Source organism: Burkholderia sp. SRS-W-2-2016 (assembly GCF_001931485.1).
GTDB lineage: Bacteria > Pseudomonadota > Gammaproteobacteria > Burkholderiales > Burkholderiaceae > Paraburkholderia.
The window spans coordinates 115,344-227,790 of sequence record NZ_MSDV01000021.1; the positions used below are offsets into that span (position 1 = coordinate 115,344).

General features: G+C 64.9%; 109 protein-coding genes and 1 riboswitch (1 of these 110 running past the window's edge). Of the genes, 57 read left to right on the plus strand and 52 right to left on the minus strand.

Features of this window, described 5'->3' with window-relative positions:
• Positions 1-16: 16 nt before the first annotated feature.
• From BTH42_RS09590 to BTH42_RS09600, 3 genes are all read right to left on the minus strand, one after another.
• Positions 17-1,267 (minus strand): aromatic ring-hydroxylating dioxygenase subunit alpha, encoded by a 1,251-nt coding sequence (locus tag BTH42_RS09590; RefSeq protein ID WP_075298310.1) that lies wholly within the window; start codon positions 1,265-1,267, stop codon positions 17-19.
• Between the two features lie 145 nt (positions 1,268-1,412).
• Positions 1,413-2,864, minus strand: coding sequence for a glycosyltransferase family 2 protein (locus tag BTH42_RS09595; RefSeq protein ID WP_075298313.1), 1,452 nt, complete (start codon positions 2,862-2,864; stop codon positions 1,413-1,415).
• Positions 2,865-2,887: 23 nt separating this feature from the next.
• Positions 2,888-3,487: a cytochrome b gene (locus tag BTH42_RS09600; RefSeq protein WP_075298316.1), complete on the minus strand. Its 600-nt coding sequence runs from the start codon at positions 3,485-3,487 to the stop codon at positions 2,888-2,890.
• A 336-nt stretch (positions 3,488-3,823) separates the two neighbouring features.
• Here BTH42_RS09600 and BTH42_RS09605 point away from each other — a divergent pair, with 336 nt between their 5' ends.
• Positions 3,824-4,183: a glyoxalase superfamily protein gene (locus BTH42_RS09605; protein WP_075298319.1), complete on the plus strand. Its 360-nt coding sequence runs from the start codon at positions 3,824-3,826 to the stop codon at positions 4,181-4,183.
• Positions 4,184-4,250: 67 nt separating this feature from the next.
• On the opposite strand, the gene BTH42_RS09610 is transcribed toward BTH42_RS09605, so the two are convergent.
• Positions 4,251-5,138 carry a LysR family transcriptional regulator gene (locus BTH42_RS09610; protein WP_075298322.1) on the minus strand — a complete coding sequence of 296 codons (888 nt, stop codon included), beginning with the start codon at positions 5,136-5,138 and terminating at the stop codon, positions 4,251-4,253.
• 184 nt (positions 5,139-5,322) lie between these two features.
• On the opposite strand from BTH42_RS09610, the gene BTH42_RS09615 reads away from it, so the two are divergent.
• Entirely contained in the window at positions 5,323-5,553 is a 231-nt protein-coding gene (locus tag BTH42_RS09615; RefSeq protein WP_075298325.1) for a hypothetical protein, read from the plus strand.
• Between the two features lie 5 nt (positions 5,554-5,558).
• Here the strand turns inward: BTH42_RS09615 and BTH42_RS09620 are convergent, their stop codons facing one another.
• Entirely contained in the window at positions 5,559-6,191 is a 633-nt protein-coding gene (locus BTH42_RS09620; protein ID WP_075298327.1) for a LysE family translocator, read from the minus strand.
• A gap of 20 nt (positions 6,192-6,211) precedes the next feature.
• Positions 6,212-6,295, minus strand: a riboswitch (ZMP/ZTP riboswitch).
• Positions 6,296-6,470: 175 nt separating this feature from the next.
• Between BTH42_RS09620 and BTH42_RS09625 the strand changes: the two genes are divergently transcribed.
• The gene (locus BTH42_RS09625; protein WP_075298664.1) at positions 6,471-7,736 is read left to right on the plus strand and encodes a multidrug effflux MFS transporter; all 1,266 of its coding nucleotides are present in this window, start codon (positions 6,471-6,473) and stop codon (positions 7,734-7,736) included.
• A gap of 43 nt (positions 7,737-7,779) precedes the next feature.
• Here BTH42_RS09625 and BTH42_RS09630 read toward each other — a convergent pair whose 3' ends face one another.
• Positions 7,780-8,508, minus strand: coding sequence for an SDR family oxidoreductase (locus BTH42_RS09630; protein WP_075298330.1), 729 nt, complete (start codon positions 8,506-8,508; stop codon positions 7,780-7,782).
• 84 nt (positions 8,509-8,592) lie between these two features.
• Between BTH42_RS09630 and BTH42_RS09635 the strand changes: the two genes are divergently transcribed.
• Together BTH42_RS09635 and BTH42_RS09640 are read left to right on the plus strand one after the other, a co-directional pair.
• A complete protein-coding gene (locus BTH42_RS09635) occupies positions 8,593-9,543 on the plus strand; it encodes a LysR family transcriptional regulator (RefSeq protein ID WP_075298333.1) in 951 nt (316 codons plus the stop codon).
• An 80-nt stretch (positions 9,544-9,623) separates the two neighbouring features.
• Positions 9,624-10,025 carry a DUF3224 domain-containing protein gene (locus BTH42_RS09640; RefSeq protein ID WP_075298335.1) on the plus strand — a complete coding sequence of 134 codons (402 nt, stop codon included), beginning with the start codon at positions 9,624-9,626 and terminating at the stop codon, positions 10,023-10,025.
• 37 nt (positions 10,026-10,062) lie between these two features.
• On the opposite strand, the gene BTH42_RS09645 is transcribed toward BTH42_RS09640, so the two are convergent.
• Both BTH42_RS09645 and BTH42_RS09650 read right to left on the minus strand, forming a co-directional pair.
• Entirely contained in the window at positions 10,063-10,905 is an 843-nt protein-coding gene (locus BTH42_RS09645; protein ID WP_075298338.1) for a DMT family transporter, read from the minus strand.
• Between the two features lie 48 nt (positions 10,906-10,953).
• Positions 10,954-11,430 (minus strand): Lrp/AsnC family transcriptional regulator, encoded by a 477-nt coding sequence (locus tag BTH42_RS09650; RefSeq protein WP_075298666.1) that lies wholly within the window; start codon positions 11,428-11,430, stop codon positions 10,954-10,956.
• Between the two features lie 193 nt (positions 11,431-11,623).
• Between BTH42_RS09650 and BTH42_RS35395 the strand changes: the two genes are divergently transcribed.
• The 4 genes from BTH42_RS35395 (at position 11,624) to BTH42_RS09665 (ending at position 16,141) form a co-directional block, all read left to right on the plus strand.
• Positions 11,624-11,800: a hypothetical protein gene (locus tag BTH42_RS35395; RefSeq protein ID WP_178392142.1), complete on the plus strand. Its 177-nt coding sequence runs from the start codon at positions 11,624-11,626 to the stop codon at positions 11,798-11,800.
• Positions 11,760-13,199 carry an amino acid permease gene (locus BTH42_RS09655; protein ID WP_075298340.1) on the plus strand — a complete coding sequence of 480 codons (1,440 nt, stop codon included), beginning with the start codon at positions 11,760-11,762 and terminating at the stop codon, positions 13,197-13,199. Before BTH42_RS35395 ends, BTH42_RS09655 begins: the two co-directional genes overlap by 41 nt.
• A 242-nt stretch (positions 13,200-13,441) precedes the next feature.
• Entirely contained in the window at positions 13,442-14,980 is a 1,539-nt protein-coding gene (locus BTH42_RS09660) for a chitinase (RefSeq protein WP_075298343.1), read from the plus strand.
• Positions 14,981-15,547: 567 nt separating this feature from the next.
• On the plus strand, positions 15,548-16,141 hold the full coding sequence (locus BTH42_RS09665) for a hypothetical protein (RefSeq protein ID WP_075298669.1): 594 nt from the start codon (positions 15,548-15,550) through the stop codon (positions 16,139-16,141).
• A 108-nt stretch (positions 16,142-16,249) separates the two neighbouring features.
• Here BTH42_RS09665 and BTH42_RS09670 read toward each other — a convergent pair whose 3' ends face one another.
• Together BTH42_RS09670 and BTH42_RS09675 are read right to left on the minus strand one after the other, a co-directional pair.
• Positions 16,250-17,560: an MFS transporter gene (locus tag BTH42_RS09670; protein ID WP_075298346.1), complete on the minus strand. Its 1,311-nt coding sequence runs from the start codon at positions 17,558-17,560 to the stop codon at positions 16,250-16,252.
• 109 nt (positions 17,561-17,669) lie between these two features.
• A complete protein-coding gene (locus tag BTH42_RS09675) occupies positions 17,670-18,764 on the minus strand; it encodes a tartrate dehydrogenase (RefSeq protein WP_075298349.1) in 1,095 nt (364 codons plus the stop codon).
• 119 nt (positions 18,765-18,883) lie between these two features.
• Between BTH42_RS09675 and BTH42_RS09680 the strand changes: the two genes are divergently transcribed.
• The 4 genes from BTH42_RS09680 to BTH42_RS09695 all read left to right on the plus strand — a co-directional run bounded on the left by BTH42_RS09680 (position 18,884) and on the right by BTH42_RS09695 (position 22,309).
• A complete protein-coding gene (locus BTH42_RS09680; protein WP_075298672.1) occupies positions 18,884-19,810 on the plus strand; it encodes a LysR substrate-binding domain-containing protein in 927 nt (308 codons plus the stop codon).
• A 151-nt stretch (positions 19,811-19,961) separates the two neighbouring features.
• The gene (locus BTH42_RS09685; RefSeq protein WP_075298352.1) at positions 19,962-21,260 is read left to right on the plus strand and encodes a TAXI family TRAP transporter solute-binding subunit; all 1,299 of its coding nucleotides are present in this window, start codon (positions 19,962-19,964) and stop codon (positions 21,258-21,260) included.
• A gap of 239 nt (positions 21,261-21,499) precedes the next feature.
• Positions 21,500-21,694 carry a DUF3562 domain-containing protein gene (locus tag BTH42_RS09690; RefSeq protein WP_075298354.1) on the plus strand — a complete coding sequence of 65 codons (195 nt, stop codon included), beginning with the start codon at positions 21,500-21,502 and terminating at the stop codon, positions 21,692-21,694.
• A 153-nt stretch (positions 21,695-21,847) separates the two neighbouring features.
• Positions 21,848-22,309, plus strand: a complete 462-nt coding sequence (locus BTH42_RS09695) for a GNAT family N-acetyltransferase (protein ID WP_075298357.1) — start codon at positions 21,848-21,850, stop codon at positions 22,307-22,309.
• 93 nt (positions 22,310-22,402) lie between these two features.
• Here the strand turns inward: BTH42_RS09695 and BTH42_RS09700 are convergent, their stop codons facing one another.
• From BTH42_RS09700 to BTH42_RS09765, 14 genes are all read right to left on the minus strand, one after another.
• On the minus strand, positions 22,403-23,806 hold the full coding sequence (locus tag BTH42_RS09700; protein WP_075298360.1) for an MFS transporter: 1,404 nt from the start codon (positions 23,804-23,806) through the stop codon (positions 22,403-22,405).
• A 25-nt stretch (positions 23,807-23,831) separates the two neighbouring features.
• Entirely contained in the window at positions 23,832-25,097 is a 1,266-nt protein-coding gene (locus BTH42_RS09705) for an NAD(P)/FAD-dependent oxidoreductase (protein ID WP_075298363.1), read from the minus strand.
• Positions 25,090-26,055 (minus strand): VOC family protein, encoded by a 966-nt coding sequence (locus BTH42_RS09710; protein WP_075298366.1) that lies wholly within the window; start codon positions 26,053-26,055, stop codon positions 25,090-25,092. Before BTH42_RS09710 ends, BTH42_RS09705 begins: the two co-directional genes overlap by 8 nt.
• A gap of 23 nt (positions 26,056-26,078) precedes the next feature.
• Positions 26,079-27,569, minus strand: coding sequence for an aldehyde dehydrogenase (locus BTH42_RS09715; RefSeq protein WP_075298369.1), 1,491 nt, complete (start codon positions 27,567-27,569; stop codon positions 26,079-26,081).
• A gap of 55 nt (positions 27,570-27,624) precedes the next feature.
• Positions 27,625-28,455 (minus strand): aspartate dehydrogenase, encoded by an 831-nt coding sequence (locus tag BTH42_RS09720; RefSeq protein WP_075298371.1) that lies wholly within the window; start codon positions 28,453-28,455, stop codon positions 27,625-27,627.
• Positions 28,448-30,106, minus strand: coding sequence for a thiamine pyrophosphate-binding protein (locus BTH42_RS09725; protein ID WP_075298675.1), 1,659 nt, complete (start codon positions 30,104-30,106; stop codon positions 28,448-28,450). The genes BTH42_RS09720 and BTH42_RS09725 overlap by 8 nt, the downstream gene beginning before the upstream one ends.
• The gene (locus BTH42_RS09730; protein WP_075298374.1) at positions 30,099-30,908 is read right to left on the minus strand and encodes an SDR family oxidoreductase; all 810 of its coding nucleotides are present in this window, start codon (positions 30,906-30,908) and stop codon (positions 30,099-30,101) included. Before BTH42_RS09730 ends, BTH42_RS09725 begins: the two co-directional genes overlap by 8 nt.
• Positions 30,908-31,792, minus strand: coding sequence for an IclR family transcriptional regulator (locus BTH42_RS09735; protein ID WP_075298377.1), 885 nt, complete (start codon positions 31,790-31,792; stop codon positions 30,908-30,910). The genes BTH42_RS09730 and BTH42_RS09735 overlap by 1 nt, the downstream gene beginning before the upstream one ends.
• 33 nt (positions 31,793-31,825) lie before the next feature.
• Positions 31,826-32,716, minus strand: coding sequence for an alpha/beta fold hydrolase (locus BTH42_RS09740; RefSeq protein ID WP_075298380.1), 891 nt, complete (start codon positions 32,714-32,716; stop codon positions 31,826-31,828).
• Positions 32,717-32,780: 64 nt separating this feature from the next.
• On the minus strand, positions 32,781-33,308 hold the full coding sequence (locus tag BTH42_RS09745) for a cupin domain-containing protein (RefSeq protein ID WP_075298383.1): 528 nt from the start codon (positions 33,306-33,308) through the stop codon (positions 32,781-32,783).
• A 26-nt stretch (positions 33,309-33,334) separates the two neighbouring features.
• Positions 33,335-34,102, minus strand: coding sequence for an SDR family oxidoreductase (locus tag BTH42_RS09750; protein WP_075298386.1), 768 nt, complete (start codon positions 34,100-34,102; stop codon positions 33,335-33,337).
• Positions 34,095-35,189, minus strand: a complete 1,095-nt coding sequence (locus tag BTH42_RS09755; RefSeq protein ID WP_075298389.1) for an aromatic ring-hydroxylating dioxygenase subunit alpha — start codon at positions 35,187-35,189, stop codon at positions 34,095-34,097. Before BTH42_RS09755 ends, BTH42_RS09750 begins: the two co-directional genes overlap by 8 nt.
• A 48-nt stretch (positions 35,190-35,237) precedes the next feature.
• On the minus strand, positions 35,238-35,549 hold the full coding sequence (locus BTH42_RS09760; RefSeq protein WP_075298391.1) for a recombinase-like helix-turn-helix domain-containing protein: 312 nt from the start codon (positions 35,547-35,549) through the stop codon (positions 35,238-35,240).
• 2 nt (positions 35,550-35,551) lie between these two features.
• The gene (locus tag BTH42_RS09765) at positions 35,552-35,866 is read right to left on the minus strand and encodes a non-heme iron oxygenase ferredoxin subunit (protein WP_075298394.1); all 315 of its coding nucleotides are present in this window, start codon (positions 35,864-35,866) and stop codon (positions 35,552-35,554) included.
• A gap of 443 nt (positions 35,867-36,309) precedes the next feature.
• Between BTH42_RS09765 and BTH42_RS09770 the strand changes: the two genes are divergently transcribed.
• Complete coding sequence (locus tag BTH42_RS09770) at positions 36,310-37,383, plus strand: porin (protein ID WP_075298397.1); 1,074 nt, start codon at positions 36,310-36,312, stop codon at positions 37,381-37,383.
• Positions 37,384-37,569: 186 nt separating this feature from the next.
• Here BTH42_RS09770 and BTH42_RS09775 read toward each other — a convergent pair whose 3' ends face one another.
• On the minus strand, positions 37,570-38,559 hold the full coding sequence (locus BTH42_RS09775; protein WP_075298400.1) for an IclR family transcriptional regulator: 990 nt from the start codon (positions 38,557-38,559) through the stop codon (positions 37,570-37,572).
• A 208-nt stretch (positions 38,560-38,767) separates the two neighbouring features.
• Here BTH42_RS09775 and BTH42_RS09780 point away from each other — a divergent pair, with 208 nt between their 5' ends.
• From BTH42_RS09780 to BTH42_RS09835, 12 genes are all read left to right on the plus strand, one after another.
• Positions 38,768-39,064, plus strand: coding sequence for a hypothetical protein (locus BTH42_RS09780; protein WP_075298403.1), 297 nt, complete (start codon positions 38,768-38,770; stop codon positions 39,062-39,064).
• Positions 39,065-39,199: 135 nt separating this feature from the next.
• Positions 39,200-40,912: an acid phosphatase gene (locus BTH42_RS09785; RefSeq protein WP_075298406.1), complete on the plus strand. Its 1,713-nt coding sequence runs from the start codon at positions 39,200-39,202 to the stop codon at positions 40,910-40,912.
• Positions 40,913-41,145: 233 nt separating this feature from the next.
• Positions 41,146-41,505, plus strand: coding sequence for a DUF3564 domain-containing protein (locus tag BTH42_RS09790; RefSeq protein ID WP_075298409.1), 360 nt, complete (start codon positions 41,146-41,148; stop codon positions 41,503-41,505).
• A 320-nt stretch (positions 41,506-41,825) separates the two neighbouring features.
• On the plus strand, positions 41,826-42,575 hold the full coding sequence (locus BTH42_RS09795) for a DNA/RNA non-specific endonuclease (protein ID WP_075298412.1): 750 nt from the start codon (positions 41,826-41,828) through the stop codon (positions 42,573-42,575).
• Positions 42,568-42,828, plus strand: a complete 261-nt coding sequence (locus BTH42_RS09800; protein ID WP_075298415.1) for a hypothetical protein — start codon at positions 42,568-42,570, stop codon at positions 42,826-42,828. Before BTH42_RS09795 ends, BTH42_RS09800 begins: the two co-directional genes overlap by 8 nt.
• Before the next feature lie 309 nt (positions 42,829-43,137).
• Complete coding sequence (locus tag BTH42_RS09805; protein ID WP_075298417.1) at positions 43,138-44,253, plus strand: PP2C family protein-serine/threonine phosphatase; 1,116 nt, start codon at positions 43,138-43,140, stop codon at positions 44,251-44,253.
• A gap of 12 nt (positions 44,254-44,265) precedes the next feature.
• A complete protein-coding gene (locus BTH42_RS09810; protein WP_075298419.1) occupies positions 44,266-44,829 on the plus strand; it encodes a SiaB family protein kinase in 564 nt (187 codons plus the stop codon).
• Positions 44,830-44,848: 19 nt separating this feature from the next.
• Positions 44,849-45,244, plus strand: a complete 396-nt coding sequence (locus BTH42_RS09815; protein WP_075298422.1) for a DUF1987 domain-containing protein — start codon at positions 44,849-44,851, stop codon at positions 45,242-45,244.
• A gap of 1 nt (position 45,245) precedes the next feature.
• Entirely contained in the window at positions 45,246-45,971 is a 726-nt protein-coding gene (locus BTH42_RS09820; RefSeq protein WP_075298425.1) for a GGDEF domain-containing protein, read from the plus strand.
• Between the two features lie 144 nt (positions 45,972-46,115).
• Positions 46,116-48,536: a bifunctional diguanylate cyclase/phosphodiesterase gene (locus tag BTH42_RS09825; protein ID WP_178392143.1), complete on the plus strand. Its 2,421-nt coding sequence runs from the start codon at positions 46,116-46,118 to the stop codon at positions 48,534-48,536.
• A gap of 155 nt (positions 48,537-48,691) precedes the next feature.
• On the plus strand, positions 48,692-49,084 hold the full coding sequence (locus BTH42_RS09830) for a hypothetical protein (RefSeq protein WP_075298428.1): 393 nt from the start codon (positions 48,692-48,694) through the stop codon (positions 49,082-49,084).
• 285 nt (positions 49,085-49,369) lie between these two features.
• Positions 49,370-49,708, plus strand: a complete 339-nt coding sequence (locus BTH42_RS09835; protein ID WP_075298431.1) for a hypothetical protein — start codon at positions 49,370-49,372, stop codon at positions 49,706-49,708.
• On the opposite strand, the gene BTH42_RS09840 is transcribed toward BTH42_RS09835, so the two are convergent.
• Positions 49,705-50,466 carry a Crp/Fnr family transcriptional regulator gene (locus BTH42_RS09840; protein ID WP_075298434.1) on the minus strand — a complete coding sequence of 254 codons (762 nt, stop codon included), beginning with the start codon at positions 50,464-50,466 and terminating at the stop codon, positions 49,705-49,707. The genes BTH42_RS09835 and BTH42_RS09840 overlap by 4 nt on opposite strands.
• A gap of 99 nt (positions 50,467-50,565) precedes the next feature.
• On the opposite strand from BTH42_RS09840, the gene BTH42_RS09845 reads away from it, so the two are divergent.
• Positions 50,566-51,105 (plus strand): DUF962 domain-containing protein, encoded by a 540-nt coding sequence (locus BTH42_RS09845; protein ID WP_075298436.1) that lies wholly within the window; start codon positions 50,566-50,568, stop codon positions 51,103-51,105.
• Positions 51,106-51,182: 77 nt separating this feature from the next.
• Here BTH42_RS09845 and rarD read toward each other — a convergent pair whose 3' ends face one another.
• Positions 51,183-52,079: an EamA family transporter RarD gene (gene rarD / locus BTH42_RS09850; protein WP_075298439.1), complete on the minus strand. Its 897-nt coding sequence runs from the start codon at positions 52,077-52,079 to the stop codon at positions 51,183-51,185.
• Between the two features lie 561 nt (positions 52,080-52,640).
• Between rarD and egtD the strand changes: the two genes are divergently transcribed.
• The gene (gene egtD, locus BTH42_RS09855; protein WP_075298442.1) at positions 52,641-53,624 is read left to right on the plus strand and encodes an L-histidine N(alpha)-methyltransferase; all 984 of its coding nucleotides are present in this window, start codon (positions 52,641-52,643) and stop codon (positions 53,622-53,624) included.
• A 112-nt stretch (positions 53,625-53,736) separates the two neighbouring features.
• Here egtD and BTH42_RS09860 read toward each other — a convergent pair whose 3' ends face one another.
• Positions 53,737-54,030 carry an acylphosphatase gene (locus BTH42_RS09860; protein WP_075298445.1) on the minus strand — a complete coding sequence of 98 codons (294 nt, stop codon included), beginning with the start codon at positions 54,028-54,030 and terminating at the stop codon, positions 53,737-53,739.
• A gap of 137 nt (positions 54,031-54,167) precedes the next feature.
• On the opposite strand from BTH42_RS09860, the gene hpnA reads away from it, so the two are divergent.
• A complete protein-coding gene (gene hpnA, locus BTH42_RS09865; RefSeq protein WP_075298448.1) occupies positions 54,168-55,178 on the plus strand; it encodes a hopanoid-associated sugar epimerase in 1,011 nt (336 codons plus the stop codon).
• A gap of 110 nt (positions 55,179-55,288) precedes the next feature.
• Positions 55,289-55,858, plus strand: coding sequence for a hypothetical protein (locus tag BTH42_RS09870; RefSeq protein ID WP_075298451.1), 570 nt, complete (start codon positions 55,289-55,291; stop codon positions 55,856-55,858).
• 123 nt (positions 55,859-55,981) lie between these two features.
• Here BTH42_RS09870 and BTH42_RS09875 read toward each other — a convergent pair whose 3' ends face one another.
• Together BTH42_RS09875 and hpnC are read right to left on the minus strand one after the other, a co-directional pair.
• Positions 55,982-57,154: a glycosyltransferase gene (locus tag BTH42_RS09875; protein ID WP_075298454.1), complete on the minus strand. Its 1,173-nt coding sequence runs from the start codon at positions 57,152-57,154 to the stop codon at positions 55,982-55,984.
• The gene (gene hpnC / locus BTH42_RS09880; RefSeq protein WP_075298457.1) at positions 57,154-58,020 is read right to left on the minus strand and encodes a squalene synthase HpnC; all 867 of its coding nucleotides are present in this window, start codon (positions 58,018-58,020) and stop codon (positions 57,154-57,156) included. Before hpnC ends, BTH42_RS09875 begins: the two co-directional genes overlap by 1 nt.
• Positions 58,021-58,362: 342 nt before the next feature.
• On the opposite strand from hpnC, the gene ispH reads away from it, so the two are divergent.
• Positions 58,363-59,307 (plus strand): 4-hydroxy-3-methylbut-2-enyl diphosphate reductase, encoded by a 945-nt coding sequence (gene ispH / locus BTH42_RS09885; protein ID WP_075298459.1) that lies wholly within the window; start codon positions 58,363-58,365, stop codon positions 59,305-59,307.
• A gap of 10 nt (positions 59,308-59,317) precedes the next feature.
• Positions 59,318-60,472 (plus strand): adenosyl-hopene transferase HpnH, encoded by a 1,155-nt coding sequence (gene hpnH / locus BTH42_RS09890; protein WP_075298462.1) that lies wholly within the window; start codon positions 59,318-59,320, stop codon positions 60,470-60,472.
• Between the two features lie 164 nt (positions 60,473-60,636).
• Here hpnH and BTH42_RS09895 read toward each other — a convergent pair whose 3' ends face one another.
• A complete protein-coding gene (locus BTH42_RS09895) occupies positions 60,637-61,239 on the minus strand; it encodes a phospholipid-binding protein MlaC (protein ID WP_075298465.1) in 603 nt (200 codons plus the stop codon).
• A gap of 213 nt (positions 61,240-61,452) precedes the next feature.
• On the opposite strand from BTH42_RS09895, the gene BTH42_RS09900 reads away from it, so the two are divergent.
• The gene (locus BTH42_RS09900) at positions 61,453-64,068 is read left to right on the plus strand and encodes an MMPL family transporter (RefSeq protein ID WP_075298468.1); all 2,616 of its coding nucleotides are present in this window, start codon (positions 61,453-61,455) and stop codon (positions 64,066-64,068) included.
• A gap of 3 nt (positions 64,069-64,071) precedes the next feature.
• The gene (locus BTH42_RS09905) at positions 64,072-65,151 is read left to right on the plus strand and encodes a VacJ family lipoprotein (RefSeq protein ID WP_075298471.1); all 1,080 of its coding nucleotides are present in this window, start codon (positions 64,072-64,074) and stop codon (positions 65,149-65,151) included.
• Between the two features lie 225 nt (positions 65,152-65,376).
• On the opposite strand, the gene BTH42_RS09910 is transcribed toward BTH42_RS09905, so the two are convergent.
• The 8 genes from BTH42_RS09910 to BTH42_RS09945 all read right to left on the minus strand — a co-directional run bounded on the left by BTH42_RS09910 (position 65,377) and on the right by BTH42_RS09945 (position 73,303).
• The gene (locus BTH42_RS09910; RefSeq protein WP_075298474.1) at positions 65,377-65,862 is read right to left on the minus strand and encodes an acyl-CoA thioesterase; all 486 of its coding nucleotides are present in this window, start codon (positions 65,860-65,862) and stop codon (positions 65,377-65,379) included.
• A gap of 289 nt (positions 65,863-66,151) precedes the next feature.
• Positions 66,152-66,880: a phosphorylase gene (locus BTH42_RS09915; protein ID WP_075298477.1), complete on the minus strand. Its 729-nt coding sequence runs from the start codon at positions 66,878-66,880 to the stop codon at positions 66,152-66,154.
• A 16-nt stretch (positions 66,881-66,896) separates the two neighbouring features.
• Complete coding sequence (gene shc, locus BTH42_RS09920; protein WP_075298480.1) at positions 66,897-68,978, minus strand: squalene--hopene cyclase; 2,082 nt, start codon at positions 68,976-68,978, stop codon at positions 66,897-66,899.
• A complete protein-coding gene (gene hpnE / locus BTH42_RS09925) occupies positions 68,975-70,243 on the minus strand; it encodes a hydroxysqualene dehydroxylase HpnE (protein WP_075298483.1) in 1,269 nt (422 codons plus the stop codon). Before hpnE ends, shc begins: the two co-directional genes overlap by 4 nt.
• A gap of 10 nt (positions 70,244-70,253) precedes the next feature.
• A complete protein-coding gene (hpnD, locus tag BTH42_RS09930) occupies positions 70,254-71,102 on the minus strand; it encodes a presqualene diphosphate synthase HpnD (RefSeq protein ID WP_075298486.1) in 849 nt (282 codons plus the stop codon).
• 275 nt (positions 71,103-71,377) lie between these two features.
• Positions 71,378-72,325 carry a diguanylate cyclase gene (locus BTH42_RS09935; RefSeq protein WP_075298488.1) on the minus strand — a complete coding sequence of 316 codons (948 nt, stop codon included), beginning with the start codon at positions 72,323-72,325 and terminating at the stop codon, positions 71,378-71,380.
• Positions 72,322-72,945 carry a chemotaxis protein CheC gene (locus tag BTH42_RS09940; protein ID WP_075298491.1) on the minus strand — a complete coding sequence of 208 codons (624 nt, stop codon included), beginning with the start codon at positions 72,943-72,945 and terminating at the stop codon, positions 72,322-72,324. Before BTH42_RS09940 ends, BTH42_RS09935 begins: the two co-directional genes overlap by 4 nt.
• A complete protein-coding gene (locus BTH42_RS09945) occupies positions 72,938-73,303 on the minus strand; it encodes a response regulator (protein ID WP_075298494.1) in 366 nt (121 codons plus the stop codon). Before BTH42_RS09945 ends, BTH42_RS09940 begins: the two co-directional genes overlap by 8 nt.
• 522 nt (positions 73,304-73,825) lie before the next feature.
• On the opposite strand from BTH42_RS09945, the gene BTH42_RS09950 reads away from it, so the two are divergent.
• Positions 73,826-76,120, plus strand: coding sequence for a hybrid sensor histidine kinase/response regulator (locus BTH42_RS09950; protein ID WP_075298497.1), 2,295 nt, complete (start codon positions 73,826-73,828; stop codon positions 76,118-76,120).
• A 326-nt stretch (positions 76,121-76,446) separates the two neighbouring features.
• Positions 76,447-77,703 carry a hypothetical protein gene (locus tag BTH42_RS09955; RefSeq protein ID WP_075298500.1) on the plus strand — a complete coding sequence of 419 codons (1,257 nt, stop codon included), beginning with the start codon at positions 76,447-76,449 and terminating at the stop codon, positions 77,701-77,703.
• Between the two features lie 135 nt (positions 77,704-77,838).
• Here BTH42_RS09955 and BTH42_RS09960 read toward each other — a convergent pair whose 3' ends face one another.
• Complete coding sequence (locus tag BTH42_RS09960) at positions 77,839-78,393, minus strand: NADPH-dependent FMN reductase (protein WP_075298503.1); 555 nt, start codon at positions 78,391-78,393, stop codon at positions 77,839-77,841.
• 290 nt (positions 78,394-78,683) lie between these two features.
• Between BTH42_RS09960 and BTH42_RS09965 the strand changes: the two genes are divergently transcribed.
• Positions 78,684-78,899, plus strand: coding sequence for a hypothetical protein (locus BTH42_RS09965; protein WP_075298506.1), 216 nt, complete (start codon positions 78,684-78,686; stop codon positions 78,897-78,899).
• Between the two features lie 140 nt (positions 78,900-79,039).
• Here the strand turns inward: BTH42_RS09965 and BTH42_RS35945 are convergent, their stop codons facing one another.
• From BTH42_RS35945 to BTH42_RS09975, 3 genes are all read right to left on the minus strand, one after another.
• Positions 79,040-79,171: a hypothetical protein gene (locus BTH42_RS35945; RefSeq protein WP_256701922.1), complete on the minus strand. Its 132-nt coding sequence runs from the start codon at positions 79,169-79,171 to the stop codon at positions 79,040-79,042.
• Between the two features lie 407 nt (positions 79,172-79,578).
• Positions 79,579-79,869: a DUF1272 domain-containing protein gene (locus BTH42_RS09970; RefSeq protein ID WP_075298509.1), complete on the minus strand. Its 291-nt coding sequence runs from the start codon at positions 79,867-79,869 to the stop codon at positions 79,579-79,581.
• Positions 79,870-80,034: 165 nt separating this feature from the next.
• Complete coding sequence (locus BTH42_RS09975) at positions 80,035-81,411, minus strand: gluconate:H+ symporter (RefSeq protein WP_075298511.1); 1,377 nt, start codon at positions 81,409-81,411, stop codon at positions 80,035-80,037.
• Positions 81,412-81,690: 279 nt separating this feature from the next.
• Between BTH42_RS09975 and BTH42_RS09980 the strand changes: the two genes are divergently transcribed.
• On the plus strand, positions 81,691-82,674 hold the full coding sequence (locus BTH42_RS09980) for a sulfonate ABC transporter substrate-binding protein (protein ID WP_075298513.1): 984 nt from the start codon (positions 81,691-81,693) through the stop codon (positions 82,672-82,674).
• A 73-nt stretch (positions 82,675-82,747) separates the two neighbouring features.
• On the opposite strand, the gene arsC is transcribed toward BTH42_RS09980, so the two are convergent.
• Positions 82,748-83,107 carry an arsenate reductase (glutaredoxin) gene (arsC, locus tag BTH42_RS09985; protein ID WP_075298516.1) on the minus strand — a complete coding sequence of 120 codons (360 nt, stop codon included), beginning with the start codon at positions 83,105-83,107 and terminating at the stop codon, positions 82,748-82,750.
• 886 nt (positions 83,108-83,993) lie between these two features.
• Entirely contained in the window at positions 83,994-84,167 is a 174-nt protein-coding gene (locus BTH42_RS35400) for a hypothetical protein (protein WP_178392144.1), read from the minus strand.
• A 413-nt stretch (positions 84,168-84,580) separates the two neighbouring features.
• Between BTH42_RS35400 and parA the strand changes: the two genes are divergently transcribed.
• Positions 84,581-85,243, plus strand: a complete 663-nt coding sequence (gene parA / locus BTH42_RS09995; RefSeq protein ID WP_075298521.1) for a ParA family partition ATPase — start codon at positions 84,581-84,583, stop codon at positions 85,241-85,243.
• Positions 85,244-85,267: 24 nt separating this feature from the next.
• Positions 85,268-86,320, plus strand: coding sequence for a ParB/RepB/Spo0J family partition protein (locus BTH42_RS10000; RefSeq protein ID WP_075298524.1), 1,053 nt, complete (start codon positions 85,268-85,270; stop codon positions 86,318-86,320).
• A 92-nt stretch (positions 86,321-86,412) separates the two neighbouring features.
• Here the strand turns inward: BTH42_RS10000 and BTH42_RS10005 are convergent, their stop codons facing one another.
• The gene (locus BTH42_RS10005) at positions 86,413-87,768 is read right to left on the minus strand and encodes a replication initiation protein (protein ID WP_075298527.1); all 1,356 of its coding nucleotides are present in this window, start codon (positions 87,766-87,768) and stop codon (positions 86,413-86,415) included.
• Positions 87,769-89,970: 2,202 nt separating this feature from the next.
• Between BTH42_RS10005 and BTH42_RS10010 the strand changes: the two genes are divergently transcribed.
• A complete protein-coding gene (locus BTH42_RS10010; RefSeq protein WP_075298530.1) occupies positions 89,971-91,188 on the plus strand; it encodes a DNA-binding protein in 1,218 nt (405 codons plus the stop codon).
• Positions 91,189-91,306: 118 nt separating this feature from the next.
• On the opposite strand, the gene BTH42_RS10015 is transcribed toward BTH42_RS10010, so the two are convergent.
• The 3 genes from BTH42_RS10015 to BTH42_RS10025 all read right to left on the minus strand — a co-directional run bounded on the left by BTH42_RS10015 (position 91,307) and on the right by BTH42_RS10025 (position 93,779).
• Positions 91,307-92,389 (minus strand): tyrosine-type recombinase/integrase, encoded by a 1,083-nt coding sequence (locus BTH42_RS10015; RefSeq protein ID WP_075298533.1) that lies wholly within the window; start codon positions 92,387-92,389, stop codon positions 91,307-91,309.
• 109 nt (positions 92,390-92,498) lie between these two features.
• Positions 92,499-92,909, minus strand: a complete 411-nt coding sequence (locus tag BTH42_RS10020) for a DUF2471 family protein (RefSeq protein ID WP_075298536.1) — start codon at positions 92,907-92,909, stop codon at positions 92,499-92,501.
• Positions 92,910-93,131: 222 nt separating this feature from the next.
• Positions 93,132-93,779: a helix-turn-helix domain-containing protein gene (locus BTH42_RS10025; protein ID WP_075298539.1), complete on the minus strand. Its 648-nt coding sequence runs from the start codon at positions 93,777-93,779 to the stop codon at positions 93,132-93,134.
• Positions 93,780-93,944: 165 nt separating this feature from the next.
• On the opposite strand from BTH42_RS10025, the gene BTH42_RS10030 reads away from it, so the two are divergent.
• Both BTH42_RS10030 and tdh read left to right on the plus strand, forming a co-directional pair.
• On the plus strand, positions 93,945-95,150 hold the full coding sequence (locus BTH42_RS10030) for a glycine C-acetyltransferase (RefSeq protein WP_075298542.1): 1,206 nt from the start codon (positions 93,945-93,947) through the stop codon (positions 95,148-95,150).
• A 40-nt stretch (positions 95,151-95,190) separates the two neighbouring features.
• Entirely contained in the window at positions 95,191-96,219 is a 1,029-nt protein-coding gene (tdh, locus tag BTH42_RS10035; RefSeq protein WP_075298545.1) for an L-threonine 3-dehydrogenase, read from the plus strand.
• Between the two features lie 45 nt (positions 96,220-96,264).
• Here tdh and BTH42_RS10040 read toward each other — a convergent pair whose 3' ends face one another.
• Entirely contained in the window at positions 96,265-96,915 is a 651-nt protein-coding gene (locus tag BTH42_RS10040) for a YceI family protein (protein WP_075298548.1), read from the minus strand.
• Positions 96,916-97,024: 109 nt separating this feature from the next.
• Here BTH42_RS10040 and BTH42_RS10045 point away from each other — a divergent pair, with 109 nt between their 5' ends.
• From BTH42_RS10045 to BTH42_RS10090, 10 genes are all read left to right on the plus strand, one after another.
• Positions 97,025-97,753 (plus strand): TetR/AcrR family transcriptional regulator, encoded by a 729-nt coding sequence (locus tag BTH42_RS10045; protein ID WP_075298551.1) that lies wholly within the window; start codon positions 97,025-97,027, stop codon positions 97,751-97,753.
• Between the two features lie 9 nt (positions 97,754-97,762).
• Positions 97,763-98,242: a nuclear transport factor 2 family protein gene (locus BTH42_RS10050; RefSeq protein ID WP_075298554.1), complete on the plus strand. Its 480-nt coding sequence runs from the start codon at positions 97,763-97,765 to the stop codon at positions 98,240-98,242.
• A 259-nt stretch (positions 98,243-98,501) separates the two neighbouring features.
• Positions 98,502-99,017, plus strand: a complete 516-nt coding sequence (locus BTH42_RS10055; RefSeq protein ID WP_075298557.1) for a hypothetical protein — start codon at positions 98,502-98,504, stop codon at positions 99,015-99,017.
• Positions 99,018-99,710: 693 nt separating this feature from the next.
• Positions 99,711-101,078 (plus strand): MFS transporter, encoded by a 1,368-nt coding sequence (locus BTH42_RS10060; RefSeq protein ID WP_075298559.1) that lies wholly within the window; start codon positions 99,711-99,713, stop codon positions 101,076-101,078.
• 35 nt (positions 101,079-101,113) lie between these two features.
• The gene (locus tag BTH42_RS10065; protein WP_075298681.1) at positions 101,114-102,328 is read left to right on the plus strand and encodes an acyl-CoA dehydrogenase family protein; all 1,215 of its coding nucleotides are present in this window, start codon (positions 101,114-101,116) and stop codon (positions 102,326-102,328) included.
• A 19-nt stretch (positions 102,329-102,347) separates the two neighbouring features.
• Positions 102,348-102,866, plus strand: a complete 519-nt coding sequence (gene hpaC / locus BTH42_RS10070; RefSeq protein WP_075298562.1) for a 4-hydroxyphenylacetate 3-monooxygenase, reductase component — start codon at positions 102,348-102,350, stop codon at positions 102,864-102,866.
• A 2-nt stretch (positions 102,867-102,868) separates the two neighbouring features.
• Positions 102,869-103,573 carry an EthD family reductase gene (locus BTH42_RS10075; RefSeq protein ID WP_075298565.1) on the plus strand — a complete coding sequence of 235 codons (705 nt, stop codon included), beginning with the start codon at positions 102,869-102,871 and terminating at the stop codon, positions 103,571-103,573.
• Between the two features lie 50 nt (positions 103,574-103,623).
• Positions 103,624-104,544: a LysR family transcriptional regulator gene (locus BTH42_RS10080; protein ID WP_075298568.1), complete on the plus strand. Its 921-nt coding sequence runs from the start codon at positions 103,624-103,626 to the stop codon at positions 104,542-104,544.
• A gap of 203 nt (positions 104,545-104,747) precedes the next feature.
• Positions 104,748-106,055, plus strand: coding sequence for an MFS transporter (locus tag BTH42_RS10085; protein ID WP_075298571.1), 1,308 nt, complete (start codon positions 104,748-104,750; stop codon positions 106,053-106,055).
• A 240-nt stretch (positions 106,056-106,295) separates the two neighbouring features.
• Positions 106,296-107,264, plus strand: coding sequence for a PDR/VanB family oxidoreductase (locus tag BTH42_RS10090; protein WP_075298574.1), 969 nt, complete (start codon positions 106,296-106,298; stop codon positions 107,262-107,264).
• A 30-nt stretch (positions 107,265-107,294) separates the two neighbouring features.
• Here BTH42_RS10090 and BTH42_RS10095 read toward each other — a convergent pair whose 3' ends face one another.
• On the minus strand, positions 107,295-108,215 hold the full coding sequence (locus BTH42_RS10095; RefSeq protein WP_075298577.1) for a LysR family transcriptional regulator: 921 nt from the start codon (positions 108,213-108,215) through the stop codon (positions 107,295-107,297).
• A gap of 181 nt (positions 108,216-108,396) precedes the next feature.
• Here BTH42_RS10095 and BTH42_RS10100 point away from each other — a divergent pair, with 181 nt between their 5' ends.
• The 3 genes from BTH42_RS10100 to BTH42_RS10110 all read left to right on the plus strand — a co-directional run bounded on the left by BTH42_RS10100 (position 108,397) and on the right by BTH42_RS10110 (position 110,627).
• A complete protein-coding gene (locus BTH42_RS10100) occupies positions 108,397-109,680 on the plus strand; it encodes a Rieske 2Fe-2S domain-containing protein (protein WP_075298684.1) in 1,284 nt (427 codons plus the stop codon).
• The gene (locus BTH42_RS10105; RefSeq protein WP_075298580.1) at positions 109,677-110,177 is read left to right on the plus strand and encodes an aromatic-ring-hydroxylating dioxygenase subunit beta; all 501 of its coding nucleotides are present in this window, start codon (positions 109,677-109,679) and stop codon (positions 110,175-110,177) included. Before BTH42_RS10100 ends, BTH42_RS10105 begins: the two co-directional genes overlap by 4 nt.
• A gap of 75 nt (positions 110,178-110,252) precedes the next feature.
• On the plus strand, positions 110,253-110,627 hold the full coding sequence (locus tag BTH42_RS10110) for a tautomerase family protein (protein ID WP_075298582.1): 375 nt from the start codon (positions 110,253-110,255) through the stop codon (positions 110,625-110,627).
• 13 nt (positions 110,628-110,640) lie between these two features.
• On the opposite strand, the gene BTH42_RS10115 is transcribed toward BTH42_RS10110, so the two are convergent.
• A complete protein-coding gene (locus tag BTH42_RS10115) occupies positions 110,641-112,125 on the minus strand; it encodes an ATP-binding protein (protein WP_075298585.1) in 1,485 nt (494 codons plus the stop codon).
• A 240-nt stretch (positions 112,126-112,365) separates the two neighbouring features.
• On the opposite strand from BTH42_RS10115, the gene BTH42_RS10120 reads away from it, so the two are divergent.
• A protein-coding gene (locus BTH42_RS10120) for an acyl-CoA dehydrogenase family protein (RefSeq protein ID WP_075298588.1) crosses the window boundary here: on the plus strand, positions 112,366-112,447 show its 5' portion. The gene runs 1,085 nt beyond the window's last position; only the first 82 of its 1,167 coding nucleotides appear in the window; it begins with the start codon at positions 112,366-112,368; the stop codon falls past the right edge of the window.

The window sequence follows — 112,447 nt, forward strand, 5'->3', positions numbered from 1 at the left end:
GTCCAGCGGCCCGCGCTCAGGTCTTCGCGAGCGGATTGCCCTGGCGCGAATCCCAGAAGCGGATCACCGCGGTGTCGCCGGTGCCGGCGCCCACCACCTGATCCGGCGCGCCGCACTCGCGCAGCAACGCGCGCAGATCGTTGATGACCGGGAACACCTCGTGATTCCAGTCGGCGCCCTGCGAGTCGTGCGCGCGCTGCTCGGCCTCGACGATCTCGCGGTCCTCCTTGAAGATACGTTCGGTAAACCACACCAGCAGCGGCCACGCGAGATTCAGCGCGCCCGGAATGCCGGGCTTGCGAATCGATAGCAGCCCGAACGTTCGATTGGTGCGTTGCTCGCGATCGAGCGGCACATAGATGATCCACAGGTCCATCACCAGCGTCTGATCCGAGTTGCGGATCTGCAGCGTCTGGAACGGATACTCGGTGCGGATCGTCATCACGTCCTTGTCGTTGTGGCCGCCGGTCTTGCGGTTCTGGCCGAACACGATCGCCTCGCCGATCGGCTGCTGCCCGGCCATCCGCGCGAACGTGTAATCGACCTCGACCCAGCCGTCGCCTTTGCGCCGCCCGAGCGAGCGCGCGCGCATCTGGCCCATCTGGCGGCGATGCAGAAACTGATGGTTCATGTCCATCAGGTTCTCGTGCATGAACGAGTAATGACATTTGACCGGACGGCCGAAGCGGCGCGTCTTGTACTTCGGGTCCGACACCGAGCCGAGCGCCGGCAGCGGCCTCTGTTCGGCGAGCGCGGCGTCGCCGGGGAACACGAAGATCAAGCCTTCGACTTCCTGACACGGATACGAGCGCACGCCGTTGGGCAGCCGCTCGCGGCCCAGATACGGCACGTCGATGCACTTGCCCGAACAGTCGTAGGTCCAGCCGTGATAGCCGCAGCGAATCGATTCGCCGTCGACCACACCTTGATGCAGCGGCACCTGGCGATGCGCGCAACGGTCTTCGAGCGCGAACACCTTGCCGCTCTCGGTGCGCGCGAGCACGATCGGGTCGCCCGCGAAGGTCACGCCATGCGTCTTGCCGCGCTTCACTTCATGCGACCACGCGAGCGGATACCAATGGTTCGGATGGATGCCGACGCGGCGCAGATCGCGCACCGGCGCGCTGCTGGCGGCGTGGTCGGGAGTGTGCGCGTGAGCGCCGGTTTGTGAAGCGGGAGAAGCGCAATGCTGCGGCGCTGCCGGAGCCGGCGAGGCGGCCACGGTTGCGTCGGCGAGATCTTGTTCGAGCGGGGGAACAGCATGCATGGGTCAAGCCTCCGTGCACGAGCGGATAGTGGGTTGTCGTGCTGAGATTCGCACGCGGCATCGAATGTGAGTCTACTAGATGCGGCCGGCCGATGGGTCTGTCGCCGGCACCCGCTCAGTGTCGCAGCCACCCGCCCCGCCAGCGTCAGCGCTCGTCGTCCTCGATAAGACCGGAGCGCCGTTGCACGCCCCACGCGCGACCGCCGCGCAGAAACTGCAGCCAGCCGAGCGCCGCGCCGAGATGGCGGGCGAGCTGGAACGTGAACGGCTCGGCGAGCGCCGCGAGCATCGCCATGCCGAGACTGTTGCCGCTGCGCTCGCCGGTCCAGCGCCGGTACAGGTGGATGCTCCACAGGTAGAACGCGAGATCGATCGCGGTCTTCAGACCGATCACGCTGAAGATCGACACGACGATCGCGCCGTGTCCGCCGAACAGAAAACCGAGCAGCAACGCGAACGCGGTCAGTCCGTAGATCGGCTGCATCGTGTCGAACGCCTTGACCGGCAGCATCAGCGTGCCGAGCGTGCCGTAACGCGGGTTGCCGGTCATGTCGCGGTTCCAGTACTGCGTCTGCAGGAAGCCGGCGAACCAGCGGCGGCGCTGGCGCAGAAAGCTCGCGAGATGATCGGGCGCGTCGGTGCGCGCATGCGCTTCGCCGACCACGCGCACGTCCCAGCCGAGGCCGTGATCGACCGAGTAGCGGCGCAGCCGGTGAATCAGTTCGTAATCTTCGACGAGGCATTGCGGATCGAAGCCGCCGACCGCAACCAGCGCGTCGCGCCGGAACGATGCGAACGCGCCGGAGATCAGCAGCAGGCTGTCCGCGCGCATCCACGCGAAACGCGCGATGAAATTGCGCATGTACTCGTAGGTCTGGAACCACTGGAACACGCGCCCCGACAGCGACTTGCCGCAGACCGGCACGAGGATGCCGGCCGCCGCGGCCAGTTGCGGCTCGCTCGCGAACGCGGCGCGCATCGCGTAGGTCGCGTCGTCGTCGAGTAGCGTGTCGGCATCGACGGTCATTACCGTGTCGGTCGTCATCACCGTGATCGCCGCGTTCAGCGCGCGCGCCTTGCCGCCGTGCGGTACGCGCAGCCAGTACAGATTCGGGTGCAGTGCGCTCGGCGCGCTTAGCACGCCGTCGGCGGCGGGCTTGAGGCCGAAGCGTTCGGTTAGCAGCTCGCGGGTGGCGTCGGTCGAGCCGTCGTCGGCGATCACGATCTGCGCGGGGCCGTGGGTCTGGCGCAGCAGCGCGGCCAACGTGACCGGCAGCACCGCCGCCTCGTTATGCGACGCGACGATCACGCCCATGCTCGGCAGGTCGCGACGCTCGTAGTCGGCTTCGAGCGCCGCGGTACGGCGCAGCAGCGGCAGCGATTTCCACGTGACGAATGCAAGCAGCAGCGTGTCGTAGACGACATACGCAATGCCGGTCGACCACGCGAGCGCGCCTTGCAGAAAGAACGCGCGCGCGAACAGCAGCAGCCACAGCACGACGACGCTGGCATGGATCAACGTGCTGGCGAGCGTCGCGCGACGCGGCAGGATGCGTGGCGACGCGAGAGCGAGGGCTTGTTCGAGGGTGTTCTTCAAGGGGCGGGAGTGAGTTCGGCGCTTCACGGCGCCATGCGTTTCAATACCGACTTACGGTCGATCCACTCATGCTTCAGCGCGCCGCCGATATGCATCGCCAGCAACGCATACAGCGCGTAGCCGAGCCACGTATGCAGCGCGCCGAAGCGGTCGTGCAAGCTCTCGCGCAGCGCCGGCTCGAGGTGCATCACATAGCCGATGCGCGGCCACTCGAACAGGCCGAACAATTGCATCGGATGAGTTGCCGCGTCTTTCCACGCCGAATCGTGCAGCCAGCCGGACAGCGGCAGGCCGATCATCAGCAGATACAAAGCGAAGTGCGCGAGATGCGCGGCGCCCTTCTCCCACGCCGGAAACTCGCGCGGCAACGGCGGCGGCCGATGCGACACGCGCCACAGAATCCGCAGCAGCGCGAGTCCGAGCACGGTGATGCCGATCGACTTGTGCGTATCGATCACCGGACGCACCCAGTCGTCGGGCAGCGACTCGGCGCTCAGACCGAGCACGACGTTGGCGATGATCAGCAGCGCGATCAGCCAGTGCAGCACGATCGCGATGCGCGTGTAGCGCGGCGGCGAAACTGCATTGGTCGATCCGGCGAGAGTGTCCGCTTCGGTGTTCATGGTGGTTCCGTTCGCACAGACGCTCAGGTCTGCGAAAGCTGGTTGAAATCGTGCTGCTTGAGAAATCCGCTTGCGTGAAGCGCGGTCCGCGAACGTGGCTGGCAACCGCGCCGCGCGACATCCGTCCGATGGCTAACGCGCGAACGTGCGGTTTTATTCCTGGAAGCGCTTAACGAGCGGGTCTATTATCGGCGCTGTCGCCGTTGCCGCGCAGTTTCCCCCCGCAAGGGCCGTTCCGGCGCGCGTCGGCGGCGTGCGGCGAAACCGGTCTGAAAGGCTCGACAGCGACTCGCCCACCATCCAACGCTCCGGCCACCACCTCGGGACTGCCAAACGATGACTCTCCAAGACGCCATTCCAATCCTGCGCATCTTCTCGGTCGAGAAGGCCTACGAGTTCTATGTCGACTATCTGGGCTTCACGCTCGAATGGGAGCATCGCTTCGCCGACGATCTGCCGCTCTATGCGCAGATCAAACGCGGCAGCGTCGTGCTCCATCTGAGCGAGCATCACGGCGACAGCACGCCGGGTTCGACCGTGTTCGTGCCGGTCGACGATATCGACGCACTGCATCGCGAGTTGCTCGGCAAGACGTACCGCTATGCGCGGCCCGGCGTCGAGGAAGTCGGCTGGGGACGGCAGATGCAGATCGCCGATCCGTTCGGCAACCGGCTGCGGTTCTGTCAGTTGGGCTGAATGCAGCGGCCTTTCGCGCGCGGGCTTCACGCACGGGCTTCGCGCGCGGCCTTTGCGCCCGCCGCCGTCAGCCCTCGCGCAGACTTCGCAAAACGTCGAGCACATGCCGGGTGGCGGGCTCGTCGCTGCCCGCGCGAGAGGCGAGCCCCAGTTGCCGCCACAACGCCGGCCGTAGCGGCCGCGTAACGACGCGCTCGTCCGCCGGCAGCGAACGCCCGCTTTCCTGCGGCAGTAACGCGGCGCCATATCCCGCCGCGACGAGGCTTCTGATCGCGTCCGCGAAATTGAGCTGGATGCGCGGGCTCGGGTGCTGGCCGGCGGCGCTGAACCATTCGGTCGTCAGGCGCGACAGCCGGGTGCCTGCGTCGTTGAGAATCAGCGGTTTTGCCGCCAGCCATTGCGGCGTGATGCGCGCCGGACACCGCCACTGCGCCGGCATCAGCGCGACGACCGGATCGCGCCGCCAGCGTTCGATCGACAGTCCTTTGACCGGCGGCTGAGGCAGCGCGACGATGCCGACGTCGAGCGATTCGTCCGCCAGCCTGGCAAGCGTCTGCGCGGAAGTCAGCACCGCGATCTGCACATCGATACCGGGATGCTCGCTCGCGAGTCGCTCCAACGCTTGCGGCAACAGATTCGCAATCGCGCTGGTGGACGCGCCGAGCCGAACCCGCCCGCCCAGGCCTTCCGCCTGCCGGCGCACGTCGTCGAACGCATGCTCGGCATCGCTCAGCAACTGCCGCGCATGCGCGATCAGCGTCTCGCCGATTGCCGACGGCCGCACCTGGCCGCGTTTGCGCGACAGCAACGGCGCGCCGACACGACTTTCCAGCTCCGCGATATGCAGACTCACCGTCGGCGGTGCGAGGTGCAGCACGCGAGCGGCCTCGGCGAAAGAACCGAGGTCGGCGATCATGACCAGCGTGCGCAAGCGATCGAGGCTGATTTCTCTCATCGGAATTCCATCGGTCAGAAAAACTGAATCTGGCAGTCAGTAAACTCAACTTTTCCGATCTTACGCGTGGATGGAAGATGGTGGCGCCGGTTTTCTTTTAATGCGGACTATTCGGGCCATCGATATGAATTCATCGTCTACGCGCAGCGGCGAAGCTTCACCGGTTTCGCACGAGAACACCACAATGAACACCGAAGCCCGCTTGTGGCTGACCGGCTTCGCGGTGGCCGCGGTATTGCTCTCTGCGATAGTCGGCGCACTGCTCTGGAACGCGTCTCACGCGGTTGTCCCGGACAAAGAATGCACGGGCACCCACTCCGCAAACGAGCAGTCTGTCAACCTCGACGGAGCTTTCTTTCAGGACCCCTTCACTCAGACCGTGTTGTTGCAGTCGATGCAGACGTGCGCGAAATGAAGCCGTCACTTGCGCGATTCGTAGGCCATCCGCACCGCGAGGCCCGTCAGCACGCCGCCCATCAGCCAGCGCTGCACCAGCAACCACAGCGGACGTCCGGCGAGAAAGGTCGAGATCGATCCGGCCATCACGGCGATCAACGCATTCACGGCGAGGCTGATCGTAATCTGCACGCTGCCGAGCGCCAGCGATTGCGTAAGCACACTGCCATGCCCCGGCACGATGAATTGCGGCAGCAAAGACAGATACATGATCGCGATTTTCGGATTCGCCAGATTGGTGATGAAGCCCATGCTGAACAGCTTGCGCGGCGTATCGACCGGCAAATCGCGCACCGTGAACGCCGAGCGGCCGCCCGGTTTGACGGCCTGCCACGCCAGATAGAGAAGGTATAAAGCGCCGCCGAAGCGCAGCGCGTCGTAAGCGTACGGAACCGCAAAGATGAACGCGGTAATCCCGAATGCCGCGCAGAGCATGTAGAACACGAAGCCCAGCGCCACGCCGCCCAACGAAATCAGGCCGGCGCGCCTGCCCTGGCAGATCGAGCGGGAAATCAGGTAGATCATGTTCGGCCCGGGCGTCAGCACCATCCCGAGGGCCACGAGGGCGAACATCAGCAAATGCGCGAAATCAGGCATAACCCATCTCCAGAGAAAGTAGGTAATGCCCAGGCGCGCGGCGGCTAGCGACCCCATGCTCCCCGATAGTGCTCTATCCGTATGCGCCAGTCACATGGGTGCGGCGATTATTGCACGGCCCTGGCCGTCCCAAGCCATTGCGCCACCAGGGAAAATCCCACTCGCCGCCAACTCGCGGACACGATCCCGGCGATAATGTCGTTCTTTGTTCGCGCGCTCCGTTCGCACTCCGAACACGCCGCTGCCGCACTGCCGCCGAAATTCCGTTCAGATGCACCCATGACCCACGCTACCGCCGACCACCCGCCCGCTTCCGACGCCTCCGCTCCAAACTCGCCGCGCTTCCTGCTGTTCCTGATCTGCCTGTTCGCGTCCGCCGGCCAGCTCGCGATCGACATCTACGTGCCCGCGCTGCCCGCGATGGCACGCGACTTCGCGACCTCGCCGCAGGCAATCCAGACCAGCGTCACCGGCTACATGGCCGCCTACGCGTTCGGCCAGCTGATCTTCGGCCCGATCGCCGATGCGTACGGCCGCAAGCGCGTGCTCGCGCTCGGGCTGTCGATCTATACGGTCGGCTGCCTGCTGTCGCTGGCCGCGCCGAATCTGGAAACCTTCCTGCTCGCGCGCGCGTTGCAGGGCTTCGGCATCGCGACCACCAACCTGCTCGCGAAGGCGATCATCACCGACTCGTTCGCCGGCACCGCGCTGCTCCACGCGTTCACCTATATGTCGATCGCGTGGGGGCTCGCGCCGATTCTCGCGCCGGTGATCGGCGCGCATCTGCAGACCGCGTTCGGCTGGCGCGCGTGTCTGGTGTTCCTGCTGCTCTATTCGCTGGTGATGTGGGCGCTGTTGTGGCGTTATCGCGAGACCTTGCCGAAGCCCGTGCATCTCGAACCGCGCACGCTGATCGCGAACGCGCGCAAGGTGCTGTCGAGCCCGGTGTTCCAAAGCTGCTTCCTCGCGCAGGGGCTGTGCTACAGCATCCTGCTGGTGTTCAACATCGTCGGGCCGTTCATGGTGCAGACCACGCTGCACAAGCCGCCGACTTTCTTCGGTTATCTCGCGCTCGGCATCGGCATGATGTATTTCCTCGGCGGCCTGTCGAACCGTCTGCACGGCCCGCGTCTGCCGAGCGCCGAACAGCGCCTGCTGATCGGCTCGCGGCTGATGGCGGCCGCGGCGGTCGCGATGCTGGTGCTGTCGCTGACGGTCGGCCTGCGCGTGTGGACGCTCGCAACGCCGGTGCTGGTGATGGGCTTCTGCGCGGGCGCGATGTATCCGACGCTGATGGCCAAGGGCAATTCGCTGTTCCCGCACATCGCCGGGCTGACCAGCGCGATTCTCGGCTGCGCGCTGCTGCTGGTGTCGTCGGCGATGATGAGTCTCGCCGGCTTCGTGTCGGTGCAGATCCTCACGCCGCTCGCGCTGTTTTTCGTGGCGCTGGCGTTCGTCGTCGTGCTGATGGTGACGAAGCTGCTGCGCCATCTTGCGCAGGCGCAGCCGGCCGCTGCGGTGGCGGTGGCCCGCGAGGCGGCGTGAGCGATGTCAATGAGCGGCGTAAGCGGGCACGGCGGCCGCGCTGCTACAACAACCGCAAGCCGCCATCGCACTCGATCACCGCGCCCGTCATAAACGGGTTCTCCAACAGAAACTGCAGCGCATGCGCGACGTCGTCGGCCTGGCCGACGCGGCGCACCGGTAACGTTTCGCGCTGCTGACTAAACAGCTCGTCCTTCACGCCGGCCGGAAACCTGTCCCACCACGGCGTATCGACGACGCCCGGCGACACCGCATTGACCCGCAGCGGCGCCAGCTCGCGCGCGAGCGTGCCGATCATGCTCTCCAGCGCGCCATTGATCGCGCCCAGCCCGGCCGTGCCCGGATTCGCGATGCGCGCCGAAATCGCGGTCAGAAACGTCAGGCTGCCGTCGCTACGCAGTGTCGGTAAAGCGGTCTGCGCGGCTTCGAGTTGCGGCCAGAACTTCGCTTCGAAACCGCGCCGCAACGCGGCCAGATCCAGCTCGGCAAAGCGGCCGGCGCCCTCGCCGCCCGATAGCGTCAGCACCAGATGATCGATCCGCCCCTGCTCGCCGAAGAAGCGTTCGAGCGCGCTGCGATCGCTGCAGTCGAGCGCCGCGCCGCTCACCCGCGCGCCGTTGGGGCCAAGCCCACTGATTGCGCGATCCAGCTTCGCGCGATCGCGCCCGACCGCGACAACGCTCGCGCCGGCCGCCGCGAGCCGCGTCACCGTCGCGAGACCGATTCCCGACGAACCGCCCAACACCACGACCTTCTGATCCTGCCAGTCCATGTCCCTGCTCCTGTAAGAGAAAACGGAACGACCCGTGGCAGTAGAATGCGCGCAGCACGCCCATCATTCAAATCGTTTGGGATCATGGCCAACATCATTGAAAATGATTTCCGCCGTTTCGACCTGAACCTGCTGCTGGCCTTCCGCGCATTGATGGCCGAGCGCAGCGTCACGCGCGCCGCGCAGCGGCTGTTTCTCGGCCAGCCGGCGATGAGCGGCGCGCTCAAGCGGCTGCGCGAGACCTTCGGCGACGAACTGTTCGTTCGCACTCCGCAAGGGATGACGCCGACGCCGCGCGCGCTCGAACTCGCGCGGCAGATCGAGCCGTTCCTGCAATCGCTGCATCAGGCGCTCACGCAGCCGGCCGTGTTCGAGCCCGCGCACGCGCAGCGTGTGTTCCGCATCGGCCTGAGCGATTCGTTGGAAGTCCTGTTGATGCCGGAGATCATGGCGCGGCTGGCCGAGCGCGCGCCCGGCGTGAAACTGATCGCCCGCACCACCGATTCGACCCGCGCCGCCGCGATGCTCGACGACGGCACGATCGAACTCGCGCTCGGCGTATTCCGCGAGTGCGTGCCGTGGCAGCGGCGGCTGCCGCTGTTCGCGTGGCGCTTCGTCAGCGTGTACAACCCGCGCCTCGTGAAAACGCGGCGCAAGCAGCTATCGATGGAAGAGTTTCTGCGCCATCGCCATATCCTCACGTCGTTCAGCGCGGGGCTGCATGGCTTCATCGACGAACGGCTGGAAATGCAGGGTCTGCAACGCGAGGTGGTGTTTTCCAGTTCGAACTTCGCGACCAGTCCGTTCATCGTGCAACGCACGGCGGCGATCGCGACGATGCCGGATTTCATCGGCCGCGTGTGGCGCGATACGCTCGGTCTCGCGATGAGTCCGCTGCCGTTCGACGTACCGGGCTATGAAGTGTCGGCAATGTGGGCCGCCGCGCACGATCAGGACCCAGCCCTCGCGTGGCTCAGGCGCGAATTCGCGGACGCGTTCGGCACCGGCGGCGACGCCGCGAATGCGGCTTCCTGACAGCCGCGTGTGCTACGTTTGCAAGTCACGCCCGCGCTACCGCTTCGCTCGCGCTCCATTTACGCCAGGAGGGATTTCAGATGACTCGCATCGCTAAAGGCACCTTCATCGTTTCGATGCAACCGCTGCCGTTCGACAACGCGGAAGACGAAGCGAAACTCGGCCGCATGTCGATCGACAAGCAGATTTCCGGCGACCTCGTCGCGACCACCCAGGGGCAAATGCTGAGCGCGATGACCGACGTGAAAGGCTCGGCCGGCTACGTCGCGATCGAACAGGTGAGCGGCACGCTCGCGGGCAAGCAAGGCAGCTTCGTTTTGCAGCATAGCGGCACGATGAAGCGCGGCGCGTCTTCGCTGGCCGTGACGGTCGTGCCGGATTCGGGCACCGGCGAGCTGACCGGGATCGAGGGCGAATTCGGAATCGAGATCGTGAACGGCGCGCATTCGTACGAGTTTGCTTATCGACTGCCAGGCGATTGAAGCGTCGCCGCGCGGCCGCTCGTTCGACGCGCCGCGCTCATAACCCGAGACAAACCGCGCCGCTCGCGATCACCACGCACGCGAGCCAGCGCCTCGCGCTGACCGTTTCGCCGAGAAACATCCGCCCGATCAGCACCGCGAACACCACGCTCGTCTCGCGCAACGCCGACACCGAGCCCATCGCGCCCGCCTGCAACGCCCAGATCACGATCCCGTATGCGGCGTACGACACGAGGCCGCCGGCGAGCGATGTCCCTATCGCCAGCGGCGTTTCGCGCAGCGGCGTCCAGAACGCCGCGACGCCGCGTTTCGCGATGAACAGCACCGGCATCAGCCAGTAGAACAGGAACATCCACGCGGTATAGGTGAGCGCCGCGCCGCCGGACAGCCGCACGCCGATCCCATCGATCACCGTATAGACGGCGATCGTCGCGCCGGTGACCAGGGCCGCCATCCCCACCGCGGGCGAGATTCGGCCTTTCTGCCACGCCAGCGCGATGATCCCGCCCGACACCATCACGATACCGAGCGCATGCAACGCGCCGATCGGCTCGTGCGCGAACAGCGCGGCGCCGAGCGTGACCAGCAGCGGCGACGAACCGCGCGCGATCGGATACGCCTGGCCGAGGTCGCTGCGCTGATACGCGCGCACGAGACTCACGTTGTAGACGATATGCACGAGCCCCGACGCAACGATGTACGGCCACGCGGCGGCGGGAGGCAACGGCAGACGCATCACGATGACGGTGGACAGCGCCGCGATCGCGACGCTCATCCACGTCATCGACAGAAAGCGGTCGCGGTTGCCGTGCAACAGCGCATTCCAGCTCGCGTGCAGCAACGCGGCAAAGAGAACGACACCGCCGGTGTAGGTGAACATAGGGCGAGAACTGTCGGGAAAGGTTGACGCGCGGCGCGCGGCGCGGCGCTAGGCGGGCTTGTTCGCGAGATCCAGCACCGAGCCGTCGCGCTTGAGAGTCGCGAGCACGATGCTCGAATTGATCGACATCACGCCCGCCGTGCGATGCAGCCGGTTCATCACGAAGTCGGAGAAGTGATCGAGACTGCGCGCGCGCACCGTCAGCACATAGTTCGACGCGCCCGTGACGACCTGCGCCGACACCACCTCCGGCCACGCCTGCAACGCGTTGACGAACTTGTCGTGCCATTCCTCGACGTCCGGGCGCATCGACACGTGCACCAGCGCCTCGAACTCCACGCCGATGCGCCTGGGCGAAATCACGCACCGGTAGCCCTCGATGTACCCCTCTTCCTCGAGCAGCTTCACGCGCCGCAGACACGCGGACGGCGACAGCGCGACCGCATTCGCGAGGTCCTGATTACTGATGCGCCCGTCGTTTTCCAACTGGCGGAGGATGCGCAAATCCGTGCGATCGAGATTCATGATGAAGATTCTGCCGTTTTCAGGATACGGATTCGCAGACTCTACCATGATCGATTCGTGTCAAGCACGATATCCGAAGCACATTTCAATTTGACGTCGATAACATGCCGCCACAGACGTCGAAATGCAGCCGTACCGCGCAGCCACCTCGCCGTAACCCTGGCTCGCTAGCCGGGTATCAAAAGCGGACTCGATGCGCGACGTCAACGCGATCGCCGGCAACAGCGGCAAGCGCTACACCGGCGTGCTGGTCGGTGTTAAAACATCGGCCCGCGTTTCGCAGCAAGCAAGACGCATCCAGCATCAGAAAAGCTTGGAGGAGATATTCGATGAGTTCCGAAGGACAATTTCAGCAAATCGCCGCGCGTGAAGCCGGCCTACGCCGCACATTGACGGCGCGCCAGATGTCGATGATCGCGATCGGCGGTGCGATCGGCACGGGCCTGTTTCTCGGCAGCGGCTTCGCGATCAGCTTCGCCGGACCGAGCGTGCTGATCAGCTACGGAATCGGCGCGCTGATCTCGTTGCTGCTGATGGGGTGCCTGGCGGAGATGACCGTCGCGCATCCGACCTCGGGGTCGTTCGGCGCGTATGCCGAACACTACGTGAGCCCGTGGGCCGGCTTTCTGGTGCGCTATTCGTACTGGGCGTGCATCGTGCTCGCGGTCGGCACCGAAGTGACCGCGATCGCGCTTTATATGAAGTTCTGGTTTCCGGCGGTGCCGGGATGGATGTGGATCATCGGCTTCTCGGCGGTGCTGGTGCTCGTCAATGCGCTGAGCGTCGATGTGTTCGGTTCGGTCGAGTACTGGTTCTCGGTGATCAAGATCACCGCGATCGTCGCGTTCCTCGTGATCGGCTCGTACGTGGTGTTCGTCAATCCGTCGCTGTCCGCGGTTCCGACCGCCGATGCCGGCGCGACGGTCGCGGGCTTTCATCATTACGTCGATCACGGCGGCTTCTTTCCGAAAGGGCTGTGGGGGATGTGGGTCGCGGTGATCGTGTCGATCTTCAGCTACCTGAGCATCGAAATGATCGCGGTCGCCGCGGGCGAAGCGGAAGACCCCGAGCGCGCGGTCACCCGTGCGTTCCGTTCGACGATCGTGCGGCTGGTGCTGTTCTATCTGGGCACGATGGCGCTGATGCTGGCGATCGTGCCGTGGACCGAGGCCGGTCACGACGAAAGCCCGTTCGTGAAGATGATGGTCGCGGTGCATCTGCCGGGCGCGGCCGGCGTGATCAACTTCGTCGTGCTGGTGGCGGCGCTGTCGGCGATGAACAGCCAGTTGTACATCACCACCCGGATGATGTTCAGTCTCGCGCGCGCCGGCCATGCGCCGCGCCGCCTCGGCGAACTCAATCGACGCGGTGTGCCGTTCAGCGCGCTGCTGCTGTCGACCGCGGGTATCGCGATCGCGACGGTGGTCAGCGTGCTGTATCCGAACGCGTCGTTCACGATCATGATGGCGATCGCGATGTTCGGGGCGATGTTCACGTGGATGATGATCTTCGTCACGCACTACTTCTTCCGCCGCCGCCGCGCGGCGAGCGGCGCGCCCGCGAGCAATTTCCGCATGCCGGGCTTTCCGCTGGGGACACTGCTCGGCGCCGGCCTGATGCTCGCGATCATGGTGACGACGTACTTCACTCCCGAGTTTCACATGACGCTGCTGTTCGGCGTGCCGTTCCTGATCGTGCTGAGCGTGATGTATTTCGCGCGCTACCGTCATCAGCCGACTGTCGCGCAGGCTGGGCGCGCGTCGCAGTAAACGCTGTCGATCAACCGCTCCGATCGCACTGAAATCCTTGCCGCTATGCCCGGTTCATTCACCGGGCATAGCTTTCGTTATTTTTGAGATAAGGAAAACCCTGGTCCGCCCCCGATTATGCTCAATCGACTTTCCGGGCTCGCAAACGTTTGCCGATAATACGGCGCGCATTCAAACGCGGGTCGTCAGCGGATGCATTGCTGCGAAAGCTTTTGCGCATCTATTAAAACGGAGAGAGAAAAATGAAGGGAAAAACATCGAGGGTTCTGGCCGCATCGGCCTTGTATCTGAGCGCGCTCACCAGCGCCTGCGCGACCGGCGTCTACGCGCCCTATGCGGACATGACGGCCTGGCCGACTCCACAGCTCGACGTGATCGGCGTGCAGAACGGCATCCAGCAGTTCACGATGGCCTTCGTGGTCGCCGCCGGCAGCAAGCAGTGCGTGCCGTCGTGGGGCGGCGTGCAGAACATCGGCTCGGCCTATAGCTCCGACCTGCTCACGTCGCTGTCGACCTCGCTGACGAACTACCGGGCCAAGGGCGGCGAAGTGGCGATCTCGTTCGGCGGCGCCAACGGCACGCCGCTGATGCAGGCCTGCTCGACCGCGTCCGCGCTGCAAAGCGCGTATCAGACCGTGATCGACAGCTACTCGGTGACCCATCTCGACTTCGACATCGAAGGCGCGTCGCAGGAAGACAGCGCGGCGATCACCCGCAACTTCCAGGCGGTGCAGGCGTTGCAGAGCGCGGCAACCGCGAAAGGCACGACGCTGCACGTGACGCTGACGCTGCCGGTGATGCCGACCGGCCTGACTCAGGACGGCATCGACATTCTGAACTCGGCGATCTCCAACAAGGTGACGTTCGACGCGATCAACGTGATGGCGATGGACTACGGCAGCGCATCGATCGAGATGGGCACCGCGGCCACCCAGGCGGCTTCTTCGCTGTATTCGCAGCTCGACACCGCGTTCAAGTCGGCCGGCCAGACCAAGACCGACGCGCAGCTGTGGCAGATGGTCGGCGTCACGCCGATGATCGGCATGAACGACGTGCAGGGCGAAACCTTCACGCTCGCCGACGCGCAAACGCTGCTGAACCTCGCGCGCAGCGACGGCTTCGGTCTGCTGAGCAACTGGTCGGTGGGCCGCGACCAGTCGTGCCCGAACAACGGCAAGTACACCGCGTCGGATTGCTCGGGCATCGTGCAGACGCCGTATGCGTTCGCGACGATCTTCGAACAGCTCAACGGCTACTGGGGTAAGGGCGTGACGAAGGACGCGTCGTACGCGGGCGGCTCGAGCAGCAGCTCCAGCGGCAGCAACTCGGGCAGCTCGGGCAGCTCGGGCAGCTCGGGCAGCTCGGGTAGCTCGTCGAGCGGTTCGTCGGGTAGCAGCTCGTCCGGCAGCGGTTCGTCGAGCAGCGGTTCGAGCGGCAGCGCGAGCTCCGGGTCGTCCGGCTCGGGCAGCACCGGCGCGACGGGCGGCACCACCACCACGCCGGTGTCCGGCGCGGCATGGTCGGCGACGCAGATCTATACCGCCGGCATGACCGTCACGTATCAAGGCTCGACGTACAAGGCGCAATGGTGGACCCAGGGCGAAGTGCCGGGACAGGCAGCGGTGTGGCAGCAGACCGCCGGCGCGACCCCGACGTGGTCGTCGACGATGGCCTACACCGGCGGCTCGTGCGTGATGTACCAGAGCGCGAAGTACTGCGCGAAGTGGTGGACCCAGGGCGACCTGCCGAGCAGCGGCGGAGTGTGGGTCAAGCAGAACTGAGCACGACCGGTGTGAGCGCAATACGCGCACGCACACGATTGCTTGTATAACGACGGCCGCCGGGGTGAAACCGGCGGCCGTTGTATTTCAACGCTCCACGCGAAGCCGCCGCGGCGCTCGCTCGACACTTCGTGCCGCGCGATCTGAATGTGGCGCGCTTTTGTCCGATATTCATCAGGTCCGGGCAAATCGCGTGACCTACACTGGTTTTCGCCATGCGACTTTGCGGCATGGCTCGACTCACGAAGTCACCCTCGCGCGGACTTGCGCGCACCTCTTCTGTACGCGTCCGCGAACCCCTGCCGCAATACGCCGGCCGGGTGAAAGCGTTTCGTCGCTCATTACTTCGGCCCATCCGCGAGTTCTCTCGCCGCGCCTTTCGGGAACAGCCGGCCGCTCCGCTGGCCGCTCGTCCTCTCCCCGCTGTGTTTCGACGCGGCGATGCCCGCCGGCATCGCGGCCCTTCCCTTTCATTGCGTGGATTCGAATCAGGCGCGAGGCCCTGTAACCGGGCTGCGGCTGCACGCCGCCAGATCGCGCGTCTGAGTCGCCAACAAGGAGATGATGATGAACATCCGTTATTTAGGCATCCTGTCGGCGACCGCCGCAGTGGTGCTGCTGTCGTTCAGTGGCGCAGTACAAGCCGGCGGTGGCCGCGGCGGTGACGGCGGCGGCACCTGCTCGACGGCCACGCTCAATGGCGCGTATGGCTTTATCGGTCACGGAGAAATTCTCGGCCTGCTCGATCCGAGCAACATGCTGCATCCGTTCACCACCCCGTCGATTCTCGATGACGTCGCGCTCATTTCGTTCGACGGCAAAGGCACCTTCACCCGCACCGATTTCGGCAGTATCAACGGCGTGCCGAAAGGCGGCGATACCGGCTTCAATCCGTTTCAAAGCGGCACTTACACGGTGAATGCGGATTGCACCGGCACGATGTCGGTGGTCTATACGGCGGGGGGCTCGGTGCCGGCCAATGTCGAAACCGATCTGAACATCGTGATCGTCGACGACGGCACGCAGATCGAGTCGGTGGTGTATCGGGCGTCGGTTCCGTTTGCACAGTCGGCGCCCGGCTATAGCTGCTCGATGAACTGCGTGCAGGGGGTGCAGGAAAGCTTCGAAGGCAAGAAGGTTTCGGTGCATGGGTTCAGGTAGGCGCTGCAGCGTGAAACGACGCCGGCCGCCGGAGTGATGATCCGGCGGCCGGTTCGTGTTTTCAGGTTGCGTGTTTCAGTTTGCGCGTTTCACGTGGTCGGGCAACCGTCAATGCCCATGCCGCTCCTCCACTCCCACCGGCGCGCGCCGCGTCTGCCGGCTCAGCATCAACGTCACCACCGCCGACACCGCCAACGTCGCACCGACCACATACAACCCCGCCGCATAACCGCCGGTCACGTTCTTGAGCCAGCCGATCGCAAACGGTCCGACGAAGCCGCCCAGGTTACCCACCGAATTGATCATCGCGATCCCGGCAGCGGCGCCCGCTCCGGACAGGAACATGCTCGGCATCGCCCACAACGGCGCCTTCGCCGCGCTGATGCCGATATTCACGATCACCAGCGCCAGCACGATCATCAACGCGGTCGTTGCGTTGCCGGCGAACAGGAAACCGACGCAAGCCAATACACACGGAATCACCACGTGCCACGTGCGTTCCTCGGTACGGTCCGAGTGCTTCGCCCACAACACCATCGCGATCACCGCGAGCACGCTCGGCACACCGGCGAGCAAGCCCGTTTCGAACGACCCGAAACCATACTGACGAATGATCAACGGCGCCCACAAGCCGAGCGTATACAGCCCCGCCGACGTGCCGAAGTAGATCAGCGCCAACGCCAGCACCCGCGGATCGCGCAACGCACTAAGCGCGCCGGCCGTGTGCCCGGTATGCGCCTGGCGCGCATCGGCCTCGCTCCTGAGCTTCGCGATCAGCCACTCGCGCTCGTCCGGCTGCAGCCACTGCGCTTGCGCGGGCTTGTCGGTCAGATACTTGAGCACGAAGAAGCCGAGCACGATCGCCGGCACCGCTTCGATGATGTACAGCAACTGCCAGTCGGCGAGGCCGGCGATCGGCGGCAGCTTCATGATCGCGCCGGACAACGGCGAGCCGATCGCGGTCGAGATCGGCGCGGCGGCCATGAACCACGCGGCCGCGACCGCGCGCTGACGGGTCGGAAACCACAGGCTCAGATACAGGATGATGCCGGGAAAGAAGCCCGCTTCCGCGACGCCGAGAATGAAGCGCAGCGCGTAAAAGCTGTTCGGCCCGACCACGAACGCGGACGCGAGCGACACGATCCCCCACGACACCATCACGCGCGCAATCCAGCGGCGCGCGCCGACCTTGTGCAGGATCAGGTTCGACGGCACTTCGAACAGAAAGTAGCCGATGAAGAACAGCCCGCCGCCCAGTCCGAACGCGGTCGGCGAAAGACCGATCGCCTTGTTCATCGTGAGCGCGGCAAAGCCGACGTTCACGCGATCGAGAAAGCTCACGAAATACAGCAGCATCACGAACGGGATGATCCGCAGCATCAGCTTGCGGGACACCCGGGTTTCGAGTTCGGAAGTCATTGTCTCCTCCTGCGGCGCGCGGCGCGAAACGCCGCGCGCAAGCTTGACGCCGGCCGTCGTTGGGCCGTGCTGATCAGATGAGGTGGGTGCGGCGCGAGCGCGCCGCCGCTCAGGCCGCGTTCGCCGCCGGCGCCGCTGCCTGCTCGATGAACGCGCACACTGCCGCGGTCACCTGTGCGGTGGTCGCGTTGCCGCCGAGGTCCCGCGTATGCAGCGCCTTGTTCGCGGTGACCGCTTCGATCGCCTGCATCACGCGGCGCGCGGCGTCGGTTTCGCCGAGGTGTTCGAGCAGCATCACGACCGACCAGAAGGTGCCGACCGGATTCGCGAGGCCCTTGCCCATGATGTCGAACGCGGAGCCGTGGATCGGCTCGAACATCGACGGATAGCGGTGCTCGGGATCGATGTTGCCGGTCGGCGCAATGCCGAGGCTGCCCGCCAGCGCGGCCGCGAGGTCGCTGAGAATGTCGGCGTGCAGATTGGTCGCGACGATCGTGTCGAGCGTGGCCGGCCGGTTGACCATCCGCGCGGTCGCCGCGTCGACTAGTTCCTTGTCCCACGTGACGTCCGGAAACTCCTTCGACACTTCGAGCGCGATCTCGTCCCACATCACCATCGCGTGACGCTGTGCGTTGCTCTTCGTAATCACGGTGAGCAGCTTGCGCGGGCGCGACTGCGCGAGCCGGAACGCGAAGCGCATGATCCGTTCGACGCCGGCGCGCGTGAGGATCGACACATCGGTCGCCGCTTCGATCGGATGCCCTTGGTGCACGCGACCGCCGACGCCCGAATATTCGCCCTCCGAATTTTCTCGCACGATCACCCAGTTCAGGTCCTCGGGCTTGCAGTACTTCAGCGGCGCATCGATGCCGGGCAGGATGCGGGTCGGCCGCACGTTCGCGTACTGGTCGAAGCCCTGGCAGATCTTCAGCCGCAGACCCCACAGCGTGATGTGGTCGGGAATGTCCTTGTCGCCCGCCGAGCCGAACAGGATCGCGTCCTTGTCGCGGATCGCGTCGAGGCCGTTCGCCGGCATCATCACGCCGTGCTCGCGGTAGTAGTCGCCGCCCCAGTCGAAGTTCTCGAACTCGAACGCGAATGCGCGGGTGCTGTTCGCGAGCGCGTCGAGCACTTGCGCGCCGGCCGGTACGACCTCCTTGCCGATGCCGTCGCCGGGGATGGTTGCGATGCGATAGGTTTTCATGTCTCCGTCCTTTGTGAAGGGTGTATGGCTTCACTCTAGCGCGCTCTCACGGCTAAAAACCGGTGCTAAACTCAAAGCATCTTTAACTTCAATTCACAAATGAAATGGCTGCCAACGCGCTGCGCGACACCGTCCAGCCGGCCGATCTGAGCTTTTTTTCGACGCTCGCCGCGAGCGGCAGCCTGAGCGCGGCCGCCCGCGAGCTGGGCCTGACGGCCGCCGCGGTCAGCAAGCGGCTCACGCAGATGGAGCAGCGCGCGGGCGTCGCGCTGGTCAACCGCACCACGCGGCGGATGATGTTGACGCCCGAAGGCGAGCTGTATCTCGCGCACGCGCGGCGGATTCTCGACGAGATCGACGAACTCGCGGAACTGCTCGGCGCGGCCAAGCAAACGCCGAAGGGCCTCTTGCGCGTGAACGCGACGCTCGGCTTCGGGCGCGGTTATGTCGGGCCGGCCATTTCGCGTTTCGTCGCGAAGTACCCGCAGGTGTCCGTGCAGTTGCAGCTGTCGGTCACCCCGCCGCCGCTGACCGACGACAGCTACGACGTCTGCATCCGTTTCGGCGAGCCGCCCGATACCCGCGTGGTCGCGCGCCGCCTCGCGCCGAACCGGCGTCTGTTGTGCGCGGCGCCGTCGTACCTCGCCGCGCGCGGCACGCCGTTAAATGCTCGCGATCTGAGCCGCCACGACTGCATCGGCATCCGTCAGGGCGACGAAGCCTACGGCGTGTGGCGGCTCACTTCCGGACGCGGCGCCGCGCGCAAGACCGAAGCGGTGCGCATCAAAGGCACGCTGACCACCAACGACGGCGAGATCGCCGTCAAATGGGCGCTCGCCGGCCACGGCATCCTGATGCGCGCGGAGTGGGACATCCGCCAGTATCTGGCCGACGGCTCGCTGGTCCAGCTGCTCGCCGATCACGACACGCCGAACGCCGACATCTTCGCGGTCTATTCGCCGCGCCATCAGATGTCGAACCGGATCCGCACGTTCGTCGAGTTCATCGCGCGGGATCTGAGCAGCGACGCCGGCTCGCTCGGGTAGGGCTTCTGGTATCGTAAAGCGCCATAAACCATAAGCCGGAGCGCCCGCTATTCACCGACGCGGCGCTCCTTCAGAGGCACATCAACACAAAGAGAGATGGGTAACGATGCGCAGACCTAACCCGGCGCTCCATCGTAGTCAGCGCGTGCCGATGACGCGCGCGCGGCGACGTATTCTGACCGTCGGCGCGATCGTGCTGTTCGCGATAGCGGGCTGGATCGTCGCGCTGGTGCTGCAACCGGCGTTCCAACGCACGATCGTCATCACCACCGGCGCGGACAACGGCATCTATCGCGGCTTTGCCGATCGCTACGCGCCGCTGCTCAAACGCGAAGGGATCAAGCTCGACATTCGCAGCTCCTCGGGCTCGGTCGAAAACTACCAGCGCCTCACGGACCCCGACAGCGCGTACCAGGTCGGCTTCATCCAGTCCGGCACCGTCACGCCGCAAGACACCGACGCGCTGCAAACGATCGCCGCCGTGTCGTACGAACCGATCTGGGTGTTCTACCGCGGCGACACGACGATCGACCGGCTCTCGCAACTGCGCGGCAAACGCATTTCGATAGGCGTGCCAGGCAGCGGCCTGCTGCACGTTTCGCAGACGCTGCTCGGCTATAGCGGCATCACGAACCAGAACACCACGCTGTTGCAGATGGCCGCGAACGACGCGTACCAGGGGCTCGAAAGCGGCCAGATCGATGCGGCGTTCTTTATCGGCCGGCCGGATGCCGAGATGCAGCGCACGCTGCTCACCAGCGACCTGAAGCTGATGAGCTTCGCGCAGGCCGATGCGCTCGCGCAGAAATTCCCGTCGCTGTCGAAGATCGTGTTGCCGCGCGCATCGACCAGCGTCGCCGACGACCTGCCGCGCCACGACGTCACGCTGCTCGCGGCGACCGCGCTGCTGGTGTCGAAGGACACGCTGCATCCGGCGCTCGTCTATCTGCTCCTCGACGCGGCGCGCACCGTGCACGGCGGCGAGGACTACTTCACGCCGCTCGGCACGTTTCCGAATCTGCGCACCGAAGAATTCCCGATCTCCGACGAGAGCGTGCGCTACTTCAAATCGGGCCGGCCGTTCCTGTATCGCTATCTGCCGTTCTGGCTCGCGAGCCTGATCGAGCGACGGCTGCTGATCCTGGTGCCGTTCCTCGCGCTGCTGATCGGCCTCGGCCAGGCATTGCCGCGGATGCTCGAAACGCGGATGAAAAAGCGCCTCGTGGTCTGGTATCGCGAGATCAAGGCGCTGGAGGACGAGGTGTGGAAAAACCCTAATCCGACCCGCGCGCAGATCGCCCAATGGAATGAAGAAATCGAAAGTATCGATGCGAACGCGAGCCTGATCCGGATTCCGTACCAATACTTTCAGGACGTTTATGCATTGAAGCAGGCGATCGGGATCGTGCGCGACCGGATTGCGCACGTCGCGGAGAAGGTGGGCAAATAGTCGCGCGCCGCTTGCACGCGGTGCACATATCCGGGGCGTCGATTGCCGCGCGGTCCGTTGATTTTCCGCGCGGCCCCGCCGGCAGGGCCTGCACGGTTGCGCAAGCAAAAAATCTCTGTGGCGCAAAATCAAACGATAGTTCGATTCAATTGGCGGGCTTGCCGATCGCATCCTGTAATGGACACCTGCTGTCCGCGTTCCGCCCATTACCGCCTACCGCGTTTTCCCGGAGAGATCCTATGTCGCAGCCCGAGCCGAAAATCGACGAAGTCGTGAAAAGCATCGCCGAAGAAACCGATACACCGGCGGAAACGGTGTCGCGGATGTACACCGAAACGCTCGCCGACTATCGCCATCAGGCCAGGGTGCTCGACTACGTGCCGCTGTTCGCGGCGAAAAAGGTTCGCAACGAACTGCGTCATCGCAAGCACTGACTGGCTCGCGCGCGGCGCGTTGCGCCGGGTGCGTGGTCCCAGGTTTCGCGCCGGTCGTGGAGCTAACAATCGTGCGACGAATTTCCTATCCTGACGGTTCATCAATTTTCAGCGGGCGCGCCGCCGCCCGCCGACCGCTCAGGAACCTCGCCCATGTCCGCTTCGCCGCAGATTCGCGCTGTCACCCGTGACGATTTCGACGCCTGGCTGCCGCTGTGGGACGCGTATAACGCGTTCTACGGCCGCTCCGGCGAGACCGCGTTGCCGCGCGAAATCACGCACATTACGTGGAACCGTTTTTTCGACGGCTATGAGCCGATGCATGCGTTCGTCGCGGAACGCGAAGGACAGCTGCTCGGCCTCGTGCATTTCCTCTATCACCGTCACACGACGATGGCCGGCCCGACCTGCTATCTGCAGGACCTGTACACGCTCGACAGCGAACGCGGCAAAGGCGTCGGCCGCGCGCTGATCGAAGCGGTGTATGCGCGCGCGAAGGCCGACGGCGCCGAGCGCGTGTACTGGCTGACCCACGAGACCAATCACACCGCGATGCGGCTGTACGACAAGGTGGCGGAGAAGTCGGGCTTCGTCGTGTATCGCAAGGCGTTGTGACGCGCAACGCGGCGCGGCAAAGACAAAAGGCGCACCCGAGGGTGCGCCTTTTATTTCACTACTGACTGCTGCGTGAGCAATACCGCTCGGGCATCAAGCCTCCAGCTGCTCCAGCACCTTGCCCTTCGTCTCGATCCCGAGGAGGTGCACCGCGATCGCCGCGAGGAACGGCACCGCCGCGAGGATATAGAACGCGACGTCCAGGTTGCCGCCGATCATCGTCTTCGACACGATCGTCGGCGCGAAGATCGCCGCCACCTTCAGCCACGCGCCGCCGACTCCGCAGCCCATCGCGCGGATGCTGGTCGGGTACAGCTCCGGCGTATACACGTAAGCGGTAATGAAGCCGCTCGCGAGGAAGCCGAGCGCCAGCGCGCAGCAGGTCGCGACCACGTACACCGACGAGTTATGCAGCACACCCGCCGCCGCCAGCGAAATCGCGCACAGCAGGAACGAGATGTTGATGATCGGCTTGCGGCCAACCGTATCGACCAGCAGCGCACAGGCGAGCGAACCGAGCACGCCGAGCACCGACGCGGCCACCGCCAGATTCAGCGCGAGTTGCAGCGGCGCGTGATAGACGGTGCGGTAGATCGTCGGCAGCCAGGTGGACAGACCGTACTGGATGAAGCCGCAGGTGATCCACAGCATCGCGACCGCCAGCGTGCGCTTCAGATAGGCCTTGCCGAACAGATCCGCGACGCGGCGCTTCGGATGGCGGTTGACCATCTCGTCGAACTCCTGCGCATGGGCAACCGGCGGCAGCGGCACCTTGGCCGCGCGTTCGAATGCAAGCACCGCGGAATCGGCTTCGGCCATCCGGTCGCGTACCGCGAGCCAGCGCGGCGATTCCGGCACCAGCTTGCGCAGCACGAAGAACAGGATCAACGGCGCGCCGCCGATGAAGTACATCGCCTGCCAGCCGAAGCGCGGCACGATCCACGCGCCCATCGCGCTCGACGCGAGCAGGCCGATCGGGAACACGATCTCGTACAGCAGCACGAAACGTCCACGGCCATGCGCGCGGCTGATTTCGTTGATGTAGGTCGCGGCCACCGGCAATTCGCCGCCGAGCCCGAGACCCTGCACGATGCGCAACGCGACGAACACCGCGAAGGTCGGCGCGAAACCGCACGCAATACTCGTAATGCCGATGATCCCCGAGCTCAGCGCAATCGCCTTCACGCGGCCCGCGCGTTCCGCGTACCACGGAAACAGGAACGCCCCTATCAGTTGTCCTACGGAACCCGAGCCAAGCAAAAAGCCGATGTCCCACGGCGTCAGGTTCCACTTCGCGATCAACAGCGGCAACGTGGTCGCGATCGCGATCACGTCGAAGCCGTCGAAGAAAGTCGCGAGTCCGATCAGAATCCGCGCGCGCACCTGCAACCGGTTGCGCGGCATCCGCTCGAGACGGGCGATGATCGAGCCCTGCGTAACCGCGCCTGCAACGCCGGCGCTGCTACGGTCTCCGGTAGTGTTATCGATGGTTCTCATGCCAGGGTGCCGTCCGTATAAGTGGTTAGGCAAGCGCCGTTGAGGCGTCAGTCAGGGTGGCAAGGTCGATGGTCCGGCCTTGGTTCATCCACTTGCGCGAGAGCTTCAGCTCACGCGGGGTGTTGATCGCGATCACGCCGCGAATCGCGTTGTCTTCCAGATAAAACAGGGTCGCGCGTTTGCCGGGCAGATCGCCGCGCACCGCGAGCTGCGCATTGGCGGGAATGTCGCCGAGGATCTGCAAATTCACGTCGTACTGATCGGACCAGAACCACGGAATGTCCGCGTACGGCTCGAAGGTGCCGAGCAGCGCTTTGGCGGTCGAGATCGCCTGGTTCTGCGCGTTCGCCCACGATTCGAGCCGCACCCGGCGCTTGAGCCACGCGCTCGGATGGTTCGCCACGTCGCCGCACGCGAAGATGCGCGGGTCGTCGGTCGCGCCGAAGTGATCGACCACGATGCCGTCGTCGACCTTCACGCCGGCCGCCTGCGCGAGCGCCGTGTGCGGCGCGAGGCCGATGCCCGCCACCGCGAAATCGGCGTCGAGCGTCGAGCCGTCGGCGAAGGTTGCGCGAATCCGCTGCGCGTCGTTCGGGTGATCTTCGAGCTTGACCAGCGCCGCGTTCAGCCGCACGTCGACGCCGTTCGCGCGATGCAACTCCAGCAGGAAGTTCGACACCAGCGGCGGCAGCGAGCGCGCGCACAGACGCGGCGCGCCTTCCACCACACTCGCCGCGACGCCGAGCTTGCGCGCGGTCGCCGCGACTTCGAGACCGATCCAGCCGCCGCCGATCACCAGCACGCGCTTGCTCGCGCGCAGCCGTTCGCCGAGCGCGACCGCTTCGTCGAGCGTGCGCAGATAGGCGATGTGCGAGGTCTTCACCAACGCGTCGGGCAGACGGCGCGCGGCGCCGCCGGTCGCGATCACGAGGCGGTCGTACTGCACTTCACGACCCGACTGGGTACGCACGATCCGTTGCTCGCGATCGATCGAGGTCGCGCAATCCGGCTGCCATGCTTCGACGTTCAGCGCGTCGAAATCGTCGGGCTTCACGAGACGCACCGTGTCGATGTCCGCTTCGCCGGCGAGCACCGCCTTCGACAACGGCGGGCGCTCGTACGGCAGATGCACTTCGTCGGCGATCATCACGAGGCGGCCGTCGAAGCCTTCCTTGCGCAGCGTCTTCACGATCCAGCCGGCCGCCTGGCCGCCGCCGATCACGACGATCGTGCGCGGCGCGTCGAGCCCGGCATGCGCGGCTTGCGCCTTTTCGGTAGCAGCGTCAGTCATTTTTGCGCTCCGTCATGAACTTGCCCTCCGGCGCCTTCGCATCTTTCTGGCGCCGGGTATTGCCGTCGATCCCGCCGTCGATCGCCCATTCGGCGAACACGGTCGGGCCCGGTTCGAACTCGCGCGGCTGCCATTCCGGCGTCAACTGGTCTTCGTCCGCGTAGTACTCGATCAGCGAGCCGGCCGGATTCTTGAAGTACCAGAAGTACGCCGACGACACCGGATGACGACCCGGGCCGAGCTGGGTTTCCCAGCCGCAACGGTTGATGTGCATCCCGCCGCCGAACACTTCGTGGATATCGCGTACGGTGAACGCGACGTGGTTCAGCCCGCGCTTGCCGTTCGGCAGCGCCAGCAGGAACAGGTCGTGGTGACCGCCGTGCGGCGCGCAGCGCATGAACGCGCCGCGGCCCGGATAACGGTCCGAGGTCTCGAAGCCGAGCAGCTCGTGATAGAACTTTTCCTGTTCCGCGAGGTTGTTCGTGAAGAACACCACGTGGCCCACTTCGATCGGCTCCGCGCGTTCGTAGATCGGCGACGGCTGATCCACGCGCAGCGTCTGGCCCCACACGTTCGACGGCGAACCCTGCACGTCGAGCGCCCATTTACGCGTGACTTCGACGCGGATCGCCATCCCGTTCGGATCGATGCAGCCGACCGCGTCAGCGGTTTCGAAGTGGCCCGGCTGGCCGGCGAAGCGGCCGCGCAGTTCGTCGAGTTCCGCCTGCGTGGCGACGCCCCACGTCACTTCGCGCAGCGTCGGGCCTTCTTCGAACGCGGGCGGCAGCGACGCGTCGTTCGCATCGACGACCAGCACCGTGCAGCCGTTCTGCGTGATGAAGCGCGCGTGCGTGTCGTCGTGCGCGGTCTCTTTCAGGCCCCAGTCCGCGAAAAAACGCCGACAGGTAGCGAGCGCCGTCACGCCGTAAGTAATCTGTTCAATGCCGAGAATCGTCATAACGTGCCTCTTCGTTGCCCGCGTTAGTTCGCCCACGCCAGCGGCGCGTCGTTCAAGCCCCAGTAGAGGCTCTTCTGTTGCATGTATTCGCGAATGCCGAGACGGCCTTTTTCGCGTCCCATTCCGCTCTCTTTCCAGCCGCTGAACGGCGTCGAGATCGAGAACAGCTTGTAGGTGTTGATCCAGATCGTGCCGGCTTCGAGGCCGCGCGCGATCCGGTAGGCGCGCTTGTAGTCGCGCGTCCAGATGCCGGCGGCGAGGCCGAACACGCTGTTATTCGCTTCCTTCAGGAGTGCGGCTTCGTCGTCGAACGGCATCGCGACGAGCACCGGGCCGAAGATTTCTTCCTGGCAGATCTTCGCGTCGTTCGAGAGGCCTTCGAGAATCGTCGGCTGGAAATAGGTGCCGGCTTCACGGCCGTCGCCGACCGGACGCTCGCCGCCGCACAGCAGACGGCCGCCCTCTTCGAGACCGAGCGCGACATAGCGTTCGATCGTCTCGCGATGCGCTTGCGTGATCAGCGGACCCATCTGCGTGTTCTCGCGCGACGGATCGCCGACGCGCAGCTTCTTCGCGCCAGCCACCAGGCGTTGCATGAATTCGTTGTAAATCGAGCGCTGCACGAACAGCCGCGAGCCGGCGATGCACGCCTCGCCCGACGAGCTGAAAATGCCGTACAGCACGCCGTTTACCGCGTGATCGAGATCGGCGTCGTCGAACACGATGGTCGGCGACTTGCCGCCCAGTTCGAGCGAGACCGGCATCAGCTTGTCCGCCGCGATGCGCGCGATTCCGCGGCCCACTTCGGTGCCGCCGGTAAACGACACCTTCTTCACCAGCGGATGACGCACCAGCACGTCGCCGATCACCGAGCCCTTGCCCGGCAGCACGCTGACCACGCCCTTCGGCACGCCCGCTTCCTCGCAGATGCGAGCGAGCGCGAGCGACACCAGCGGCGTCACTTCGGCCGGCTTCAGCACGACTGCGTTGCCACCGGCAAGCGCCGGCGCGAGTTTCTGCGCGTCGGACGCGATCGGCGAATTCCACGGCGTGATCGCCGCGATCACGCCGATCGGCTCGTACACGCTCATCGTCAGATAGTCGCCGCGCGACGGCGTGACTTCTTCGTCGAGCGTTTCGAGGCAGGCCGCGAAATAGCGGAACGTATTGGCCGCGCTCGCGACCAGCACGCGCGTTTCGCTGATCGGCTTGCCGTTGTCGCGGCGCTGCAGGTTCGCCAACGCTTCGTGGCGCGCCATGATCAGGTCGGCTATCCGATACAGGATCAGCGCGCGCTGATGCGGCTTCAGACCCGACCAGTTGGGCTTGCGCCAGGCCGCGTCGGCGGCTTCGATCGCTTCGCGCGCGTCGTCCGCGTTGGCCGTCGAGATTTCCATGTTGACCGACTGATCCGCCGGATACAGGCTTTTATACGGGTTGCCACGCCCTTGCCGCCATTCGCCGCCGATAAAAATATCGCCGTTGGGCACGAGGCTGGTATCGAAGTGAGTCATGTCGGTCGTTCCGGTTGCTATCAGGCCAGGGTCTTGAAGCGGGTCTAGCGAGTCGTTAAATCACGCAGCGCGCCGCGCGATTGCGCAGTGCACGGATCGCGCTGAACGCGGTCAGCGCGGAGGTCTTCGGGTTGTCCGGCAGCGGCTTGCCGCTCATTTCCAGCGACATCTCGCCGAACGCGCCGCGCGCGACGATCCGGTGCACGTTGCGGCTCACGTGCGGGTCGGCGATCAGCCGCACCGTCGTGTTGTCGAGCCCGAGTCCGGCGAGCGCGATCGTCGCGGCGACGTTCGCGTTCTTCGGATAGAGCCGCGCCGCGTCGCGCGCGCTGCCTTCGAAAATCACTTTCTCTTCGGTCAGCGAAGCCAGCTCGCAGACCTGTTCGGCCGGCGTGCCGAGCCAGCCGGTCGGCGGCTTGCGGCCGGTGTACAGCACTTCGTCGAGACCGCCGAAGCGCGCGGCCGAGATCGCATCGACGCCGCCGATCGCACCGGACAGCAGCGTGAGCGTCGCGTCGCCCGCGTCGGCGGCCGCGGCCAGCGCGTCGAGCAGCGCGACATCCGACAGCGCGCCGATCGACGCGACCGCGCAATCGACGCCGTCCTTCAACAGCGGCACCACGTGATCGACCAGCGCGCCGTGGCCCGCGCACTCGAGCACGAACTCGGGCTTGCGGCTCAGCGCCGGCACCGACGACACCACATCGACCGATGCGCCGACCGCTTCACGCACCGACGCGATCTGATGCTCGGGCACGATCACGTGCGACACGCGCACCGCCGGATCGGCGACGACCGAGCGATACACGGTCTGGCCGATCGCGCCGAAGCCGATCATCGCGATATCGACGGGCGCGTGCTGGCCCGCGTAGCAGGCTTCATGCATGTTCCGGCTCCTCTTTCTTGACCGGCGGGCCCGCGAACGCGGTGGTGAACGAGCCGACCGACAGCATGTCCACTTCGACCAGCACCGGACCCGTCTGCGCCATCCCTTCGCGGATGATCGACGCGGCGTCGTCGAGCGACTTGATCCGGTAGTGCGGCAGCTTCAGGCTTTCGCAGAACTGGGCAAAGTCCGGCTGGTGCAGTTGCACGAAGCAGCGGCGGCCACCGTATTGCGCGTCCTGGATGTTGCGGATCACGCCGTAGCACTGGTCGTTCATCAGCACGATCATCACGTTGGCGTTTTCCTGCACGGCCGTGGCGAGTTCGCCGACGTTGACCATCAGGCCGCCGTCGCCGCACAGCGCGACGGTCTTCGCCGCGTTGCCAGCAAGCGCCGCGCCGATGCCCATCTGCATCCCCTGGCCGATGCCGCCGCCGAGCGCGTGCACGCCCGCGCGCGCGTTGAAGATCTTCAGCAGGCGGTTGCCCCACGTGCTGTTCGAGATCGTCACGTCACGCACCCAGTTGTAGTCGCGGCCCACGGCTTCCTGCAGTGCGTCGACGAGGCGCTTGTACGGGCCGAGGCCCTTGCTGACGTCGGCGACCGCGCTTTCGCGGGCGGCGGCGAGATCTTGCGCGAATTGCGGATCGACCTTGAGGCGGCCTTCGAGCAGCGTCGCGAGTTCGTCGAGCACCGCAGCGGCGTCGCCGTGGATAAACATCTCGTTGCGATAGCCGCGGTTGTCGGCGAGCGCATCGGCGTCGATCCGGAACAGCGGCTGCGGCAGCGCGAGCTTGTACTTCAGCGTTTCGTTGCCGCGCAGACGCGAGCCGACCACCACCAGCGCGTCGCAAGTCTTGTAGAAGCTTTCGACCGCCGCGTGCACGTTGAACGCGCCGAGCGTGGCCGGATGATCTTCGGGCAGCACGCCGCGGCCCTGCACGCTGGTCACCACGCCGAAGCCGAGCGCGACCAGACGTTCGACCGCCGCGCGCGCATGCCGGGTGCCGCCGCCGAGCCACAGCAGCGGACGCTTCTTCTGCGCCAGTTGCTCGGCCAGTTGCTTCACACGGTCGCTGCAATGCGTGAGCGTGGTCACGTGCGGCGCGGCCAGATCGTTCGGCCATTCGATTTCGGCGGCCTGGATGTCGATCGGAATCTCGACGCTGACCGGGCCGCTCGGCGCCGTTTGCGCAACGCGCACCGCTTCGCGGATCGTCGGCAGCGCGGTTTCGACCGAGCGCACGCGGAACGCGGCCTTCGAGATCGATTGCAGCATCGACAGTTGATCCGGCGCTTCGTGGATATACGCGAGGTCCTGATCGAGATATTCGGTTTCGATCTGGCCGGTCACGTGCAGCAGCGCGGTGCCCGCGGTCAGTGCTTCGACCATCGCGCCCGCCGCGTTGCCCGCCGCGGTGCCGGTGCTGGTGAACGCGACGCCGAGGCCGCCGGAGACGCGCGCGAGACCGTCGGCCATGTTCACCGCGCCGGCTTCGCCGCGTGCGCCGACATAGCGGATCTTGCCGCGCGTGTTGATCGCGTCGAGGATCGGCATGTTGTGGATCGAGATCACGCCGAATGCGGTTTGAACGCCGCACTGCTCGAGAAAGGCGGCGATCAGCTCGCCAACGGTAGTTTTGTTAGACATGTCGTGCAACGCCTCCAGAAACATCGATGTGACTGCCAGTCGTGTACGACGACAGCGGGGTAGCCAGATAAAAGAGCGCCTGTGCGGCTTCTTCGGGGCGGCCGAAGCGGCCGAGCGGAATGTTTTTCTTGCGCGCCAGTTCGCCGGTCCAGTCTTCCCAGCTCTGGCCGGGGGCCGCCTGGGTCGCGTAACGGCGACGCCACTGCCCCGACTCGACGATGCCGATCAGGATCGAGTTCACGCGAATCCGCTGCGGCGCGAATTCGACCGCGAGCGATTTGGTCAGGCTCAGCAAGCCCGCGCGCGCCGACGAGGTCGCCACCATATGCGGCTCCGGTTGCAGCGCGAGCAGCGAGTTCACGTTGACGATCGCCGCGTTGCGGCCGGCGCTCGCGGTGTCGCGCAGCATCGGCAGGAACGCGCGGGTCGGACGGATCACGCCGAAGTACTTCAGTTCGAGTTCTTCGCGCCATGCTTCGTCGCTGGTGTCCGCGAAGGTCGACACGCGGCCCTGGCCGGCGTTGTTGACCAGCATGTCGGTGCGGCCGAAGCGCTCCCGCACCGCTTGCGCGAATGCGTCCACGTCGTTCGCGTCGAGCACGTCGCAGCGCTGCGCGAGCAATGGCGCGCCCGGCACCTTGCCGGTCAGCGCGGCTTGCGCGTCTTGCAGACGGCCGGTATCGCGGCCGCAGATCGCGACCGATGCGCCCGCGCGCAGAAACTGTTCGGCGGTTGCGAGGCCGATGCCGGACGAACCGCCCGTCACCACCGCGACCTGTCCGGTCAAATCGATTTGGATCATCAGAGCCCCAATGCCTTCATGTACGTGTTGCCACCGTTCGGCCCAGACTTCGGCCGGTAATTGAGTCGCTGCGAGAGTTCGTCGGCTGCGCGGCGCACCTTGTCGACGAGACCGTGATCGAGCAGCTCCGCGTCGATCTCGCGGCGCGGAATCGTCGTCGTGATCACCGCGACGATGCGGTTGGTGTCGTTGCGAACCGGCGCGCTGACCACCGAAATGCCGCGTTCGAACGACGACTCGCTGATCGCGAAACCGCGCCGCGCGTCGTCGCGAATCCGTTCGTACAGCTCATGGATCGTGGCCGGCGTTTGCGCGGTGAAGCGCTCGAGCTCCGGTTCCGGGTACAGCTTCTTCAGTTCTTCGAACGTCAGGTCGCCCATCAGTACCTGACCGTGGGTCGTCGCATACGCGGGCAGGCGGGTGCCGACGTTGACCTTCACCGAGCTGAAAATCGGCGCATGGCTTTGCGCCTTCGCGACGAACACGACGTCGCGGCCGTCGCGAATCACGATGTGGCTCGTGAGGCCGGTGTCGTTGCGCAGCGCTTCGATGATCGGCAGACCGAGATCGGTCAATTCCAGCGAGCTCAGATATTCGAAGCCCAGACGCAGCACCGCGATGCCGAGGCGATAGTTGCGGTCCTTGTCCGCGCGTTCGAGAAAGCCGAGCGATTCGAGCGTCTGCAGCAGACGGAATACCGTGGTGCGCGGAATGTTCAGACGGCGCGACAGTTCGGGCGCGCCGAGCACGGGCTCGCGCGGCGAGAACTGCATCAGAATTCTCAGGCCGCGTTCGAGACCGGGCACGCGGTAACCGCCATCGGCGCCGGCTTCGTTGCGCTCGGCGTCGCCGGCGCGTTCGTCGTCAAGGGTGTCGGGTGTCATGGGTTGGCTCCGCATTGGCTCGGCATGGCCTTGTTACGTGCCGCTCGCGCGGCAGAACGTGTCGATGATCGCGGTGTACGCGGCGGGCGCTTCGATATAACCGGCGTGCCCCGCGCCCGGCACGATCTGCAGGCGCGTGCGGGCCACCTGGGCGATCCGCTCGCAGGCTTCCGGCGTGGTGATCCTGTCTTCGGCGCCGACCGCGACGCAGATGCGTCCTTCGTAGCGCGCGAGGTCGGCCGCGAGGTCCGCGTTGGCGAGCAGATGGGTGGCTTGCGCGTAGCCGTGCGGGATCACGCGCGACATGTTCCAGCGCACCCATGCGCGTGCTTCGTCGCTCGCCTGCGCCGACAGCATGTTGCCGCTGCGCTTGTCCGCAAGGCCTTGCGGGCCGAGTTCGTTCAGCATCGCGAGGCGCTGGTCGCGCTTCGAGTCGCGCACGTCGGCGGCCGCCGCACCGTAGCCGCCCGCGGGCGACAACAGCAGCAACCCGGCCAGATAGCCCGGCTGCGCAGCCGCGAACGCGCCGGCGACGATCGCGCCCAGCGAATGCCCGACCAGCACGCAGCGTTCGATGCGTTGTGCGTCGAGCCATTCTTTCAGTACTTCTGCGTAATCCCGCGCGACCGGCGACGCAGCCGCGACCGGCGTGGATGCGCCATACCCCGGCGCATCCCAGGCCAGCACGCGGCGCGAGTCGCCGAGCGCATCGAACTGCTGCACCCACGAAGCGGCGCCCGAACCGATCCCGTGCAGCAACACCAGCGGCAGCGCGCGATCTTCAGCGCGATCAGCGGCGCAATCGGCTTCGCGATAGCTCAGCACGCGTTGCGCCGCGAGGCTGCTTTGCTGCGCCGGATAGCGGGCCAGACGCGCTTCGAGCGCGGCGGGCTGCGTGTCGTGGGCGGACGGGACGGCGGACATGATTGCCTTCGTGGGTGAGTTGACGTGAAACCGCTTGAAAACCGCTTGATATCGCGCGAACTGCTTAGCGCTTGATCTTCGCGAGCGGCGAATCCGGCGGATAGGTCGGCGTGATCGGCTTCGACGAACCGAGCATCACGCACATCAGCGCGTCTTCCTCACCGATGTTGATTTCCGTGCGATACACGCCGGGCGGCACCGAGATCAGGTCGCGTTCGCCGAGCACCGCTTCCCACGTTTCGCCGTCACGCTCGCAGATCACTTTCATCTTGCCGCGCAGCACGAAGAAGATTTCTTCGACGTCCGTATGAATATGGCTCGGGCCGATGTTGCCGGCCGGAATCACCATCGTCGAAAACGTGAAGTTGCCCGCGGGCACCGTGTTCATGTCCTTCGCGACGCCGGTGCCGCCGGTGCCGACGTAGCGCATCTGCGCACGGCGGTACTTCGGGTCGTAGTCGGCCTGGAATTTCAGCGCGTCCCAGTCGTAGCGGCGCGTTTCGAAACGCGCGACACGGCTGTCGAGCCACTGCTGGAAATTCGCGTCCGCGGGTTGGTCCCAGGATTTGCGTTCGTTATCGGCGTCCGCCATCTCTTTCTCCTTTCGATTCGACTAGATCAATTCATTACGAAGCCGCCGTTCACCGGCAGCAGCTGGCCGGTCACAAAGCGAGCGGCATCGGACAACAGGAACAGCACCGGCCCGGTCACGTCGTCGGGCACTTGTGCGCGGGTCAGCGCGCGGCCTTGCAGGTAGTACTCGTGACGCTCGGCGGGCACGTAGGCGGTCGCCTCGACTTCGGTCAGCCCCGGCGCGATCGCGTTGACGGTCACGCCGTGCGCGCCGAATTCGCGCGCGAGCGAACGGGTCATCGAGATCACCGCGCCCTTGCTGGCGACGTACGCGAGCAACTTCGGCGCGCCCCACATCGCGGTATCCGACGCGATGTTGACGATCGCGCCGCGGCCCGAGTCGCGCAGATACGGCAGCGCGGCGCTGCTCATCAGCCAGGTGCCGCGCACGTTGACGTTCATCACCGCGTCCCACGTGTCGACCGACAGTTCATCGGCGAACTTGCCGCCCGAGTTGGTGATCGCCGCGTTGTTGATCAGCGCGTCGAGACCGCCCAGGCGTGCCGCGCCCTGCTCCGCGAACTGCTTGATGCTGGCGGGGTCGGCGAGATCGAGCGGCAGGTAGGTGGCCGCGTGGCCCTCTTCGACCAGCGACGCGGCGAGCGCACGGCCTTCGTCGTGCAGCACGTCGCCGAACACGACCTGCGCGCCGGCTCCGACCAGAGCGCGCACGAACGCCGCGCCGAGACCGCGCGCGCCGCCCGTCACGAGGACGCGCCGGCCGTTGAGCGCTGCGAGTGCGGTGTTATGCATGGCTATGCCCGGCTGCGGCGGTTGCAGCGGCGGCGGGGGCCGCGTTCGCCGCGCGATGCGCGTCGAGCGTGGCGAGATCCTGCTGCGCGCGCTGCCGCAGCATGCGGCGCACACGCGTCATACCGACGTCGTGCTGATACAGGAACTCGTGCTCGCGCGCGTTCGGCGCGAGGCTTTCCAGAACGTAGCGGTCCTGTTCGAGCACGTCCCAGTGCAGACCTTCGAGGCGGTTGCGATACAGGAAGCGCCATGCGTCGCGCTGCCAGCCCTGCACCTTGCGGGTACGCCAGAAATAGACCTGGCAGTTGTCGCCGTCGACCGGCACCGCGAAGCCGATGATCCCGAAGCTGCCGCCCGGGCCGAACTTCTTCTTGTACGGAATCGCGAGGCGCATCCACAGCGCGCCGGTGTCGCCGAGTTCGACCCAGTCGAAGTTCACGTCGCGCTGGCCGGTCTTCTCGAACATCAGACCGGTTTCGGTCTTGCGCACGCGCATGTCGGCCTGCTTGTCGCCTTCGGCCATCGAGTGCGAGGTCGCGTGCAGATAGGCGCCGTGCATCGGGTCCATCACGTTGTCGATCGCGTACTGGTAATTGCACTTCCAGTTCGACATGCACAGGAAGCTTGCGTACTCCTCACCAACCAGTTCTTCCGGCAGGTTCAACGGCGCGGGTTCCTTGTGCGCGTCGTCGCCGAACCACAGGAAGATCGCGCCGGCGCGTTCTTCGGCCGGGTACGACTTCACGCAGGTGCGGCCTTCGAGCGGGCAGTTCGACACCGCCGGCACGTTGACGACGGTGCCGCCGCCGTTCACTTCGACGCCGTGATACCAGCAGGCCACACGGTCGCCGAGGTTCCAGCCGAGCGACAGACGCGCGCCGCGGTGCGGGCAGCGGTCTTCGAGCGCGTGGACTTTGCCTTCGTTGTCGCGCCACAGCACGATCTGGTCACCGAGGCGCGTCACGCCGATCGGCGCGTTGCCGACCTGCCAGCTCGGCGCGACCGGATACCAGTAGTTGCGCAGGCCGCGGTCGAGATACGCCTTGACCGGATCGGCGGCGTTTTCAGTTGTAGTGGGGGACGTCATGACGAGACTCCAGTACGAATGCGATGAAACGGGTTCGGAAAAGCCGGCTTAGTCGGCGAGCTGACGGAATTCGGCGGCCAGGCGCTCGGCATTCCATTGCGCGCCTTCCGGGGTGCGGAAGCCGTCGCGGTTCAGGCCGTCGACCACTTCCTGCAGCTCCGTCGCACCGGCTTCGAAAACGCGTTCGAGCGCATCGCCGAAGTCGTTTTCGTACTGGGTCGGCTCGGCCTTGCGGTTCTGCCAGACCATGTTGCCGCTCTCGCCCGGCTTCTCGATCACGCCCTTGCCGGCGACGTTGTTCGGTTGCGGCGCGAGCCACGGCTTCAGGAACGGATTGAAATTCACGGCTACCTCTCGCATGGTCATTCCACCTTGATCTGGATTTCTTCACCTGCGAGACGTACCGAGTACATCTTCAGGTCGCGGCCGCCCGGCTCTTTCAGGCACTTGCCGGTCGGGATATGGAACACGGCTTCGTGCAGCGGACATTCGACGGTGTCGCCGTCGATGAAACCCTGCGTCAGCAGCGCGTACGCGTGCGGGCACACGTTTTCCATCGCGTAGATCTCGTCGCCCACCTTGTAGATGCCGACCTCCGTGTCGTCGAATTTGAATTCGAGCGGGGAGTCTTCGGACAGGTCGCCGGCATGTCCGGCACAGCGCCATTGTTCAGTCATTTCTCACGTTCTCCTGAGCCTTGACGTTCCATATAAGGAACATCAGTTCGTGTATGGACAATTATAGGAGCGTGTCTGTGCCGAACAAAATAAAAAAAGCGCTCTCCAGGGAAAACACCGACTGTCGTTTTTCACCGACGCCGCGCCGCCGCGAATCGCGCTGAGCCTTATGCCACACGGGGCTTTGCTGGGCGAGGGGTTGGGCCAATAGTGAGACGATTGGCAACCATAAAGAGAGGGTTTGTCCTAATCCCGAAATTTATTGGGGATGATTTTGACTTCACTATACTTTCCATAGGCGATACGTTTGTCCATACATGGAACACAAAGAACGTAACCCCATGAGGTTCTGGCGCAGAACCAGAACGGAATCAACCCCAAGAACAGATCAAAGGACGCTGCATTCGACGAGTGTCCACGTCGTTTGATCAGGAGAACCAACGGTGAAGCAACTGATTGCAGCCGCTTTGACGGCAACCTGCATGACCACGGGCGCGTGGGCGCAGAGCAGTGTCACGCTATACGGCAGTCTCGATGCCGGCGTCGCCTATATCAGCAACGTGGGCGGCCACTCGAAGTGGATGCTGGAACAGGGCAACATGCAGCCCGACCGTTGGGGCCTGAAGGGGGTGGAAGATCTCGGCGGCGGACTGAAGGCGGTGTTCCAGCTCGAAAACGGCTTCTATACGAACACCGGCGCGATGGCCAAGCCCGGCGTGCTGTTTAACCGGATGGCTTACGTGGGGCTGTCGTCCGATCGCCTCGGCACGCTGACCTTCGGTCACCAGACGCCGTTCAGCTTCGACGTGCTCGGCACGTTCAGCACCGGCTATCAGGCCGCGAGCTGGTATGCGTTCCACCCGGGCAACATCGACGCGCTCGCGAACACCGCGGTCGTCCCGTACGACAATTCGGCGAAATTCCGCTCGACGTCGTTCGGCGGCTTCACGTTCGGCGCGATGATGGGGCTCGGCAACCAGACCAACTTCGCGACCGGCCGCACCTACGGCTTCGCGGCGACCTATGCGAACGGCGGCTTCAAGGCGGGCGCGAGCTACTCGAACGAGAACAACCGCACGCCGTCGATCGTCACGACCGGCATTACGACTTTCCAGGGCCAGCCGGCCGCGACCTATACCGCCGACAAGCTGCAGAACATGGGCGCGGGTCTGTCGTACCAGTTCGGCAGCGTGCTGGTGCACGGTCTGTATACGCGCGTGAAGCTCGAAAGCGCCGGTCATTCGGACACCTATCAGAGCTACGACGCGGGCGCGAACTGGTCGGTCACGCCGTTCAACACGATCGCCGGCGGCGCCGCGACGACCACGCTGGCCGGCCATCGCTGGACCCAGTTCATGATCGGCAATATCTATGCGCTGTCGAAGTCGACCCAGGTGTATATCAACGCGCTGTATCAGCGCGCGGGGTCGAACACCGACGCGGCGTTCTTCACCGCGGGCGTGTCGAGCGGCCGCAATCAGGCGATCGTGCTGAGCGGCATTCATCACTCGTTTTAACGCGGGGGTTTGAGCCGCGGGTTTGAGCCGCTAATGACGTGACGATGTGAAACCGGCCGCTTGATGCGGCCGGTTTCGTTGAGCGGGATGAAGTAAGTGTTGAGGAAGTAGTCGCGCGATGCGCGCGGGCGGTCACCGCATCGCGCGGCGTGCGGCGTGCGCTCAATGGCACGCTCAATTGCACACTCAGTGCGCGGGCACCTGCCTGCGGCGTGCCTGCATCGCGGTCGGATCGTCCGGCCGCGGCCGGTAGCTGAGCCGCTCGGACAGATCGAGCGCCGCCTGGCACACCGACACGACCAGCGGGTCGCGCGCCGCGCTCTCGCCGAGATCCGAGCGCGGCACCGTAATGGTCAGCGCCGCGGCGATCTTGCCGCTCTGGTCGCGCACCGGCGCGCTCACCACCGAAATCCCCCGCTCGAACGACGCCTCGCTGACCGCGTAGCCGAGCGCCGCGCTCTCACGCACCCGGCCGTACAGTTCCTCGACGGTCGCCGGCGTGCGATCGGTGAAGCTTTCGAGCCGCGGCTCCGGATACAGCTGGCGCAACTCCTCGAAACTCAAGTCGCCCATCAGCACCTGACCGTGCACGGTTGCATGCGCGGGCAGCCGGGTGCCGACGTGCACCTTCACCGAACTGAACATCGGCTCGTGGGTCTGCGCCTTCGCGACGAACACGACGTCGCGCTGATCGCGGATCAGCAGATGCGTGCTGAAGCCGGTCGCATCGCGCAGGCGTTCGAGGATCGGCGTGCCGACGTCGGTCAGTTCCAGCGAACTCAGATATTCGAAGCCGAGCCGCAGCACCGCGACGCTCAGCCGGAAATAGCGGTCGCCGTTCACGCGTTCGAGGAAGCCGAGCGCTTCGAGCGTCTGCAGCAAACGGAAAGTGGTGGTGCGCGGAATGCCGATCCGCTTCGATAGTTCAGGCGCGCCGAGCACCGGTTCGCGCGCGCTGAATTCGGCGAGGATGCGCAGGCCGCGTTCGAGGCCCGGCACCAGATAAGTCGAGCCGCCGGCGCTGTCGTCATCGGTTGCCGCGAGCGAGTCCGCGCCCGCCGCGTGTGCGTGTGCTTTTGCCTGGGTTTGTACCGCTTCGCTCTGCGACGCGGCGGCGGCCGTCGCGCGGGGTTTGGTCTGCCTGCGTCCCACTCCTGTCTGCTCTTCTTTTGCCATCTTGGCTGCCGTTTCTCTGCGGTTCATCGGATACGAGGCCGGTTCGACGCCGGCGTGCTGTGCTCCATCTGTAAAACCTACCTCGGTTCGTCATCATAGCGCGAAGCATGCGGCGATTCGGCCACGCGGTGCTATGCTTGGCTCCGGTCCGGCCGCGCGGGCATCGCCGCCGCGCGGCCGCGCCGAGACAGCGTGTGGAGACCCCGCCATGTCCGATGCCATCCAGATTCAGGTCGCCGACTCCCATCTTTATCCGGGCTGCGCGGTGCGCATCGCGCATCTGCCCGAGCCGGCCGCGGCGCCGGGTCTCGCCGACGCGCACGTCGAATTCGCGGATGGCTCCGGCGCGCATGCAACCTGCCAGCGGCGCGCGCACGACGAACTCGAACTGAGCGTCGACGGTTACGCAACACTGAGGCGTCATCCTGTGAATGCGCGGCACTGGCTGCTGTTCGCCGTCGACGCAACGCAGCATAGCTGGCGCGTCAAACGCCGGCTGCCATAGAGCCGCGGCGCAACAAGCCGCAATAAACCGCATCAAGCCGCGAGGCCCGCCGGCCTCTTCGACCACGCAACCGGTGTCGCCCGCGTGCCGAGCTGTGCGAACGCGAGCGTCACGTCTTCTTCGGAACCCTCATCGATGACCGACCACGATCCCGACCTGCCGCCGAAGCTCGACAACGCCACCTCGATCGATAGCGCCAACGACCTACCCGACGATCCCGAACGCCGCCGCGTCCTCACCGGCCTCGCCGCGGTCGGCTTCGGCCTCGCGCTGAGCGGCTGCAAAACCGGCGAAGGCCTCGCGGGCAACGCGCCGCCGCGCAGCGCCGCCGACGCACGGCTCGACGCCGCGCTGCACGATCAGGTCAAGCGCATCGTCGTGATCTACGCGGAGAACCGCAGTTTCGCGAACCTGTACGGCAACTACCCGGGCGTGCAGCAACCGCTCGCCGCGGTGAGCGCCGAGCGCTACGCGCAACTCGATCGCGACGGCAAGACACCGATGCCGCGGCTGCCGGCAATCTGGGGCGGACTGGTGCCGCAGGCGCAGGAAGTGGACGGCAAGCGCTTCATGATCGGCGAGAACGATCTGGATCATCTGCACAACCGGCCGTTCCAGATCGTCGACGCGCACGGCGCGCCGCTGCCGACCGGCGTGATCACGCGCGACCTCGTGCACCGCTTCTATCAGAACCAGATGCAGATCAACGCGGGGCGCAACAACCAGTTCGCCGCGTGGGGCGATTCCGGCGGCCTCGTGATGGGCCACTATCGCAATTCCGCCGATTCGCTGCGGCTGTGGAATCTCGCGCAGCAGTACACGCTGTGCGACAACTTCTTCATGGCGGCCTTCGGCGGCTCGTGGCTGAACCACATCTTCCTGATCTCCGCGCAGGCGCCGTACTACCCGGACATTCATAACAGTCCGGCGAAAAAGCTCGTTTCGGTGGTCGATGGCGACGACCCGACCGGCACGCGGCTCAAGCTCGCGGCCGACTGCCCCGCATCGGCGCTCGACGGTCCGCCGAAATTCGTCAACGACGGCGCGTTCACCGCCGACGGCTACGCGGTCAACACGATGGCGCCGCCGTATCAGCCGAGCAACGTGCGCGCCGCCAAGGGCGGCGACCCGGCGTTCGCGGACCTGGACAACCCGCGCGTGCTGCGCCCGCAAACTTACGCGACGATCGGCGACCGGCTGTCGGACAAGGGGATCGACTGGGCGTGGTACAGCGGCGCGTGGCAGTACGCGCTCGAACATCGCGACACCGGCGCGGTGCCCGACTTCCAGTATCACCATCAGCCGTTTAACTACTTCGCCAATTACGCGCCGGGCAGCGCGGCGCGCCGCCGGCATCTGCGCGACGGCGGGATGGGTAACGAGGCGTCGACCAACCGGCTGATCGCCGACATCGACGCGGGGCGTCTGCCGAGCGTCACATTCTATAAACCGCAAGGTGACCTGAACATGCACGCGGGTTACGCGGACGTCGAATCGGGCGACCGTCATATCGCGACGATCATCGAGCATCTGCAACGCGGGCCGCAGTGGGCGAATACGGTCGTGATCGTTACCGTCGATGAAAACGGCGGCTGGTGGGATCCGGTCGCGCCGCCGACCGGCGATCGCTGGGGTCCGGGCTCGCGCATTCCGGCGCTGGTGATCTCGCCGCTCGCGAAAAAGGGCTATGTCGATCACACGGTGTACGACACCAATTCGATTCTGCGTTTCATTAGCCGCGTGCACGGACTTGCGCCGCTCGATGGAGTGGTCGCGCGCGATCAGGCGTTCGCGAAGAATGGGCTCGCGCCGCTCGGGGATTTGACGGCGTCGCTCGATCTGGCTTGATCTTCGATGGTCAGGCTGGAATAGCAAACCGGATCGCCACAGTTCTCGCGACGTGCACGCTTTTTTGGAGCGGCGTGCACGTCGCGAACACTTCTGAACGGGCTAGCATCCGACGTACCTCGACCGGTGTTTGCGGCAAAAATATATTCCTCTGCTTTGTTCCGCCGCGGCCTTGCATAACGCGCGCCGCCGCCTAGACTGATAAAGCAATTCGCACTTTGTACGGGACTGACATGCGACTGACCATCCTGATCAACGGTTCCGATCCCACCGTAAGCCACGATTACGCTGTGCTATGGCTCGATACCGACGAACACCGTTGGTCGAGAGAAGCGCATCAAGGGATCGACCTGCCCGCCTGGGGAGAGCTTCACGACGAAGACGGCGTAACCACGCTGTGCGCGCCGAGTGCCGATGCGCCGCTGTGTACGTTGCGCGGTTTGCACGTCGATAGAAAGGAACGGGTGAGCGCAGCGCAAGGCGCCGCCGCGTGGACCGCGCTGCAATCGCGCAAGCCGACGAGCGGCTTCTGGCGTTTGCAGGCGGTGGACCGTCAAAAGGTCCGCGCTGAAAACAGCCTGTTCGGTAATTAAGTTCTCGCGCGCTTCGGCGCGCTTTTCCTGTTCGGTCGAAACTTCCGGCTCACGCGCGGGTGGTTGCTCGCGCGTGGCTATTCGTGCGTGCGTGTGCGTGTCTGCTCGGGCATGCTCATGCATGCTTGTGCGTGCGCCAACACACACTTACGCGGCCGTCGGCGCGACGCTTAAGAAGTCCTTAAGGTTCCGTGCGTAGAGTCGGAAGTCCACGCATTCGGGTCGCTGCAAAGCGACCCATTTTTTTGCCTGTCCATCAGGGTCGTCCAGCGCGGGCAGCAACGCTATACTTGCGCCCCCATCCATCGCACGACCGCCCCATGAAGAAGTGGCTCACCTGTCTGTTATTCGCCGTCGCCGCTCACGCGAGCGCGGCGCCTTCCTGCACCCAGTTCACACCGAATGCGCAATGGCCGGTGCTGAGCAATCAGAAGATGGCGCCGAAAACGCGCCTGCTCTGCTATAGCGATTTCGCGGTACTGCACTCGGGAATCACGCACGGCCCGCTCTGGTCGGCCGAGCATCTGACACGCGCGCATATCGAAGAAGCAAAAGATATGGTGCGCACCAACAAGTTCTTCGAAGACGCGCGTCTGCCCGACGGCGAAGGCGCAACGCTCGCCGACTACAAGCGCAGCGGTTTCGATCGCGGTCATATGAGCCCGGCAGGCAATCGCTGGAACCCCGAAGGGATGGCGCAATCGTTCTCGCTCGCGAACATCGTGCCGCAAAACCGTCAGAACAACCAACGATTGTGGGCCCGCATCGAAACCGCGGTGCGCAAGATCGCGCTCTCCTACGACGACACCTACGTCGTCACCGGCCCGATGTTCTCCGGTCAGCAATTGCAGACCATCGGACCGACGCGCGTATTCGTGCCGACGCAGTTGTACAAGGTCGTCTACGTGCCGTCGCGGCGACTCGCATTCGCGATCGTGGTCGATAATGTATCGACCAATCGCTACGACATCCGCACGATTCACGAACTCGAAGCGGTATCGGGCATCCGTTTTCCGGGCATTCCGGAAGACCTCAAGGACCAGCGGCCAGGAGGACTGAAAGGTGTTTAAACCCTATGCGAACGACGACGACGTGCTCAACATCCAGGGCGATGCGCTCACGCTCAGCAACGGCGCGACTCGCGTTGTACTGAACGGCACGCTCGAACTGACGCGCGACCAGCGCGGCTTGAAAGCGGCGCTCGCGCTGAAGGACGCGCTCGATGCGATCGTCGCGAGTCTGCAGGCCGACGCGAATTTACCGGCAAAAGTGAAAGACGAACCCGATCAGAAGCCGGGCGTCACGCAAAATCCGTTTCAATAATGCCGTGGGGCGGCGTTGCATTTTCGCAACCTCGTAGCCCCCGCAAATCCTCCCGGCCGTCGCGCAAACCTTTGCGTGACGGCCTTTTTACCGATCTCGCGCCGCCGCGTCGATCAGGTCCGCCGCTGACACATAATGTTCATATAGAAACCTTAGCGTGCGAGGCTTGTTCACAATTCGACTGGCGCCGCCATGCATCCAGCGTTCTCGAGTTTTCGCCGTTCTTCCGCGCAGGGCAACCCTCGCACGGCCGGTGACTTGTGCCAGGAAGTTCCATCGGTAGACGCCGGGGATCTGAACGCCGTGGTAATGGAAATCTTCTCCGCGCGGCGCGATATGCAAAGCCTCGCGGTGATCGACGACCAGCGTCCGATCGGTCTGATCAACCGCGATATTTTCATGTCGCAAATGAGCCGGCCGTTTCATCGCGAGCTGTACGACAAGAAGAGCTGCATCGCGTTCATGGACAAAGAACCGCTGATCGTCGATGCCGACATCAGTATCGAAGCGCTCGCGTTCAGAACCGTCGAAGCCGGCGATAAAGCACTGGTCGACGGGTTCATCGTCACGCGCGAGGGCCGCTTCTCGGGTCTCGGCAGCGGTTTGCAACTCATTAGCGCAGTGGCCGAAATGCAGGCGGAGAAAAACCGCCAGATCATGCAGAGCATCGAGTACGCGAGCGTGATCCAGCGCGCGATGCTGCGCGCGTCCAGCGAAACGCTATCGATGAAGCTGCGCGACGCGGCAATGGTCTGGGAGCCGCGCGATGTAGTGGGCGGCGACTTCTATCATTTCGCGGCCTTTCCGTCCGGCTGGTTCGGCGCGGTCGCCGATTGCACCGGCCACGGTGTGCCGGGTGCGTTCATGACTCTGCTGGCCTCTGCGTCGCTGTCGAAGGCGCTCGAACAGATCGGTCCGCGCGACCCGGCCGCGCTGCTCGCGGCGGTCAACCGCAACGTCAAGAGCCAGTTGGGGCAGGTCGATAACGGCGACGCCGGCAATCAATCGAACGATGGTCTGGACACCGCACTATTCTGGTTCGACACCGCGCAGAGCGTGCTGCACTTCGCGGGCGCGCGGATCGCGGTGCATATCCTCGCGCCCGCGGCCGCCGAGTTCGAAACGATCGCGGCCGACCGGATGGGCGTGGGCTACGTGGACAGCCACGCGGACTACGCGTGGAACCTGCGCTCGATTCCGGTCACGCCGGGCAGCCTGCTGTTCATCTACACCGACGGGCTCAGCGATCAGATCGGCGGCCCGCGCACTATTTCGTTCGGCCGGCGCCGCGCGCTCGACGTGATCGTCGAGCATCGCGCCGACACGCCGGCGGCGATCTGCGAGCGCGTACGGCTCGCGCTCGCGCAATGGCAAGGACTCCAACCCCGTCGTGACGACGTCACGCTTTTCTGTGCCCGCATCTAACGAATTACCGCAATGTCCCAACTACTCGAATCAGACAGCGCCTTTTTCGATCTCGCGCAGCGACGCAACGTGCTCTTCTATCACAAGGGCTTCTTCTCCAATAACATCGTCGCGTCGATGGGCGAGGTCGTGAAACTGCAGCTGGAAGTCGCCGGCGTCAGCGGTCCGACCCGTCGCAAGCTGTTCTCGTCCTTTATCGAACTGTCGCAGAACATCGTGCATTACTCGTCGAGCGCATTGGAGGCCGGCGGCGACACAGCCGGCGCGATCCGCGAGGGCGCGGTGTGCATCTCGAAGCACGGCGAGCAGCACGTGATGCTGTGCGTCAATCCGATCGCAACCACCGAAGTCGACGCGCTGCGCAGCCGGCTCGAACCGCTGCGCAACATGTCGCTCGACGAAATCAAGCAGGCGTACAAGGTGTCGTTGCGCACCGACGCGCCGAAAGACAGCAAGGGCGCCGGCCTCGGCTTCCTGACGATGGCGCGCGATGCGAGCGCGCCGCTCGAATTCGCTTTTCATCCGCGTGCCGACGAACCCGGCACCACGCTGTTTTGCCTCATGGCCATCATCTGAGCAGGAACGCGCACGAACCATGGAAAACCTGTACATCTCCGCCACGCCGACATCGCCTGAAGTCGACTTTCGTTTCGACCAGCACGCGTTGTCGATCAAGGGCGAGTCTTACCCCGAAAACGCGGCCGCTTTCTACGCGCCGGTCATCGAACAATTGCGCGCCTATCTCGCCGCCAGTAACGACGCGGAAATCACGATCGACGTCGCGCTCACCTACTTCAACAGTTCGAGCACCAAGATGCTGTTCAGCATCTTCGACGCGCTGGACGAAGCCGCGCAAGCGGGCAACCGCGTCGCGATGAACTGGTATCGCGACGAGGAAGACGAGACCATTGCCGAATTCGGCGAAGAACTGAAGGCCGACTTCCAGGCGATCGAATTCACCGATCGTCCGGTTGCGCAGCAGGGCCGCTAACGTGCAGTCGCCCTCTTCCCGTGACGCCGCCGCGAACGACGCGCCCGATCTGTTCCGGAACGAGAGCGCGGCGCTGGACAAGGCGCGCGCGATGCATGCGAGCGCCGCCGCGGACGCCGCCGACTATCGCCAGTCGTTAGGCGAACTGATCGAGCACTTCCAGCGACTGATGCGCGAGACGCGCCGGCTGATCGGCCGCAGCGACCGCGCCGAACGCGAGATGCAGGCGCTGACCCAGCAGCTCGCGTATCGTGCGTCGCACGATGCGCTGACCGGCGTGCTGAACCGCAGCGCGGTGATCGAGCGGACCGCGAAAGTGCTGCGCACCGACAGCGCGGTGATGGTGATTCTCGACATCGACGAATTTAAGCGCATCAACGACGACTACGGCCACCCGACCGGCGACGCGGTGATTCTCGGCGTGGTCGACTGTTTGCGGCGGATCGTCGGCGGCGAGGGCTTCATCGGCCGGGTCGGCGGCGAGGAATTCACCGTGCTGCTGCCCGGTCGCGATGCCGCCGACGGCGCGCTGCTGGCCGAGCGCATGCGCGCGGCGATCAGCGATTCGCTGGTGGTCGCGCCGGTCGAGCGGCGCATCACGGCCAGCTTCGGCGTCAGCGTCAACGTGGCCGGCACCAGCTTCGACACCGCCTATGGCCTCGCCGACGCGGCGCTGTACCGGGCCAAGCGAGGCGGGCGCAATCGCGTGGAATTCGCCGACCGGTAGGCGGGCAGGCAGACAGACAACAGCGCTCGGGAGACTCCCGAGGTCAGGCAACGCGTGGCGCCGGGTACGGTGGTGCCGGCGCCCCTGGTCGCGAGGAGACAGCGCGCCGTTCGCAGGTAGATCCGCAGCGCTCTAAAGCAGGTCATGCAGCCACCAAAACATTCACTCTTCGGACGGTCCGGTTTGCTGTCGCGCCGCGTCGACGCCCAGGCGAGCGCGCTGGGGCCGGACGTCACGCGCAAGGCCGGCACGCTCATCGCCGTGCTGGCGATTCTCGCCGTGATCGCGACGAGTACGTTCCTCGCGCTGCGCCAGAGCAGCGAGCAGGACAGTGCGCTGCGCACGATCCAGGCGTCCGGGCGCCTGCGCCACGATCTCGACCAGTTGCAGCAACTGATGCTCGACGAGCACGCGATTCTCTACACGTCGATCGCGACGGTGCCGCTCTACAAGCGCGCGGCCTACAACTTTCCGATGTCCGCGCTGCTCGCGTTGACGCGCGACGCGCGCGAGAGCTGCAGCGAAAATCACGTGTGCGTATCGCGGCTCTCGGAACTCGACGACATGATCGGCCGGCTCAGCGAGCTGAGTTTCGCGCTCGCGCGCAAGGTCGCCGATCATCCGGGCAGCGTCGTGATGGGCGATCCGCAACTCGAGGAAATCGACGCGTATTTCTATAACGTGCTGGAGCGGGTCGTCGACGTGCGACTCTCGGCCGACGCGAAAGTCGACTCGGTCGTCAGCAAATCGTCGCTCGACGCGAAGTGGTTTACGCGCGTGCTGTTGGGCTGCGGCGTCGTTGCCGCGTTGCTGCTGATTTCGCTGATCCGCTGGAATGGGCGGATCGGCTCGCATCTGCGCCGCTCGCTGCATCTGACCGAAGAAGTGCGCTCGCGCTACCAGCGGTTTTTCGAGGGACATCCGTTGCCGATCTGGGTCACCGACGACCAGACCCAGAAGATCATCGCGGCCAATGCGAGCGCGCAACGCGATTTCGGCTACACGGAGCAGCAGTTGCTCGGGATGTCGCTGAACGATCTGCGCGTCGAACAGGTACTCGGGCAATTGCCGCAACTGCGCGAGCGCCGGATCGAGCAGTTGCGGCACGCGACGCAATCGGCCGGCATCTGGGTCTATCGCACCCGCGCCGGCAACCGACTGTCGATGGAAGTGCACCACCTGCGTATCGAACTCGACGGCCGGCCCGCGACGATGGCCGTGATGGTCGATGTAACGACGCTGATTCAGTACCACGAACGACTCGAACATCAGGCCCGCTACGATGCGTTGACCGAACTGCCGAACCGGGTGCTGCTCGGCGAGTATCTCGGCGAATCGCTGCTGCGCGCGGCGGCGACGGGCCAACACGTTTCGGTGCTGTTTCTCGATCTGGACCGCTTCAAGGAGGTCAACGATTCGCTCGGCCACCGGATCGGCGATCTGCTGCTGAAAGCGGTCGCGCGACGGCTTCAGCGGCTGTTGCGCGCGACCGATTTCGTCGCGCGATATGGCGGCGATGAATTCGTGATCGTCGCCGAACGCTCGGACGCGGCGCAACTCACCGACATGCTCGACCGGCTGATTCGCGAAATGAGCGAGCCGTACAGCATCGGCGAGCACGAGCTGTATCTGGAAGTGAGCATCGGCGTCAGCACGTCGCCACAGGACGGCGCAAAGCCCGACCTGCTCACGCGCAATGCGGACGCCGCGCTGTACGTCGCGAAATCGCGCGGACGCAACCGCTATCAGTTCTATAAACCGGAATTGAGCCGCGCCGTCGCCGACAAGCTGCGCCTCACCACCCGGCTGCGGCGCGCGGCGAAGGCCAATGAATTGCGGCTCGTGTATCAGCCGCAGATCGATATGGAGACCGGCTGCATCGTCGGCGCGGAGGCGTTGTTGCGCTGGCATGACAGCGAACTCGGCGAGGTCTCGCCGGCCGTGTTCATTCCGCTCGCCGAGGAAACCGGTCTGATCCAGAGCATCGGCACCTGGGTTCTGCGGCAGGCCTGCCTGCAGGCGAAGGCATGGGTACGCGCGGGTCTTCCGGCGATGCGCGTATCGGTCAACGTGTCGCCGCTGCAACTCGAACGAACCGATTTGCCGGGCGTGGTGCGCGCGGCGCTCGACGAAGCCGGCTGGCCCGCGCAACTGCTCGAACTCGAAGTCACCGAGGGCGCGTTGATGCGCAACGCCGAAGAAGCGCAGCGAGTGCTGCGCGAACTGCGCGCGCTCGGTGTGTCAATCGCCATCGACGACTTCGGCACCGGCTATTCGAGCCTCAGCTATCTGAAACGCTTCAGCGTCGACCGGATCAAGATCGATCGCGCGTTTGTCTGCGAAATCGGCAAGGACTCGGAACTCGAAGCGCTGTCGCTGGCGATCATCGCGATTGCCGAAACGCTGAGCTTCGATGTGGTGGCCGAAGGAGTCGAGCTGGAAGCGCAGCGCGAGTTTCTGGTCCGCCACGGCTGCTCCGTCGCGCAAGGGTTCCTGTTCAGTCCGGCGGTGTCGCCCGAAGATCTGGCGCGGATGCTCGGCGACACCGCGGTCGCCGTTTCCTAGCGTTTTCGACTTGTATCCGCGCTGACGCACTAGTTACGTTTTGTCACCAGCGGCGCGTCAACTCCTGTGTTCCGGCCCACGTTAAACCGGCAGCGCGCTGAAACGATTTCAGCCGCGACACAAACGAATCTAACGATTCAAACAGGAGTTACATCATGAAGACGCTTTTCGCCGCTGTTGCTTCCGCTCTGCTCGTGTCGACCGCATTCGCTCAAACCGCCGCGCCGTCCGCCGCGCAGCCCGCGCAGCCCGCGCAAGCCGCGCAGTTGCCCGCCGCCGGTCAGGCGAATCTGAAGGCGAGCACCGCCGCGCAAGCGGGCGCGACCAACGACAGCGCGACCGCGACGACGACCAAGGCGCCTGCCGCAGCCAGCGCGCACAAGCACGTGAAAAAGACTTCCGCCCACACGACGAAGACCCACAAGTCCAGCCAGAAGAAAGCCGTCGAAACGAGCGCTGCAAAGAATAAAACGGAGAGCGCGAAAGAGGCCAGCACTGCCCCGGCACAAGCCGACGGCGCACAAACCGGCACGACGAAAACGCAATAACACGTGACCGGTTCCGGCGCTTACCGGCCGTGAAAATGCGGTTGAAATAACAAGCCAATCGAAGCCGGGCTGTGCCGTTCAGGGAGGGCGAGTCGTATGACTCGCCTTTTTTTCTGCGCTTTTTTTCTGCGCTTTTTTATTGTGACCGGTGACGGCGCTCGAAATCGTTTCGAACACCGTATCTTTTTGCCGACGCAAGTGCGAATCTTTGCACCGTATTTACGCGTCGGGGTTTACTCTCGAACTGTTCCAACTCCCTGTCGCGTCCCACGGACGCGGTATCAAATGGCACTCACGCTCACGCAATCGCTCGATCGGCCCGCGGTGCAATCCGCCACCGCGCAGCAGGTTCAACGCAGCAACAACAACGTCATTCCGTTTCGCTCGACACGCGCGCTATTGCACGTAGTGCTGCCGGTGCCGCAGTTACGCGTACTGCTGCATTCGCCGCTCGGCGTCTATGTGGTCGGTACTGAAACAGTGCGCGGCGAAATTCGTGCGCAACTCGACATCGCGCGTGAAGATCTCGACTTTACGTTGCACACATTGCTTGCGACGTTGCCCGCCGCGACGATCGGTGCGTTGACGCGCCGCGTGAGTACTTCGGCCGCAATCACGCATTAACTGCGTCCGGCACGCGCCGCCGCAGCCGCCGTCACCACCGGCGCGTCGCTCTGCAATTCGGCCAACCCACGCAACCGCTCCGCATCCGCGATTTCGATCTCCGCATAGCGCAGCTTCAACGCGCCCTGCGTCTCGAAGTGCTTGAGCACCTGGTTGATCGTCTGCCGCGACAACGCGAGCATCATCGCGAGATCTTCCTGCGGCACTTTCAGCACCCGCCGCAACGCGCCGGGTTCGCCGTAGCCGCCCGCCATCAGCAACAGCCGCCGCGCGACGCGCGGCGCGGCCGGCAACAGCGCCGCTTCCTCGATCGCCTCGAACGCGAGCCGCAGCTTGTGCGTGAGCAGCAGACCGAACGCATGCCAGTAGGCGGGAGTGCGTTCGAGCAACGCGGCGAGCGCCGCGCGCGGCACATGAAACAGCGCGGAATCGCGCTCCGCATACGCGTCGTGGGTGCGCGGCCGCGCGTCGAACAACGCGATCTCGCCGAACCAGTTGACCGGTTCGATCACCGCGAGCAACGCTTCCTTGCCCGCCGCACTCGCCGCGCCGATCCGGATCAGACCGTCGAGCACGCAGTAGAGGCCATCGTCGGGATCGCCGCGCGTGAACAGCCGCTCGCCGGCGGCCAGCGCTTCGACGCGCCCCGCGTCGAGCAACTGCGTCTGCATCGCGGCCGGCGACGCGCGAAACCACGCGCTGCGCGCGAGCAGCGCAGCCAGCTCATTCGATGAAAAACGCTCGGTGATGGACGGCATCGCGTACGAGGGTCGATGATTAGGTGAATTGTCGGCTACCCGGTGGTTTCGGATCGAACCGCCCGCGATTATGCTGGCTTTAACCCAGGAGCGGCATTGATGAGAACGCTGACCCAGCAACTGACGCAATACGCGGCCTACCATCGCGACCGGCGCAATATCGCCACGCACTTCGTCGGCATTCCGCTGATCGTGCTGGCGCTCGCGGTGCTGCTGAGCCGCCCGGCCTTCGGCGCCGGCCTGCTGCCGGTCACGCTGTCGCCGGCGTGGCTGCTGTTCGTCGCGGCGACCGTCTACTACCTCGCGCTCGACGTGCCGCTCGGCGTGTTGATGGCCTGCGTGTCGGCGCTATGCGTGGCGTTCGGCGAGTGGGTCGGCGCGCAAGGCACGCTCGTGTGGCTCGCGACCGGCATCGGTTTGTTCGTGATCGGCTGGGCGTTCCAGTTCGTCGGCCATGTCGCGTACGAGCATCGCAAGCCGGCCTTCGTCGACGACGTGATCGGCCTGTTGATCGGGCCGCTGTTCGTGCTGGCGGAAGCGCTGTTCGGGATCGGCTGGCGTCCCGAGTTGCGCGAGGCGATCGAGGCGGAGGTGGGCCCGACGCGCATCAACGCGGCGGGCAGCGAAGCGCATCGCTGAGCCGCGCACGCGGCGCGCGATACCGCATCACGCCATCTTGCGGCGCGCCGCCGCTCAAGCCGCCCTCACCGCCCACCTCAATTCGACGCGAAGCGAACGAAGCGCACGCTATGCAACGCGGTCAGCGCGACCGCGATCCAGATCGGCACATACGTGGCGAGTTGCGCGGCGCTGAGCGTTTCGCGCAGCAGCGTCACCGACACCAGCACCAGCAGCACCGGCTCCACATAGCCGAGAATGCCGAACAGCGCGACCGGCAGCATCCGGCTCGCCTTCAGATACGACGCGAGCGCGAGCGTGCTCAACGCGCCGAGTCCCGGCAACAGCAGACACCACATTTCCACGCGTCCGGCGACCGCATGCAGCGAGCCGCCGCTGACAATAAACACGACGGCCACCGGCAACAGCAGCGCCATTTCGACGGTGAACATCGCGAGCGAATCTTCGTTGAGCCGCCGACGCAGCACGAAATACGGCGGATAGCCGAGCGCGACGACCAGCGTCGGCCACGAGAACGCACCGGTCACCCACAATTCGTGAGCGACGCCGAGCGCCGCGCACGCGACCGCGAGCCACTGCAACGTATCGAGCCGCTCGTGATAATGAAAACGCCCGACCAGCACCATCACCAGCGGCAGCAGGAAATAGCCGAGCGACACTTCGAGCATGCGCCCATGGAGCGGCGCCCACAGAAACAGCCACAACTGCACGCCGAGCAACGCGGCCGCGACGACCAGCGCGCCGCCGAGTTTCGGCCGCGTCATCATTCGTTCAAGCAGCTGGCGCAGAATCGGCAGACGGCCACGCAGCGCGACCAGCAGCAACGCGCCGGGCACGGTCCAGACGATTCGCCACGCAAAGATGTCGAGGCCGGAAAGCGGCTTGAGCAATGTTGCGTAAGCGGACAGTAAGGCGAACAGCGCCGACGCACCGACCGACAACGCAATGCCGCGCCTGAAGTCGTTGTGATTCATCGGGCGATCCGTGACGCAGGCAAAAGGGTGCGGGCTCGCGGCATGCGAGCCGGGCGCGCGACGTTCGTGGTGGTCATTGAAAAGGGCTGTCTCGTGAACGCGCGGATGCTGCGCTGTCGTTGCAGTGCCGTCGCGCGGTGTCGTTGTTCTGAATGCGAAACGGGCATTCTAGACGGGTTGTCCGCCGCCCGGGTCAGGGCTTTTCGGTCGCACGACCGCTAAACGGCTGCACTGCGGCTGTAATTAGTCGTGCGTATCGCGCGTCGATGCACTAGAACATAACCTTATGTGCCGCGGCGGCGCGAACCGGATTGAACCGGATTGCCGTCCGCCGCGTGCGCGAATCTTGCTACCAGACATGGCACGCCGTCGTCGCCCGACTCGCGACGGCGCTGGCAGCAATCACGAGCCGGGCCGACGCAGGCAGTCCTGAACGCAGTTGATCAGACCGCCACGCCGACATGCCCGCGCTTCTCGCCCACCGCATGCGTGAACCGCGTCACAGCGCGTATGCGACCCCGGCAGCTTTCCCGCTCATCGAATGTGACTCCTGGAGCCAGCATGACCCAGCCAGCCCTATCGCTTAGCAACTCGCCTTCCGACCTGCGCCGCGCGTTCGCCGCCGACGTGCACGCCGGCCTTACCCACACGCCGCAAAAAGAGCTGCCGTCGAAGTATCTGTACGACGAAGTCGGCTCCGCCCTTTTTGAAGTGATTACCGTATTGCCCGAATATGGGGTGACGCGCGCCGAAGAACGTCTGCTGACGAAGCACGCGGCCGACATCGTCGAGCATCTGCCGCACGATGTGACGGTCGCCGAACTCGGCAGCGGCAGCGGCCGCAAAACCCGCCGCATTCTCGAGGCACTGTGTAAAAAGCGCCCTACTTCTTACTGCCCGATTGAAATTTCGCGCAGTGCATTGCAGTTGTGCCGGCGCGAACTCGGCGACATCGAACGGATTTCGATCGTCGGTTATGAGCGCGATTATCTGGCTGGCCTCGCGGAAGTGAGCCGGCAGCGCGCGAAAGGCGACCGGCTGCTGGTGCTGTTTCTCGGCAGCACGATCGGTAATTTCGGGCGGCTCGCGGCGACCCGCTTTCTGCGCGACATCCGCAACATGCTCGCGCCCGGCGACGCGCTGCTGCTCGGCACCGACCTGATCAAGCCGACCCCGGTGCTGATCTCCGCCTACGACGACGCGGTCGGCGTGACCGCCGCCTTCAATCTGAATCTGCTCGCCCGCATCAACCGCGAGCTGGACGGCGATTTCCCGCTCGAATCGTTCGAGCACGTCGCGCGCTTCAATCCGGACGCGCGCAGCATCGAGATGCATCTGCGCGCGAAACACGACCTCACCGCGCACGTGGGCGCCGCGCAGCTGACGGTGTCGATGAAGCAGGGCGAGACGATCTGGACCGAGAGCAGCCACAAATATCGCGCGGAGGAATTGCCCGCGATCGCCGACGACGCCGGCTTCGTGTGCAGCCATCAGTGGATCGAGGATCAGTGGGGCTTTGCGGAGAGTTTGCTGGTGGCCAGCTAACGGCTGACGATGCGGCCAGCGCCGCGCAAACGACAAAGCGGCGCGCCATTCTCGCGAATGGCGCGCCGCCTGTTTTTCAGAGCCTGAAGGGTCTATCCCGTCTCAACGCTGCTCAGTGCTGCTCGAAACGCTCGTAGCGTTTATCCATCGCGCGTTCCTCGCCGTGCACGTCGGTCACGCGCGCCGCCGGCGGCCCGTGACGCAGCCACGACAGCATCCGGTCGATCTGATTCGCCGGTCCCTGCAACAGCGCCTCGACCGAGCCGTCCTCGAGATTCGCGACGTATCCCTTGATGCCCAGCGCGTGCGCCTGGCGCACGGTCGCGAGGCGAAAGCCGACGCCCTGCACGACGCCGCGCACTTGCACGTAATAAGTTTCGATCCGTTCGTCCAGATCCGGGGCCATGCCGCTACCTCCTTTCGATGCCTGACTGTCTTTCAAGCCGGCATTCTAGTCGCGTCGCGGCGAGCGTGCGCGACAACCCGCAGCCGGGCGCGCGCCACGTACAATCCGTCGTCCGTGACGCAGGAGATGAAAACACAATGACCGAACAGAATCGCGATCTCGTGCTGGTGACCGGCGCGTCCGGCTTCGTCGGCTCGTCGGTGGCGCGCATCGCGCAGAGCAAGGGCTTCAAGGTCCGCGTGCTGGTGCGCGCAACGAGTCCGCGCAAGAACCTCGAAGCACTCGATGCGCAGATCGTCGTCGGCGACATGCGCGACGAAGCATCGATGCGCAATGCGCTGCGCGGCGTGCGCTATCTGCTGCACGTGGCCGCCGATTACCGGCTGTGGGCGCCGGACCCCGGCGAGATCGAACGCGCGAATCTGGAAGGCACCGAGGCGACGATGCGCGCCGCGCTGAAGGAAGGCGTCGAGCGGATCGTCTACACCAGCAGCGTCGCGACGCTGAAAGTGACCAGCTCCGGCCAGTCCGCCGACGAAACCTCGCCGCTCAAAGCCGATCAGGCGATCGGCGTGTACAAGCGCAGCAAGGTGCTCGCGGAGCGCGCGGTCGAGCGGATGATCGCCGAGGACGGGCTGCCCGCGGTGATCGTCAATCCGTCCACACCGATCGGCCCGCGCGACGTGAAGCCGACGCCGACCGGCCGGATCATCGTCGAAGCGGCACTCGGCAAGATTCCCGCGTTCGTCGATACCGGCCTGAACCTCGTGCACGTCGACGACGTCGCGGCCGGCCACTTCCTCGCGCTCGAACGCGGCAAGATCGGCGAGCGCTACATTCTCGGCGGCGAAAATCTGCCGCTGCAGCAGATGCTCGCCGATATCGCCGCGCTGACCGGCCGCAAGGCGCCGACCATCTCGCTGCCGCGCTGGCCGCTGTATCCGCTCGCGATGGGCGCCGAAGCGGTCGCGAAGTTCACGAAGCGCGAACCGTTCGTGACCGTCGACGGCCTGAAAATGTCGAAAAACAAGATGTATTTTTCGTCGGCGAAGGCGGAACGCGAGTTGGGGTATCGCGCGCGGCCGTATCGCGAAGGGCTCGCCGATGCGCTCGAATGGTTCCGGCAGGCGGGTTATCTGAACGGCTAGGCGGAAAAACACCCGTATCCGTAAGCATTTTGTTACAAGTCCCGCGACAGCGAGGGGTGCAAGCCCTCACGCAGCAGGTAAAATCGCGGGTCTTACAAGAGAACCCTCGCATGAATCTTCACGAACAGCTCGGCGCGCTGGAAATGGGCGTCGATCAGCTCATTCAGGCTGTCGTGGCCACGCAGGCCGAAAACATTCCCGAGACACCCGCTCATGCCGCTGCTTCAAACGCGGCAGTGGAGCATGCCGACGCGGCTGCTGAAAACGCAGCGGTGGCGGCGAGCGCGGACGCGAACCCGGTAGACGACAACGCGGAGCAAGCCGCGGCCGACACCGATCCATCCGCGCCGCAAATCCAGCCGACACTCGAAATCAATCGCCCGGCGCGCGACGAAATCACGATGACCATCGGCAACCAGATGGTCGCGTTGCGTCCGGAGCAGATCGGCCGGCTGATCGAGGAGCTGTCGAACGCGCGCGCGTCGATGACGCCCGAGCAGCCGCCCGCCATCCCGCCGGGCTGGCAGTTCGTGTCGACGAAGAATCCGATGATGGCGGTGCAGAAGCAGTCGAACGGCGACCGCCTGATGGTGATGCGCCACACCGGCCACGGCTGGGTGCCGTTCACGTTCTCGCCGGACGTGGTGATCCAGATGTACATGATGCTCACCAACGCGTAATTCGCGCGACGCGTGACGCAAAAGAAAAGCGGCCCGTGTGGGCCGCTTTTTTGTATCTGTCGATTCTGTAATGCTGGCTGCGCAGCACCGCGTCAACGCGGCACCACCGCCGCCGTCAAAACATCAACGCTCCTGCACCGGCGCCTGCACACGCGCCTTCCACTGCCCGCCTTTACCGCGCCAGTAACGCACCGCCGACGCGAACGTCGCGCCCACATAAAACAGCGCGACGAGCGGCAGAAACGGCGCCCACAACGGCGAGCGACGGTAATAGGCGAGCATCGGCGCATACGCGCAGCACATCGCCGCCCACGCGAGCCAGGCCGGCCAGCCGAGCGGCCCGAGCACGAGCGCCGCGAGCGGCGGCAACAGATAGATGATCGCCATCCCGGCCAGCGTGCCCGCGAGCAGCAGCGGCGAATAGCGCAGCTGCGTGAACGCGGTGCGCGCGATCATGTTCCAGATCTCGCGCCAGCTGTCGTACGGCCGCAGCGACACGCTCTTCGCGGCGACGTCGAGACGAATCGGATGACGGCCGGTGCCGCGATGCTTGATGCGCGCGGCGAGGCTGCAATCGTCGATCAGCTCCGCGCGGATCGACTCGATCCCGCCCGCTTCCTCGAGCGCCTTGCGGCGCACCAGCATGCAGCCGCCCGCCGCCGCCGCGGTGCGGTTGCGCGGATTGTTGACCCACGCGAACGGGTACAGCTTCGCGAAGAAGAACACGAAGGCCGGAATCAGCGCTTTTTCCCAGAACGAATCGCAGCGCAGCCGCACCATCAGCGAAACCAGATCGCGTTTTTCGGCGTCCGAGCGCGCGACCAGTTGCGTGAGCGCCTCGGGCGGATGGCCGATGTCGGCATCGGTGAGCAGCAGGAAGTCGGCCGGCAGACCGAGCGAGCGCACCGCCTCGATCCCCTGCGATTGCGCCCACACCTTGCCGGACCAGCCCGGCGGCAGCGGCTTCGCGCCGAGCACCGTGAGTCGCTCCGGGCATTGCAGCTGCAACGCGGCGGCGCGCGCGGCGTCGGCGGTGCCGTCGGTGCTGTGGTCGTCGACGACGATCACATGGAACGGACCGCGATAGTCCTGCTTGAGCAGCGACGTCACCGCCTCGGCGATCACATCGACTTCATTGCGCGCCGGCACCACCGCGGCGACCGCCGGCCAGTTGACGCGCGGCGCGACCGTCAGCGGCGCGGCCGGGCGGGCGCGCCAGAAACCGCCGCGCGCGAACAGCAGCACGGCCCAGATCAGCAGGGAAATACACGAAAGAATGAACAGGACCGCCGCCATTAAGCCTTACCCTCGATTGAGCGCGCCGCCACACCGACGCGTCTGGACAGTTGCATCGCCACGGTGCGCGCCGCCACCACGCACCAGTCGAACGGAGTGAGCACCGGGCGCGCGCGGAACACATCGTAATCCGCGCGCTCGATGCGTTCGAGAAATCGTAGGCCCGCGTGCACGGCGCCGCTCAGTTCGATGCCGAGCCGCCCCGGCATGCGCAGCGCGAGCGGCGCGCCGCGGACCAACGTTGCGCGCACGAACGCGACCTCGTGCGCCATCAGCGCGCGCCATGCGTCATCGGCCAAGCCCTTGGCGATATGCGCCTCGGTCACGCCGAAGCGCCGCATATCGGTCTGCGGCAGATACACGTGCTCGCGCTGCCAGTCGTCGGCGACTTCGAGCCAGAAGCTGATCAGTTGCGAAGCCGTGCAGATCGCATCGGCATCGGCGAGATTTTGCGGCGTGGCCGCGCCGATCAGATGCAGCATCAGATGCCCGACCGGATGCGCGGAACGCCGGCAATAGTCGATCAACGCCGCGCGATCCTCGTAACGGCCGGTGTCGATATCCTGCGCGCAGCCGTCGAGCAGATCGTAAAACGGCTTGAGCGGCAGCTTATATTGCGCGATCACGCCGGCCAGCTTGCCGAACATCAGCGCATGCACGGGCGCCGCGCGCCGCTGCGCAACCGCGTCGAGCCCGGCGCGGAAATCGGCGAGGCGCGCATGCCGCTCGGCGGCGTTCGACTCGCCCTCGTGGGCGATATCGGCCGCGGTGCGCACAACCTGGTAGATAATGCCGATTGGCGCGCGCAGCGCCTTCGGCAGCAACACGCTCGCGATCGGAAAGTTTTCGTATTGATCGACGTCCATCCAGCGAGCCTCGAAACCATTCTGTAATACGGCGCTTTATGCAGGCCGCAAGGATCGGTAGTTTAAGGGTTCCGCCGTTGCGCTGCAGTATGGAACACCCCGGTGACACCCTCATGGCGCCCTTGGCACGGCGCGCCGAAACCCGCTCCAGCTGCGGCTAGCGCCCAACACAGGGGTCGCGCCAAAAAGCAAAGCGGCCCCGATAGCGTTAGAATGCGCGTTTTGGTTTTGCTGTACCGGCCGGTCGCCGGGGCTCAAGACGTCAACTAATCAAGACGAGCGCGGCGATAAGTCAGTCCCTGGACTTCTTCGAAACCCGCGTCTGTCGGAGTTCGCCAACTTATGCGAGTCATCCTTGCTCAGCCCCGCGGTTTTTGTGCGGGCGTTGTCCGTGCAATCGAAATCGTCGATGGTGCGTTACAACAACACGGCGCACCCGTGTACGTCCGCCACGAGATTGTCCATAACCGTCACGTCGTGGACAATTTGCGCCAGAAAGGCGCACGTTTCGTCGAAGAACTCGATGAAGTCCCGCAAGGCGCGGTCGCCATATTCAGCGCGCATGGCGTCGCGCAGACCGTCGAACGCGATGCGGAAGCGCGCGGCCTCGACGTGCTCGACGCGACCTGTCCGCTCGTTACCAAGGTTCACGTGCAAGGGCGCCAGTACGTCGCCGCGGGCCGCACGCTGATCCTGATCGGTCACGCGGGTCACCCGGAAGTCGAAGGCACGATCGGTCAGATTCCCGGCAAGGTGCTGCTGGTACAGAGCGAAGCGGAAGTCGCGACGCTCGATCTGCCGCTCGACGCGCCGCTCGCGTACGTCACGCAGACCACGCTGTCGGTCGACGACACGCGCGGCATCATCGACGCGCTGTTGCGCCGTTTCAGCGACATCGTCGGCCCGGACACGCGCGACATCTGTTACGCGACGCAGAACCGCCAGGCCGCGGTGCGCGAACTGTCGAAAGACGTCGAGGTGCTGCTGGTGGTCGGCGCGACCAACAGCTCGAACTCGAACCGGCTGCGTGAAATCGGCAGCGAGAGCGGCGTGGCGAGCTACCTCGTCGCGGACGGCTCGGAAGTGAAGTCCGAATGGTTTGCGGGCGTGCGCACGGTCGGCATCACGGCCGGCGCGTCGGCGCCCGAGGAAATGGTCGAAAACGTGATCGATGCGCTGCGCGCATTGGGGCCCGTCGATGTCACGACGATGGCGGGCCGTGAAGAGAAAGTCGAATTCAAGTTGCCATCGAAGCTGATGCAACCACTCGCTGCACGCGAAGTTTAAGGAGGACGTCTTGTCTATTCCGCTGCTACAGAAAGTCCGCGTCGGCGCATACATCATGCGTCAGCATCTCTCGCGTAACAAACGCTACCCGCTCGCCCTGATGCTGGAGCCGCTGTTCCGCTGCAATCTCGCCTGCAATGGCTGCGGCAAGATCGACTATCCGGATCCGATCCTGAACCAGCGTCTGTCGCTCGAAGAGTGCCTGCAAGCAGTCGACGAATGCGGCGCGCCGGTGGTCTCGATCGCCGGCGGCGAGCCGCTGCTGCACAAGGAAATGCCGCAGATCGTCAAGGGCATCATGGCGCGCAAGAAATTCGTGTACCTGTGCACGAACGCGCTGCTGATGGAAAAGAAGATGGACGACTACGAGCCGAATCCGTACTTCGTCTGGTCGGTTCACCTCGACGGCGACAAGGAATCGCACGACCACTCGGTGTCGCAGGAAGGCGTGTACGAGAAGGCCGTCGCCGCGATCCGCGAAGCGAAGCGCCGTGGTTTCCGCGTCAACATCAACTGCACGCTGTTCAACGACGCACAGCCGGAACGCGTCGCGAAGTTCTTCGACACGCTCGGGCCGATGGGCGTCGACGGCATCACGGTGTCGCCGGGCTACGCGTATGAGCGCGCGCCGGACCAGCAGCACTTCCTGAACCGCGACAAGACCAAGCAGCTGTTCCGCGAAATTTTCAAGCGCGGCAACAACGGCAAGAACTGGTCGTTCAGCCAGTCGGCGATGTTCCTCGACTTCCTCGCCGGCAACCAGAGCTACGAATGCACGCCGTGGGGCAACCCGGCGCGTACCGTGTTCGGCTGGCAGAAGCCCTGCTATCTGGTCGGCGAAGGTTATGTGAAGACCTTCAAGGAACTGATGGAAACCACCGACTGGGACAAGTACGGCACCGGCAACTACGAAAAGTGCGCGGACTGCATGGTCCACTGCGGTTTCGAAGCAACGGCCGTGATGGACACCGTCGCGCATCCGCTGAAGGCGCTGAAGGTCAGCCTGCGCGGCCCGAAGACGACCGGCGCGTTCGCTCCGGACATCCCGCTCGACAAGCAGCGTCCGGCCGAATACGTGTTCTCGCGCCACGTCGAGATCAAGCTGGAAGAGATCAAGCGCACCGGCACCGGCAAGAAGGTGCAGACCGCGACCGCGGCGCACTAAGCGCTACGCTGAGCGGCGCGCCGAGGCGGCTGGGCATGCACAAGCTCACCCGCCCTCGCCTGCCGGCAACGCGAGTCGTTATTTTTCGCGCATGAAAAAAAGCGCGGTGGCCAGATTGGCCACCGCGCTTTTTCTTTACCCACTACGAAAATCTGTCGACCCGGTTACGCGCCGCGCGCATTATGCGCAGTCAGGAACTTGATCAGCCCGTCGATCCCGCCTTTGTTGATCTGGTCGGCGAACTGGGTCTGATACACCTGGATCAGCCACGCGCCCATCATATTGATGTCGTAGATTTTCCAGCCGGACGGGCCCTTGGTGAGCCGGTAGTCGATCGCATCGTCGCCGCCGTTGCTCAGCACGTGCGATTGCACGACGACGTCGGCGGCGCCGGCCGGCACGCTCACCGGCGCGATCTTGAACTTCACGTCCTGATCGCGCAGTTGCGACAGCGACGCCGCGTAGGTGCGGGTCAGCAGCAGCGTAAACTGCTCGTACAGTTGCTTTTGCTGTTCGGGCGTCGCGGTAGCCCACGGCTTGCCGACCGCGATGCGGGTGGTGCGATGGAAGTCGGTGGCGGGCAGGAAGTGCGTTTCCACGACGTTCGTGATCTTCGTCATGTCGCCGCCACGCGCCTGCGGGTCAGCCTTCATCGCAGCGACCGTACCCTCGACGGCACTTTTTACTACCGCGTCGGGGGCACTTTGCGCAAACGCGGCGGTGGATACCACGGCCGCGGCCAGAAAAGCAGTCAGATATCGTTTCATACGCTCGTCGTGACCTGAAAGAAAAAGTATGCCGACGGGCTTCGAGGCCCACGGCTAATGAGGGATAGACCAGTATAGCCGGATTGCGTTCCACGCCCGGCCGGCCGGTCGGGAGCCGAACTTGCTACCGAAGTCGGGCTCAGCCGCCCGGGCTCTGTATACTTATGCACCTTCGTCAAACCCAACACCCGTGATAAGGCCACGTCCGCCTACATGCTGAAGTCATCTATCGTCCGTCTCGTCGCGTACTCGGTGCGTCATCCGCTGAGAATCATCGTGGCGTCGCTCGTGCTCGCCGTTCTGAGCGGCTTCTACGTTGCGCATAACTTCAAGATCAACACGGACATCAGCCGTCTCATCGAGACCGACAAGCAATGGTCGGCAGTGCAGAACGCGCTCGATGCCGCGTTCCCCGACCAGGGCAGCACGATGCTGGTGGTGGTCGAAGCGCGCGCGCCCGAATTCGCCGACGCCGCCGCCAACGCGCTGACCGCCGCGCTGCGCGCCGATCCGAAGGCGTTCACCTCGGTCTCGCAGCCCGCCGGCGGACCGTTCTTCGAACACAACGGCCTGCTGTTTCCGTCCACCGACGAGGTGATGTCCACCACCTCGCAACTCGTGCAGTCGCGCCCGCTCGTCAACGCACTCGCGCACGATCCGAGCCTGACCGGCCTCGCCGGCACGCTGACCACCAGCCTGCTGCTGCCGCTGCAGCTCGGCCAGGTGAAGCTCGCCGACATGAGCCACCTGCTGTCGCAAAGCGCGAATACGCTCGACCAGGTGCTGGCCGGCAAGCATGCGGCGTTCTCGTGGCGCGCGCTGGTCGATAAAAGCGCGGCCACCGAGCCGGCCCGCTCGTTCGTGCTGGTGCAGCCGGTCGTCAATTACGACGCGCTGGAGCCGGGCGCGGACGCGTCGCGCGCGATCCGCGCGACGGCCGCGTCGCTGAAGCTGGATTCGCGCTACGGCGCGACGATCCGCCTGACCGGCGAGCAGCCGCTCGCGGACGAAGAGTTCGCATCGGTGCAGGACGGCGCGGTGCTCAACGGCATCGCCACCTTCGTCGTCGTGCTGATTATTTTGTGGCTCGCGCTGCGCTCGGGCCGGATGATCCTGGCCGTGTTCATCACACTGTTTGTCGGCCTCGCGATCACGGCCGCGCTCGGCCTGATGATGGTCGGCGCGCTGAACATGATTTCGGTTGCGTTCATGGTGCTGTTCGTCGGGCTCGGGGTCGATTTCGGCGTGCAGTTCGGCGTCAAGTATCGCGAAGAGCGCAATCGCGACGATCGTCTGTCGGCCGCGCTGATGCACACCGCGCACAGCATCGGCGTGCCGCTCACGCTCGCGGCGGTCGCGGTCGCGCTGAGCTTCTTCTCGTTCCTGCCGACCGCGTATCGCGGCGTGTCGGAGCTCGGTCAGATCGCCGGCGTCGGGATGTTCGTCGCGTACTTCACCAACATGACGCTGCTGCCGGCGCTGCTCAAGCTCTTCAATCCGCCGGGCGAAGCCGCATCGCCGGGCTTCAAGCAGCTCGCGCCCGTCGATGATTTCCTCGACCATCATCGCCGGCCGGTGCTGATCGGCACGCTGATCGTCGTGATCGGCGCGACGCCGCTGCTCGCGCATCTGCGTTTCGACTTCAATCCGCTGCATCTGAAGGACCCGCATACGGAATCGCTGGCGACGCTGCTGTCGCTGAAGGATTCGCCGGAAGCCGCGGTCAACAACGTGCATGCGCTCGCGCCGTCGCTCGCCGACGCCGACGCGATGGCCGAGCGTTTGCGCAAGCTGCCCGAAGTGGGCCGCGTGACCACGCTGACCACCTTCGTGCCGGCAGAGCAGCAGCAGAAGATGATGCTGATCGCGAGCGCCGCGCAGCAGTTGCTGCCGGCGCTGCAACAGCAGCCCGCGGCGCAGGCCACCGACGAAGTGCGCGTCGCCGCGCTCAAGCGCGCGGCCAACCAGCTGTCGCTCGCCGCCGAGGACCATCCGGGCCCGGGCGCGGCCGAAGCGGAGCATCTGTCGACCACGCTGCAAAAACTCGCCGGCGCCGATGCGGCCACTCGCGACCGCGCCGAAGTCGCGATGTCCGATACGCTGCGCGTCGCGCTGAAGCAGCTGGAAAACCTGCTGCAACCGACCGAAATTACCCGCGAAAACCTGCCCAAGGAAATCTCCGCGCGGTGGATCGGCCAGGGCGGCAAAGCGCTCGTCGACATCTCGCCGAAGATCGCGGCCGGCACCGATCCGAACGACGACGCGATGCTCGCCCGCTTCGCGCACGCGGTGAAGAAAGCCGAGCCGGGCGCGATCGGCGGCCCGATCTCGATCCTCCATTCGGCCGACACGATCATCAAGGCGTTCCTGCAGGCCGCGGTCTACGCGCTGCTGTCGATCGCGGTGCTGCTGTGGATCGCGCTGCGCCGTATCGGCGACGTGCTGCGCACGCTGGTGCCGCTGCTGGTGTCCGCGCTCGTTACGCTCGAACTGTGCGTGGTGTTCGGCATGCCGCTGAACTTCGCGAATATCATCGCGCTGCCGCTGATGCTCGGCGTCGGCGTCGCGTTCAAGATCTACTTCGTGATGGCATGGCGCAACGGCCAGACCGGCCTGTTGCAGTCGAGCCTGACGCACGCGGTGCTGTTCAGCGCCGCGACCACCGCCACTGCGTTTGGTAGCCTGTGGCTGTCGCATCATCCGGGCACCTCGAGCATGGGGCGGCTGCTTGCGCTGTCGCTGTTCTGCACGCTGATCGGCGCGGTGGTGTTCCAGCCGGTACTGATGGGCAAGCCACGCCAACGTCGCGGGAAGCAAAAGGGAATTTAAAGTATGAAGCTGCGTAACACCGCGCTGGCGCTGACCGCTGCCGGTTTGATCTCCGGCTGCGCAACCGGTCCCGACCGCAAGCCGGGCGATCCGTTCGAACCGGTGAACCGGGCGATCTTCTCGTTCAACGATGGCGTCGACCGCTACGTCGCGGTGCCGGTCGCGAAGGGCTATCAGAAGGTGACGCCGCAACCGCTGCGCACCGCCGTCAGCAATTTCTTCTCGAACCTCGGCGACCTGACCAACGCGGCCAACGCGCTGCTGCAGCTGAAGATCACCGATGCGACCGAAGACATCATGCGTTTCGCGATGAACTCGGTGTTCGGCATCGGCGGTCTGCTCGACTTTGCGACCCCGGCCGGGTTGCCGAAGCATCACCAGGACTTCGGGCTGACGCTTGGGCACTGGGGTGTGCCGTCGGGTCCGTTCCTCGTGCTGCCGCTGTTCGGGCCGAGCACGGTGCGCGACAGCATGGGGCTGATCGTCGATGTGAAGTTCAATCCGATCAACTACATCGAGCCGGCGACCCGCAATCCGCTGTACGTGCTGCAGTTCGTCAGCACGCGCTCGGATCTGCTCGGCGCGACCGATCTGTTGCAGCAGGCCGCGCTGGATAAGTATTCGTTCGTGCGCGATGCGTATACGCAGCAGCGGTTGTCGCGGTTGCGCGGTACGAGTAATACGGCACCGTTGCCGGATTACGACGACCACGGCGAGAACGGATCGGGGGCGCCCGCGGCTGGGGCGCCGGCGGTTGGGTTGCCTAATTACGCTGATCCGGGGGATGTTGGGGAGGCGCCGGGTGGGGCTTCGGGCGCTAGTGGTGCGGCTGGTGCGGGTAAGGGCTCGCCGGATGGGGTGCCTGATTACACCGATCCGGGTGAGAACGCGCCGGCGCCGAACGGCGCGTCGGGTGCATCGGGTGCGGGTGGCGCTAACCAGGCTGCGCCGTCGTCGGCTGTGCCTAATTACTCCGATCCGGGCGATACCGCCGCACCTGCTGCGCCCGCGGTGCCTTCCGCGCCCGCTGTTCAGGCGCCGTCGGGTGCGTCGGCTACGCAGGCCGTCCCCGCACCTCAATAACGCGTCAACAACAAACGCTCTAAATAGAAACGGGGCGCCCGCAATGGGCGCCCCGCAAAAACTACGGCAAATCGCGTCGAAGTCGGAACGCCAGCCGGGCGCCCTTCCGGTTTACAAGCTGCCATCGCATCACCCCGGCAAACCTACGCGGCAACCGCGCCGCCCTATCTGCTACAGCCAGCGCGAACGGCGCTCACCTGCTCAACCACTCCGACCGCGTTCCGCTCAATGCAGGCTATCAACTTCGCTGCGCGCGGCGACCCGCTCTTCATCGACGGCCGCTACCGGCGCCGGCTGCGGCACCGGCCGGGAATTCGCCCGATAGTGCGCGAACTGCTCGTCCGCGAAACGGATGCGGGTGCGGCCATGCGGCGCCGGCTCACCGTTTTCGTCGAGATTGACGAACACCATCTTTTCGACCGTCAGAATGCTCTTGCGGGTGATCTTGTTGCGCACTTCGCAGCGCAGCGTGATCGACGTGCGGCCGAAATGTGTAGCCGTCATACCGAGTTCGATGATGTCGCCCTGCCGCGCCGAGCTGACGAAGTTGATCTCGGACATGAACTTGGTCACGACCCGCTGGTTATCGAGCTGGCTGATCGCGTAGATCGCCGCTTCCTCGTCGATCCAGCGCAGCAGGCTGCCGCCGAACAGCGTTCCGTTGGGATTCAGGTCTTCGGGCTTCACCCACTTTCTGGTATGGAAATTCATCTGGCACTCCTTTTCTGAAGCTCCCAGCCGGGTGTACCGAACACTCGAACTAGGGTTAACACTTACGATTATACCGAACATAAGGGTTTTCCCTAGTTTTTCAATGCTTGCTGAATTTATCGGGGCGATAGGCTGGGGCTAGAGAGGCCGAGTGTGTGGGCGGCCAAGGAGCCCGAATGGCGGACTCGTCGTGCCGAGAGATGATGGCGTGCGCTTGCCGGACGGCGCGGGTGCCGGGGCAAGCGTGTGTCGGAATGGTGATGTGTGTTGCTAGCTGGAAGCGACTGCCTCAAACCGTAACCATCATCCGCAGCGCGCCAGCCTCGCCCAGCGCCCGCCGCGCTTCGACCAAAGTGGTCCGCGCGGCGCGCGCATCGGCGGCGAGTTTCAGCAGCGCGCCGAGCTGCGACGGCTGGCGCAGCAACTCGCGCAGAATCGGCCCGAGCGCGGTCGTGCCGTCGTCGCGCAGACCGGCCGTGGCGGCCGGCGGCAGCGTGCGCCACGCCGGATCGACGATCGCGCGGCACACCGCGAACGGCAAGCCGTGCGCGGCAGCCGTCGCGCCGGCGATATGCGATTCCATATCCACCGCAAGCGCGCCGGTCGACGTATGCAGCGCGCTTTTATCGGCGGCGGTGATCAGCGGTGCGGCTACCGCGGCCGTCGAGCCGCGTCGCACGCGCGCGCCGAGCCCGCCCGCGTTCACTGCCGCCGCGATCATCGCGGTCCAGTCCACATCGGTGGCGATGCGCCCGTTCGGCCCATGCACCGCATCGGCGACGATCAACGCGCCCGGCTCCAGCTCCGGCGCAAGCCCGCCCGCGGTGCCGAAGCTGACGATGCCCGCCGCGCCGCGCGCGACCGCCGCAGTCAAAGCCCGTTCGAGCAGATCGGCGCGCGCCGCGTACACGACCTCGACGCCGTCGCTGCCGTCGCCGCGCGCGATACGCGCCTCGAACGCCATCCCCGTTACGACGATCACCGGCAGGCGCCCGGCGGCGGCGTTGCCCGCCGGCATTCTCGATCCGGCCACGTTACATCCCGACCGTCACGCGCGTGAGCCCATTGCGCTTCAGGTGACGGAAACGCGCGAGCGCCCACAGCGGGAAGAACTTGCGATAACCGTGATAACGCAGGTAGAACACGCGCGGGAAACCGGTCGCGGTAAAGCGCGTTTCGTCCCACAGACCATGCTCGCGCTGTTCGCGCTGCAGATAGTCGATGCCGCGTGCAACCGCCTCGTGATTGACCTCGCCCGCCGCCATCAGGCCGAGCAGCGCCCACGCGGTCTGCGACGCGGTGCTCGGCGCGCGCTCGTAGCCGCGATAGTCGAGCTTGTAGCTCTCGCCGGCCTCGCCCCAGCCGCCGTCGTCGTTCTGGATCGACAGCAGCCACTGCGCCGCGCGCTTGATGCGCGGGTCGTCGTGCGGCATGCCGGCCGCGTTCAGCGAGCTCAGCGCGGTCCACGTGCCATAGATGTAGTTCAGGCCCCAGCGGCCGTACCAGCTGCCATCCGACTCCTGCTCCTGCAGCATGTACGCGAACGCGCGCTGCGCCGGCTCGCTGCCCTGCGGCAACTCGCCGAGTTGCGCGAGCATCGACAGACAGCGGCCCGATACGTCGGCCGTCGGCGGATCGAGCAATGCGCCGTGATCCGAGAACGGAATGTTGTTCAGGTAGTACTGAGTGTTTTCCGGTTCGAACGCGCCCCAGCCGCCGTCGCTGCTCTGCATGCCGACCACCCATTCGCGCGCGCGCGCAATCGACGCGCGATACGCATCCGATTGCGTGAGCGCCGCCGAGCGTTGCATCGCCATCGCGACCACCGCGGTATCGTCGACGTCCGGGTAATGCGCGTTGTTGTACTGGAACGCCCAGCCGCCCGGACGCACGTTCGGGCGACGCGAAATCCAGTCGCCGCGCACGTCGAGAATCTGCAGCGGCAGCAGCCATTGCAGCCCACGCTCGGCGGCCTGCTCGGCGCGCGCGTCGCCGGTTTCGAGCAGCGCGTGCGCGGCCAGCGAGGTATCCCACACCGGCGACAGACACGGCTGGCAATATGCTTCGTCATCCTTGATAACGAGCAATTTGTCGAGCGACTTGCGAGCGATCGCGCGGTTCGGATGATCGGCCGGATAGCCGAGCACGTCGTACATCATCACCGAGTTGGCCATCGCCGGGAAAATCGCGCCGAGGCCGTCTTCGCCGTTCAGACGTTCATCGACGAAGGCGACCGCCGCGCGAACCGCGCGCTCGCGGGTCGCCTTCGGGAACAGCCCGTCGACCGCGCGCAGCACCGTATCGACGCCGCGGAAAAAGCCGAACCAGCCCGCGTGCTGATGCGGCGCGCGCGCGTTCATGCCGGTGTTGACCGGCGCGCCGCGGAACAGCTCGTCGATGCGGACCTTGCGCGGGTTGCGCGCGAGCGGCCGTTTCGCGTTCAGCACCAGCAGCGGCACGATCACGGTACGCGCCCAGTACGACACCTTCGACAGATGGAACGGGAACCACATCGGCAGCAGCATGATCTCGACCGGCATCATCGGCACCGCGCGCCACGACACCACGCCGAACAGCGCGAGCAGGATGCGCGTGAACACGTTCACGTTTTCCGCGCCGCCGTGCGCGAGGATCGCTTCGCGCGCGCGGACCATGTGCTCGGCATCCGGCGAGTCGCCGATCATCTTCAGTGCGAAATAGGCCTTCACGCTCGCGCTGATGTCGAGCGCGCCGTCGGTGAACAGCGGCCAGCCGCCGTTCGGCAACTGGATGCGGCGCAGATAGCGCGCGACCTTCTGTTCGAGTTCGAGGTTCGGCGTTTCGCCGAGGTAGTGAACCAGCAGCACGTATTCGGCCGGAATCGTCGCGTCGGCTTCGAGTTCGTAGACCCAGTGGCCGTCGGGTTGCTGCGCGGCGAGGATGGCGTCGGTCGCGCGGGTGATCGCGGAGTCGAGCGCGGGCGCGGCGAACGGGGTTGCGGCGACGGCGCTTGCGGCGGCGGGGCTTGCGGATACGGCAGCCGACACGGCTTCGGCCATCACGGCCGGTTCAAGCGTCGCGTCGGCGGTTTCGGACAGCACCGCGTCCAGCGGCTGGTTCTCGGATAAATCGTTCATCGGCGTTCCATCGGTTGATTCAGCAGCGTATCCGCGGCCTGCTGGCCGGAGCGGATCGCCCCTTCGAGCGTCGCGGGCAGGCCGGTGGCCGTCCAGTCTCCCGCGAGCATCAGGTTGTTCCAGCGCGTGCGCGTGCCGGGCCGCAGCGTGTCCTGCTCCGGCAGCGCGGCAAACGTCGCGCGTGCTTCGTTGACCACCTGCCACGGCGGCAGCGGCGCGAGCGGCAGATTGACGGCCCGCGCGACCTCGGCCCAGACGGTCGCGGCCAGTACGTCGGGCGGCGTGTCGAGCAGGCGGTCGGCGCCGTCGAGCGTGACGGACAGACGCCCGTCGAACGCGAACAGCCACGCGGACGTGCCGTTCAATAGCGCGGTGACCTGCGGCAAGCCGAACGGCGGCTCGATCGCGAAGTGCACGTTCAGCGCGGCGGTAAAGCGGTTCGGTCCGCGCAGGCCCGGCACCAGCGTCGCCGCGGGTCCCGGCGGCAACGCGAGAATCACGGCCTCGTTCGCGCCGAGCGCGATGCTTTCGCCGGCGAATTGCAGCGACTGCACGCGCGCCGGCTCGCTCGCGAACGTGAGCGCGCGCAGCGGCGAGCCGAGCCGGATCGTCGCGCCGCCGTGTTGCAGCAGACGCAGCGCCGGATCGACAAACGCGCTGCCAAGACCATTCGACGCCAGTAGCGGCCGGCACGCAAGGCCGCCCGCGAGCAGCGTTTCGCGCACGATCGCGCCGGTCAGTTCGGCCGACGCGTCGCGCGGTTCCATATACAGCAGCGCATGCAGCAGCGGCCGCAGAAAGCGGTCCCACAGCGGACCGTTAGAGCGCATCGTCTGCGCGACGCTGCGGCCGGGGCGCGCCATCAGCAGCGGCACCAGCGTGAGGTAATCGGCCGGCTGCGTGTGCGGCACGCGCGCCTGTGAGTCAAAGATCCACCACGGCACGATGCCCGGCGACAGTCGCACGTTCCAGCGCGCGAGCGTGGCCAGATCGACGAACGGATAGTCGGGCTGCGCGGGGCCGACCAGTTCGTCGGCGGCGCCGATCGCGCGCGTGTAGTTCAGCGTCGCCGTGTTGCCGGCCATCACGATGTGATTGCCGCTGTCGAGCGTCGCGCCGAGCTTTGCGTCGTAGTACGAACGACAGCGTCCGCCCGCGTGCTGCTCGGCCTCGTGCAGCACGACCCGCGCGCCGCGCCGCTGCGCCTGCACGGCGGCGGCGAGGCCGGCCAGACCTGCGCCGACCACGTGGACGAGCTTCGGCATCAGCCCGGGATCAGAACAGCGCGTAGCGCGCGACGATCCACAGCAGGCGCAGCTTCGGCTTGCTCACCTTGGTGCGTGGAATGTCGAAGCCGCGCTCCAGCGTGCGCTCGAGCAGCACGCGATAGACACCCGACATGATGCGCGGCGCGCGCACCTGGGCGCGCGGCTCGCGATCCATGATCGCGTCGGATTCGGCGAAGTGCTGTTTCGCGCGCTCGGCGAGCGTCGCGCACACGCGCGGCAGCGACGGATCGTCGGCGATCTGCTGCGGGCTCGTGACCGCGATGCCTTCGCGCGCGAGCAGCTCGTGCGGCAGGTAGCAGCGGTTGATGCCGGCGTCTTCGTCGATATCGCGCAGGATGTTGGTCAGTTGCAGCGCGCGGCCGAGATGGTGCGCGAGCTGGTGGCCCGGCTCGTCGCGCATCCCGAATATCCTCACCGATAGCCGGCCCGCCGCGCTCGCGACGCGGTCGCAATAGAGGTCGAGGGTGGCTTCGTCGGGCGCGCAGATGTCGGCGGCGGCATCCATCGCCATGCCGTCGATCATCGCGTGGAAGTCTTCGCGTTGCAGACGGAACGTGTGAATGTGCCGGGTCAGCGCGCGCAGCGACGCGCGCGGCGCGCCGGCGTAGCACGCGTCGATGTCGGCGCGCCATTGTTCGAGCGCGGCCGCGCGTTCGGCGCGCGGCAGGTCGCTGTCGGCGATGTCGTCGACCGCTCGGCAGAACGCGTAGACCTGATACATCGCATCGCGCTGCGCCGCCGGCAGGATGCGCATCGCGAGATAAAACGAGCTGCCGGACGTGGCGGCAGCGGCGTCGATTTCAGTATCGTCCACGACAAGATTGGAAACAGCCAAGACGATCTCCGCTGGAGGCGCCTGCTGAAAGGCGTACAAAGAAGTTTTTATGCCGACCCGCAGGGCAGTGGGTCCGCGCGCACGGACAGGCGCGAAAGATCCGGCTGGGTGGCCGGAAACGGCGAAAAGTATAGCAATCTTTGCCGACCGACGCAGTTGCGGCGGTCGGGAGGCGGTGGTGGAGAAGGGCGAGGAGCCGTGAGCGGCGGGATTTGCACCGTTCCCAGGCGCACGGGTGTGGCCGGCTCGCACCCGCCACCGCAACGCTACGGCCGCTAGGCCGCCAGCCGGAACGCCACCGAGCGGTTGCGCCCCTGCCGCTTCGCGCTATACAGCGCGGCGTCGGCCTCGTTGATCAGCACGTCGTACGCGGGCACGCCTTCGCGCGCCGCCGCGCCGCCCAGGCTCGCGGTCACCGGCACGCTGGTGCCGAGCAGCTCGACCGGGGTTTCCTCGATCACCGCGCGGATTTTCTCCGCGACCAGCATCGCGTCGTCGAGCGGCGTGCACGGCAGCAGCAGCGCGAACTCCTCGCCGCCGAAGCGCCCGAACGTGTCCTGCGCGCGCACCACGCCGGCCACCCGCTGCGCCATCACGCGCAGCACGGTATCGCCGACGCCGTGACCGAACTGGTCGTTGATCTTCTTGAAGTGATCGAGATCGAACAGCAGCATCGACAGATCGCCGCCGTAGCGCTGCCAGCGCGTGAATTCATCGCGCAGCCGCGCTTCGAAAAATCGCCGGTTCGCGATGCCGGTGAGACCGTCCAGATTCGCGTATTCCTGCAGCTTGGCGACCGCCTCCTCGCGTTCGCGCTGCACGATGCTCACGTGCGTGACGTCGGAGATCGTCACGCACACGGCCACCACCTCGCGCTCGCGCATCAGCGGCATGAACGTGCAGTCCTGCTGCATGAAATCGACGCCGCCGGTAATCGGCCGGTCGTGCTCGAAGCGGAACAGATACGGGCGCTGCTCCCACGAACTGAACGCGAAGGTGCCGAGCTGGAACACGCTGTCGATCTTGCGCTGCAACCACACGCGCGGCAGTTCCGGAAAATGCGCAAAGATCGAGCGGCCGACCGCCTGCTGCGCTGACAGCCCGCTGTGGTCCTGCATGAAGCGATTCCACATCAGCACATTCATCTCGCGGTCGAGCACGAAAATGCCAAAGCCGACCCGCTCGACCACCAGGTCGCTCAACGATTCAACCGATACATTCATAGACTGGCCAGCAGCGCATCGAGCGCTTCGTTCATATGGCGGATGGACTCTTCGGCCATCAGCATCACCAGGTGCGCGCGAAAGCTCTGGTTTTCGAGCGCGAAATTGACTTCGACGAGCAGCGCGCAGTCCCAGTGCAGCGCACCGGGCTGGAACACCTCGTCGAAACTGAGCGCTTCGCCGAGCAGGCCCGGCGCGGAAAACACCGGCGTGCGGCCGAGCTGGTCGAGGATCGACGACACGCACGCGCCGGACAGCAGGTTCGCGACGTCGAGCATCAGCTCGCGCTGGCTGATCGTCTCGTAGCTCGACCGTGCATACGGGTCGTTCACCAGCGAGCACAGCTGCGCGATGCTGTCGCTGCGGCAGATCACCAGCGCCTCGCCCTTGATGTCCGAGCGAAAGCCCTGGCGCACCGCGCTGACCGTATCGTCGATGCCGGTCATCTCGCGCAGCGCGGCGGCCGCGTCGCCGACCGCGACCATCCGCACGCGCGGCACCGACAGTTCGATGAACGCATCGAGCAGCCGCGCGAGGCGGGTGGCCGCCTGGCCCATCGCAAGATTGGCGATTTCCTGCAGCGCGTCGCGCTGGTCTTCGTTGAAGGCGGGCTCAAGCATACAAGCCGTACTCCTTGAGGATGGGCAGGAGCGCCTGCGGCGTCACCGGTTTAGCGATGAAGGCGATCGCGCCGAGTTCGCGCACACGCGTTTGCGCGAGCGGCTGCACGTCGGCGGACACGACGATCACGAAGGTGTTCAGGTCTTCGTGCCGAAGCGCTTCGAGCACTTCGTAGCCGGTCATGTCCGGCATCGTCAGATCGAGGAACAGCACCGCCGCCTTGCCCGCGCGATACAGCTCCAGCGCCTCGCGCCCGTTGGTCGCGTACGACACGTCGACCTGCCAGTCCGGCGGCAGCGCCTTCGTGAGCAGCTTGCGGGCAAGCAGCGAGTCGTCGGCAATCACAATGGGCAGCATGAAATGGCGGTCGGGCGGTTGGGCGGATCGAAATGGGGTCGCGGACGACGGACGATGCACGCCGGCGCGGCCGAACGATCCCCGAGCGGGTACAGTGTTGCGTCGCGACAATGCAGCCGGTGTCGCCGCGAGGAAGGCAAATGCGGCAGCGGGCGCTCGCCGCAGCGTGGGCGGTCCGCCGCGCAGACAGCGACGGCCTTATAGCGTGGCGTGGATTGTCGAAGCAAAGCCATGCAAAGGCAACTCACCAGAATCGGCTTCGCTAAACAGATTTTCCGATGCATCCGGCATTTGCAAAACGAATTGCCCGATCCATCGCGCGATTCTTCATATTTATACTTTTGTGTACGTTTGCGCTTTTCGATTTGTCGCTGATTGTGACGGGCGGGCGGCGGAAAAACCGCCCACCGTTGGCGGCAACTCTTGCCGCCCGGCGTCTATGCTTGATCTAACGGCGGCAAGGTGCCAATCCCGGCACGCTACGGGGCTGCCAGTTCCGACCGACTCGAGCCTTTACCGACAATGACTTCAGACCGGGCCGACTCCGCTCGCGCGGGCCGACTTTCCCGTCGCCTGACCGACGAGCAGGACGACGCGTCGTTCCCCGCCGTGCCGGAACAGAACTTCCAGGTGCGGCGCATCACGCTGATCGCGCTGCTGATCGCCGCGATCGTGCTGCCGTTCGTCTATGTCGCGGCGATGGCGTACAGCGATCTGCGCACCCGCGAGGCCGACGCGACCGACCAGACGCTGCGCACGGTGCGGGTCGCCGAAGAACACGCGCTAAAGGTGTTCGACATGAACGAGGCGCTGAACGCGCGCATCGTCGATCTGACCGGCGGCCTCGACGACCACGGCATCCGCGCGCGCGAAGCGGCGATTCACGACAAGCTGCGCACGATGGGCGGTGGCTATCCGCAGGTCGCGGCCGTGTCGATTTTCGGCGTCGACGGCGCATTGCTCGCGAGCAGCCGCTACTTCCCGTCGCCGGCGCTGTCGATCGGCGCGCGCGACGATTTCGTCGGCATTCGCAGCGGCAATGCGCTCGAACACGTGTCGAAGGTGATGGTCGGGCACGTTGCCGGCGAGCAGGTGTTCAACATGGGCGTCGAGCGCAAGGGCGCGGACGGCGGCTTCGCCGGGGTGGTGTCGATCGCGCTGCGGCCGAGCTATTTCGAAGCGTTCTACCGCGAGCTGCTCGGCGGCAGCAACAAGACGCCGATGCTGATGAGCCTCGTGCGCACCGACGGCGCGCTGCTCGCGCATTTCCCGCGCAGTCCGCGCGCGCCCACCGCGCTCGCGCCCGACTCGCCGTTCGCCGCCGCGGTCGCCGAGGGCCGGCGCGCCGGCGTCGTGCGGATGCGCTCGAATCTGGCCGACGGCAATCTGATCGTCGCGTTCCGGCGAGTCGGCTCGTATCCGGTCTACGTGCTGTGCGGCTATCGCACGTCGGCGCTTTGGACTGCCTGGTACCGTCATCTGAGCGTGCTGATCCTGTCGATGTTTACGCCGTCGATCGCGCTGTGGTGCGTGCTCTGGCTGTCGCTACGGCGGCTCGGCGCGGAAGAAGAGGCGTGGGTGCGCTGGCAGGCCGAAGCATCGATGCGCCGCTCGGTCGAATCCGCGTACCGGCAGTCGCGCAAGATGGAGGCGCTCGGCACGCTGGTCGGCAGCGTCGCGCACGACTTCAACAACCTGCTGATGATCCTGTCGGCCAACGTGCAGATCGTGCGGCGGCGCGGCGTCGGCGGACTCGAGCGCGAACTGGCGGCGATGGAACGCGCGCTCAAGGGCGGTCAGTCGCTGACCCGGCAACTGCTCGGCGTGGCCCGCAAGCAGCCGCTGCGCACCGAAACGCTGTCGCTCGAACGCTGGCTGCCGACCTCGCGCGAACTGCTGCGCGCGTCGCTGGGCGCGAAGGTATCGCTGGTGATCGACGCCGGCGTGAATACGTGGCCGGTGCGGGTCGACGTCGCGGAACTGGAGCTCGCGCTGATCAACGTCGCGGTCAATGCGCGCGACGCGATGGTCAACGGCGGGCGCTTCACGGTGCGCGCGAGCAACGTGGTGTTCCGTCACGAGGACGGTTTTCCGCTGACCGGCGAGTTCGTGCAGCTCTCGCTCGAGGACACCGGCGCCGGGATGGCGCCCGAGGTGCTCGCGCGCGCGTTCGAGCCGCTTTTCACGACCAAGCCGAAGGGCGCGGGCACCGGTCTCGGCCTGCCGCAGGTGTTTGCGTTCTGCGAGGGCTCGGGCGGACTCGCGGCGATCGACAGCGCGATCGGCGCCGGCACCTCGGTGCGGCTGTATCTGCCGCGCGCGTCGAGCGAGCCGCAGGCACTGCGGCCGGACGAAGCGCTCGCGCCGGAAAACGACGCGCCGCAAGGGCTGCGCATCCTGCTCGTCGAAGACAACGCGGAAGTGGCGGCCGGCACCGAGGCGCTGCTGCAGATGATGGGCCACCAGGTCAGCTGCGTGTTCAATGCCGACATGGCGTTGCGTCTGCTCGACGACGCGCGCGCGAAGCGCGCCAGCACCGGCGAGCCGCTGCCGTACGATCTGGTGCTGTCGGACATTCATATGCCGGGCAAGCTGAACGGCATCGATCTCGCCGAAGCGGTGCTCGCGCACGACCCGCAACTGCCGGTGATTCTGGTGACCGGCTACGCGGAGGAACTCGACCGCGCGCGGCATGTGAACGTGCGGGTGCTGTCGAAGCCGTTCGATATCGGGCTGCTGGAAAAGCTGCTCGAAACGATCCAGCACAATCTCGCGCAAAGCGGCGCCGATCCGGCTACGCACGCGGCCGATCTGTGATGGTTTGCGGGTCGTTGTGGATGTGGTGCGCGCGGTGGCGCTTAGGCATCCGCTTAGGCGTCCCGAAGACGCGGCGCTTAGGCATCCGTACGACATCGTCCCGGCGTCATTTACCAGTCCTTGTAAAAGCGCGGCAGCGGTACGCCGCGCTTTTTTGCGTGCGCGGGTGGGCCGCTAGCCGCCCGCGCGGGCGCGCGCCACGGCCAGCGCGGCCAGCGGCCGGCGCGCACGCATCGTTCCGGCATGAAGGTTGCGGCATTCCGCGATGCAAAGGAGACGGCGCGTGTGGCGCCGCCCGGTTCACCGGAACATGTCGGGAGACGACCATGCAACATACCGTGATTGGTTTATTCGACACCTACCCGCAGGCCGAAAGCGCCCGCGACACACTCGTGCAAACCGGCTTTGCGCGCGACAAGATCGAGTTGCAGGCGAGCCCCGAACCGACCGTCGGCTCGGCCACCGGCGAGGTCGCCAACGCGGGCGTGCTCGCGAACCTCGAACGCTTCTTCACCAGTCTGTTCTCGACCGGTTCGCGCTCCGCCGATACCGCGCGCTACGCGGAAGCGATGCGGCGCGGCGCAGTGCTGCTGTGCGTGCACGCGGTCAGCGAGTCGCATGCGGAACTCGCGCGCAATACGCTGGTGCGGCTCGGCGCGACCGATATCGGCGACCGGCTGCCGGAGATGGATACCGAACCGGCCGGCTCACGCGATCATTCGATACTCGATGAGCTTGGGATCGGCGCGGTGATGCCCGGGACGCCGCATACGTCGAGTGCGACGAGTGGGGGCGTGGCTTCAGCGAGTGGCAGGACGGGAGCGGTTGGGTCGGGCGCGGGTGTCGGGGTTGGTGCAGCAACCGGGGTTTCTGGCGTTACTGGGGCCACTGCTGCCAGCGGTGTGACAGGTGCCGCAAGCGCGGCGGGCGCGGCGGGCGCGGCCGGGTCGACCGGCATCGCCGGGGCAACCGGTGCGGCTTCAGTTACCGGCACTCTGCCGGTGGACACGACGCGGCCGCTCGCGACACCCGCGACCGATCCGCTCGCCGTCGATCCACTCACCGTCGATCCGCTCACAGGCCTAGCGCCGCTGCCGGCCAACACCGAAGCCGAATCGTTCGTGCCGCCGCCGAAGGACCAGCGGCCGGGCATCGATCCGCTGAACGAGCCCGTCGTGGATCCGCTCATCGACGATGTCGGTCGCAGCGCGCTCGCCGCCGGCGCGGTGCCGGGATCGGGCGCGGTGATGCAGCCATCGGAGATCGTCTCCGGCAGCGCGCAGCCGACCGCCGGTCTCGGCGGCCAGATGCCGAACGAATATCTGGAGTACGAAGAAGATTTTCGCGCCCACTACGACGACGAGTACGCGAGCGCGGACGCGCGCTACGAAGACTACGTACCGGCTTATCGCTATGGTGCGGAGATCGGCCGCGATGCGCGCTTCCACGATCGTCCGTGGGAAGAGATCGAGCCTGAGGCACGGCGTCATTGGGAAGCGACGTCGCCCGATACCACCTGGGAGCGCTTCAAGGTCGCGGTCCGGCATGGGTGGGAACGGGTGACCGGACATCACCACGTGTAAAGGCTCGAGGGACTTGAAGCGTTGAAGAGGGCGACTCACGCGCTAAACGCGCAAGCCGCCGGAACGGCTGGGGGAGGGCAAGCGCGGCCGCCTGGAGCGGCGGCACGCGCTGGATGAAAAGGGCGCTGCGATACGTTACGCCGCCGTCTGCCGCTTGACCCACGCGACATAGCGATCGACAAAGCCCTGCAGGAACTTGCGCGTGCCCTCGTTCAGGATCTCGCCTTTTTCGTTGATCACGGCCGCATCGTGTTTGATGAACACCTCGGGTTGCCCCATCAGCGCGACGTCGAGATACGCGAGCACATTGCGCAGATGCTGCTGCGCGAGCGCGCTGCCGGTCGCGCCGAGCGACGTGCCGATCACGGCGCCAGGCTTGTTGCCCCACGAGTTCGTGCCCCACGGGCGCGAACCCCAGTCGAGCGCGTTCTTCAGCACGCCCGGAATCGAGCGGTTGTATTCGGGCGTCACGAACAGCAGAGCGTCCGCCGCTTCGATCCGCTGTTTGAGTTGCCGGCCGGCTTCCGGATAGTCGGCATCGTAGTCCTGGCTGTACAGCGGCAGGGAACCGATATCGATGAATTCGAACGTGAAGTCGGACGGAGCAAGAGAAATCACCGCCTGAGCCAGCTGGCGATTGAACGAATCCCGTCGCAGGCTGCCGACGACAACTGCAATGTGAGAGGCCATGTTCGCTTTCCTTGGGGGTGGGCGCTCGACGCGCAAAAGGGTACGAACTGACAATCATAGGCAAAAGCCGCGCGAGATGGCGTAACCACTGCGGCAGATTGGCCGATTGCATCGGCGCGCACGGCGGTGCACGACTAGGCCGGTGGATAACCCGGCCGAGCGAAAAGTTATCCACAGATTCACTGAATAACCTTGTGGATAAGTGAGACTTTTGCCTTGTCAATCAAGCCTGCTTCCGGTGCGCGCCGATTTGAGGCAAACGGATGCAGGACCTTCTGGAGGACCGGACCATGAGTAACGACTACGCAGGGAAATCCCACGACGAAGCGGTCGCCGCGCGCAAGAACGCCCGGCAGCGCGCGCAGGAGCCGGCGGGCGGCGAGATGGCGGTCGACGGCGTCGAGGCCGACAGCACCCATAGCTGCGGTGAGCTTTCCGAGAAAGGCAAGCAGGTGTGGCGCACGGGCGCTGGGCTCGACGGCGGCGGGAAGGCGCCGGATCGCTAGCGGCAGGGGCTGTGGATAGAAGGATCGGGTGGGGCGGCGCGCTGCGTGTGCGCGGCGCTCGCGTGGAATGCAAAAGGGCGCCGTTCTCACGAACGGCGCCCTTTTTTCATGCTTCTGCGCGTTTCTGCCGGCTTCGACGCTTAGTTGCCGAAGAACACGTTGCAGTACGACGCCGGGCCGTTGCACGGCTTCGGCGCGTCGGCGTGAGCCACGCCCGAAGCAGCGGCGAACAGCGCGGTGGAAGCGAGCAGGGCGGAGATCAGGCGTTTCATCGTAAGTCCTTGGTTGCGTGGGGTTTCGCGATCGGATGCGATCGATGGCGTGAAGAATAACGATCCGCCTGACGCCCACCAACAACGAAGACGAAAAGATATTTTTTTATTTATTGCAATAATCTGGATTGGGTCGCTTTCGGGGAGAGGCGGGGAAGGCGCTAGTTTGTTTGTTATGCAGCGCGTGGCCGGAATGGCGTCGCGGTGTGGCCATATCATTTTTTGCAAGAATGAATTTCGGTTTTATGGGCGTGCGATGGGCGTGCGATGGGCGTGCGGCTGTCGGCGCGCGAGCTAGCTCGCGGCAGGGCATGGGATACCGCGGGGATGAGTTCTGTGCCGATTCGCGTGCGCAGGACGGAGCGTGTCGAGCTATCCCGCCGCGCGGCCGGTCTTGCCGGCTTCGCTCAACGCTCGCCGGGCGGCACGTCCCGATAGCGTTCGAAAAAGCTCGCGTGCGACGCCGGATCGATCGCAACCGGATGCACGTCGGTGCTGGCCGGATGCTTCGCGAGTTGCGCGCGGGTGCGGATCGGCCGATGCGCAAAATTGCCGCCGCAATTCGGGCACACGTTGCGCAGCGTGGTCAACGCACATACTTCGCAGAACGTACATTCGTACGTGCAGATCATCGCGTCGGCCGCATTCGGCGGGAGTGACTTGCCGCAGCCTTCGCAGGTCGGTCGCAATTCGAGCATGACGTGGCTCCGCTTTTGATGGACGCGACGCGCACGGTGCGCGTCGCCTGGCGGTCAGTGTAAGCGGCGCCGATGGTGGCGGGAAGCCGGCCGTGCTACGTGCGAGGACGTGTGCGCGAGCCGGACCCAACGAGTGCGTTAATCACGGACGGCGCCGCCTGTTCTTCACGTCAACACGGTCCACAGCACCAGCGTCAACGCGAGTCCGACCACCGATACGATCGTCTGCAACACCGACCACACCAGCACCGTCTGCTTCAATTGGAGTCCGAAGTATTCGCGGACCATCCAGAAACCGGCGTCGTTCACGTGGCAGAAGAACACCGAGCCTGCGCCGATCGCAAGCGCCATCAGCGAATTGTGCGTCGTGCTGAGACCGGCGACGACCGGCGCGACGATCCCGGCCGTCGTGGTGGTCGCGACCGTCGCCGAGCCGGTGGCCTGGCGCAATGCGACGGCGATCAACCACGCGAGCAGGATCAGCGGCATATGCGCGCCGACCGCGATCTTGCCGATCGTCGTGCTGATGCCCGCGATCACGAGTGCCTGCTTGAGGCCGCCGCCGGCGCCGATGGTCAACAGCAGCGCCGCGATCGGCGGCAGGCTCTTGCGCAGAATGCCGCCGACACGCTCACGCGCCATCCCGCGTGACCAGCCGAGCGCGACTATCGCGAACAGCACGGTGAGGCCCAGCGCGATCAGCGGCTCACCGAGAAAATTCAGTACGTCGAACGGCAGCGTTTCGGGTTGAAGCAGCAGTTTCGCGACCGTGCGGCCGAGCATCAGCACGACCGGCAACAGGATCGTGATCAGCGAGATCGCGAAGCTCGGCGGCTCGCCGCCATCCTTCTCGGCGCTGAACAGCTTGCCCATTTCCTCGGGCTCGGCGACGTGCATCCGTTTGGACAGCCAGATCCCATACAGCGGACCCGCGAGAATCACCGCCGGAATCGCGACGATCAGGCCGAGGCCGAGCGTCAAACCAAGATCGGCGTGCAACGCGCTGACGGCGATCAGCGGTCCCGGATGCGGCGGCAGCAACGCGTGCAGCGTCGTCATGCCGGCGAGCGCGGGAATCGCGATACGCAGGATCGGCTGCTGCGAGCGGCGCGCCATCACGAAGATGATCGGCACCATCATCACGAGACCGACTTCGAAGAACAGCGGCAGACCGATCAGCAGCGCGACGACGGCCATCATCCACGGCAGCGTGCGCGGGGTCGAGTGCTCGAGGATCGTCGACACCAGCCGGTCGGCCGCGCCCGATTCAGCCATCAGCGCACCGAGCATCGCGCCCAGCGCAATGATGATGCCGACGTCGCCGAGCAGCGCGCCCGCGCCTTTGCTGAACGCGCTCGCGACGGCATCGAGCGGCAGGCCGGCCGCGAAACCCGCGGCGAAGGTGCCGACCAGAATCGACAGGAACGGCGCGAGCTTCAGCACGCCGATGGCGACGATGATCACCGCGAGGCCGAGCGCGCAGGCGAGGATCAATTGGGTGTCGTGGGCGGCCCACGGGGTGAGGGTGGTCGTTAGAGGCACGATTGGTGGTTTCCCATTTTCGGTTTCGGTCGATGGATTGCGCGGGTGCGCGGCAGGGCAGGGCGGTTGCGCGCTGCGGGAGGAAGGTGTTTCGTCGGGGGATTGTAGCGGGGGAGGGGGGTACGGCGTCGGGCCACGGGCCACGCGGGGCCGCGTGAAAGCTTCGCGGTAGTCGCGTGATTTGCTTATGCGAATTTATCGGTTCGTCCAGGCGGACAGACGAATTATCGTCGGAGCCAATCGGGCCATTTGGCGTCCGTCATTTTTTCGAGCACTGTCATGTCCCGTCATCCGCTACTCACGCGCCGCGCGTTTCTCGCCGGCGCTGGTGCAACGCTGGCCGCCGCCGCGTTGCCGGTCATTTCATCCAGCGCGTTTGCCGCGGACGGCCGTCCGAAGGAGCTGCGCATCGGTTATCAGAAAGCCGCGAGCACGCTCGTGCTGCTCAAAGCGCACGGCACGCTCGAGAAGCGACTCACGCCGCTCGGCATCGCAGTCAAGTGGACCGAGTTTCCGGCCGGTCCGCAGTTGCTCGAAGGACTGAATGTCGGCGCGATCGACTTCGGCTACGTAGGCGAAGCGCCGCCGGTGTTCGCACAGGCCGCGGGCGCGAACTTCGTCTACACCGCTTATGAAATTCCGACGCCGCACGCCGAAGGCATCCTCGTGCATCCGGATGCGCCGATCAAAACCCTGGCCGATCTGAAGGGCAAGAAAATCGCGCTGAACAAGGGCTCGGACGTGCACTGGTTTCTGGTCGCCGCGTTGCAGAAGAACGGCGTCAAGTTCAACGAGATTCAACCCGTCTATTTGCCGCCGGCCGATGCGCGCGCGGCTTTCGAACGTGGCGCGGTCGACGCATGGGCGATCTGGGATCCGTTCCTCGAAGCCGCGAAGCGGCAGACCAACGCTCGGCTGCTAGCGGACGCCGAAGGCATCGTGAGTCATCACCAGTTCTTTCTCAGTGCGCGCCCGTTCGCGCAACAGAACGGCGACGTGCTTGCGATCGTGATCGACGAAGTCGGCAAGGAAGGGGAGTGGGTGCGCGGCCATTACAGCGAAGCCGCCGCGCAACTTGCGCCGATTCAGGGCCTCGACCCGAGCGTGATCGAGGCGGGCTTGCGCCATTACGCGCATATCTATAAACCGGTCGACGCACAGGTACTGGCTGAACAGCAACGTATCGCGGATACGTTCAGCGAGTTGCGTTTGATCCCGACGAAGATCGTAACGAAGGATGCGGCGCTGGGGGTCAAGGCGTAGCGCCGCTGAGCGGGTGTGGGTTGGGGGTGTTTTCGACTCGCGAGTCTGGGCACCAGGATGGCCGCCCGGACGTTCAGGCGAACAGCGCGGCGACGTTTTCCGGTGGGCGGCCAATCACTGCGCGGCCGCCTCGGACGACGATCGGACGTTGCAGCAGGATCGGATGTTTAGCGACCGCGTCGAATAGCTCGGCATCGGTCAGCGACGGATCGGCGAGATTGAGTTCTTTGTATTCGGCTTCGGTGTCGCGAATCATGTCGCGCACTGGGCACCCGAGTTGCGCGTTGAGCTTCTTGAGTTCGTCAACGGTGAGCGGTTGCTTCAGATATTCGACGACTTCGGTCGGCTCGTTCGCGCTGTTGTAGGTGCCTGCGACGAGTTCGCAAGCAGCGCGGGATTTGGAGCAGCGAGGGTTGTGATAGATGGTGATCATTGCGGTGGGTATGGCTTCGTAATGGGTTGCGCCGCGGAGGACGTGTCGTGCGATTTTAGCGGGTGGGCGGGCGACGCGGATTCTGGGAGGGGCGAACCGTTCGCGCGTGAGGTGTTGCGCGTGAGGTGTTGCGCGTGAGGTGTTGCGCGTGAGGTGTTGCGCGTGAGGTCGCGCGGGCGGCTGGGTGGTGAGGCGCTGGCAGAGCAGGGCAATGGTGTCGCGTCAGCACCAGTGCGTCGTGTTCCTATGGCGCACGTTTCCGTCCCCGCGGGGATCAGCGTCGACCGTGCGCGTCATCTGTGATTCGGAGATCAGCACACACACGAAGCGCGTTCGACCGGCACTCCCCCCGTCAATCTGCCCCACGGCGTGGATCCCCCACGCAGAGTTTGACCTTGGGTTTATGCGCATAAACCAGCGGTGCTTTGGACGAGCAGTACGGCCTTAAGCGCGAGCGACTGTTACGGCAGGCTCGCGGCCCAATTGGGTGCCAAGGAGCGGAAGGGGAGGGTGTCAATCGGAGGCCTAGGGTGCACCTATGCGCCCACGCGAGGCAAATTTCCCACCGCTTATCCGCAACCGGGCTGTCGGGATGCCCCGGTTCTGGATCACTCGCTCGCAAAGTTGAACGCCTCGCTTTATGCGCATAAAGCGGGGCTGCTGTAGAAGAGCCGGAGTCGAAAACACCACGCCCAATTGCGACTGCGTGCAAGGCCCGTTGACCGCTAAGTAGGGCAGAGAATGGCCACGCGCCCATCCTTACCCGAAGAGGTATTTGCACCTGGTCCGGGGATGCTCACACCAAGCGCGCCAACCAGCGCGAGACAGCAAGGCACGGCCGTACATGCCCGTACTCCCGAGTGAAATGGATTGGCCTAGGGCCCCCTCACAACAACTGGACTTCCTCCACGTAGCAGCACCTCGATGAGTGCTGGCCGGGCTTTATGCGCATAAACTCCCGCCCCGTTGTCCGGCGACTCACTGCCATCGCCATCGCCATCGCCATCGCCATCGCCATCGCCATCGCCATCGCCATCGCCATCGCCATCGCCATCGCCATCGCTTACCGCTTACCGCTTACCGCTTACCGCTTACCGCGCCATCGGGCATCGGGCATCGGGCATCGGGCATCGGGCATCGGGCATCGGGCATCGGGCATCGGGCATCGCATGCCGCGGCAAACAGATACCCCAGAACCCTAGGCATCCCCGCACGACCCAACCCAGGCATCACCCATCGCCTCATCGTCCGACCGCCGATCTCAAGACCGTGCGCCCTATCTCAACAGAGACCCCACACAGCCTGCCGCCTCTCACTCCCTCATCCCGCTGAGACCACGGCGACCTTTATGCGCATAAAGCCTTGGCCGAATGGCTAATTCGGAGGCTAATTACGATTTCATTTACACAAATCGTTTGAAATACGAATTCGCCCAGGTAAAATCCATTTGCATCTAAAAAGAGGAGGTGGAATTTGGCGGCAGAAATCATCGCGGTAACACAGCAGAAGGGCGGGGTCGGGAAGAGCACGATCGCGATGCATCTCGGTGCTGCGTTCCATGAGAAAGGCAAACGCGTCCTGGTCGTCGACGCGGATGGTCAGAACACCCTGATTCACTGGGCCAGTGCCTCTTCCGACGGCGATGTCGGTATCCCATTTCCCGTCGTCAACCTCTCCGAAGCCGGTAGCCAGATCCATCGCGAGATCAAGAAGTTCGTGGCCGACTACGACATCATCGTGGTCGACTGCCCGCCCTCCATCACCGAGAAAGTCTCCGGCGTTGTCCTGCTCGCAGCGAGTGTCGCGGTGATCCCGACGTCGTCATCCCCCGCGGATTACTGGTCGAGCATCGGCCTCGTCAAACTGGTCCAGCAGGCCCAGGTGATGAACGAAGACCTGCGTGCGGTGTTCCTGCTCAACAAGACCGAAGAGAAGCGGATGCTCACGCGCGAACTCAAGCGCGCGCTCGAAGAACTCGGCTTCCCGCTGCTCAAGACCCAGATCCCAACCCGCGAAGCCTACAAGCAGGCGATGGCGTTGGGGCAGACGGTACTCCAGATGAACGACCGCGGCGCGAAGCTCGCCGCGCTAGAAGTACGGGCGTGCGCGAACGAGATCGCCGCCTTGCTCCCGTGAATTTATGCGCATAAAGGACCCTGAATGAAACCGTCCCAATTCGCCAAAGGCTTTCAAGCACGCCCCGATACCACCAGCAGCGAAAAGCGCACCGCGCTCGATCGTCTGAATGCGATCGATGGTCTGGTCAGAAACGACGCCAAACCGGCCGTGGCCGGCCGCGCGATCCCGGCCGTCGTGCCGGCCCGTCTGCAGGAAGCCGAGGCGCCCGAGTCGGCCAACGAATCGGCGGCCTATCGGGCATGGCGGCTCGAGCACGGCTACCGCCCCGGTCAGGTGATCGAGCTGGCGCTGAAGAACATCAAGCCGAGCCCGTTCAACCCGCGCTACTTCTATGTGAAGTCATCGATTGCCGAGCTCGCCGTCAATCTGGCGAAGCAGGGGCAGCAGCAGGCGATTCACGTGATCCCCGACTACGACAACCCCGGCAGCTACTTCGTCAGCGACGGCGGCCGGCGCGTGCGAGCGCTGAAAGAGGCGAACAAGGAATCGGTGAAGGCGATCGTCATCGATCTGCCGATCGGCATCCAGAGCTACAAGCTCGGCTATGACCTGAACGTGCAGCGCGATTCGCAGACGGTCTTCGACAACGCGGTGGTCTGGCGACGCTTTCTCGACGACCGGCATTTCCAGAGCCAGAAGGAGCTCGCCGAACATCTCGGCCTCGACGAATCGACCATTGCGGTCGCGCTGTCGATCGCCAAGTTGCCGGAAACGGTGATGCAGGAGATGGTCGCGCGCCCGGACCGCTTCGGTTCGAACATGGCGTATCAGGTGGGGCGCTACCACACCGCGCGCGGCGCGGACGCGACGCTGCGGCTGATCAACCGGATCCTCGCCGACGATCTGAGCACCCGTCAGGTGGCCGACATCGTCAAAGGCCGCGCGACCGCCCCGGAAAGCGCGAAGCCGGCCGGACGGCAACGCTATGCGCAGCGTCTGGAAATCAAGCTTAGTGGGGTTTCGGTCGGCGACCTCAAGTCGTATGGCGACGATCGACTCGAGTTGCGCCTGAAGGGCCTCACGCGTGAAAAGCGCGACGACATCCTGCGGCAGATTGAAAAGATGCTGAAGTAAAGCGGGGAAGGGAGCGGGGCGGCACACAGCGGCCGCACCGCTCATCCCGAGAGTTCTGACGAAACCAGCTACCAGCTCCGCTCAGTCGAGACTTACGCCGCGCGCGACTGGCTCAGCGTAAAGGCGAGCAGATCGCCATCGGTGGGTTCGCCCCAGGTCTTGCGCGCGAGCCAATCGAAGAACGCGGTTTCGACGATCTTCGACTCCAGCCCACGACGACGCCAGTCGTCACGCATGTGGGTCCCGAGCCCCGGCAGTTCCTCTTCCTCGAACGACTGACGCGCAACATCGCGCTCCGAGTCGCCCTGTTCGTTGTACAGCTCGTACGCCTGCTTGCGGCGGTACGCCGAGTATTCGCCGAGCAGCCGCGCCTTCAGATCGTCGGCCCCCGCGAGTGCGGCTTTACCGCCAGCCCCTGCACCGGTGGACGGCAACGCCTCGACCGGCGGCGCATAACCTTTCTTCAACGCATCCTTGAACAGTGCGGGCGCGCTGCGCACCGGCGGCAGCGAGGTGCTGCGCATGCGCTGCTCGGTCATCTGCAACGCGGCGCGGATCCGGTTTTCCTCGCTGTCCGCGTACAGCGTCTGCGCTTCCTTCAGCGGGATGCCGATCTTCACCATCCGGTCGACCAGCGTGCTGTCGAACACGTTCGGATGCTCGTCGAGCGCGAGCATCGGCTGCTTGCGCTCGGTCACGCGGAACTGGATTTCGGCGACGCGCCGGCCTTCGCGATGCTCGATCAGTTCGACGAAGATGTTCGTGACCGCGTTGACCTCGGCGATCGCCGGGCGCAGATAATCGCGCTTGAAATACTTGTACTCGCGCTTCGCTTCGTCGCCGGCCTCGGTGTCCGGCGTGCCCGACAGGATCGGGCGCCACCATTCCCAGGTCTCGCGCATCGTCAGATGGCTCGGGTTGGTCAGATAGCGCACGCAGATTTCGTAGAGCGCGAGGCCCGCGCTGCTGCGCAGCTGGCTCTGGAACTGCAGGCTCAGGCGCGCGTACTGCACCGGATCGAGCAGCTTTTTCTTGATCTTCGGCGCGAACGAAAACTCGACCCACACACGGCGGGTGGTCGGGTCTTCGAGAATTTCGGCGTCGGCGATCAGCGTCGAAATACCCCATTTGCGGCCCGGCTTCTGACTCGACGTGCCAGTGCTCCACTCGACCTGCACCGACACCATGCGGCGCAGGTGTTCCTTGACGAGCGCGGTGTCGTTGGAATCGAATGCGGAATTGGCGACGATGTCGGACAGCAGCGCGCGATACGTGTCGCCCGATTCGTCCGCCTGCTGGGCCACCGCGAGCAGCACGTTGAACAGCTTGCGGGTCAGCAGCGTGATCTTGCCGCTCTTGGGCTGGATCGCGATCGCCTCGACGGCTTTGCGCAATTCAGCCGAACTCGGGCTGACAACATCGGTCTTTTTCGCGCGCTTCGTGGCCATGCGTCGGGGTGAGGAGGGGGATTTCGCGAGAGCATACCGGCTGTGGTGATACGCGTCTATAGCGCCTGTCTCACCGTTGCCGGTGATGCGAGTTTACGAAGCGCGGCTCACCTCGAACCGCTCCCGAAAACCCTCACCTCAGCGCTGGGCGGCCAGGTTCGGGCGTTCCTTGCAGGTCGCGGCGTTTACAAAAACCGGCACATTTCGGGTCGGGCCGGACGGGGAGCATGCGATCCCGAATCTCCTCACCTTAAAAATTTTTGCGGATTTTTGGGTGGCGCCGGTAAACCGGCGCGGGTTAACGGTTTGCCGAAGCAGGCGTCACGGAATGAAGCGATCGTGCAGGTTACGGCTTCGCGTCTCTCGCTTATCGACAGCGCAGGACCGAAACTGGACACCGCCGCGCGCCTACTTATCGAAGAGCCAATCTACCGGCATCGAGGCGGTTCAGTGCCGCTATAGCACGCCGAGCCGAGGCTGCGGCCCGAATGACGTGAGACAGCCCCGTTCCGCGCACATGGCATCGCCATAAGGACGGTGACCCCATCCCATCTAACGCGTCCCAGCGAGGCTCCACGCCCTCACCAAGCTGCGCCGTCGCATGCAATGCCGCCCAGCCCTCTCGGGTGCACGGTTAACCACTCCGACACTCACCGGACAATCCGAAGACCCGCCGGTAAACCAACCTCGGCGTATACCGGCGCCCCTGCATCCCTCAGGTTTACGGGTGTTTCCAGCCACCGAAATCGACCTGGCAAGCGGAATGAACTCACCGCTACCACCAAAATCGAGCCTTCCGCGAAGTCCCGACGCTCCGCCATTCCCGAAAAGTCTCACCTTAGCGCCGGCGAATGGTGCGAAGCCGCATCCGCTCCAGCCGCACCAGTACCGACTTTCGCCAAAAAAACCCCCCGAAAAACCTCACCTTTCCGGATTACCTGGCGCTTGCACAACCTCTCCGGCAAGGTCCCGAAAACGCTCACCTTCAGAAGCCGGAGATCATAAACCCAATGATTTCAAACACTTACGAAAACGCCAGGAGAGCCCTGAGCGCCTCCGGTCCCCGTAAAATCTCACCTCACAGCGCTTTTCGGCACCGCAGCACGGTTCGACAAGAGATTCAAAGACTCCCGAAAATTCTCACCCTTGGAGTTTGAAACCCGGTTAACGCGGCCCCGAAAAGCCCCGCCAGCCGCGGGCTCCGCGACTCACTGCCTGTATTTTGGTCCCGTATTCCCTCACCTTAGCGCACTGAAACCCGGCCCAAACCTCCCGAAAAGCCTCACCTTTAGGCAAAAACGCGCCGCAAACCAGGTCACCGATCCGGCCGCTCGCTCGTCTCCCGAATCCGCTCACCTTTGCCCTCAATTCCCGCACCGGCCGGCAAGCGTTTGCGCCCGATACCCGGCCGGAACCGGTCGACGCTCCCGTAAAACCTCACCTCAAGGCCTGATTTGCGCAAAGTTTCAGCAAAACCGGCATCCCAGCCCCGTAAAACCTCACCTTCGTTCGCCGTTTTCTCCCGTGCTGTCTCACCATTGAGGTTTACGGGCCCAAAATAGCCGGCAAAACCCGTGTGCGAAGGCCTCCCGAAAACGCTCACTTCGGCGTGAACCAGGCCGGACAAGGGTTTTCGCGTGCGGTCGGGCGATTCCGGGCGGCCAGGTCCCGCAAAATCTCACCTTTGGAAAAGCCCAACGTATACGGCGTTTCCCGAACCCGCTCACGTTCTTTCCCGGACCTGCTCACCAGCGTCCCCGAACCCCATCACTCGAAGTCCCCGTATACGCTCACCACCTCTCCCGCAAAGCTTCACCTTGCCCCGCTGTAAACCCCGCCAGGCAAGGGTTTGCCGTGGCGTTAACGTTTTTAACAAGGGTTCAAAGGTGTTTACTTTTATTACTCTCTAGCTTTTCCCCCGCGAGCCCGTGAGACACGGCTCACTCAACCCCGCTGCCAATAGACAGTCTCCGTGAAACAGTGCGCGATCGATGGAATGACCAATAAGTCTCTTTATTTACAATGGCTTATTGGCTATTCTTCGATTTGTTTCACGGAAAAACGATACTGCAAGCGTTTACCGACACCCTTCTGTCCTAAAACTCCGTCCGTTTACGCCAATTCCATTGCTATGAACAAATTAGTAGCAAACGCTACGTAAATTGTTATGATCCATCCAATTCAGGCGATACCGAGGTAAACATGAATCTGGATCAGGAGCGGCAAGCCATTCGCGAGGAGCTCGAAACGATGCGCGCGCAAGGCGTGCGTCGGCAGGATCTGTCCCTGCATGCCTGTAAACGACTGTTTTTCGATCTCGGTATACGTCCGTCGATGGCGGCAGTACGCGATCTCACCCAGACCGGCAGCGCCAGCGATATCCCGAAAGACATCGACCATTTCTGGGAACGCATCCGCAACGTGTCGCGCGTGAAGGTCGGCGCGGGCGCAATTCCGAAGGCACTCGAAGAACGCGCGGGTGAATTGCTCGGTGCGCTGTTCGAGGAAGCCGTCGCGCAGGCGAGGACCTCGCTCGATGGCGAACGCACCGAAATGCGCGCGCAGATCAGCGCGGCCGAACAACGTGTGCGCGACGCGGACATCCGTCGCGACGCGGCCGATGAAGCGATCAAACGCAGCGAAGCCCGCGCCGACGCCGCATGGGAACGACTTCGCGCGCTCGAAGGCGAACTGCTGAACGCCACTACGCACGGCAACGTTCAGCTAGAAGGTTTACAGGCAACGACCCGTCGGCTGGATCAGGAAAACGAATCGCTACGTCAGCGTCTCGAAAATGAGCAGACGACGAATGCCGCGTTGCGCGACCGGATCGATGCGTTGCATGTAGAACTGCGTCAAAGCACCGAGCACTACGCGCAGCAGATCAAGGACGCGGTCGCCGAAGCCGAACGGCGCGTGAAGCCGATGCTGGTCGAGCTCGATTCGCTGCGCAGCATGGCCTCGACCTATCAGTCCGGCGTACGCGACGCGAGCCGCAAGGAGTTCGAGTTCATTCAGCAGATTGCCGCGGCGAAGGCGCGCGGCGACCGGCTCGATGCGCAGTTGCGCGAGCAGTCGGACGAGGTCGATGCATTGACGAAAGAGGTCGCGAGCCTGCGGGCCCAGCAGGGCATCGATCCGGCGATCGCCGGCTTGCTGTGTTCGCTGGTCAGCGCCGGGCGGCTCAGCGACGAAGAACTGGGCATGATCGGCACCGCGGCCGACGGCCAGGTGAGCCTGCCCACGCGTTGCCCGAAATGCGAGGAAGGTGAGCCGGAGCTGTCGCAGGTCGATCACCGCTTCGAGCTGCTGTGTCCGGAGTGCGAGCACTCGTCGGGCCTCGGCGAATCGAGGCTGGCGGCGGTCAGTCAGTTTCTGGCGGATGACAAACCGGCCGAGGTGTCCGCGCGTTCTTTCTGATGCGGTTCGTGAGCGGCGCGGTTAATTTTCACCGGCCGCTTCCTCCACCGCTTCCCCGCCAATCCGGTGGACAAACCGTCAAAGGTGAGGAAATTCGGGACCCGGACGGTGAGGACTTTCAGGGCTCGCCGGTGCCCGGTTTACGCGTCAAACGCCCGTCGCTTCTAGGTGCGGCCAACGGCGCCGCCGCTGGATCCGGCACTTCGGCCGCCGGCGCATCCTGCTGTTCAAACCACGTTTGCCACGCCCGATACAGCCGGTTCGCGGACACCGCCTGCACGAAGCCGAGCCACTGACCGACCTGTTCGGCCTCCACCCCGCTCTCGAACAGGTCCGCCGCAAAGGTGTTGCGCAAGGTCTGCGGACTCGCGCGCGACTGGCGCGACGCGGCGATGCCGGCGGCCTCCACCAGCGCATCGACCGCGCGCAGCATCGTTGCCTTATGCATCGGACGTCCGGATGGCGAGGCTGGAAACACCAGATTGCCGGCCAGCTCCGTGAGCCGCCGTTCGGCGAGCCACGCATCGAGAATCGCGGCCGCGAACGGCGCGAGCCGCGTGCGGCGCGTCAGCATTGGATTCGCGGACTCGATCGTGACCCACGGCGAACCCGCATTCACGCAACTAACCGAAAGAGCCGCGGCCTCGCCGGTTTTCACCCCGCCACCCAGAAACACTGCAATCAACGCGCGATCGCGACGCTCGCGCCAACGCTGCGCGGTCGATAACGCGGGCAACGGCGCAAACAGCTGCGCGATCAGCGCGGTGCGTTCGGCATGAGTGAGAAAACTGGTCGGTTCGTTGTCGCGCGCGTTGCGCCACGCTGCTTCGCCATCCTGAGCAATGAAGCGAGCCGGATTAGTCGACGCCGATTCGATCGCGCGGACATGATCGAGCACGCGCTCGATCAGCCTTAAATAACGCATCCGTTGCGTTTTACGGATCTCGAGACCGGCGACGAATTCGGCGATCGCGGGGGTATCGACCGTTGCGATACTTTGCTGGCGCGTGCCGAGCCATTCGAGAAACTGCCCCCACTGCGCCTGATACACGAGCGCGGAAGAACGGCGGAAATGCTGTTTCGCGAGCCATGCATCGAACGCGACCTGCGGATCGCGGCGCCAGTCTTCGCGTTGCTGGTCGAACAGATCGGTATCCGGCGCGGGACGGGGAACGGGGTCGGACAGATGGGGAGGAGACATCGGTATTTCTTCCGTTAGTTGCGCATTTTATTTTGCGTATTGTAGGCGCTGGCATGTCGCCATGCAGTCTCGATGCGAAACACGGCCCGTTTCGCCAACGGCCGTCATCTCAGCCGCCCCAGGCTCGCGTGCGTTTCAGCGGCATCTGTTCCAGCGGTTGCTGTGCCGCTCGCAGCGCCGCTTCCCGCGCGGCCTGCTCGTACGCGCTGACCGCAAACGCAAACACCGCCGGCAATGCGTTGGAAGTGCCGAAGTCGACGCCGTCGTCCGTCTCCGGATACGGCAGATCCGATGGCCGCTGGAATAGCCCGAGCATTAGCGCATCGTGCCGGCTCGCGAAGCCGAGATCGGCGAGCGCTTCGGCTTCGATCGCGTGCAGCAGCCGCCACGTGAGCGGCACCTGCTGGGCGATGTAGCGCGCAGCGATGCTGCGCACGATGTGCTCGAGGTCGCGCGCGGCGGTTTGATAGCGCAGCGCGGCGAGCGTTTGATCGGTAGGGACGGCGTTCAGGTTGTTCATTCTCGGCTCCAATCGACACTCGATACTGTACAAACATACAGTATCGGGCGCAACCTGGCCGAACAGCCCAGAGCGGCCGGCGAAGGGCGAACCAACTACCGATGGGATGCTGAAACGCCCGCTAGCCGAGGCTTTTCGCGAATGCCCTGTAGTCGGCGTTCACGCGTCAACATCTATCCGATGCTCATCGGCCTATGCTCACTGGCTGGCCGGAATCCATCGTTACCCGTGAATCACCACCAGCAACGCCTTCGCCTCGCTCCTGCCGACATTGCGAATCGCATGCGGCTCATCCGCGACATATCTCGCGGTATCGGCCAGCTTCAACCGCTTCGTCGTGCCGGCCGCTTCGACCTCGATCGCTCCATGCAGCACGGTCAGATGCTCGCGCGTGCCCGGCTCGTGCGCGCTCGACACCAGCGCTCCGCCCGGCTGCAGCGTCAACTCATACCATTCGAATTTGCCGGCCAGATCGATCGGGCCCCACACGCGCAACTGGTATTTCGCGTCGTGACCGCTTAGCGTAGGAATATCGTGCGAGCCGGCGACGGCGATCGCCTCCGGCGCCTTCGGCGGCGCGAACAGCGAATCGAGGCTCACGCCGAGCGCATTGGTCAGGCGCCATGCGACCGCGATCGTTGGATTAGCCTTGTCTCGCTCGATCTCGGAGAGCATCGACTTCGACACGCCGGCCGCGCGCGACAGGTCGTCGAGCGTCATGCGCCGCTCGGCGCGCAGCCGCTGAATCTGCTCGCCGACGCGCGGCGGCGCAGCATTGGCGGGCGGCGCCGACGCGCTTGCCGGCGCTGTGGCGGCCGCCGCATTGGCCGCGGCGCGGCGTGTACCCGAACTTGCCATTTCCAGACCCATCGTTTAGAGTTGTTCGATATACCGGATTTTAGTTCGAAAAAACGAAAATATCCGATAAAGCTGACAGCCGACTATAACAGGCCGCCTCGCCCTCATCCACGTAGCGCATGCGTCGCATGGCGCAGGTTCTGACGGCAAGCGCCACTTCGATCAGGAGCCCCGATCATGCGAGACCAATACCTGGCGCATCTGCGCAACACCCTCGAGCAGATTCGCGCCGACGGCTTCTATAAAAGCGAACGCGTGATCGCGAGCCCGCAGTCGGCCGACGTGCGGCTCGCCGACGGCAGCGGCGTACTCAACTTCTGCGCGAACAACTATCTGGGCCTCGCCGACGACGCGCGCCTGATCGAAGCCGCAAAAGAGGGGCTCGACAACGACGGCTTCGGCATGGCGTCGGTGCGTTTCATCTGCGGCACGCAAACCGTGCACAAGCAACTCGAGGCGGCGCTCGCCGCCTTCCTGCAAACCGACGACTGCATTCTCTATTCGAGCTGCTTCGACGCGAACGGCGGCCTCTTCGAAACGCTGCTCGATGAAAACGACGCGATCATCAGCGACGAGCTGAATCACGCGAGCATCATCGACGGCGTGCGGCTGTCGAAGGCAAAACGTCTGCGCTACAAGAACAACGACCTCGCCGATCTGGAAGCGCGCTTGCAGGAAGCCGAGGCGGCCGGCGCACGCTTCAAGCTGATCGCGACCGACGGCGTGTTCTCGATGGACGGCATCATCGCGAACCTCGCCGGCATCTGCGATCTGGCCGACAAATATGGCGCGCTGGTGATGGTCGACGACTCGCACGCGGTCGGCTTCATCGGCGAACACGGCCGCGGCACGCCCGAGCATTGCGGGGTGATGGCGCGCGTCGACATCATCACCGGCACGCTCGGCAAGGCGCTCGGCGGCGCATCGGGCGGCTACGTGGCCGCGCGTCGCGAGATCGTCGAATTGCTGCGGCAGCGCTCGCGCCCGTACCTGTTCTCGAACACGCTGACGCCGAGCATCGCGGCCGCGTCGCTGAAGGTACTCGAATTGCTGGCCAGCGAAGAAGGCGCGCAACTGCGCGCACGCGTGCGCGAAAACGGCGCGCATTTCCGCCGCGAGATGAGCGCGCTCGGCTTCACGCTGGTGCCGGGCGAACATCCGATCATTCCGGTGATGCTCGGCGACGCGCAACTGGCCGGCAAGATGGCCGATGCGCTGCTCAAGGAAGGCGTCTACGTAATCGGCTTTTCGTTCCCGGTGGTGCCGCGCGGCCGCGCACGCATCCGCACGCAGATGAGCGCCGCGCATACGCCCGAGCAGATCGATCGCGCGGTGGCGGCGTTTGCGCGCGTCGGCCGTGAACTCGGTGTGATCGGTGCGTGAGTGGTGAGTTGAAGGCGGCAGAATCAGCAAGGAGTCTTGAATGAAAGCATTGGCAAAACTCGAACGCGCGCCGGGCCTCACGCTCACGGACGTGCCGAAGCCGGAAGTCGGCCATAACGACGTGATGATCCGCATCACGCGCACCGCGATCTGCGGCACCGACATTCATATCTGGAAGTGGGACGACTGGGCACAAAAAACAATTCCGGTGCCGATGCACGTCGGCCATGAATATGTCGGCGAAATCGTCGAGATGGGGCAGGAAGTGCGCGGCTTCGCGATCGGCGACCGCGTATCGGGCGAAGGGCATATCACCTGCGGTTTCTGCCGCAACTGTCGCGCGGGGCGCCGGCATCTGTGCCGCAACACGATCGGCGTCGGCGTGAATCGCGAAGGCGCGTTTGCCGAATACCTGGTGATTCCGGCGTTCAACGCGTTCAAGATTCCGCCCGACATCTCCGACGATCTCGCCGCGATCTTCGATCCGTTCGGCAACGCGACGCATACCGCACTGTCGTTCAATCTGGTCGGCGAAGACGTGCTGATCACCGGCGCGGGACCGATCGGCATCATGGCGGTCGCGATCGCGAAGCATGTCGGCGCGCGCAACGTCGTGATCACCGATGTCAACGACTACCGGCTCGAACTCGCGCGTAAGATGGGCGCGACGCGGGCGGTGAACGTGGCGCGCGAATCGCTGCAGGACGTGATGCACGATCTGCACATGGCCGAAGGCTTCGACGTCGGTCTGGAAATGTCCGGCGTGCCGAGCGCGTTCACGAGCATGCTGGAGGCGATGAACCACGGCGGCAAGATCGCGTTGCTCGGCATTCCGCCCGCGCAGACCGCGATCGACTGGACTCAGGTGATCTTTAAAGGCCTTGAAATCAAGGGTATTTATGGTCGCGAGATGTTCGAGACCTGGTACAAGATGGTCGCGATGCTGCAAAGCGGCCTCGATCTGTCGCCGATCCTCACGCACCATTTCAAGGTCGACGACTATCAGCAGGCCTTCGCGACGATGCTCTCCGGCGAGAGCGGCAAGGTGATTCTCGACTGGACCGCCTGATTCAACGCGACCCGCGTTATAAATTGCGCAACGCCCGCAGCCCGCTCACGCGCCTGCGGGCGTTTTCACGAATTCGGCCTGAATGCGCACGTGAATGTCGTCGCCGACCGCCGGATACCACGTCGCGAGGCCGAACTTCGCGCGGCTGAAATGGCCGTCCGCGGAAAAGCCTAGCGTGTCTTTCTTCGTCAGCGGATCGGGCGCGAAGCCGTTGAACGTGACATCGAGCGTGACCGGTTGCGTGACGCCGCGGATCGTCAGATCGCCGCTCAGCGTGCCACGCGACTCGCCGGTGCGCTCGAAACGCGTGCTCGTAAAGCGGATCTCCGGATAGCGCGCGACGTCGAGCATGCTGTCGCTTTTCACCATCTTGTCGAGCAGCGGCACGTTGGTGTTGATGCTCGCGGCGTCGATCGTGACCGCGGCCGTGCTGTGGTCCAGACCGCCCTCATGCCAGTCGAGCTGGCCGTGCTTGCGATCGAAGCGCATCGTAAAACGCGAATACTTGAAGTGGTCGATGTCGAACGTGATGCTCGTATGGTCCTGATCGATCTCGTAGCGGCCGACCGGCACCCGCGCCTCGTTCTGGCTGACCGAATGCGTGAGCACCTGCACGGGCGTGCAGGCCATCGCGCTGAGCAGCGTCGCGCCGAGCAGCGCGCGCACGCAGGCGGTGCGAATAGCGGTTGAATTCATCGAAGCGATTCCGGGAGTGCTATCTTCCGAACGATAGCAGCAAGCGTACCCATGCCGCCGGCACATAAAAAAACTTGACGAAGGAGAATGATCGTTCTACCTTTCGTCCATGACACAGGAAACCATCCCCACCGATCCGCTGCCGCCAGGCACCGCGCGCGACCGTCTGCTCGATGCGGCCGAGGCGTTGATTTACGCCGGCGGCATCCACGCGACCGGCGTCGATGCGATCGTGCGCGAGTCCGGCACCGCGCGTAAAAGCTTCTATACGCACTTCGAATCGAAAGATGCGCTGGTCGCGGCCGCGCTCGAGCGGCGCGACGAGCGCTGGATGAACTGGTTTATCGCCGGCACCGAGCGGCGCGGGAAGAGCGCGCGCAAACGGCTGCTCGGCATGTTCGATGTGTTGCGGGAATGGTTCGCGTCGGCGGATTTTCATGGCTGCGCTTTTCTGAACGCAGCGGGTGAAATCGCCAGCGCCGAGGATCCGATCCGCGTCGTCGCGCGCAAACACAAGCTGCGTCTGCTCGAATTCGTGCGCGCGCAGTGCGATGCGCTGGCGGCCGAAGCGGCGCTCGATACGCGTCGCGCGGCGCCGCTCGCACGGCAGTGGCTGGTGCTACTCGACGGCTCGATCGCGGTCGCGCTGGTGAGCGGCGAGGCCGACGCGGCGCGCGACGCGCAGCAGATCGCAAAGGCTCTGCTCGACACCGAGGCGGCATTTGCAACGCGAGCCGAGGCTACACCCGCGGCTAAATCCGCGACCAAACCCGCGGCGAAAGCCACTAGGCCCCAAGCAACCAGACGGCCGCCATCCCGGCGCGCCTCTACCGACTGAGGAACCATCATGGCCGATACGACCGAATCCCGTCCGCCGCTGCCGCCGTTTACTCGCGACAGCGCGATCCAGAAAGTGCGCGCCGCGGAAGACGCGTGGAACACGCGCGAACCCGAGCGGGTCTCGCTCGCGTACACGACGGACAGCATCTGGCGCAATCGCGCGGAGTTCGTGCAAGGCCGCGCGGAGATCGTCGGCTTTCTGCGCCGCAAGTGGGCGAAGGAACTCGACTACCGGTTGATCAAGGAGCTGTGGGCGGTGACGGACAATCGCATCGCGGTGCGCTTCGCGTACGAGTGGCACGACGATTCGAATAACTGGTTCCGCTCCTATGGCAACGAGAACTGGGAGTTCAACGAGCACGGTCTGATGGCGCGCCGTCACGCGAGCATCAACGACGTGCCGATTCGCGAGGCCGACCGTCTGTACCATTGGCCGCTGGGCCGCCGTCCGGACGACCATCCGAGCCTGACCGAACTCGGTCTGTAGGCGGCGCCGGATTGCCTCGAAGGGCGCGCGCGGCGACGCGCGCCGGCTATTTACTCTGTGTTCATCACTTCGCCATCGGTTCTCCGTTATCGTTGCAGCGTTGCTTTTGTGGCCGTCGGCACGCCACGTGCCCGAGCGCCCGAGCGTGCCCTCAACATCGCACGCGCCGCTTCAGGTACAGTGCGCGACGGGCAGCACATACAACGACAAAGCGACAAAACGACAATGACACCGGCGCCCGACCGGTGACGGAGAACACATGCACTTTCGGCAGATCAACAAGAATATCCGGCGCACCGCGGTGGCGTTGTTCGCCAGCCTGGCGGCGACCACCGCCGCGCACGCGGGCTGGTGCGACGGCGGCGTCTGGGTCGACGCAATGCTCGGCTCGTATCACATCAATCCCGATCCCGACACCCACTTCGAACAGTTCAACCCGGGGCTCGGCGTCGAGTGCTGGTTGAACAATCAATGGGCGCTGACGGCCGGCGGCTTTCGCAACTCGCTGCGCCGGCCGTCGTATTACGGCGGCGGCGTGTGGGGCCCGGACTTCGCGCACTGGGGCTTTATCCGCATCGCGGTGATGGGCGGGATCATCTCGGGCTACAACTACGGCAACTGGGGACTCGGCCACGATCACACGATCGGCCCGGTGGTCGCACCGATCGTGATGGTCGACTACAAGCGCGTCGGTGCGAACTTCATCGTGATTCCGCCGATTCCTTCGGACAACCTGCCGTTTACGATCGGGTTTCAGGTGAAGGTGAAGTTCTGACGGACGGCTTAAGTCACCCGATTGCGTTGAGGTGAGGTTTTTCGGGGGCTGAAGCATCGCGGATGCGCAGCGGTGAGCCGCTTCGTATGCACGCCGCACCTGGCGTTAAGGCTGTCTCCTGGAACTCCTCACCTTTTGCTGGCGCAGCGGTGATAGTCGAACGCCTGGAAATCCTCACCATCCTGGACGCGCTCACCCAGGCGGACCCACGGCAAGCGCAATAAGACGCACGCCGCGCTCGGCTCCCGCAAAACCTCACCGTAGCGCGCTCTCCTGGAACGGCTCACCATAGCGTGAACTCCTGGAATTCCTCACCAATGCGAGGTCTCCTGGAACTCCTCACCATTCGCGCGTGTGGTCCCACGTAAACCACCGCTAAGCCGCGTATAAATCACATACGAAGCGAGCGAGCCGGTCCACCGCCGATCCCCTCAAAGCCCCTGCACGAATACGCAGCGCGGCATATCAACCCGCCGTATACCCCGCAATAAACCCCACCAATGCATCCGCAGCCCCCACTGCGCCCCATGCACCAAATTCATATCCCGCATTTTTGGCCCGAATTTGACCGCGGTTTCTGCGGCTCATATCGTGAGCCCCATGCCGTCCGGATGTGATTCCTCCCCGCTGCGCAGAGCGCATCTCGTGCGGGAACCCTAACTTCGTTCTCCCTGAGCCATGAACTCTGACGCGATGAATTCCGACCTGAGCGCGCCGCTCGCAGCACGCCGGCCCGCCCGATCGACGAGCGATGTGCGCCGCGCGGTCACCACCGCCGTACTCGGCCAGATCCTCGAATGGTATGACTTCTTCCTGTACGGCACCGCCGCGGCACTCGTGTTCGGCAAGCTGTTCTTCCCGGTCGGCAGCGATCCGCTGACCGGCACGATCGCCGCGTTCGGCGGCTTCACGGTGGGCTTTATCGCGCGGCCGATCGGCGGTGTGTTGTGCGGGCACATCGGCGATCGCTATGGCCGCAAGCTGGTCACGATGCTGACGCTGTTTACGATGGGCACGGCCACCGTGCTGATGGGCCTGCTGCCCACCTATCAACAGATCGGCCTCGCCGCGCCGGTGCTGCTCGTGTGTCTGCGCATCGTGCAAGGGCTCGCCGCCGGCGGCGAATGGAGCGGCAGCATCCTGCTGATTCACGAAAACGCGCCGCAATCGAAGCGCGGCGCGCTGTCCGCGTGGAGCCCGTGCGGCGCGGCGTTCGGCTTCGTGCTGTCGACCGGCGCATTCCTGCTCGCGCAGAATCTGCCGCCCGACGACTTCCACAGCTGGGGCTGGCGCATTCCGTTCCTGTGCAGCGCCGCGCTCGTCGTGCTGGGTCTGTGGATGCGCCGCTCGGTCGGCGAAAGCGCCGCCTACGCGGAAGCGCAGGCGAAGCGCCGCGAAAACCGTGCGAACCAGGCAAGCCGCGAGACCCGCATGCCGGTACTCGAAGTGCTGCGCCAATGTCCGCGCGAAGTGCTGACGATCTTCGGTCTGCGGTTCGGCGAAGGCGGTGCGTCGTACATCTTCTTCGCGTTCTCGCTCGCGTACGGCCAGTTCATCGGCGTGAAGTCGAGCTGGATTCTCGGTGGCCTGACGCTGTCGATGCTGCTGATGATCCCGTTCTCGCTGTTCTTCGGCTATCTGACCGACAAAGTCGGCCGCAAGCCGGTTTATCTGGCCGGCGCGATCGCGGTCGTGCTGGTCGCATGGCCTTACTTCGCACTGCTTGGCTCCGGCGTCTACTGGAAAGTGATCACCGCGCTGGTGCTGGCCAACAGCGTCACGCTCGGCATTCTCGAAGGCGCGCAACCCGCGTTCATCAGCGAAATGCTGCCGGTGCACCTGCGCTTCTCGGGACTCGGCATTGGCCGGGAGATTTCGTCGGTCCTCGGCGGCGGCCTGTCGCCGATGATCGCCACCGCGCTGCTCGCCCACTATCGCAGTGCGACGCCGGTCGCGCTCTATCTCGGCGCGCTCGGCCTGATCACGGTGATCGCGACGCTGCTCGCCCGCGAGACCTATCCGAAGGCGATGCGCATCCGTGCGCAGCAGGACGCCCAATGACATCGCTCACACAATCGCAACCAGAGGTAATGCGCATGCACGCCGTTCAAACCGCAAGCGCCCGCGCTTGCAACGCCGCTCGAATCGTCGATACTCAGGATGACTATCCACAATACTCGGGGCCGCTGTCCCTGGACGAACTGATCGTCGAAATCGAACGCCGTCGCGACGAGTTTCACGAGGTCTCGCACGTGCCGCGCGACATGATCGCGAAGATGAAGCGCGCGGGCATTTTCCGCGCGAGCACGCCGAAGCGTTTCGGCGGCGACGCGCTGCCGCCCGCGCAGTTTCTGGCGATGCTCGAACGCATCGCGATCGCCGATGGTTCGACCGCGTGGGTCGCCGCGTTCGGCTCGGCCAACACCTACCTCGCGGCGCTGCCGCTCGAAACCCAGGCGCACATCTACGCGAGCGGTCCGGATCAGGTGTTCGCCGGCGGTCTGTACCCATTGCAACCCGCTGAGCGCGCGGCCGGCGGCTACCTCGTGTCGGGCCAATGGCGCTTCGCGAGCGGCTGCAAAGGCGCGGACTGGATCGGCGTCGGCATCGGCGGTGCGCCGGCGAAACCCGGCGATGCGAACGCGGGCAAGCCATTTACCGCGGTGTTCCCGGCGAGCGAGGTCGAGATCGTCGACAACTGGAACGTAGTCGGCATGCAGGGCACCGGCAGTCACGATCTGCGCCTGAAAAACAAGTTCGTCGACGAGCAGTGGACCTTCGTGCGCGGCGGCGCGGCGCTGATCGACGAGCCGCTCTATCGCTACCCGGCCGTCGCGTTTCAGGCTCAGGTGCACGCGGCGGTCAATCTCGGGCTCGCGCGCGCGGCGCTCGATCTGCTGGCCGGCCTGTCGGGCGTGACCAAAACGACGACCGGCGCGCCGCGTCTGGCCGATCGCGCGTACTACCGTTCGGGCCTCGCGCAGGCCGAGGCGAATTTGCGCAGCGCGCGGGCGTTCTTCTTCGAGTCGGCGGAAGCGGCGTGGCGCACGATCCTGGCCGGCGACCCGGTCGCGGCGGACGAAGCGAATCTGCTGCGTCTGTCCGCGACCCACGCCGCGCACACCTGCGCCGACGTGGTGATGCAGGCGTACAAGATGGCCGGCATCGGCGCGATCTACAACGAGAGCCGGATGCAGCGGCTGGTGCGCGATTCGATCGTCGTCACGCAGCACGCGTTTCTCGGCGAAGGCACGTATGACGCGTCGGGCGCGCTGTTTGTCGGCATCCCGCCGGTCACGCCCTATCCCTGAACGACGAGGAGCGACTGCGATGACGCACGACGAAACCCGCGCGCACTTCCGCAACGCGATGGCCTGCCTGGGCGCGGCGGTCAACATCATCACCACCGATGGTCCGCGCGGCCGCTGCGGGATCACCGCGAGCGCGGTCTGCTCGGTCACCGATACGCCGCCGACGATGCTGGTGTGCATCAATCAATCGAGTTATGTGCACGACGTGCTGCACGAAAACGCCGACATCTGCATTAACATCCTCGGCGCGCACTGCCAGGAACTGGCGAGCGTGTTCGCGGGGATGACCGGCTGTTCGATGGACGCGCGCTTCGACCAGTGCGCGTGGCAGCCGGGCAGGCTCGGCGTGCCGGTGCTGACCGAGGCGATTGCGACGTTGGAGGGCAAGATAGTCGAGAGCAAGACAGTCGGCTCGCATTCGGTGATGTTCGTGCGGATCGCGCACATTGCCACGCGCGACGAAGGCGACGGGCTCGTCTATTTCGGCCGACAGTTCCATCGACTCGCGCGCGCGGCCGACACGCGCAAGGCGGCGTGACGATGCAGGTCTGCCTGTTTCTGATCGGCGCGAGCGATGCGCGGCCGCTGGCCGACATCGGGGAATTGCAGCGCGCCGCGAGCGCGGTCGCCGGCTTGCGCCGGCTTATCGTGCACGAGCCGATCGCCGGTCAACACGACGCGCGTATCGCGGCGCCCCATGATGCGCCGTCGTGCGTGTTGCAGTGGTACTTCGACGGACTCACGCTGCTCGAAGCCGCGCTCGACGCCGACGGAGCGGTCATGCGTGCATTGCAGGCCGGCATGCGCGAGCAGTCGAGTCCGGCGCAAGCCTTCACTCAGCAGGTGATGGCGGTACGCAAGTACGCGCCATCGCACGCGAGCGTCGCACCACAACACGAACCGCGCTGCACCTATCTGGTCGCGTATGAAGGCGTCGCGCAAGACTTCAACGCATGGCTCACGCACTATTTAGAGCACCATCGGCCGTTGATGCTGCAATTGCCGGCGCTGCGCGAACTGGAGGTCTACACGCGCATCGACAGCCGCAGCGCTTTGCCGTTCGCGCCGGCTAACGCGATGCAACGCAACAAGGTCGTGTTCGACGATGCAAGCGCGCTGACCGATGCGCTCGCCTCGCCAATCCGCGATGCAATGCGCCGCGATTTCCACGCGCTGCCGCCATATAGCGGGGCGACTCCTCATTTTGCAATGCACAGCATCTACGGTAACCTCGCGGCATACTGACCGGCACGTCGCGCGTCAAGCGACGCGCGTTTCGTTTGCGAGAGCTGCGCATGACCAAGCCGAATGCCGGCATCCCCGATCTGAATCTGCTGCGCGTGTTTCTCGCGATCTGGGACCTGCGCAGTCTGACTGCTGCCGGCGATCGACTCGGCCTCACGCAACCGGCGGTCAGCCACGCGCTGCGCCGGCTGCGCACGCTGTTCGAAGACCCATTGTTCGCGCGTACTCCCAACGGCATGGTTCCGACCGATGCCGCCTTCCGTCTCTACCCACCGCTCGCGCAAGCGTTCGCGATCATCAACGACGCGGTCCAGCAACTGGCGAAGTTCGAGCCGTCGACCGCGCAGCGCGTGTTTCGCGTGTCGATGTCGGATATGTCGGAGTTCTACTTTTTGCCGCCGCTCGTCGCGCTGCTCGATCGCGACGCGCGCGGCATTCGCATCGAAGCGGCCAACGTGCCGGTCGAGTCTGTCAGCGCGGCGATGCGCGCAGGCGAAATCGATCTCGCGCTCGGCTATGTGCCCGGTCTCGACGCCGGCTGCGTGAGTCAGACGCTATTCGTCGACGAGCACGTGTGCGTGGTGCGCGCGGGTCACCCGTTGCGCAAGACCAAGCCGAGCCGCGAAGACCTGGCCGCGCTGCGCTATGTGTACGCGAGCACGAATGCGACCGGCCACCGGATGGTCGAACAATGGCTCGACGAATTGAACGTAAAGCGCGACGTCGTATTGCGGTTGCCGCATTTCGTCGTCGCGCCCGAGATCGTGATGAATACCGATCTCGCGGTGATCTTTCCGAAAAGCATTGCGAAGCGCTTCAATCGCGGTAAGGCTTTCCGAATTCTGCCGCTGCCGTTTTCTCTGCCGCCGATCGAGATCCAGGTACATACCCACACGCAATTCGCGGCGGACGCGGGCATTGCATGGCTGCGCGAAACGATTCGTACGATGTTCTCGCAGCAGGCCGCGTAAGCCTGCATGAGGCTGCGGAAATACCGCGACATACCGCGACGTACCGCAAAAATCGCGCATTCGGTTTCGCATATTCACTGCACTGATACCCGCCCTGCTTTTCGGCTAATTTGACGCCGATATCTGTCGCCTCGACACTGAGTGATATTCGAAGCCTTTTCTGAAAAGGCCGTCTCTTCCCCACATTTCAGATACGAGTAGACATGGCTTCTGTTCAATCGTCGATCGCGGACGCGCGCAGTACCGCGGAATCCGATCGCGCACTCAGAAAAATCGTCATCGCGTCGGTCGCCGGCAATGCGATGGAGTGGTACGACTTTTTCGTCTACGGCACCGCGGCCGCGCTGGTGCTCGGGCAACTGTTCTTTCCGCCGAATTCGAATCCGCTGATCGGCACGATCGGCGCGTTCGCCGCGTTCGCGATCGGCTTCGTCGCGCGGCCGCTCGGCGGCATCGTGTTCGGGCATATCGGCGATCGTTATGGGCGCCGCGCGTCGCTGGTGTGGACGCTGATGATCATGGGTGTCGCGACGTTCGGCATCGGTCTGCTGCCGACCTACGACCATATCGGTCTGGCCGCGCCGGCCGCGCTCGCCGCGTTGCGACTGCTGCAAGGCATCGCGTCCGGCGGCGAATGGGGCGGCGGCGTGCTGATGATCAGCGAAAACGCTCCGCCCGAAAAACGCGGTTATTTCGCGGCGTGGAGTCAGTTGGGCGTGGGCGGCGGCTTCGTGTTGTCGTCGGCCGCGTTTCTCGCGGCGCAGGCGCTGCCGCACGATCAGTTCATCTCGTGGGGCTGGCGTCTGCCGTTTCTCGCCAGCATTCTGATCTTCGCGCTCGGCGTCTACATTCGTCACAACCTGCCGGAGAGCCGCGACTTCGAGAACGCCGACAAGGCCGGCAAGACCACGCATATGCCGGTGCTCGAAGCGATCAAGCGTCATCCGAAAGAGATCCTGATGGCGATGGGTCTGCGCGTGGCGGAAAACGGCGGCGCGTATATTTTTCTCGCGTTTTCGCTGGTGTACGGCAAGTTCATCGGCATTTCGAATTCGGTGATGCTGACCGGCGTGATGCTCGCGATGGTCGTCGAAATGGGCGCGATGCTCGCATGGGGCAAGCTGTCGGACCACATCGGGCGCAAGCCGGTGTATATGATCGGCGCGGTCTCGCTGGTGGTGATGGCGTTTCCGTTCTTCTGGCTGCTCAATACGCATTCGACGCCGCTGGTGTGGCTTGCGCTGGTGCTCGGCACCGCGGTTTGTCATGGCGCGATGATCGGGACGCTGCCGGCGTTGGTCGGTGAGTTGTTCAGTACCGAGGTTCGTTATTCCGGCGTTGCGCTGGGGCATGAAGTGGCGTCGATCTTCGCGGGCGGTTTGTCGCCGTTGATTGCGACCGCGCTGCTTGCACACTATCAGGCGTACTGGCCGGTTGCCGTGTTCCTGATGGTGCTGGGGTTGATTACCGTGGTGACGCTGAGGTTTACGCACGAGACGCGTCAGCGGTAACGGGCGGCTCTCGCTCGCTTCACTTCAAAAGCATTCGCGCGGCGTGAGCCGCGCGAATGCTTTTTTATATTTGCTTCGCCGAAAGACTTTCGCCTGACGTGAACGGCATCGCGTCTTCAACAACCGCCAGTAAAATCAACCCCATTGATGCCATCATCACTTTTTAATCTATTTGGCTTATCCAGCGAGCGCCGCTAACCTTGGCCTATCGTCCCCAAAGAAACACACCGGAAGGCCATCATGCAAGCTCAAACCCTGAAAGTTCGCGTCGACGCGTTGTGCGAGGAAGCGCATGGCGTGCGCTCGTTCAGCATCTCGCGGCTCGATGGGCAGCCGTTCGAGCGCTACGAACCGGGCGCGCATATCGACGTGACGAGCCCGTCGGGCGTCACTCGCCAGTATTCGTTGTGCGGCGATCCCGAATGCGTGGAGTCGCAGATCTTCGCGGTGAAGAAGGAAGAACAGTCGCGCGGCGGCTCGCGTTCGCTGCATGACGATGTCAGCGTCGGCACCGAACTGTCGGTCGGCGCGCCGCGCAATCTGTTTCGCCTCGAAGAAGCTGCCAGCGAGCACATCCTGATCGGCGCGGGTATCGGCATTACGCCGTTGCTGTCGATGGCCTATCGGCTCGCCGCGCGCGGCGCGCGTTTCACGCTGCACTATTTCGCGCGCAGCGAAGCGCATGCGGCGTTCATGTCGCTGCTCACGCGCGAGCCGTTCGCGCAGCATGTAAAGCTGCATTTCGGCGTCGAGCCGGAAGACCTGCAACCCGCGCTCGATGCCTGTCTGCACGACGCCGGCAACGGCGCGCATGTCTACACCTGCGGGCCGGGCCCGTTCATGGGCCGGGTTGTCGAAGCGGGGCAGAAGCACTTGCCCGCCGACGCGATTCATCTTGAACGTTTCAAGGCCGAGCCGGTGCCCGAAACCGAAACGTCGCTCGACAGTTTCGACGTGCAACTCGCGAGCAGCGGTCAAACGGTGCGGGTGGATGCGAAAACATCGATCGTCGAAGCGCTTGCATCGATCGGGATCGAAGTGGACACGTCGTGCGGCGAGGGTGTGTGCGGGACCTGCATGGTCGACGTGGTGAGCGGCGAGCCGGAACATCGCGACCACTGTCTGAGCAAGGCCGAGCGCGCGAGCAACAGCGTGATCTGCTGCTGTATTTCACGCTCGCGCTCGCCGGTGCTGGTGCTCGACCTCTGAGTCAGAGACCCGGAATAAGAGCCTCGGCCATTACATCTTCTCGAACCCCGCGAGAATATCGGTAATCATCCCGCGCATCCACGCGATCCCTTCGTCTTCGTGAAAGTGCTCGTGCCAGTGCATCGTCACGGCCGCTTTCGGCAATGCGACCGGCAATGCATAGATCCGGAACGCGTCGCCGCGATTGAGAATATGCGCGAGCCGCTCCGGCAGCGTCGCGAACAGATCGGTCGCGGTCAGCACACCCGGCACCGCAACGAAGTGCGGCAACGCGAGCGCAATATTGCGCCCGACGCCTTGCGCGCGCAGCGCGTCATCGAGCGCATGGTGACTGTGTTCGAGCGAGCGCACCTGCACGTGCGATGCAGCCAGAAAGCGATCGAGCTTCAGCGTATTGCCGCCCGGCAAATCCGCGCGCTTTCGCGTCATACACACATACGACTCTTCGAACAGCAGGCTATGGCGCGTGAGCGGCAGCAGCGACGGCAGATTGCCGATCGCGAAGTCGAGCCTGCTCGAACGCAGCGCTTCTTCTATTTCCTCCACCGGCAACGGCTCAACGACCAGCTTCACGCGCGGCGCCGCCTGCTGCACGGCTGCGCACAGCGCCGGCAGATACGCCATCTCACCCGCATCCGATAACGACAGACGAAACGTGCGCGTGCTCGTCGCCGGATCGAAACGCTCCGCGTAACGCAGCGCCTGCCGAACGGTATCGAGCGCGCGCCCGACGATCTCCGCGAGTTCGAGCGCGACCGGCGTCGGCTGCATGCCCGCGCGCGTGCGAATGAACAGCGTGTCGTCGAACATCGTGCGCAGCCGGCCGAGCGAATAGCTGACCGCGGGCTGCGATAGCGCGAGGCGCTCGCCCGCCTTGGTCAGGCTGCGCTCTTCGACAATCGCCTGAAACACGCGCAGCAAGTTGAGATCGACGTGGTCGATGGAAGTCATGGGAACACTCTTGGGATATCAGCCGGATTTATCCGGAGACCTGTTTTTAATCGATTTGACGCATGATCGTCGCAAAGCGAGACTGATGTCAACGAGAGGATGCGCCGATGTGTTGCACGCAGTTTTGTGCGTCGACGTGCGTCTTCGTTTCGACAACGCGACTTTTCCCTACCCCACAAAGATGAGTACGCCGACCTATCAAACCATCGACACCAGCGCTTTAGCCAAGCGCGCCGAGCCCGATCGCATCGCGCCGTCCCTTTACTACGATCCGGCGCTGTTCGAAGCCGAGCTCGAACAGATTTTCTACAAGACGTGGATCTGGGTCGCGCACGACAGCGAACTGCCGAAGCCGGGCGACTTCATCACGACGACGATCGGCCGCCAGCCGGTGATCGTCGTGCGCGACAAGAGCGGCGCGGTCAACGTGCTGCAAAACCGCTGCCGCCATCGCGGCGCGACCGTGTGCGAAGAGCACAAGGGCAATGCGAAGGGCTTCACCTGCCCGTACCACAGCTGGTCGTACGCGCTCGACGGCACGCTGCGCGCGCTGCCGTATGGCGACGGCTACGAAGGCGTGTGCGAGAAAGGCGACCTGCCGCTGAAGAAGCTGCGCGTCGGCGTTTATCAAGGGCTGATCTTCGCGAGCTTCAACGAAACGATCGAACCGCTCGAAGATTTTCTCGGCGGCGCGAAGCCGTGGATCGACCTGTTCATGAAGCAGGGCGCCGGCTATCCGATCAAGGCCAACGGCGAGCACAAGTTCAAGTTCAAGGGCAACTGGAAGATCCAGCTCGAGAACACCACGGACCTGTATCACTTCCCGGTCGTGCACAAGTCGTGGATGAAGTCGATCGACGACGAAACCGCGGCGGCGATCACCAGCTTCATGACCAGCGACGAAGCGTTCTGCCGCTCGCTCGGCAACGGCCATAGCCTCGCGGTACTGATGCCCGAACTGGTCGATCTGGATCAGGACGACGGCGCGCCGCTGCCGGAGCGTTTCAACGAACTCGCCGGGAAACTCGCGGAAAAGCACACGCCGGAAGAAGTGCGCCGGATCGTGCGCTCGCTGATGGGCGTCGGCTTCAACCTGAACCTGTTCCCGAATCTCGCGCTGTCGATGGCCTTCTTCCGCGTGCTGCGGCCGATTTCCGCCGAGGAAACCGAGATTCGCCACGTCGCGCTCGCGATGGATGGCGGCCCCGACGAAGCGAACCGCGAACGTCTGCGCATTCACGAACACTTCCAGGGCCCGTTCGGTTTCGGCAGCCCGGACGACGCCGAAGCATGGGAGCGCGTGCAGCGCGGCTCGCATGCGGGACCGGACGTGCCGATCCTCGTCAATCGCGGACTGAATCGCGAAACCACCGCCGCGAACGGCGAAAAGACCGCGCACGCAACCGACGAAACCGGCATGCGCGAAGCGTACAAGCAATGGCGCGCAATGATGGAGCAGGCATGATGGACGATAGAAACGCACTCTTTTCTCACCAGACCTTCGCGCGCGCGATCGAATTCATCTGGCGCGAAGCCGAATTGCTCGACCGGCGCGACTATCGCGAGTGGCTCGAACTGTGGGACCCGGCCGGCTACTACGTAGTCCCGATCGATCCGAACACGACCGACTACGCGGCGACGCTGAACTACGCGTACGACAACCAGGACATGCGCGAAAAACGCGTGCAGCGGATGACCTCCGGTTATTCCGCGTCCGCCTCCGATGCCGCGCGCACGGTGCGTACGGTGTCGCGCTTCACGCTCGCAAGCGACAGCGCGGACATGGTCGAAGTGAAGTCGTCGCAGATCATCATCGCGTACAAGCGTGGGGTGTCGACGATCTTCGCGGCCGATCTGACGCACAAGATCAGCATGGCGAGCGGCGAGCCGCGTCTGGTCGAAAAGGTGATCCGCGTGATCGATTCCACCGAAGCGCTGAGCGCGATCGGCTTCCTGCTCTGATCTATCCGAACACGGCCACGGGCCGGCCGGTACTCGCAATCCGGCCGGCCCGCGCCGCTTTACTCGCGAATCACCATGCCGACACTCGAAGTCTATTTGCCGCAAGGCTACGCGGAAGACCGTAAAGCGCAGCTAATCCAGGGATTGACCGATTCGACCGTTCGTGCGATCGGCGCGCCCGCCGAGTCCGTGCGGATTCTGCTCTCGGAAATGGCCGCCGCGCACGCCGGTCTCGGCGGCAAGCTCACGCCTGCCGCGTTGCCGGTCATCATCGCGATCCTGATCGCGGGCCGCACCGACGCGCAGAAAGAAGCGCTGATTGCGCAGTTATCCGAAACGATCGCCGCGGTGCTCGACGTACCGTTGCCGTCCACCCGCGTGATGATCAAGGACATCCCCAATACCGACTTCGGCATCGGCGGCAAGACCGCGCGGGCGCTGGGTCGCTAGCGTCGCGATGGTCTCAGGCGCGCGGCAGCAACGGCAACGCGAAGCGGCAATCGAGGCCGCCGGTTGCCGCGCGCTGCGCCCACACGCGTCCGTCGTGACGCGCGACGATGTTCTTGCACAACGACAGCCCGATCCCATTGCCGCCCGCCTTCGACGAAGAAAAGCCTTCGAACAGGCGGTCGAGCACGTCGTCGGGCACGCCCGGGCCGTTGTCGATCACATGAAGTTCGGCCTTGCCGTCGTTCTGCGACGTCGCGAGCGTGACCACTCGCTCGGTCTGCATCGCGCCGCTCAGCGCTTCGACCGCGTTGAACGCGAGGTTCAGAATCACCTGACCGATCAGCACGCGTTCGCAACGAATCGGCAGCGGCTGCGCGGCCTGTTCGAGCCGCACGGTCACGCCTTCGTCGCGCGCGCGCAGTTCGATGAAGTACGCGACTTCCGCGAGCACGTCGCGCAGATCCGCTTCGGTCGCGACCGGTTCGCGCTTCACCACAAACTCACGCACGCTCTTGATGATCAGCGCCGCATGCTCCGCTTGCCGGTCGGCGGCGCGCAGACCCCATATCGCACTGTCGATCGCATCCGGTTGATTCAAACGCTGGATCGCCCCTTCGACGAAGTTGCGCACCGCCGCGAGCGGCTGGCTCAATTCATGGGCGATCGCGGTCGCCATCTCGCCCATCGCGTTGTAGCGTCCCGCGTATTCGAGCATGCGCGCTTCGATGCGGCGCGTTTCTTCCACCGCCACTTCGTCGCTGATGTCGCGAAAGTGCACCAGCACGCCGTTCAATGCGGTGTCGATATCGACGCGCCGGCACGAAATGCGCAGCCAGCGTTGCACGCCGTCGCGCCGGGTGATCCGGTAGCGCTGCGCGTCGCTCGAATCGCTCGGGTGCTGACGCGGTGCGTCGCGCAGTTGCGCGGCCAGACGGTCGCGGTCCTCGCGCGTGCAGTAGTCGAGCGCGGCGCCGAGCGGCGCGTCCGGCGCGACGCCGAGCACGCGCCGGCCGGACTCGCTCAGATACGCAACCTTGCCGCGCGACGTAATCAGCGCGACGCCTTCGCCAAGGTCCTGCATGTACTCGCGCAAACGCGCCTCGTAACTGCGCAGCTTGCGGCGCATCGCTTCCTGCGCGCTGATGTCGCGAAACTGCACCATCACGACCGGCCGGCCGCTCAGCGGCACATAGGTCGCAATCGCCTCCGACAACATATCGACGCCCGTGCGCGAGCGATAACACCACTCATACGCTTGCGGTCCGTCGCCGATCGAGCGGCGCATCGCATCGACCGCGATTTCGCGGCGGTATTTCGCGTCGTCGCGCGTCATGTGGTGGGCTTTCAGCGGCAGCAGCTCTTCGAGCGTATAGCCGAGCGCGACGCACGCGGCGCGGTTCGCCCACACGATCGCGATGGTCTCGGCGTCGTGCAGCAGCACGCACTGGTTGAGCGAGTCGAGCAGCAGGCGGAAATCGGATTCGGACAGGGTAGTCATGGCGACGCATTCGATGCGGTAAGGCCCGCGATAAGGCCCGCGCAAAACCGCGCGACGAGCGAGCGTCCACCATACCACCGGCGTCGCCACGCATTACTAAAGAAATCCTTACCCGCGTGCGGAGATTGCCCTAAGTCGCGTCCTCTCTTCCCAATTGTCCGTGTTTATTGGCGTTCCTAGACTGGCTCCATCGTGTTCGACGACACCACCGCTTACCACTCACAGGATACGGAGACGCTCATGGCACTCGCCGCCGCGCTGAAGCAGGACGACACAGCCCAATTCGAAGAACTGGCACTGGATGACGTAATCGCCGAAATCG

Bases quoted from the DNA above. Each gene is read 5' to 3' on its own strand.
- BTH42_RS09590 (WP_075298310.1), bottom strand. From the start codon at position 1,267: ATGCATGCTGTTCCCCCGCTCGAACAAGATCTCGCCGACGCAACCGTG.
- BTH42_RS09600 (WP_075298316.1), bottom strand. From the start codon at position 3,487: ATGAACACCGAAGCGGACACTCTCGCCGGATCGACCAATGCAGTTTCG.
- BTH42_RS09605 (WP_075298319.1), top strand. From the start codon at position 3,824: ATGACTCTCCAAGACGCCATTCCAATCCTGCGCATCTTCTCGGTCGAG.
- BTH42_RS09610 (WP_075298322.1), bottom strand. From the start codon at position 5,138: ATGAGAGAAATCAGCCTCGATCGCTTGCGCACGCTGGTCATGATCGCC.
- BTH42_RS09615 (WP_075298325.1), top strand. From the start codon at position 5,323: ATGAACACCGAAGCCCGCTTGTGGCTGACCGGCTTCGCGGTGGCCGCG.
- BTH42_RS09620 (WP_075298327.1), bottom strand. From the start codon at position 6,191: ATGCCTGATTTCGCGCATTTGCTGATGTTCGCCCTCGTGGCCCTCGGG.
- BTH42_RS09625 (WP_075298664.1), top strand. From the start codon at position 6,471: ATGACCCACGCTACCGCCGACCACCCGCCCGCTTCCGACGCCTCCGCT.
- BTH42_RS09630 (WP_075298330.1), bottom strand. From the start codon at position 8,508: ATGGACTGGCAGGATCAGAAGGTCGTGGTGTTGGGCGGTTCGTCGGGA.
- BTH42_RS09635 (WP_075298333.1), top strand. From the start codon at position 8,593: ATGGCCAACATCATTGAAAATGATTTCCGCCGTTTCGACCTGAACCTG.
- BTH42_RS09640 (WP_075298335.1), top strand. From the start codon at position 9,624: ATGACTCGCATCGCTAAAGGCACCTTCATCGTTTCGATGCAACCGCTG.
- BTH42_RS09645 (WP_075298338.1), bottom strand. From the start codon at position 10,905: ATGTTCACCTACACCGGCGGTGTCGTTCTCTTTGCCGCGTTGCTGCAC.
- BTH42_RS09650 (WP_075298666.1), bottom strand. From the start codon at position 11,430: ATGAATCTCGATCGCACGGATTTGCGCATCCTCCGCCAGTTGGAAAAC.
- BTH42_RS35395 (WP_178392142.1), top strand. From the start codon at position 11,624: ATGCGCGACGTCAACGCGATCGCCGGCAACAGCGGCAAGCGCTACACC.
- BTH42_RS09655 (WP_075298340.1), top strand. From the start codon at position 11,760: ATGAGTTCCGAAGGACAATTTCAGCAAATCGCCGCGCGTGAAGCCGGC.
- BTH42_RS09660 (WP_075298343.1), top strand. From the start codon at position 13,442: ATGAAGGGAAAAACATCGAGGGTTCTGGCCGCATCGGCCTTGTATCTG.
- BTH42_RS09665 (WP_075298669.1), top strand. From the start codon at position 15,548: ATGAACATCCGTTATTTAGGCATCCTGTCGGCGACCGCCGCAGTGGTG.
- BTH42_RS09670 (WP_075298346.1), bottom strand. From the start codon at position 17,560: ATGACTTCCGAACTCGAAACCCGGGTGTCCCGCAAGCTGATGCTGCGG.
- BTH42_RS09675 (WP_075298349.1), bottom strand. From the start codon at position 18,764: ATGAAAACCTATCGCATCGCAACCATCCCCGGCGACGGCATCGGCAAG.
- BTH42_RS09685 (WP_075298352.1), top strand. From the start codon at position 19,962: ATGACGCGCGCGCGGCGACGTATTCTGACCGTCGGCGCGATCGTGCTG.
- BTH42_RS09690 (WP_075298354.1), top strand. From the start codon at position 21,500: ATGTCGCAGCCCGAGCCGAAAATCGACGAAGTCGTGAAAAGCATCGCC.
- BTH42_RS09695 (WP_075298357.1), top strand. From the start codon at position 21,848: ATGTCCGCTTCGCCGCAGATTCGCGCTGTCACCCGTGACGATTTCGAC.
- BTH42_RS09700 (WP_075298360.1), bottom strand. From the start codon at position 23,806: ATGAGAACCATCGATAACACTACCGGAGACCGTAGCAGCGCCGGCGTT.
- BTH42_RS09705 (WP_075298363.1), bottom strand. From the start codon at position 25,097: ATGACTGACGCTGCTACCGAAAAGGCGCAAGCCGCGCATGCCGGGCTC.
- BTH42_RS09710 (WP_075298366.1), bottom strand. From the start codon at position 26,055: ATGACGATTCTCGGCATTGAACAGATTACTTACGGCGTGACGGCGCTC.
- BTH42_RS09715 (WP_075298369.1), bottom strand. From the start codon at position 27,569: ATGACTCACTTCGATACCAGCCTCGTGCCCAACGGCGATATTTTTATC.
- BTH42_RS09720 (WP_075298371.1), bottom strand. From the start codon at position 28,455: ATGCATGAAGCCTGCTACGCGGGCCAGCACGCGCCCGTCGATATCGCG.
- BTH42_RS09725 (WP_075298675.1), bottom strand. From the start codon at position 30,106: ATGTCTAACAAAACTACCGTTGGCGAGCTGATCGCCGCCTTTCTCGAG.
- BTH42_RS09730 (WP_075298374.1), bottom strand. From the start codon at position 30,908: ATGATCCAAATCGATTTGACCGGACAGGTCGCGGTGGTGACGGGCGGT.
- BTH42_RS09735 (WP_075298377.1), bottom strand. From the start codon at position 31,792: ATGACACCCGACACCCTTGACGACGAACGCGCCGGCGACGCCGAGCGC.
- BTH42_RS09740 (WP_075298380.1), bottom strand. From the start codon at position 32,716: ATGTCCGCCGTCCCGTCCGCCCACGACACGCAGCCCGCCGCGCTCGAA.
- BTH42_RS09745 (WP_075298383.1), bottom strand. From the start codon at position 33,308: ATGGCGGACGCCGATAACGAACGCAAATCCTGGGACCAACCCGCGGAC.
- BTH42_RS09750 (WP_075298386.1), bottom strand. From the start codon at position 34,102: ATGCATAACACCGCACTCGCAGCGCTCAACGGCCGGCGCGTCCTCGTG.
- BTH42_RS09755 (WP_075298389.1), bottom strand. From the start codon at position 35,189: ATGACGTCCCCCACTACAACTGAAAACGCCGCCGATCCGGTCAAGGCG.
- BTH42_RS09760 (WP_075298391.1), bottom strand. From the start codon at position 35,549: ATGCGAGAGGTAGCCGTGAATTTCAATCCGTTCCTGAAGCCGTGGCTC.
- BTH42_RS09765 (WP_075298394.1), bottom strand. From the start codon at position 35,866: ATGACTGAACAATGGCGCTGTGCCGGACATGCCGGCGACCTGTCCGAA.
- BTH42_RS09775 (WP_075298400.1), bottom strand. From the start codon at position 38,559: ATGGCAAAAGAAGAGCAGACAGGAGTGGGACGCAGGCAGACCAAACCC.
- BTH42_RS09780 (WP_075298403.1), top strand. From the start codon at position 38,768: ATGTCCGATGCCATCCAGATTCAGGTCGCCGACTCCCATCTTTATCCG.
- BTH42_RS09785 (WP_075298406.1), top strand. From the start codon at position 39,200: ATGACCGACCACGATCCCGACCTGCCGCCGAAGCTCGACAACGCCACC.
- BTH42_RS09790 (WP_075298409.1), top strand. From the start codon at position 41,146: ATGCGACTGACCATCCTGATCAACGGTTCCGATCCCACCGTAAGCCAC.
- BTH42_RS09795 (WP_075298412.1), top strand. From the start codon at position 41,826: ATGAAGAAGTGGCTCACCTGTCTGTTATTCGCCGTCGCCGCTCACGCG.
- BTH42_RS09805 (WP_075298417.1), top strand. From the start codon at position 43,138: ATGGAAATCTTCTCCGCGCGGCGCGATATGCAAAGCCTCGCGGTGATC.
- BTH42_RS09810 (WP_075298419.1), top strand. From the start codon at position 44,266: ATGTCCCAACTACTCGAATCAGACAGCGCCTTTTTCGATCTCGCGCAG.
- BTH42_RS09815 (WP_075298422.1), top strand. From the start codon at position 44,849: ATGGAAAACCTGTACATCTCCGCCACGCCGACATCGCCTGAAGTCGAC.
- BTH42_RS09825 (WP_178392143.1), top strand. From the start codon at position 46,116: ATGCAGCCACCAAAACATTCACTCTTCGGACGGTCCGGTTTGCTGTCG.
- BTH42_RS09830 (WP_075298428.1), top strand. From the start codon at position 48,692: ATGAAGACGCTTTTCGCCGCTGTTGCTTCCGCTCTGCTCGTGTCGACC.
- BTH42_RS09835 (WP_075298431.1), top strand. From the start codon at position 49,370: ATGGCACTCACGCTCACGCAATCGCTCGATCGGCCCGCGGTGCAATCC.
- BTH42_RS09840 (WP_075298434.1), bottom strand. From the start codon at position 50,466: ATGCCGTCCATCACCGAGCGTTTTTCATCGAATGAGCTGGCTGCGCTG.
- BTH42_RS09845 (WP_075298436.1), top strand. From the start codon at position 50,566: ATGAGAACGCTGACCCAGCAACTGACGCAATACGCGGCCTACCATCGC.
- rarD (WP_075298439.1), bottom strand. From the start codon at position 52,079: ATGAATCACAACGACTTCAGGCGCGGCATTGCGTTGTCGGTCGGTGCG.
- egtD (WP_075298442.1), top strand. From the start codon at position 52,641: ATGACCCAGCCAGCCCTATCGCTTAGCAACTCGCCTTCCGACCTGCGC.
- BTH42_RS09860 (WP_075298445.1), bottom strand. From the start codon at position 54,030: ATGGCCCCGGATCTGGACGAACGGATCGAAACTTATTACGTGCAAGTG.
- hpnA (WP_075298448.1), top strand. From the start codon at position 54,168: ATGACCGAACAGAATCGCGATCTCGTGCTGGTGACCGGCGCGTCCGGC.
- BTH42_RS09870 (WP_075298451.1), top strand. From the start codon at position 55,289: ATGAATCTTCACGAACAGCTCGGCGCGCTGGAAATGGGCGTCGATCAG.
- BTH42_RS09875 (WP_075298454.1), bottom strand. From the start codon at position 57,154: ATGGCGGCGGTCCTGTTCATTCTTTCGTGTATTTCCCTGCTGATCTGG.
- hpnC (WP_075298457.1), bottom strand. From the start codon at position 58,020: ATGGACGTCGATCAATACGAAAACTTTCCGATCGCGAGCGTGTTGCTG.
- ispH (WP_075298459.1), top strand. From the start codon at position 58,363: ATGCGAGTCATCCTTGCTCAGCCCCGCGGTTTTTGTGCGGGCGTTGTC.
- BTH42_RS09895 (WP_075298465.1), bottom strand. From the start codon at position 61,239: ATGAAACGATATCTGACTGCTTTTCTGGCCGCGGCCGTGGTATCCACC.
- BTH42_RS09900 (WP_075298468.1), top strand. From the start codon at position 61,453: ATGCTGAAGTCATCTATCGTCCGTCTCGTCGCGTACTCGGTGCGTCAT.
- BTH42_RS09905 (WP_075298471.1), top strand. From the start codon at position 64,072: ATGAAGCTGCGTAACACCGCGCTGGCGCTGACCGCTGCCGGTTTGATC.
- BTH42_RS09910 (WP_075298474.1), bottom strand. From the start codon at position 65,862: ATGAATTTCCATACCAGAAAGTGGGTGAAGCCCGAAGACCTGAATCCC.
- BTH42_RS09915 (WP_075298477.1), bottom strand. From the start codon at position 66,880: ATGCCGGCGGGCAACGCCGCCGCCGGGCGCCTGCCGGTGATCGTCGTA.
- shc (WP_075298480.1), bottom strand. From the start codon at position 68,978: ATGAACGATTTATCCGAGAACCAGCCGCTGGACGCGGTGCTGTCCGAA.
- hpnE (WP_075298483.1), bottom strand. From the start codon at position 70,243: ATGCCGAAGCTCGTCCACGTGGTCGGCGCAGGTCTGGCCGGCCTCGCC.
- BTH42_RS09935 (WP_075298488.1), bottom strand. From the start codon at position 72,325: ATGAATGTATCGGTTGAATCGTTGAGCGACCTGGTGGTCGAGCGGGTC.
- BTH42_RS09940 (WP_075298491.1), bottom strand. From the start codon at position 72,945: ATGCTTGAGCCCGCCTTCAACGAAGACCAGCGCGACGCGCTGCAGGAA.
- BTH42_RS09945 (WP_075298494.1), bottom strand. From the start codon at position 73,303: ATGCTGCCCATTGTGATTGCCGACGACTCGCTGCTTGCCCGCAAGCTG.
- BTH42_RS09950 (WP_075298497.1), top strand. From the start codon at position 73,826: ATGACTTCAGACCGGGCCGACTCCGCTCGCGCGGGCCGACTTTCCCGT.
- BTH42_RS09955 (WP_075298500.1), top strand. From the start codon at position 76,447: ATGCAACATACCGTGATTGGTTTATTCGACACCTACCCGCAGGCCGAA.
- BTH42_RS09960 (WP_075298503.1), bottom strand. From the start codon at position 78,393: ATGGCCTCTCACATTGCAGTTGTCGTCGGCAGCCTGCGACGGGATTCG.
- BTH42_RS09965 (WP_075298506.1), top strand. From the start codon at position 78,684: ATGAGTAACGACTACGCAGGGAAATCCCACGACGAAGCGGTCGCCGCG.
- BTH42_RS35945 (WP_256701922.1), bottom strand. From the start codon at position 79,171: ATGAAACGCCTGATCTCCGCCCTGCTCGCTTCCACCGCGCTGTTCGCC.
- BTH42_RS09970 (WP_075298509.1), bottom strand. From the start codon at position 79,869: ATGCTCGAATTGCGACCGACCTGCGAAGGCTGCGGCAAGTCACTCCCG.
- BTH42_RS09980 (WP_075298513.1), top strand. From the start codon at position 81,691: ATGTCCCGTCATCCGCTACTCACGCGCCGCGCGTTTCTCGCCGGCGCT.
- arsC (WP_075298516.1), bottom strand. From the start codon at position 83,107: ATGATCACCATCTATCACAACCCTCGCTGCTCCAAATCCCGCGCTGCT.
- BTH42_RS35400 (WP_178392144.1), bottom strand. From the start codon at position 84,167: ATGGCGATGGCGATGGCGATGGCGATGGCGATGGCGATGGCGATGGCG.
- BTH42_RS10000 (WP_075298524.1), top strand. From the start codon at position 85,268: ATGAAACCGTCCCAATTCGCCAAAGGCTTTCAAGCACGCCCCGATACC.
- BTH42_RS10005 (WP_075298527.1), bottom strand. From the start codon at position 87,768: ATGGCCACGAAGCGCGCGAAAAAGACCGATGTTGTCAGCCCGAGTTCG.
- BTH42_RS10010 (WP_075298530.1), top strand. From the start codon at position 89,971: ATGAATCTGGATCAGGAGCGGCAAGCCATTCGCGAGGAGCTCGAAACG.
- BTH42_RS10015 (WP_075298533.1), bottom strand. From the start codon at position 92,389: ATGTCTCCTCCCCATCTGTCCGACCCCGTTCCCCGTCCCGCGCCGGAT.
- BTH42_RS10020 (WP_075298536.1), bottom strand. From the start codon at position 92,909: ATGAACAACCTGAACGCCGTCCCTACCGATCAAACGCTCGCCGCGCTG.
- BTH42_RS10025 (WP_075298539.1), bottom strand. From the start codon at position 93,779: ATGGGTCTGGAAATGGCAAGTTCGGGTACACGCCGCGCCGCGGCCAAT.
- BTH42_RS10030 (WP_075298542.1), top strand. From the start codon at position 93,945: ATGCGAGACCAATACCTGGCGCATCTGCGCAACACCCTCGAGCAGATT.
- tdh (WP_075298545.1), top strand. From the start codon at position 95,191: ATGAAAGCATTGGCAAAACTCGAACGCGCGCCGGGCCTCACGCTCACG.
- BTH42_RS10040 (WP_075298548.1), bottom strand. From the start codon at position 96,915: ATGAATTCAACCGCTATTCGCACCGCCTGCGTGCGCGCGCTGCTCGGC.
- BTH42_RS10045 (WP_075298551.1), top strand. From the start codon at position 97,025: ATGACACAGGAAACCATCCCCACCGATCCGCTGCCGCCAGGCACCGCG.
- BTH42_RS10050 (WP_075298554.1), top strand. From the start codon at position 97,763: ATGGCCGATACGACCGAATCCCGTCCGCCGCTGCCGCCGTTTACTCGC.
- BTH42_RS10055 (WP_075298557.1), top strand. From the start codon at position 98,502: ATGCACTTTCGGCAGATCAACAAGAATATCCGGCGCACCGCGGTGGCG.
- BTH42_RS10060 (WP_075298559.1), top strand. From the start codon at position 99,711: ATGAATTCCGACCTGAGCGCGCCGCTCGCAGCACGCCGGCCCGCCCGA.
- BTH42_RS10065 (WP_075298681.1), top strand. From the start codon at position 101,114: ATGCACGCCGTTCAAACCGCAAGCGCCCGCGCTTGCAACGCCGCTCGA.
- hpaC (WP_075298562.1), top strand. From the start codon at position 102,348: ATGACGCACGACGAAACCCGCGCGCACTTCCGCAACGCGATGGCCTGC.
- BTH42_RS10075 (WP_075298565.1), top strand. From the start codon at position 102,869: ATGCAGGTCTGCCTGTTTCTGATCGGCGCGAGCGATGCGCGGCCGCTG.
- BTH42_RS10080 (WP_075298568.1), top strand. From the start codon at position 103,624: ATGACCAAGCCGAATGCCGGCATCCCCGATCTGAATCTGCTGCGCGTG.
- BTH42_RS10085 (WP_075298571.1), top strand. From the start codon at position 104,748: ATGGCTTCTGTTCAATCGTCGATCGCGGACGCGCGCAGTACCGCGGAA.
- BTH42_RS10090 (WP_075298574.1), top strand. From the start codon at position 106,296: ATGCAAGCTCAAACCCTGAAAGTTCGCGTCGACGCGTTGTGCGAGGAA.
- BTH42_RS10095 (WP_075298577.1), bottom strand. From the start codon at position 108,215: ATGACTTCCATCGACCACGTCGATCTCAACTTGCTGCGCGTGTTTCAG.
- BTH42_RS10100 (WP_075298684.1), top strand. From the start codon at position 108,397: ATGAGTACGCCGACCTATCAAACCATCGACACCAGCGCTTTAGCCAAG.
- BTH42_RS10105 (WP_075298580.1), top strand. From the start codon at position 109,677: ATGATGGACGATAGAAACGCACTCTTTTCTCACCAGACCTTCGCGCGC.
- BTH42_RS10110 (WP_075298582.1), top strand. From the start codon at position 110,253: ATGCCGACACTCGAAGTCTATTTGCCGCAAGGCTACGCGGAAGACCGT.
- BTH42_RS10115 (WP_075298585.1), bottom strand. From the start codon at position 112,125: ATGACTACCCTGTCCGAATCCGATTTCCGCCTGCTGCTCGACTCGCTC.